The sequence below is a fragment of the Natronococcus pandeyae genome (assembly GCF_008122205.1).
In the GTDB taxonomy this organism is placed as follows: domain Archaea; phylum Halobacteriota; class Halobacteria; order Halobacteriales; family Natrialbaceae; genus Natronococcus; species Natronococcus pandeyae.
The window spans coordinates 1-112014 of the sequence record NZ_PHNJ01000014.1; the positions used below are offsets into that span (position 1 = coordinate 1).

Consider the following 112014-nt stretch of genomic DNA (forward strand, 5'->3'; position numbering starts at 1 on the left):
CAGCTGACCACGATCACCGCCGACAAAAGCTACGACTGGGACGCGCTCCGGCACGAACTCAAAGACGCTGGCATCCGCCCGGTAATCAAACATCGTGAGTTCTACGGACTTGACAAAGCGCACAACGCTCGCCACGACGAGGACGTCTATCACCGCCGCTCGATCGTCGAAGCGATTTTCTTTGCGCTGAAGCATCGGTTCGGCGAGACGTTACGGGCTAGAACGTGGTTTGGCCAGTTCAGAGAACTCGTCCTAAAGGCTGCCGTCAGAAACATCGAGCAAGCTGTGAGGATCTAACACCACTGATCTCACGCGTCTAAACAAGCCCCATAGCGCGAATTTCGCACGAGAGTTGCCCCGATCTGCGAAGGTGGTGATTCTCAGTACAGGTGAGTTATCAGTAGATAGTAGCACGGTTTCGTTATTCAAAATCGTGTGCGAAACTCGCACTACGTGTAGGCGAGATAGCCAACAAGATAGTATTCAGTCGTTATAGTTTCTGTCAAAACCGAAGTACAACTCGAACGGCTATGCTGAGGAATGGATGGAAACGTACTTGAGAACCACTACTCTTGGGTGGTAGAGCCGTAGCGTGGATGTGCCTTTTTAAACAGCGGCCATGCCAGTATCATCAATCCGCTCCAAATACCGATGAACGCAATTCCGAGGAATCCACCTGGTAGTCCAAGGAGAAACAAGCCAAACGTTACACCAATTGCGAGTACAACGACACCCATGCCCACCGCCTGCATACCGCTGTATCCGCCAGTAACGACTGTATCACCTTACATGAGAAAATGAATTATGAAAATGTAACTACGTTCTGTCATCAAATTACGTGTTGCGTTCGCATCTGCATGTAGCGATTCGACCGATTCAGATTCAGTACCACGACTGAATACAGAAACCGTATTACCAACTGCTGTTATAGATTGATTCGTTAATCCTATAGAATCAGTTGTTCTGACTTGTGAACTGGATTGCGTCTCGATATCGATTACAGTAGTTGGTAATACGACTTCTTTATTCAGATGGGAGTGTGAAACCAAGATTGGCGTCTCGGTGGCAACGACATCCCTAACAGCAGGTGTATTTATCAGCCATTATTGATTAACAAGTGTTATGAAACCCAAAGTTCGCGTCGAGACACTGCGGGTTCAGAGGTGGAATCCGATGGTGGCTGGCGTTGTTGTCGGGTTGCTCACTGGGCTAATAGGTCTATTTGCAACATCAATCCTTGCGAATGGGAATCCTATAGGAGGGCTCGCTGGTGCGGTCGGTTGTGGCATCACTGTAGCATACCTATCTGAAGGAAAACTTTCCACCACCGTTCTCTCTGCATCCATTGCGGATGCATTGAGTTCGATCGTGTTTTTTTGTCTCGTCCTTGTCGTCTATCTTATGCTGGTAGCGGTAACCGAGGGTCTCGTAATTGCATTTTTTGCATCCGCTTTCTTTACAGTGTATTATGTGGTCTTCGGGGGTATGTTCGCAGTATTCATCGGCAGTATCTCGATTGTTATTACGGCCATCACTGCAACAGTCACCGCGGTCGTTACGCGAGACAAGACAGATACAGCGGCGAATAGGCTGGGATAGCTCACCATTACTATCTCATCTGGCGATTGTGTTCAGTTTCAAGAAGGGAATTGAATAAAGAAATCGTGCTACCAACTACTGATTACGTTGTTCGGTGGGTACGGTCGTCGTTTTCCTGCTCGGCGGGAGAAGTTGGTGCAATCGCCGCACTAATGAGGTACGTCAGCACTGCTGCGAATCCAGTGCTTACGAGCGGCCCGATGATCAGGTTAAGGACAGAGGCTGCCAGCCGGGGTCCGAACACTATTAGCGCTGCATAGCCTATTGGAACAGCGACCATCACCCCAAATGCCGTCACAGTAAGCGCAGCTAGCGTCGAAAGCCCGCGCCATCGCGTCACTAAAAATGCGCCAACTGCGGGAACCATGAGGTATCCGGCTCCAAAATACAATACTACGTCGATTAGCGGAGGGCCACTCATTCTAAGTACGTTAGTGTGAGTGCGTTGATAAATGTTTTCTGGGTAGTTTGTTCCGTGGTATTAGATGCGTCCCCGTTCAATATGCAGACCTACTGACCGGTTGATTCAGCGAAGTTCAATTGGAATAACCGATGTCGGTTTGTTGCATCCATTCTCTCTATTCAGCAGGTATCTTCTGACAGAATCTGAGTGGGAAATTCAGTTTTTGCTAAATATACAGCGCGGGCCGTGGTTAGACGCCCCTGAATGGACGAGTCAGGAGTCCTTTCGTCTAACCAGAATACGGTGGTGACCACCTCACGAGCCAGTTTTGTATGTAAAGAACAACGCGTGAGAGCCGATTGCCGCCGCATCTAAACACGGCCCATGCTCTGTATTCAGCAGACTGTTTGTATCAGTCGTCGAGGGTTTCAACAGAGTTGGGGAAGGGATTTGAACCACGCCCGAGAACCTGCTCACTTCGCTCGCAGAACCTCGGTCTCATTCAAATCCTTCGTTCGATCGCTGTCGCTCGCGGATTGCTCGCGACAGTGATGCGAGGGAAGGGATTTGAACCCTCGGACCCCTACGGGAGCGGGTCTTAAGCCCACCGCCGTTGGCCTGCTTGGCTACCCTCGCACAGAAGGCATTCGTCTGTTATCCGTGCGGTGGGATGTGCATTTCGATGTTTCGGCCACGAACGGCCTACCCGAGGGACGGCACAACGGCGGACCAACCGAGATGTCGACGCGCGGCTGACACCAGGATGGAATTATCTTTAATATGTCACCTTCCAGCAAAGTCACATCGTACTCGGTTGAACATGGCTCTGCAAGCCTAATACACTCGCCCATTTCCACCGTCCAACTGATATGAGGCTGACAATGGTTGGATGGTGCTGGCGTCACAGTACTGTGATGGTTCGGGATGACGACTAACGACGGCATCTCGCGACGGGCACTTCTCGGTACCGGTGGGGCGACGCTCGTTGCAGGCACGGCCGGCTGCCTGAGCTCGATCACCGACGGCGAGGACGGGAGCGGCCAGTTTACGGTTGGTGAGATTGGAAACGCGGATACCAACTGTCTGGAGTGTATCTCCCCGTCGCCATCGTTCGCGATCGCCGACCGAATCGAGGACGAGACGGACGGCGAACTGGTGATGAACGTCCAGCCGGACAACCAGATCTGCGATTCGACGTCCTGTGGGACGAAGGCTCAGAGCAACGTCATCGAAGCCGGTTACGCGTCGATCGGTAACTCGACCGCCTTCTTTCCGGAGAATCAGATCTGGCTCGTGCCGTACACGTTTCCGTCGGCGGAGTCAATAACGCACACGCTCGCTCACGAAGACGCCTGGGAGAACTTCTGGATTCCGTTCGCACGGAAGTACAACATCCTCCCGTTCTACTACTGGACGCCCGCGCTCCGGGACGTGTTCATCTCGGACGACGGAACGGACATGATCGACGGCGACGACCTCAGGCGACCGGAGCAACTCGAGGGGATGATCATTCGGCGGACCGAGTCGCGGGTCGCCGACGAGTCGCTCGCGACCTGGGGGGCGAGTCCGACCGAGGTGTCGTGGGGCGACGCTGTCCAGGGCATGGAGACCGGCGTCATCGACGGCCTCGAGACGTGGTCGTCGGTCGCCATCGGCTCCGGAATGGGTTCGGTCATCGATCAGGTCGTCGACGTCGGGTTCAAGTGTGGGCAGGGGACCATGTGGGTGAATACGAACTGGCTGCAGTCCCTGTCGGACGACCGTCGAGAGCTGCTCGCCGACGCGACTCGAGAGCTGACCGAAGAAGCGGTCGCACAGGCCGACGAACTGGTCGACGAGCGCGTCGGGCAGCAGGATTCGCCGCCGGAAGGATCGGCGTGGAACGATCTCGACGTGACGGTAAACGTACTCGACGACGACGAGCAGCGGGCGTGGATCGATCCGCTCGACCCGCAGGAGAATCCCGAGATGTGGGCGCCCGAACGGGAACTACTCGAGAACTTCGAGGAGACGCCCGACGGCTTCTACGATCGAATCTACGAGATCGCTCGCGAGGACGACGCGCCGGACTCGCCGGAGGAGTTCAGCATCGACGCGTGGTGGGACGACTACCTGGAGGAGGTCTAGCACGATGTCGACGATAACGAAAACGACCGACCTTCGGTTTCCGAACTGGCTCCGGTATCTCGAGAAGTACTTCGAGGGAATGGTCGCGCTGGCGCTGTTGATGGTGGTTCTCGGCATTACGATCGTGGACATCTTCGGTCGAGCGGCCTTCGCGTGGACGATCGACTGGGGATTCGAAGTCGCTCAGGGGCTGTTCGTCTGGATCGCGTGGCTCGCGGCGTCGTTCGGACTCCGTCACCAGTCGTACTTCCGTTTCACGCTGTTCCGAGCGAAGCTCTCGAATCGCGGACAGTACGCGATGTACGCGATCGAGTGGCTGCTCTGGCTCCTCGTCATCGGCGCGATTTTCCTGTACTCGATCCCCGAGTTCCTCCAGATACTCGACTCCGGCCGGATCGTCGTCGGCACGGAGAACGTGTTGCAGGCGCACCTGTATCTCGCTGTGCCGGTCGGAACGGGGATGATCCTGCTCCGGGTCGTCCAGCAAGCGGTCACCACGACGGTCGCCTATCGAAACGGCGATGACATCACGCCGGACCCGCGGATCGGGGTGAGAGACGAATGATTACCGGCCTCCTGAGTCTCCCGCCCGAGTGGATCCTGGTGGCGGTTGCAGCCGTTAGCATCCTGCTGTTCGCACTCGGCGTGCCGCTCGTGCTCGCCTTCGGCCTGTGGGTCGTCGCGTTTCATCTCGTCGTTCCCGGCTTCCCGATGGCGAACATGTCGATCACGGCCTTTGGTGAACTCGAGTCGTTCACGTACATCGCCATCCCGCTGTTCATCCTCGTGGGCGACCTCTTCAGGAAGGCGGACGTCTCGTCGGACATCATCGCGTTCTCGCGCGCCTGTCTCGGCTGGCTGCCCGGGAGCACCGGGAACACGGTCATCGGGACTTCCGCGATCTTCTCGGCCATCACGGGTTCGAACGCTGCGACGACCGCGTCGGTCGGGCAGGCGCTCTATCCGTCGATGGAGGAGGAGGGGTACGAACCGGGGTACGCGTCGGCCACGATCGCCGCCGGCGGGACGATCGGGAGCGTGCTCCCACCGAGCATCATGCTCATCGTCTACGGCGTCACGTTCGGCGTCTCGATCCCCGATCTGTTCATCGCCGGCATCGTTCCGGGACTGGCGATGTTGATTATCCTGGTGGGGATCAACACGTTCATTTCGGAGAAAAACGAGTACGGCGTCGATACCGACGCGTACTCCTTCGACGCGCGCGACGTCGCGGAGACCGCCTGGGTGGCGAAGATCGGGCTCGGTGCGATCGTCATCCTGCTCGGCGGAATCTTCGCGGGGATCTTCTCCCCCGCGGAATCGGCGTCCGTCGCCGTGCTGTACGTCCTCGTCACGGCGTTCGTCACCGGACGACTGCGAAGCGGTCGCAAGATGGTCAGGGCCGGCTACACGTCGCTCGTGCTGGTCGGTGTGTTGATGCCGATCATCGTCATCGCCGTCCTCGTCCAGCAGAATCTGGCGTATCTCGACCTTCAGGACGCCGTGGCGAACGCGATCCTCTCGCTCGGATCCGATTGGCTCGTCATCATCGCGCTCATCGGCGTCGTGTTGATCGCGGGGCTAGCGCTGGCCTCGATTCCGAACGTCGTGCTGACGGCACCGCTGTTGACCCCCGCCGCACTCGAGATCGGGCTCGACCCAGTCACCTGGGGCGTCATCTTCATTCTGGGCGACGCGATCGGCTTCATCACGCCGCCGTACGGGCTGAACCTCTACATCATCAGCGGCCTGACGGACATCGACTACATGGTCGTCGCCTACCGCGTCCTGCCGTACCTCGGCGGACTGCTGGCGCTGTTGTTCGTCCTCCTCGCCGTTCCCGAGGTGAACGTCCTCGCCAGATCGGGCGACATGTTCTACCAGTCGACGCTCAGCGTCCCGTCGCCGTGGGGATCCGGCGCGATTTCCTCGTCCGTACGGCGATCGATCACGTGGATACAGCCCTCGTCCTTCTTCGCCGGGCAGACCTCCGCCGCGCGGACGTTGTGGTCGAGATCCTCCTCGTTGATGAAGTACGCCTGCGGCTGAGCCATGCCCGAAGCGATCGACATCTCCCAGTTGTCGCTGACCTCCGCGCACTTGCCCGCGCCGAAGCACTTGTTGGCCTCGAAGATGATCTTGTACGGCTTCTCCTCGACCGGCGGCGCGTCCGACGAGCCAACCTCGCTCGCACGCTGGATGCCGTCGTCTTCACTCATTACCTGATCCTTCGGCTGTGACGCCTTTCGCGTTACGGTCGTGTCGCGCCGGCAGTCAGTCGGCTCACGACGTTCGACCACTCGATGCGAGCATCGGCTCTGGCAGGTCGTATTCGACGCCCGTAAGGTCGACCGACCGTTCCCACAGCCGCCGGGCCGTCTCGCGGTCGTACGATCGCTCGGACGAGCCCTGTCGCTCCGGCGTCCCGCGCATGGACAGCAAGCCGCCGGGACCGTAGTAGGCGCCGCCCTCGACGTCCGGCGCGGTCGCAGCGTACAGCGTCGGGAGCGCACCCCGCGCCGCGGACTGGGCCAGCAGCGTGTTCATGAGCTGCCTGGCCGCGATCCGGATCCGCGTTCCCCGCTCTCCGATCCCGCGGAACTGTAGTTGCGTGTCCGCGTAGCCGGGATGAGCCGCCAGACTCAGCACGTTCGCGTCCGCCGCCCGAAGCCGTCGCTCGAGTTCGTAGGCGAAGAGCAGGTTGGCGAGTTTCGACTGGCTGTAGGCGTCCCACCTGTCGTACGACCGCTCGCCGTGCAGGTCGTCGAACTCGATCTCGCCGCGCTCGTGCATCGCGCTCGAGACGGTGACCACCCGCGACGCTCGGTCGTCGGTATCCCGGCGCAGGTTCTCGAGCAGCAGTCCGGTGAGCGCGACGTGGCCGAGGTGGTTGACGCCGAACTGGGTTTCGAACCCGTCTTCGGTCTCGCGTCGGGGGATCGCCATCGTCCCCGCGTTGTTGATCAGCACGTCGAGTGACTCCTCGCCGAGGCGGTCGGCGAAGTCGCGGATCGACTCGAGGGTCGCCAGATCACACGTCTCGACCCGGAGGTCGGCGTCGGGAACGTCGTCGCGAACGTCGCGGGCGGCGCGCTCGCCACGATCCGCGCTCCGGCAGGCCATGATCACCGCCGCACCATTGCGCGCGAGTTCGCGGGTGGTCTCGAGTCCGATGCCGCTGTTCGCACCCGTCACGACGACCGTTCGGCCGTGCTGGTCGGGCACGTTTGCAGCCGTCCATTCCATGCGAGGGGTACGGGCTGCTGGTTTCTAAACGTCGTTGCAGGAACGCGGTCGAGTCGTGACGCCCTCCCGTGCGCCGTCGCTCTTTCGATCCGAGCGGAGCGACGGCGAGGAACCGCTGGAACTCGTCGGTGTCGTAGCCGGTCCGGAGGTCGTCGCCGTCGACTTCGACGGAGTCGGGCTCCGGATCGAAAGGCGTCGTCCCAGACGAGACCGTGAACCGCCTCGAGGGCAAGTGGTTCGAGACGCGAAACGTCTCGGTATCGAGCGAGAACTTCGGCCTCGCGGACAGGGGGATTCCGCTGGAATCGCTTGTAGTCAGCGCTTTGCGCCGACGACCTCGCGAATTCTGGCGGAGTATAGTTCCGCTGACCTCGCGGGAGCTTCGCTCCCGCTTAGCTTCGATTCGCTTCGTCACGAAAAGTCTCGATTTTCGAACGTCCCCGAGGAACTCGGCCTGTTCCGCCCGTGGATCGGTTCGCCGAACGGAAGAGAGTCAGTCGAAACGTGCAGGAAACGAAAACGGCGTTACTCGTAGTCGACGGAGACCGACTCGAGCACGACGTCCTCTTTCGGTTCGTCGTTCGGGCCGGTGTCGACGCTTCCGATCTCGTGGACGACGTCCATTCCGTCGGTGACCTCGCCGAAGACAGAGTGGCGGCCGTCGAGGTGTGGCTGTGCGTCCAGCGTGATGAAGAACTGCGAGCCGTTGGTGTCGGGGCCGGAGTTGGCCATGCTCAGGATGCCCGCGTCGTCGTGGCCCAGGTCGTCGTGGAACTCGTCGTCGAACTGGTAGCCGGGGCCGCCGCGACCGGTCTCGGTCGGGTCGCCGCCCTGAATCATGAAGTCCTCGATGATGCGGTGGAACGCAACGTCGTCGTACAGCGGTTCGCCGTCGACCTCCTCGCCCGTCTCGGGATCGGTCCAGGTTTTCCCCCCCGTAGCCAATCCGACGAAGTTGTCGACGGTTCGCGGCGCGCGCTCGTCGTAGAGTTCGACCTCGATGTCGCCCTTCGTGGTGTGCAGGGTTGCAGTAACGTTGCCCATACGTCGGGGTCGTCGGGACAGGTGAAAACCCTAGTGGTCTCGGGCAGGCACACGGTCGTCGACGGGTCGGTCGGACGACCGAGCGAGGATCAGGACGGGGTGTCTCGAGCATCGACAGGCCGCAGGTACATACCGACGGACGTGGTACGGCCGACCATGACTGCAGGGACCCACACGGCGGAGGAAGTGACGCTCGCGCGATTGCCGTCGGGCGTCGAGATCACGACGACGGTACACACCTACGAGGGAGTGAACGACGGACCGACCCTCTACGTGCAGGCCGCCCAACACGGGCGAGAGATCAACGGCACCGAGACCCTTCGCCGGTTCCACGATCGGCTCTCTCTGGACTCACTGTCGGGGACGATCATCGCTGTCCCCCTCGCGAACCCGCTGACGTTCGACCACGTCTCCTACACGACACCGGAAGTGCTCGACAGCGTCAACCCGAACATGAACCGGGTCTGGCCCGGCGACGCCGACGGGAGTCTCCACCAGCGGATGGCCGCCCGCCTCTGGGAGTACGTCGCCGAGGCCGACGCCGTCGTCGACCTGCATACGGGGAGCCCGGATATGCTCCCGCACGTCGTCTTCCTCGAGGGCGACGAGCGATCCCGCGCGCTCGCCGAGGCGTTCGGCACCGGCCTGTTGCTCTCCGAAGAGGCCGACGACGACGCCTCCGACGAGTGGCACCGCCGGGGCTTCGCCGGGAAACTCCGCGTCGCCGCTGCGAACGAAGAAATTCCCTCGATCACGCCCGAACTCGCCTACAACAAGCAGATCGTCGAAGACGCCGTCGAGGAGGGCGTCGACGGACTGTTCGGTGTCTGTCGCTCCCTCGAGTTACTCCCCGGCGAGGTTCCCGAACACGACCAGACGCTCGCCCGAAACCACCTCGGCCAGGTCATCGCCGACGACTCCGGTCTGTTCCGTCCGAAGCCGTCACTCGAGGTCGGCCAGTTCGTCTCGGAGGGGACGGCGCTCGGAACGGTGTACGATCCGACGACCTACGAGGTGCTCCAGGAGGCCGTCACGGATCGCGAGGGACTGCTGTACACGATCACCCGGGAGGCGACCGTCGCCGCGGGCGACAAACTCGCGAGCGTCGCGCTGATCCGCGAGGAGTGAGTTACTCCGCGGCGATTTCGACGACCTCGTGGAGCGTCTCGACCTCGTAGGTCGGCGCGCTCGAGAGACTGGCCTCGCTGCAGTGGGCGCGGCGGACGAACGCCGAATCGATCCCCGCCCGTTCGGCCGCGATCACGTCGCTCTCGCTGTCGCCGACGTACAGCGCCGTCTCGCCGTCGAGGTCCTCGAGCGCGCACTCGAGGTAGTGGGGGTTCGGTTTCTTCAACTCGAGGCTCTCGATCGTCTTCGGCCGGCCGTAGTAGGTGTCGAACAGCGACGCGAGGTCGAACGCGTCCAGCACGAACTCGATCGTGCTGTGGTGGTTGTTGCTCACGACGCCACGGGGTTGCTCGAGGTCCTCGATCGCGGCGACGTCCGCGTACCGGTCGCGGGCACCGGCGTCGAACTGCTCGAACTGCGATCGCTCGTCGTGGTGCTCGCGCGCCTGCCAAAACACGTCCGGTTCGAGGTCGTAGGTCGTACAGATCTCGTGGAGTCGCTCGACGGTCACACCGTTCACGACGTCTTCGAGGGACCGTCGGTCGACGTCCTCGATCCCGACGGCCCGGAACGCGTCTCGCGTCGCCTCGGCCTGCGTTTCGGCGGCGGGTGGCTCGACCAGCACCCCATCGCTGTCGAAGAGAACCGTATCGTAGGCTGTCACGGTTCGAACGTGTTCGAATAGTAACGTTATCGTTTCGGTTCGACGGACTCCGCGGCGTTCCGAGGACGCTCGAATCGGTCCGTTCCGATCAACACGTCGAGAAGCCGCCGTCGACGACCAGCCCGTGGCCGCTGACGAACGAGGCCTCGTCGCTCGCGAGGAAGAGGATCGAGTCCGCGACCTCCTCGGCTTCGCCGAGTCGCTTCAGCGGGTAGTCCTCGGCCATCGCCTCGCGGGCCGCCTCGGGGTCGTCCTGCATCGCCAGATACTGCTCGAGCAGCGACGTGTCGGTAAAGCCCGGACAGACGGTGTTGGCGCGAACGCCGTAGGGTCCGGCCTCGGCGGCGACCGCTCGAGTGAGGTTCAACACGGCGCCCTTGCTCAGCGAGTAGGCCGCCTGCTTTGGCAGTCCGAGGATGCTCGCCAGCGAACCGACGTTGACGATCGCGCCGTGGCCCTGCTCTTTCATGTGGGGTAAGGCGGCGTGACAGCCGTTCCAGACGCCCTTCACGTTGACGTCGATGACGAAATCGCGCATCGAGTCGTCGGTCTCCTCGAGCCGAGAGGAAGGGTGGCCCGTCCCGGCGTTGTTGACGATGATGTCGAGACCGTACTCCTCGGCGACCGCGTCGACGACGGCGTGGAACTCCTCGCTATCGGTGACGTCCAGGTCGTGAAACTCCGCGTCGGCACCGTCGTTTGCGAGGTCGGTGGCGACTGTCTCCCCGCCGTCGCTGTCGATGTCGGTGACGATGACCCGCGCGCCTTCCGCCGCGAACCGTTCGGCGGTCGCTCGTCCGATGCCTGAGGCCGCACCCGTGATAAGCGCTGTCTCGTTCTCGAGTCGCATACCACGATACTCGGAGCGATACTACATAAATTCGTTCATGGTTTTTCGGCTGATCGAAGACAGTGTTCGGGGAGGGAGGGGTTTGGTTGAACAGTGGTAATTCAACGGCCCGTTCGCCGGTAGCGTTCGTTCTCGACGTAGACCCCGAGATAGCCACCGAGAGCGCCGAGTCCGACGGTATAGAGCATCCCGAAGAACAGGACGAAGAGTCCGAACAGTCCGATTCCGACCGGTGCCCCCGGGGACGCGAACACGAGGAAGAAGAATCCGGCGAAGAGGACGAACGGGACGAGCATGACGAGGCCGGCGAGCGCGCCGACTTTCAGCCCGTCTTCCGCCGTGCCGCCTTCGAGGTAGCCGGCGATCGCACCGCCCAGAACCGTCGACAGTGGGACGAACGAGAGGATGATGCCGACGACACCACCGATGAGCGCGTTGACGGCGGTGCTCGAGCCGTTACCAGCGGCCGTACTGTCGACCGGCGGAGGGGTGGAGTCGTCGATCGGCGGCGTGGAGTCGTCTGGAGCCATGCGGCGGATACTGCCGGCCAGGTAAAGATAACTTACATTCAACAAAGGTGATCAGTACGGAGGACGTCCGTTCTCGAGGTGTTTCGAGGACGGCAGTCGTTCTAGAACTCTCGGAGGTCCTCGAGCACCGCCTCGGCGCTGCCGTCGTCGATGACCGCGCGGGCCTGCTCGAGTCCCTCCTCGAGCGAATCGACGTCCTGCCGAGCGTGCATCCGGAACGCGCCGTTGAGGGCGATGGCGTCGGCGAACTGGTCGTCGCGCTCGCCGGCCAGCACCGCTTCGGTGATCGTCGCGGAGTCCGCCCTCACGTCCTCGACTTCCAGGTCCTCGCTCTCCATCTCCATGCCGTAGTTGGCGGTCTCGATCTCGTAGTCCTCGAAGGACTCCTCGCCGCTGTCGTCCTCGCGGTCCCACTCCGCAACCTTCGTGTAGCCGGGCCGGATGTCGTCGTAGCCCTCCATTCCCTGGAAGAAGATCGCTCGAGAGTAGTCGAGTCGCTCGCTGCCCTTGATGAGGTCGGTCAGCTTCTTCGCGAACGCGAGGTGGTAGAACGAGCCGAGGTGGACGTCGGCGTTCGCGGGGTTGGCGACCGTCTCGATGGTGTTGACGAACGTGCGAACGCCCATCTCGTCGCGCCGGTCGAAGAGGTCGTCGATCCCTGGATTGAACGCGGGCTGGTAGTAGAAGCCGAAACCGGTCTCGTCGACCATGTCGGCGCTCTCTTCGGGCTCGAGTTCGGTTCGGACGCCCAGTTCGTCGAGGACGTGCTTGTAGGCCGTCTCCTTCTGGGTCGGAACGCCGTCGCCGGAGTGGACGACGACCGGGGTTCCGGCCGCGGCGGCGACGAGCCCCGCACCGACGCCGAGCAGGGCGGAGGTGTGCTTGCCGTCGTAGTTCGCACCGCAGTCGACCGGGTCGCAGTCCGGTTCGGCGGTGACGACGCACTCCTCGCGCATGACGTCCGTGTAGGCGGCCAGCTCCTCGGGGTTGTTGCGTTTCCAGCGGTTCGCCAGCCAGAACGCGCCGAGGGTCGTCTCGTCGGGTTCGCCCGCGAGGATGCGCTGGAAGGCTTCGCGCGCCTGCTCGTGAGTCATGTCGCCCGCCGACTTCGGACCCGAGCCGACGACCTCGGTCATCAGCCGTTTGAGCGGCCACTCGCCGAACTCCTGGGATGTCTGCGTCATGGGCTGTCGTTAGGAAGGCGCGCGCAAAAGGGTCCCGTTTTCGGGCATCTGCGCACCCCGCAAATGAGGGCGCGTCGCTCGGCGGGTGGCTGCCGGGCGACTGGTTTCGGTCGACGTCGCGCCCGGGATTTGCCGACGAACGGCGAGCTACAGTTCGATCGCCATCATCACCTCGTCGATGTACTCGTCCTCGAGTTTGTAGTGGTCCTCGCGGACGGCCTCGGTCGTCCAGCCCCGGTCCTCGAAGAACTCGATCGCATCCTCGTTGGTCGACGGGACGCTCTGGTACACCTTCTCGTGGTTCCTCGAGCGCACCCACTCGAGCGCGCGGTCGAGGAGTTGGCTCCCGATCCCCATCCCGCGATACTCCTCGAGCACGCCGACCGTGAGCTCCGCTGTATGGCTCAGCTTCTCGAGATTCGGGGTGTGGAGGTGCGCCCAGCCGACGACCTCGTCGTCGACGGTCGCGACGAAGAACATCCGGGATTCGAACTCGTTGTGCCGGAGCAGGACGTCCTCGTGGTCGAGTTCGTCCGCGATGGTCTCGGCCTCGATGTAGGTCATCTCCTCGACGACGCGACGCATCGCGCCGACGATCCCCGAGAGGTCCTCCTGTCGAGCCGGTCTGATCGTGATCTCCACGTCGTCGGCGGTGAACTCCTCCTGGTCGGCTGCGTCGATCGCGATCCGCAGGCTACCGTTCTCCTCCTCGAGGTAGCCATCCCGTTTGAGAATCGCGACGTTGTGCAGGAACGCGCGCGAGTGCTGTGGCTCGCCCGGCGGGTCGGGCGGAAACAGTTCCGCTCGAGCCTGGTCCCGGTCGACCGCGCCGTGGGCCTCGACGTACTCGTAGATACGTGTTCGGTCGTCCTCCTCGATCGAGATCGGTTCAGTCATTCCCATGAATAGTGCTAACGCCACCCACAGTAATAATCGTTATAGTCGGATCGGTGTAAATACGCAGTTACCAGTCGTTCACTGAATCTCGCTCGTCGCTCACCGGCTGTGCTGTCAGCCGTAACGAAACCGCAAGACGAGGATTTCGAACCTGCCGTGAGCACTGGACTCATACCACTACCGACTCGCGGACGGGACGGTGTTCAGAGGACACCGACTCGCCGAGAGAATCGACCACCACGAAAGCCCCTGGGCCGCTCGAGTCGGGGGCTCGCTGCGCGCTCGCTCTGCTCGCGTGCTTGCGTCGCCCGCCGTCCTCGAGCGGCCCAGCCCCTTTCAGTCCCACCCGGGTCGGTTGCCTGGCCGGCCATCGTGGGAGGGACTGAACGGGACTTTCGTGGTGGGCGTACCGAACGCTGAGTACTCACGGTCGTAGTTGAACACGGCCCGCGAACGGACCCGAAAACAATACGGTGGCGTTCTCCCTAGATTCACCAATGAGCATCCTGTCGGAGGACTGGCGCGAGGCCATCGACGACGTGGACGCGGCCATCATCGACGGCTATCAGAGCGGCGTGCCGATCGAAGAACGGCCGTTTCGCCGCGTCGGCGACGCGCTGGGGATCGACGAATCCGAGGTTCTCGAGCGCGTGGTGCGCCTCTACGACGACGGGATCGTCCGTCGGTTCGGTCCCGTCCTCAACCCGCCCGTGATCGGCTCCTCGACGCTCGCGGCGGTACAGGCGCCCGCGGATCGATTCGACGAGGTCGCGTCGATCATCAACGAGTACCGACAGGTCAACCACAACTACGCGCGGGATCACGAGTGGAATATGTGGTTCGTCGTCACCGCAGGGTCGCGGGAAACGCGCGACGAGATCCTCGACGAGATCGAGCGACGGACCGGCTGTGAGGTGCTCGTACTGCCGATGCTCACCGACTACTACATCGACCTCGAGTTCCCGGTCGTCAACGCCGATCGGTTCGCACGGGAGAGCGCAGGGGAGCACGAGGAGTCGATACCCGACGGCGCCGCGAGGGCGAGCACCCTGGAGTCGGGAACGGATGCCTCGGCGACCCGAATCAGCGAGGACGCGGCCGAGGACCTGTCGCCGTTCGATGCCGAACTACTACTCGAGATCCAGGGTGGGTTCCCCCTCTCGAAGACGCCGTACCGCGACGTCGCCGACGCGCTCGAGGCGGACGTCGGTTCGGTGCTCGAGCGTATCGACCGATTGCAGGCGAACGGCTGTATCAAGCGAATCGGCTGCGTCGTCAACCACGTCGTCACCGGCTTCGACGCGAACTGTATGGTCGTCTGGGACGTGCCGGACGACGAACTCGACGAGCGTGGCGAGCGCGCGGGCGGACTCCCGTACGTCACGCTCTGTTATCACCGCCCACGTCGGCCCGAACAGGACTGGTCGTACAACCTGTTCACGATGATTCACGGCCGCGATCCGGAAGCCGTCGACGCCAAAATCGACGAGCTAGCCACGGAGTACCTCCCCGTCGACCACGAGCGGCTGTACTCGACGGAGACGCTCAAACAGACCGGCGCACGGTACGACGATATCGTCAGTAGCTCGTGACGACACCAGCAGGGATGGTCCCCGTTCGAGTCTCGTACACTGCATCGGATCGGCCAACTCCCCGTTGAGCGATCACCGAGCCGTCGATCGACGTCGTGGGAGTGACTCGGCTGAGGGGGACGGGGAAACCTCGTTGCCAGTGATTTGAATCGCGTGCTGAATACGGCGCATCCATGCAACGCGATGCCAGTGTGTATTTCAGCGGATTTGTGCCGAGTCGGCCAGTCGGAAGATGTGTCGAGCGAGCGGCGCTGGTCGCATCGAATTCAGTTCGTATCGAGTCGACCTCGCAACTGATGATCGGTATTCAGCGGTTGCAAAGCTATCACTCGGTGCCGAAATGTCACCGAGTAGATACTCGGTCTCCGTTCCCGTAGCTTCTCCCGCTGGGAGGAATACACGACCATGACCGACGATACGAGCGAGAACCGTACTACGACTGCCAACACCGAATCTATTGGCGGCGTGTTACGCAGAACAGTTCTGAAAGCCGGCGCAGTCGCAGCGGGCGCACTCGCCGTGAGCACACCCGCTACCGCCGACGAGCACAACGACGAGGAGGAGGAAGATGACGACTACGACGAGGAGGCCGACGTGGACGAACCCGACGGCTTCGAGGTGGAGGTGATCGCCGAGCACGCGTCCTTCCCCGACGACGTGGCCGCGACCTTCGAGATCACCTATCCCGACGATGACGAAGAACCCGTCGTCGTCGATCTGGACGATGCATCGACCGTCGTTCTCGCCGAGGCGACGTGGGAGGAGGGGGCGAGATCCGGCTGGCACCGCCACCCCGGAACGTCGATCGTCCGGATGCTCGAGGGCGAAATCGAACACATGATGGAAGACGACTGCGCTCCCCGAACGTACTCGGCGGGCGACGCGTGGATCGATCCCGGCTACGTCCACAGGGCAGATAGCGAGGATGGAGCGCGCGCCCACGCCACCTTCCTGGGAATCCCCGACGGAGAGCCAGCGACGGAGTGGGTCGAACCCGTAGACTGCTGACAGTCTGGTCCGAAAATGCGGTCGGTCACGCCGACGAACACCCGAAGCGCACGCAGACGAGTAACCGGTCTACCAGCCTCTTTCCGAAGGGGCCTCGTTCGACGACTCGAGCGCGTCCGCAACGAGTTCGATCGGCGTCGGCGGCTGTTCGGCACGTCGAGAGCGGTTCTCGAGTTGGGTTCGACAGGAGGCCCCGGGGGCGACGACCCGTTCCCCGTCGCTCTCGTCGACCTGCTCGTACAGGATCTTCGCGATGGCGTCGCTCATCGAGGCGTGTTCTGCCTCGTAGCCGAAGCTGCCGGCCATCCCGCAGCAACCCGAATCGAGCGGATCGACGCGATAGCCCGCCCGGCGGAGCACGCCGACGGCGTGGTGGTCTTTCGCCGTCGCCTTCTGGTGGCAGTGGCCGTGGTAGGTCAGGTCCCCGTTCGTCCGGTCCGCGTCGAACCCGATCCGTTCGTCCAGCCGGAAGACGTCGACGTACTCGCAGACACCGTACGTGGCGTCCGCCAGCGTCGCTGCGCCACCATCCGACAGTAGATCGAGGTAATCGGACTGGAACATGACCGCGTCCGACGGTTCGATGACGACCACGTCCCACCCCTCCTCGACGAGCGGTGTGAGCGAGCGGACGTTCTCCCGGGCCGTCTCCCTGGCCTGTTCGAGGAACCCCTTCGAGAACGCCGGCCGGCCCGTATCGTCGAGGTCGTCGGGGACCGTGACGTGGACACCCGCCGCCTCGAGGGTGCGAACGGCCGCTTTCCCCGCCTCGGGGTGACTGTAATTCGTGTACGGGTCGGGGTAGACGACGGCCTTCCGGTCGGCGGCGTCCTCGGGGACACGAGCCCCGCCGCGCCGTTCGAACCAGTTCTGGAACGTTTCCGGACGGAACGACGGGAGCGGACGGCTCGAGTCGATTCCGAGCGTCGTCTCGAGCAGCGCTCGGGCGCCCGGCAGCTTCGGGGCGGCGTTCGAGAACGGCGCGAGTTTGGAGCCCCACCGCGAGAGCGTCGCGACGTTGGCGAAGAGTCGATCCCGGAGCGTCGCGCCGTTGCGCTGGTGGTACTCGTGGGTGACTTCGGCCTTGAGCTTCGCCATGTCGACCTCGCTCGGACAGTCGATGGCACAGCCCTTGCAGCCGATACAGAGCCCCATCACCTCCTCGACGAACTCGTCTGTGAACGCCTCCCCCGGATCGAGGTCGCCGCTCATCGCCTGGCGGAGCGCGTTCGCCCGGCCGCGCGTGCTGGTGATCTCCTCGCGGCTCGCCCGGAAGGTCGGGCACATCACGCCGCCGGTCGTCTCCTGTTCGCCGCGACAGCCGCCACAGCCGTGACAGAGCTCGGCCATCCCCTGGAAGCCGTTGTCGTTCTCCCACTCGAGGGTGGGCTCGAAGCCGGACTCGAACTGGTAGTCGGGGTCGAACCGCAGGTGCTCGCGCAGGTCGGTCGGGTCGTCGTCGCGGAAGACGACCTGTCCGGGGTTGAGGAGCCAGTCGGGGTCGAACGCAGTCTTGAGCGCCTGGAACGTCTCCCAGATCCGGTCGCCGTAGAGCTTGTGGTTCCACTGGGTTCGCGCGCGGCCGTCGCCGTGCTCGCCCGAGACGGAGCCGCCGAGTTCGACGACGAGATCGGTGACGTCGTCGGCGATGCCGTGAAGCTGGTCGAGCCCAACCTCAGTTTTCGTGTTGATGAGCGGCCGGATGTGGAGGACGCCGGGGCCCGCGTGGGCGTAGAAGCTGGCGTAGGTGTCGTGGGCCTCGAGGATCGCCTCGAAGCGCTCGACGAACTCCGGCAGGCGCTCTGGCGGGATGCCGGTATCCTCGATGAACGAGATGTGCTTCTCGTCGGTCGTCCGCGAGAGCAAGATCGGGAGCCCGGACTTGCGGAGCTTCCAGAGCTGGGCGCGCTCGGCCTTCTCGTAGGCCTCGAGCGCCTCGATCGCGATCGGTTCGGCGCCGGTTTCGGGCGCGTCGGCGGCCGGCGCTCCCTCGCTGGCCGCGCTCGGACAGCGGTCGGCCAGCAGGCCGGCAACCTGCTCGCGGCCGTCGGCGGCGTCCTCGGCGTAGAACTCGACCAGCAGGACGGCGTTCGTCCCGTCGGGCAGCATCTCGGTGACGGGCCCGAACTCGGCGGTGTCGCGAGCCAGGTCGATCAGCACGTCGTCCAGCACCTCGACGGCGGCCGGCTCGTGGGCGAGGATCGGCTCGACGTCGGCCATCGCCTCGTGGAGGTCCCGGTAGCAGAGCAGGGAGACCGCCTTCGTCTCGGGGACGGGCTCGAGCGACACCGTCGCTTCCGTGACGATCGCGAGCGTTCCCTCGCTGCCGGCCAGCAGGCGGGCGAGGTTGATGGTACCCGGGTCACCAGTGTCTTCGCCACCGGGAAGCGTCTCGCCGCGAGCTTCCGCGACGAGTCGATCGAGGTTGTAGCCCGAGACGTTCCGCTTCAGGTTCGGGTACGCGTCCTCGATGGCGTCCGCCTCCTCCTCGAGGATGCGCTCGACCTCGGCGTAGATTCGGCCCTCGAGGTCCCCGTCGGGATCGGCTCGCTCGGCGATCTGCTCGAGGGTGACCTCCCCGAACTCGGTGACGGTCCCGTCGGCGAGGACGACCTCGCAGGACTCGAGGTAGGCGTCGGTCTTGCCGTACTTCAGGGAGTGGGCGCCGGTCGAGTTGTTGCCGATCGCGCCGCCGATCGCGCTCTTGTCGCCCCAGGCGGGGTCCGGCGCGAACTTGAGGTCGTGGGGGGCGAGCGCCTCGTTCAGCGTCCCGAGGATCGTCCCCGGCTGGACGGTCGCGGTCCGGGCGTCGGGGTCGATCTCGAGAATCTCGTTCATGTGCCGGGTGAAATCCAGCACGACCGCGCGGTTGACGGTCTGGCCGGCCAGGCTCGTCCCGCCGCCTCGCGGGAGGACCGGAATCTCGCGCTCGGCGCAGTACTCGAGGACGCCCACCACGTCGGCCGTCGACTCGGGGAGGACGACGCCGATGGGCGTCATCTCGTAGGCGCTCGCGTCGGTCGCGTACAGTTCGCGGGAGTAGGAGTCGAATCGGACGTCACAGTTGACGAGCGCCTCGAGGTCGGCAACGAGCGCGGGTCTGTCGACCTCGTCGCTACAGTAATCGTAGTTCGCCCGGTCGTCGACTGCCGGATCGCCGTGAGACGGAGAGATGTGCGCTGTCATGTGACGTGAGCCTCGCAGGTACTGGTTGAAGAAAAATCGCCGGAGCGTATTAAAGACCAGTTCGAAGTCGGGTGGTTTCGAAGCGAATCGCTCGAAATCGGGGTGCCTCGAGAGGTTGGTAGCGCTGAGACGCTCGGAGTGAAACCGAACGGACACGCGTCGTCGATTCTCAGAAGATACATCTCGAAAATACGCTTATTATTCATCAAGAATAGTGTACTGTTAGATGTTCACAGTGAACAAGAGAGGGGAGCGGTTACTCGGTCACAGAGGTGAGGACGAATGGTGATGGACGTCGTTGTGGCAGCGCTGCCGCTGGTGGTGGTCGCGGTGTTGCTCGTCGGACTGTTGTGGCCAGCGACGCGAGCGATGCCGATCGCGTGGATCGTCGCGCTCGCCGTCGGACTCGTCTGGTGGAACAATCCACCTACGTACCTCGCCGCGTCCTCGATCGTCGGCGTGATGACGGCGCTGACGATCCTGTGGATCGTCTTCGGCGCACTGGTCCTGCTGTACACGCTGATGCAGGCCGGCGCGTTCGACCGGATCAACAGGGGGTTCGCGGCGGTGTCGGAAGATCGCCGCGTACAGATCGTGTTGCTGGCGTTCTTCCTCGCGACGTTCATCGAGGGTGCGGCGGGCTTCGGGACGCCCGCGGCGGTCGTCGCGCCGCTGTTGCTGGCGCTTGGCTTCCCGGCGCTGGCGGCAGTGATCGCGGCGCTGATCGGTCACATCATCGCCGTCACCTACGGCGCGGTCGGGACGCCGATCATCGTCGGCATCCGCGACCCGCTCGAGGTCTACGAGGACCAGATCGTCTCCGAGGGTGGGATGTCCGTCGCCCAGTACTCGAACGAGGTCGCGGCGTGGGCGGCGACCTACCACGCGCTGGTGGGGTTCGTCATGCCGCTGTTCGCCGTCGGGATGGTCGTCTACTTCTTCGGTCCGCGCGAGGAGCGGTCGATCCAGCCCGCGCTCGAAGTCGCACCGCTGTGTCTGTTCGCCGGAATCGCGTTCGCGATCCCCTACTGGGTCTCAGCGTGGTTCCTCACGGCCGAGTTCCCGTCGCTGATCGGTTCGATGATCGGCGGCGCGATCACGGTGGCCATGTTGCGTGCGGGCTACTTCCAGCCCGACGAGACCTGGGAGTTCCCGCCGCGCGAGGAGTGGCCCGCCCACTGGGTCGGTGCCATCGAACCCGGCGGCGAAAATATCAACGGTCCAGGTCCGAACGATGGACCGTCGATGTCGCTGCTGAAGGCGTGGTCGCCGTACATTTTCCTCGTCGTGCTGCTGGTGATCACGCGAGTCTGGGATCCCGTCGCCGAGTTCCTCACCGACGCGGATATCGGCGTGGACATCGCCACCCCGGTCGGGGAGTTCACGATCGGCATCGTCCTCGCGTGGCAGGACATCCTCGGGCAGGGACTGGGCGCGGACATCGCGTGGGTCAACGTCCCCGGCTTCTGGCTGATCCTGAGCGCGCTCGTCGCCATCCCGCTGTTCGGAATGAGTGGTGGAGAGGTCAAAGACGCCTGGATCGAGGCCGGTGAGAAACTCGTCTCACCGTTCATCGCGCTTGTGTTCGTCATCGCGATGGTGCAGGTGATGCTCCTGTCCGGCGACGCGCCGGGCGCGGCCTTCGACAACAGCATGATCGAACTACTCGCGATCGCGACGGCGAACGTCGTCGGGCCGGCCTACCCGTTCATCGCGGCGCTCATCGGCGGACTCGGAGCGGCCATGGCCGGTTCGAACACCGTCTCGAACATCACGTTCGGCGGCTTCCAGTTCACCGCCGCCCACGAACTCGACATCTCGAGCCAGATCATGGTCGGCACGCAGGCCGTTGGCGGCGCAGTCGGTAACCTCGTGGCGATCCACAACATCGTCGCGGCGCTGGCGACCGTCGGCCTCGTCGGTCAGGAAGGTCGCGTGATCCGGTTGAACCTGATCCCGCTGCTCTACTACGCGGTCTTCGTCGGGTTCTGGGCGATGGTCTTCGTCTACGTCATGCCCGACGTCCTCCCTGCGGTGTTCGACGTCTACTGACGGGGCGATCGCTCGAGTCGGGCCGAGATCGGCCCGATTCGGTCGTCACACGAGACGAGTTGAGACGTGCGGCTGTCACACGAGGCGAGTGGAGACGAAACATCCTATTGTGTGCCCCGACAACACACCGCCAATGGAGAGCGACGTAATCGGGACGTTCGAATCGGCGCTTCAGGAGGTCGACGTCCGGCTGGAACGAACGACCGCGGCCGACGCTCGAGGAGTACTGACGGACCTCCTCGAACCGCCAGCCGTCGGCGTCCCCCTCCCGTTCGACGGCGTCTCGCTTCCCGAGGCGGTCGAGACCGAGCCGACGCCGGACGAACTCGAGGCCGCGACGACGGGGATCACGGCCGTCGAGTTCGCCGTCGCCGACTACGGCTCCGTTGCGATCAGGTCCTCACCGGTGGGCGAGGAGCCGATCAGCCTCTACGCCGACGTCCACGTCGCGGTCGTCGCCGCGAGCGACGTCCTACCGGACATGAAGGCGACGTTCGAACGGCTCGGTGACGACGCGCGGAACGGCGCGGACACCGTGCTCGCGACGGGTCCGAGCGCGACGGCCGACATGGGCGCGCTGGTCACGGGCGCACACGGACCGAAAGCCGTCCACGCGGTGGTGATCGAGGACCGATGAGCTCCGACTCGCGCGAGGCGAAAGCGACTCGCATTCGCCACCTGCTGCGGACCGAGGGCGACGCCGTCCAGCGAAACACACAGACGTTCAACCAGGGGCGGTACGACGCGGTCGCGGAACTCGAGGCCTACGAGGAGTACCGAGACCAGGCTCGATCGATCAAGGAGCGCGCCATCGAAATCCTGCCCGAGCTGGTCGACGAGGTCACCGCGGCCGTCGAGGAAAACGGCGGGACGGTCTACCTCGCCGACGACGCCGCAGATGCGAACCGCTACATCCAGGAGGTCGTCGCCGACGCCGAAGCCGAGACAGTTGTCAAGTCGAAGTCGATGACCACGGAGGAGCTCGAGGTCAACCACGCGCTCGAGGCCGACGGCGTCGACGTCTGGGAGACCGACCTCGGGGAGTTCGTTCTCCAGCTCGCCGACGAGGCGCCTTCGCACATCGTCGCGCCGGCGATCCACAAATCGCGCGAGGGGATCGCCGAACTGTTCCGCGAGCAGTTCGATCCCGACGAGCGCCTCGAGACCGCCGAGGACCTGACGATGTTCGCCCGGGAGTTCCTCGGCGAGCGCATCCGCGAGGCCGATGTCGGCATGACGGGCGCGAACTTCGTCACCGCGGACTCGGGGTCGATCGCGCTCGTCACCAGCGAGGGTAACGCCCGGAAGACCGTGACCGCGACGGACACGCAGATCGCCGTCGCCGGCGTCGAGAAGATAGTCCCCTCTGTCGAGGACTTGCACCCGTTCGTCGAACTCATCGGCAAGTCGGGGACGGGCCAGGACATCACCTCCTACGTCTCGCTGTTGACGCCGCCGGTCGACGCGCCGTCGCTCGACCGTGATCCCGACACACCGCTCGCCCCCGAGACCGCAAACGACCGCGAGTTCCACCTCGTACTCGTCGACAACGGCCGCACCGAGATGCGCGAGGACGACCAGCTTCGAGAGACGCTGTACTGCATCCGGTGTTCGGCCTGCGCGAACTCGTGTGCGAACTTCCAGTCCGTCGGCGGCCACGCCTTCGGCGGCGAGACCTACTCCGGCGGCATCGCAACGGGCTGGGAGGCCGGCGTCCACGGCTACGACAGCGCCGCCGAGTTCAACGACCTCTGTACGGGCTGTACGCGCTGCGTCAACGCCTGTCCGGTCAAGATCGACATCCCGTGGATCAACAACGTCGTCCGGGACCGGCTCAACCGCGGCGCCGACGAGGGTCGGTTCGAGTTCGTCTACGACGAGCTCGTTCCCGACGAGGAACCCGGCGGGATCGACCTCCAGAAGCGGCTGTTCGGCAACTACGAGACGCTCGCGAAACTCGGGAGCGCGACCGCGCCGGTGTCGAACTGGGTCGGCGAACTGGCTCCCGTTCGGTCGCTGCTCGAGCGGGTCGTCGGAATCGACGAGCGGCGTTCGCTTCCCGAGTTCCAGCGCGAGACGCTTCGTGGCTGGTATCGCGCACGAGGGCCGCGCGTCTCGGCGGCCGACGCCGACCGCGAGGTCGTCCTCTACCCCGACGCCTACACCAACTACGTCGACGCCGACCGCGGGAAGGCCGCGGTTCGGGTGCTCGAGGCGCTGAACGTCCACGTTCGGATTCCCTCGGTCGGCGAGAGCGGACGCGCGCCGCTCTCGCAGGGGATGATCGACACCGCTGACGAACAGGCGAGTCAGGTGTACGGCGCGCTCGCCGAACACATAGACGCCGGACGCGACGTCGTCGTCATCGAACCCTCCGACCTGGCGATGTTCCAGCGCGAGTACGAGAAGCTGCTCCCCGAACGGTCGTTCGAGCGGCTCCGGGATGGAAGCTACGAGATTCTCGAGTACGTCTACGGCTGCCTCGAGAACGGCGCCGACCCCACGACGCTCCGCGCTCCCGAGCGACCGATCGCCTACCACGCCCACTGCCAGCAGCGGACGCTCGGCCTCGAGCGCTACACGACGGCCGTCTTCGGCGAACTCGGCTGCGACGTTATCGAGAGCGACGTCGAGTGCTGCGGGATGGCCGGCAGCTTCGGCTACAAGTCGCAGTACTACGAACTCAGCATGGACGTCGGCGACCGCCTGCGCGATCAGTTCACCAGCCCGACGGCACAGGACAGGCTGGTCGTCGCCAGCGGCACCTCCTGTGAGGAACAGTTGGGGGCGCTGCTCGAGCGCGACGCGGCGCACCCGGTCGAGGTACTCGATCCGGGACGTCGCAGCTGAAACGGTCGGGGACGAACTACCAGTACGAAAGAAAGACTTCGTGTTGATAATTCACGAATCAACATCGGAGTCGGGAAGGGCAGTAGTTACACCGTAATTGTGGTAAAGAGGAGTCAAAAAGGAGTTATAATGCGTTTTCCCTGCCGGTAACCCGGGTCGAGTACCTAGATTCACTGTAGAACGAATTACAGTGGAGGACGACTATCGAGCCGGTATACGCCCGTATGGCATTTTGACCAGTTCAAATCCCGATACTCTTCGTAATGGTATGGGAACTGAGCGTTATCGGGAATAGACAAAAATGTAACATACCCGGGCTCCGGTCGAGTGAACGATTCAGTGGGAAGGCGTCACTTCCCTTCGAACTCCGGCTCTCGCCCCTCGAGGAACGCGCCGATCCCCTCGTCCTTGTCCTCAGTCGCAAAGAGCTGGACGAACAGTTCGGACTCGTACTCGAGGCCCTCCTCGAGCCCCATGCGCGAACCCGCTTTGACCGCCTTCTTGCCGAACTCGAGGGCGATGGGGCTCTTTTCGGCCATCGATTCCGCGAGGCCGTAGACGCCCTCGTCGAGCTCCTCGGCGTCGTAGACGTCGTCGACGAGGCCGATCTCCTTCGCCTCCGCGGCGTCGATCAGTTCGCCGGAGAGGACGAGCCGCATCGCCTGGCCCTCACCGACGAGGCGGGTGAGTCGCTGCGTGCCGCCGCCGCCGGGGATGAGCCCGAGGTTGATCTCGGGCTGGCCGAGCTTCGCGCCCGATTCGGCGATCCGGACGTCGCAGGCCTGTGCGAGTTCGCAGCCGCCGCCGAGCGCGTGGCCGTTGACTCGGGCGATGACCGGAATCGAGGCGTCGTCGACCGTTTCGTAGACGCGGGGCCGCTGGCTGGCCTCGCGCTGTTCGACGAGGCCGCGGTCCTGGAACTCGGTGACGTCCGCGCCGGCGACGAACGCACCGGAGCCCTCGCCGCCCGTGAGCACGAGCACGCGGACGTCGTCGTCCGATTCCGCGGCGGCGACTGCGTCCTTCAGCTCCGTCCGGACCTGACTATTGAGCGCGTTGCGGGCGTCCGGGCGTTCGATGGCGACCGTCGCGACCCGGTCGGCGTGCTCGCCGATCTCGACCGAGAGCACCTCGTACTCGTCCTCGAGGTTACTCATCGTCCTCACCCCACTGGCCGCTCATACCGGCGCGTTCGCCGTCCTCCCAGACGTAGAACCCCTCGCCGGACTTCTTCCCGAGCTTGCCCGCCCGAACCTTCCGGCGAAGCGCCTGCGGCGGCCTGAACCGCTCGCCGAGTTCCTCGCGGAGGTGTTCTGCGATGTGCAGTCGGACGTCGAGGCCGACGTGGTCGCCGAGTTCGATCGGTCCCATCGGGTAGCCGTAGCCGAGTTTCATCGCCTCGTCGATATCCGCCGGGCTCGCGACGCCCTCCTCGACCATCCGGATCGCCTCGAGCCCCGTCACGAGACCGAGCCGAGAGGTGGCGAAGCCGGCGCTGTCGCGGACGACGACGTCTTCCTTCTCGACGTCGCGGACGTAGTCGACGGCGAACTCCTCCGTTCGCTCGTCAGTCTGTTCGGCGACGACGATCTCGACCAGATCCATCAGATGTGGCGGGTTGAAGAAGTGGAGCCCGACCGCGCGCTCGGGGTGCTCGAGCGCGCTCGCCATCTCCGTCACCGAGAGCGAGGAGGTGTTCGAGGCGATGATCGCCTCCTCGCTCGCGGCGTCCTCGACGTCCGAGAAGACGTCCTGTTTCAGGTCCATGTCCTCGGGGACCGCCTCGACCACGAGGTCTGCGTCGCTGACGGCGTCCGCGAGGTCGGTCGTCCCCTCGATCCGCGCGATCGTCTCCTCCATCTCCGTCCCCGTGAGTTTGTCCCGGTCGACGCCCCCCTGGAGGTTCTCGCGGATCCCCTCGAGCCCGCTCTCGACGAACTCCGCTTCGATGTCCCGCAGGACGACGTCGTGGCCCGCCATCGCGGACACCTGGGCGATTCCGTGCCCCATGCTGCCGGCACCGAGAACTGCGATTTGCATGTGCTAATGCAGCCAATTGATCATCAAAAACGTTCTCCTTCGCGCGGTGGGCCGTGTTCAGAGACTACGGTGAGTACGCAGCGCCCGGTGTTCGATTCTCTCCGCGAGTCGGTGTACTCTCAACACCGTTCGCGCAGTGGGATCCTCGAGAGCGCAGCACCTTTATCGACGGAGTGAGACCGAATACCAATGTCCGATCAGCAGCCAGTCGTGGTCCAGGCAGTGCGAACGCCGCAGGGAAAACAGGGCGGCGTCTTCGCCGAGACGGGAAGCGAGGAGCTCTCCGTTCCGCTCGTCGATACGATGCTCGAGCGAACGGGACTCACCGGTGCGGACGTCGACGACATCCGGTGGGGGTGTGCCAAGCAGGTGAACGAACAGAGCAACAACCTCGCCCGCGTGATCGCGCTCTGCTCGGACCTGGGCGAGAGCGTGCCGGGAACGACGATCGATCGGCTCTGTGCGTCCTCGGCCGAGGCGATCATGAGCGCGAGCGACGCTATCCGCGCCGGCCAGCGCGAGGTCGTCGTCGCGGGCGGCGTCGAGAACATGAGTCGAAACGAGCGCCGAAAGGGGATCGGCTCCTACGACTGCATCGCCGAACAGTACGACGCCGCCGGCCTCCAGATGGGGCAGACGGCCGAGACGGTCGCCCAGCGTTACGACATCGACAGGGAAGCGCAGGACGCCTACGGCGCTCGCAGCCAGCAGCGCGCGTGCGAAGCCACCGAGGACGGGAAGTTCGACGAGGAGATCGTCCCGATCGACACCGGCGACGAAGTCGTCGAGGAAGACGAGGGGCTCCGTCCCGGCACCACGCCGGAGAAGATTTCGGGGCTGCCGCCCGCCTTTGCGGAGGACGGCACCGTCACCGCCGCCAACGCCTCACAGATCTCGGACGGGGCTGCAGGGGTACTGATCACGAGCAGGGCGTTCGCCGAGGAGAACGACCTCGAGATCATGGCGCAAATCGAGGATCACAACGTCGCCGGCGTCGACCCCGAAGTGATGGGAATCGGCCCGGTGCCGGCCGTGCGAGGCATCTGGGAACGAAACGGTCGGTCGGCCGAGGAGTACGACCTCGTCGAACTCAACGAGGCCTTCGCCAGCCAGACGCTGTACTGCAAGGACGAACTCGGTTTCGACGACGAGATCTTCAACGTCAACGGCGGCGCGATCGCCCTCGGACACCCGCTCGGGGCGTCGGGCGCTCGGTTGCCCGTAACACTCGTCCACGAACTGCGGCGTCGGGGCGGCGGTCTCGGCCTGTCGACGATGTGCGTCGGCTACGGACAGGGCGCCGCGGTCGAGTTCCGCGTTCCGGACGGGGGGTAGCGGAGAGAAGAGCGCCTACAGCCTACAGCAACTGGTCGGCGATGATGTTCTTCTGAATCTCGCTCGTTCCCTCGTAGATCTTCGTGATGCGGGCGTCGCGGTAGTAGCGCTCGGCCGGGTAGTCCGTGACGTAGCCCGAGCCGCCGTGGACCTGAACGCCTTCGTCGGCGACTTCGACCGAGATCTCGGAGGCGAACAGCTTCGCCATGCTCGAGAACTGCGCGGCGACGTCCTGGTTGTTCTGCTCGACCTGGGTCGCGGCGCGGTAGGTCAGCGATCGAGCGGCTTCGACTTTCGTCGCCATCTCGGCGATCTTGTGCTCGATGGCCTGGAACTCCTTGATCTTCTGGCCGAACTGCTCGCGCTCGTCGGCGTACTCGAGCGCGGCGTCCAGCGCGCCCTGGGCGGCGCCGACGGCCTGTGCGGCGACGCTCGTGCGGCCGGAGGCGAAGAACTCCATCAGCTGGTAGAACCCCTGATCGACCTCGCCGATGACGTTGTCTGCGGGGACGCGGACGTCGTCGACGATGACCTCCGCGAGGTCCGAGGCCCGGATACCGAGTTTGTTGTCGATCTTCTCGGTCTGGATGCCGTCGCTGTCCATCTCGACGAGGAACGCGGTGATCCCGCGGTGGCCCTCGTCGGGACTGGTCTTGGCCATCAGGACGCCGACGTCGGCGACGGTGCCGTTCGTGATCCACATCTTGTTACCGTTGAGGACGTAGCCGTCGCCGTCCTCCTCAGCCACGGTCTCGATCCCCGCGACGTTCGAGCCGTGTGCGGGTTCGGAGATCATCGAACACGACGCGGTTTCGCCGTTGGCGATCTTCGGGAGCCACTCCTCTTTCATCCACTCGTCGCCGAACTCGAGGATCATGTTCGTCCCGAAGCCGGCGGAGCCGACGGCCGAGCCGATTCCGGGATCGGCTCGCCACAGCTCCTCGGTGACGATCGTCGAGGAAATCTTGTCCATGCCGGCGCCGTCGTACTCCAGGGGAATCCCCGGCGCGACGAAGTCGTACTGCGCCGCCTCCTTGCGGATCTCTTCGGGGTAGGTTCCCTCTCGATCGTACTCTTCGGCCACCGGTTTCATCTCGTTTTCGCCGAACTCGCGAACGGCCTCACGGATTGCGCGGTGCTCGTCGGATAGAGCGAATGCCATACCGTATCATTGGAATCCTCGTACAAAATAGCTTCGGTTGTGGCGAACAGTGTAAACGTATTATGGAACTGGTTGAACAATGTAAACACAGTCGCCGCTCTCGGACGGAGGTGCGAATCCGATCGTCGGCGAACGACGGGAACTCGAGAGAGGCGCAGCGACCGAACGCTACTCGTCCTGGTCGCGGATCTTGAACTTCTGGACCTTTCCGGTCGTCGTTCGAGGCAGTTCGTCGACGAACTGGACCTCACGCGGGTGTTTGTACTCCGCCAGGCTGTCCAGACAGTACTGTTTGATCTCCTCCGGGGTTACGTCAGCGTCGGGAACCGGGACGATCAACGCCTTTACCGTCTCGCCGCGTCGCTCGTCCGGCACGCCGACGACGGCGGCGTCGGCGACGGCCTCGTGTTCGAAGAGGAGTTCCTCGATCTCTCGCGGGTAGACGTTGTAGCCGCCGGTAACGATCATGTGCTTCTCGCGGTCGACGACGAAGAAGAAGTCGTCCTCGTCCCAGTAACAGATGTCGCCGGTGTGGAACCAGCGCGTGCCGCCCTCCTCGGTGAAGGCCTCCTCGTTCGCTTCCGGCAGCCCGTAGTACCCCTTCATCACGTTCGGACCGGCGACGACGAGTTCTCCCGTGATCTCGTGGAGGGATGCTTCGTCCTCGTCGATGGGGCCTTCCTCGACCCGAGGCACTTCCTCGAACTCCTCGTCTACGACCTTCGCCTCGACGCCGTCGAGGGGCTGCCCGATGCTGCCCTTTCGTCGCGAGTCGGCCGTGTTGGCGTGGGTAACCGGACTCGTCTCCGTGAGCCCGTACCCTTCGTTCAACTGGACGCCGTACAGCGACTCGAAGCGCTCGAGCACCTCGAGCGGGAGGCTGGCCCCGCCGGAGTTGACGAACCGCAGCGAGTCGAACTCGTAGGCGTCGGCGTTGGGCTGGTTGATCATGTCGTTGAACATCGCCGGGACGCCGAACATGATCGAGATCTCCGCGTCCTCGAGCAGGTCCATCACCGTCTGTGCGTCCCACTCGGGAACGGGGTAGTAGGTGCCGCCGCTGTACATGGCGCCGTTCATCACGACGGACATCCCGTAGATATGAAAGAGCGGGAGGGTACCGACGAGTCGATCCGAGGCCTGAAAGCCGCCCGTCGGAACGTCGGCGTTCGCCCGCGTCGTCCAGGCGAGGTTGTGGTGGGTAAGCAGGACGCCCTTCGGCGTGCCGGTCGTCCCCGAGGTGTAGGGCTGGACGGCGACGTCGTCGTCCGCGCGGTCGACGATCTCGAGCGTCTCGTCGGCGAGGAACTCCTCGAAGCCGACCGCCTCCGTCGAATCCTCGGCGTCGTCGCCGACGGCGATGACGTGTTCGACGTCGGTGTCCTCGAGCACCGAATCGACGTTGTCGACGTTCGCGCCGAGCGAGACGACCGCCTTCGCGCCGCTGTCCCCGAGCAGGTGGCTGATCTCGCGGGCCTTGTACTGCGGGTTCATCGGGACGACGATGCCGCCGGCCCGGAGCGTCCCGTAGAACGCCGTCACGAACTGGGGTAGATTCGGCAGGTAGATCCCGACGCGATCGCCCTCGCCGATGCCGCGGTTCTCGAGACTCTGTGCGAACTTGCCGGCTCGTTGCCAGAACTGATCGTAGCTCAGTTCGGTCCCGTCGTACACGACCGCGGCGGACTCGGGGTTCGTGTCCACCGTCTCGGCGACGTCTGTCACGAGGTTCGTCATGCGTTATCTATGGCTCACGGGAGTACCACAAAAGGATTGTTACTCGCAGAGAACGCGGGTACGCTGAGCAGACCCGAGGCTCAGTCCAGCGTCGGATCGGCGGCGCGATCGACATCGTATCCGACGACCATCCGTGCGTGGACGAGCGCCGCGATGATGACCGCGGCGGCGGCAATCTGGACACCGACGTGGACGAGCGAGCCGAACATCCCGGCGAACGCGGCACCCAGGTAGAGGCCGCGAACCGGGTACGAGAGGTCCCGCGCCCCGTCGAATCCGACGGTGGCGACGATGAGACCGATCGTCCCCGCGAGGACGACCGGGAACACGATCACCGTCTCCTGGGACCAGTAGATGAGGCTGTTGTTCGTGACGAAGGCGAACGGAATCACGAAGCCGGGCGCACCGAGCCGAAGCGCCTGGACGCAGGACTTCATGAAGCTCGAGCCGGCGATCCGCGAGCCGATGGCGACCGAAATCGCGACCGGTGGCGTGATCGCCGACAGCATTGCGAAGTAGAAGACGAACATGTGGGTCGTGATCTCGGGAACGCCCATCTCGATGACGCCGGGTGCGACCAGCACGACGACGAGGATGTACGCGGCCGGCGTGGGCATCCCGAGGCCGAACATGATACTCGCGATCATCGCCAGGATCAACACGATGACCAGTTCGCCGCCGCCCATCCCGATGATGGTCGTGCTGACTCGCGTCGAGAGGCCGGTGAACGTCACCATCTCGATGATGACGCCCATCGAGGCCAGCACGCCGACGAGCGGTGCCATCTCGAGACCACCGGTTCGCAGCCCCGAGACGGCCTGCTTGACGAGGGCCCCGGCCGACTCGACGTCCAGGTCGGAGTTACGGGCCGACGTGAAGGCTGTCTTCATCGAGCCGACGACGAAGATGGTGACGATCGTGTACAGGCCGGCGGTGAGCGGCGTGTATCGCAGGTAGACGAGGGTAACGAGCAACACGCCGAGCGGGATCACGAAGTGGAGGCCGCCGAGCAGCATTCGTGGATCGAACGAATCCGTATTCGGCGACGTCCAGCCGTACTTCAACACGGCGAAGTGGATGCCGACACCGACGCTGAAGTAAAACAGCGCGGCCGGGATGACGCCCGCCTGAATGATGCTGACGTAGCTGACCCCGAGGAGGTCCGCCATGAGGAACGCGGCGACGCCCATCACCGGCGGCAACATCTGTCCCCCGGCGGAGGCGACGGCCTCGATCGAGGCCGCGAAGTCGTCGTCGACGCCCTGATCTTTCAGCATCGGGATCGTGAAGCTTCCCGTCGTCGCCGTGTTGGCCGCTGCGCTCCCGGTGATCGATCCCATGATCATACTCGCGATCACGGCGATCTGGACGACACCGGTCCGCAACGTCTTGCCGAGTTCCCGGCCGACGTCCAACACGAAGTCCATCAACCCGTAGGCCTTCGCGATGCCGGCGAACATGATGAAAATCGCGACCCACGTCGAGCCGATCCCCATTAACGTCTCGTGGTAGACGCCGGTCAGTTCGATCGCCCCCTGTCTGGAGATGCGCGTCCAGTCGAACCCGGTGTGTCGGAAGACCCCCGGAAGGTTCGGGCCGACATACGCGTGAGCGTAGATGATCGAGGCGACGGCGACGGACGCGATCACGTTCCCGAACGCTCGTCGCGTCGCGTCGATGACGAGGACGATCAGCGCGATCCCGACGTAGAGGTCCATCTGCGTGTGTCCGAGCAGGTGCACGTCCTGCTCGAGTCGCGTGAAGTGGTACTCGACGTAGCCCGTCGCCGCCAGTGCGATCCCGGCAAAGAGGATCGCGACTACCGGATCGATACGTGCAAACGCGAGCTTGAGGCGCTGTATCGGCGTTATCGAGTCAGTATCGATTACCGACGGACGTGGTTCGCTGTCGATCTCGTCTACGTCCCCATCCTCTGGCTCGTAGTGCCGTCGTGCGACGTCGAGGTAGTACAGCGCGATGCCCAGTCCCAGGAAAATGTTCGAATACCGCAGCCGAACGAACATCAGGGAGTAGGCGTAGTAGATCGTATACAGCGTGAACACGACGGCGAGCACCGATACCGCACCGTCGAGTACCGAAAACGGAGAGAGACGTCTCTCCGTTCCGGCGGTCTCCGTCGTTGAAGACGAACTCTCAGACATCAGTTGACATTACGGCTCGTCGTGACGTTCGAACTCGTCGTGCCAGAGGCCGTGCTCCTCGTAGAAGTCGGCGGCTGCGGCGTGGAACGGAACACCGTCGTACATGTTCTCGGTCCAGAACTCTTCCTCTTCGAGGCGTGCGAGCACGGCGCTGTAGTCCGAGAGCTCCTCCCGGTTCGCGTGCATCGTCTCGAGGAAGTTGTAGACGGTGTCGTAGTCGAGGTCTGCGCGACTGACGAAGTTGTACGCGAAGGTCGGACAGTGAACCTCCTCCGGCGTGTACGCCGCGTCCTCGAGTTCGTCGCCGTCGAACGACTGGATCAGCAACCGGTCGTCGTCCTCCCACTCGTCGAGCACGTCGTCGGCGCCGAGCAGGCGCAGGTCGACGGTGCCCATCATCTCCTGGGTCCAGCCGGGGACGATGCCGAAGTTCATGTACGTCGCGACGCCGACGTCGAGTCGATCCTCGTTCATCGCGCTGCCCTGCTCGCCGAACCCGATACTGATTCGCTCGTAGCCGTCCGTTGCGTGCTCGAGTGCACGCTCGAGTGCCGGTGCCGTACCCGACCCTTCCGGCGTCGGCGAGACGGTGGTGTCGCCGTCGATGTCGGAGACGTTCTCCAACTCTTCGTTGGCCGTACAGAAGAACCACGGCAGGTCGTAGAAGTGGAACACCTGCGCCATCTCGAAGTCGAGATCGCCGAAGGCTCCCTCTCCCTCCCGGATCTCCTGTGCCGACCAGTTCTGTACGTAGACCATCTCGGCTTCCTCGTTGTTGAGGGCGCCGATGTTCGCCTCCGTACCGGGGCTCGTCTGTGCCTCGACGAACAGATCGTCGGAATGGTCGTTTACGACCGCCGCGATCCCTTCGTTTGCGGCGTACGCAGCCGTCGTCGACTCCGACGTTCGCATTCGAACGGTCGCTTCGCCGGCGTCGGCACCGTTTTGGTTCTCCACATCTTCGTCGCCGTTGTCCTCGCCGAGACAGCCAGCGAGTCCCATCGTCGTCCCGATTCCGGCCGTCGCGAGGAACGATCGTCGACTCCGGTTCTGTAGATAGCCGTCACTTAAGTCTACCATGATACTATGCACCAGACTATACCCTAATAACGTTAACGCTCTTTCGGAATAGACTGCTATACAGTTAAGAGAAGGCCTCTCTGGCCGTAACAGATCTCGTCTCGTCCGATCTCGGAGACGGAGGGGGAGAGCAGAGAGGCCGAGAACGGAGGCAAAACGAACCTCCCCGCCGAGGACCGCCGACCGAACCCGAAACCGTCTCGCCGGTGGAATTAAGCCGGTCGTCTGGACAGCCATACCCATGCGGACGAACTCAGACGGCGAGACGCCGCTCGATCAACTGAACAGCGGGAATAGCGACCGGACGCGGATCGACCAGTACGTTGGAGCCACCGATGAGTAAGACGAACGGCACCGTCGATCCGGCCGAACTCCAGCGTATCGTCGACAGTCACGACTTCCTCTCCTGGCTCGGGCTAGCCGTCGAGACGGCCGAACGCGGCTCCGTCGAACTCACTATGGCGGACGACGACAGGTTTCGAAACCCGTTTCCCGGCGACCAGGGTCCGATTCACGGCGGCATCACGGCCACGCTAGTTGACACTGCCAGCGGTTTCGTCCTGCGCACCACGTTCGACGACCCGCTCGAGGCGACGCTCACCACGACGGATCTCGACGTGTCGTACCTCGAACCGGCGACCGGCAACGTCCGGATCGAGGCCGAGGTAGTCCGTGCTGGGGGAACGATGGGTGTCGCCGACGTCACCGTCTCGAGTGCGCACGACGAGGGCGGCGAACGGACGATCGCGGTCGGCCGAGCAACCTATCGGTTGTTTCGGGACGCGTAACTCCCCGGGCGAGGAGGCTGTCGATCCGTTCCGTCCCCGGACGCGTATCGGTCTCCGTTCCGTATGGTGGAACTCCGTAGACGACATCGGGAGCCGTGCTAGCTGGACATCCACGAGCACTGTGAACATAACCCTCGGTGAGAGATCGCAATATCTATAGCCCCGATGGCGTACTACTGTGGTATGCTGGATTTCGTTCAACTCGAGCAGGATCTCGACCAGGAGGAGCGGATGATCCGGGACACGGCCCGAGAGTTCGTCGAAGAACACGTCAAACCCGACGTCGGCGACCACTTCGAAGCCGGGACGTTTCCGAAGGAACTCATCCCGAAGATGGGTGAACTCGGCTTTTACGCGCCGAACCTCGAGGGATACGGCTCGCCGAACGTCTCGGAGACCGCCTACGGGTTGCTGATGCAGGAACTCGAGGCGGGCGACTCGGGACTGCGCTCGATGGCCTCGGTCCAGGGCGCGCTCGTCATGTACCCGATCCACGCGTACGGGAGCGAGGAACAGAAAGAAGAGTGGCTCCCGGCGATGGGCCAGGGTGAAGCGATCGGCTGTTTCGGCCTCACCGAACCCGAACACGGCTCGAATCCGTCGGCGATGGAGACCCGCGCCGAGCGCGACGGCGACGGCTACGTCCTCAACGGCTCGAAGACGTGGATCACGAACTCGCCGATCGCAGACGTCGCCATCGTCTGGGCGCGGGACCGCTCGGCCGAGGACGATCCGGTTCGCGGCTTCCTCGTCGAGACCGACCGGGACGGCGTCTCGACGAACAAGATCACCGAGAAGCTCTCGCTGCGAGCGTCGATCACCGGCGAGATCGGACTCAACGACGTCTACGTCCCCGAAGCGAACGTGCTTCCGGGCGTTTCCGGGATGAAGGGGCCGCTCTCCTGTCTGACGCAGGCGCGATACGGCATCGCCTGGGGAGCCGTCGGCGCCGCGCGGGACTGTTTCGAGGAGGCTCGCCAGTACGCGATCGATCGCGAGCAGTTCGGCGGTCCGATCGGTCGGTTCCAGCTTCAACAGCAGAAACTCGCCGAGATGGCGACCCAGATCACGCTCGCACAGCTGCTGGCCTACCGGCTCGCCGAACTCAAAGAGCGCGGCGACATGCGACCCCAGCACGTCTCGATGGCCAAGCGCAACAACGTCCGGATGGCCCGCGAGCAGTCGAAGGTCGCCCGCGAGATGCTCGGCGGCAACGGCATCACGACCGACTACTCCCCGATGCGCCACATGGCGAACATGGAAACGGTCTACACCTACGAGGGGACCCACGACATCCACACGCTCGTCCTCGGCGAGGAGCTCACTGGCCTCAAGGCCTACCAGTAGCTCGCTCTCGACGACGGCACCGAACGTCCGGTTTCTCGTTTTCGCGCGCACGACGATTACCACCGCCGAACCGCGCCAGCGAGCCGCGCGACCGGATCGCGCCGCAGCCCTCGACGGTGGCGGACGATGGGACTCGAGGACGTCCCGTCTCGAGGCCGCGTTCCACATAGTGAACTGACGCTCCCGCTGTCCGCGACGGTCGTCTTATTCGTTTCGTATAATGGCGGTTGCGTTTCACTATCCGGAACATTGATGGGAATGTCCGCCGACGAGTAGGTATGACCGCAGAACGGGACGGCGAGGCCGACACGGGCGTCTCGACGACGAGAAAGACGTTCGCGATCCTCGAGGCGCTCAAGTCCGAGGAGGGGCTGACGATCACCGAGATCACCGAGCGGACGGAACTGCCGAAGAGTACGGTCTACCGTCACCTCGCGACGCTCACCGACATGGGGTACGTCATCGAACGCGAGGGCGGCTACTACATCGGGCTTCGACTGCTCGAGATCAGCGAGCAGACCCGAAACCGGAAGACGGGGTACACCGCCGCGAAGCGCAAGGTGTTCGAACTGGGCCAGGAGACCGACGAGCGATCGCTGTTCGTCGTCGAGGAGGAGTACGACGCCGTCTACCTCCACCGGTACGGCAGCCTCGCCGACACGATGATCGGCAAGCGACGCCCGATGCACTCGCTGGCGTCGGGAAAGGTGATTCTCGCGGAGTGGGACGACGATCGGGTCGCCGATTTCGTCGAGCGGAAGGGCCTCGGGAGACACACGAGTAACACGATCACTGACCCGGACGCGCTCGCCGAGGAACTCGACCGGGTGCGGAAACAGGGGTACGCGATCAACGACGAGGAGTACATGGACGGCCTCTGTGGCGTCGCCGTTCCGGTTCACACGCCCGACGACGAACTCCTCGGCGCGCTGGGGCTGTTCGGTCCGGCCAGCCGGTTCACGGAGGACGTCCACGAGGAGTTCGTGAGCCGACTCCGGGACAAGGCGGGAGAGATCAGGGTGACGCTCGCGTACGGCTGAACCACAGCGAACCCGGCGACGAGTTCCAGGACTGCGACGAGCGTGTTCGTGGTCCGCATACTGAAACGCCACATGCTGAATCTTCGGACACTGAAGCGCCACATGCTGAACCTTCGCATACTGAAACGCGGCGAATCAGACATGGAAGCGGTACGGCCTCGGAACTCGGTGGGCGTCGTCAGATTTCGGTGACGACGTCGTGCTCCTCGGCGAGCGCCTCGGCGTCCTCCTCGAGCAGCGCGACGACCAGGTAGGGTGCGTACGACTCGAAGTATTCGACGAGAGCCGCGATCCGCTCGGCGTCGATCGCCTCGAGCGAGTCGAGCAGCATGAACGGCACCGTCTCGTAGACGTCGTGAACGAGGTAGCCGGCCAGCGCGAACACGAGTCCGGTCACCTCGCGCTCGCTCTCGCTCAGGTGCTCGATCGCGTCCTCGTAGGCCGCACCTTCGTCGGTGCTCCGGACGATCTTGAGGTCGAACGATGACTTCGACACCTTCCGGCGGCCCTCGCGGACGTCGCGGGTCGTCCGGTCGATCCAGATTCGGTCCAGATTGTCGTAGCCGAGCGTTTCGAGGAGGTTGTCCATGTGCTCGTTGAACGCTTCGACCGCGTCCTCTTCGATCCGGTCGATGCGGGTGCGCAGGTCGGTCAGCTCTTCCGTGACCTCCTCGCGGCGCGCCTCGAGACCCTCGCGCTCGCCGAGTCGGTCCTCGACCGACGCGATCTCGTCTTCGACCTCGTCGCGCTCGCGCTCCTTGCGCTCGAGTTCGAACTCGAGCTGGTTGACCTCGCGGTGTTGTTCGAGGATGTCCTCCGAGCCGTCGCTCTCGAGGTCGTCGATCTCGTCCTCGAGGTCGTCGATCTCCTCGGTCAGGGACTCGCGCTCGCTCGTGAGCTCGTCGATCCGGTCGCGGCGGCGCTCGATCTCGTCGTCGATCGACTCGAGACGGCGGGTCGCCTGCCGGTACTCCGTCCGGTTCTCGTTGATCTCGGTGAGCGTCGCTCGTCTCTCGTCGAGGTCGTCGTTGATAGTCGATCGCTCCTCGAGTCGCTCCTGGTGTGCCGTCCGGAGCTGCTCGATCGTGGTTTCGATCTGGTCCGTCGCGACCGACGAGCCACAGGTCCAGCAGGTGACCGTCTCCGAGTCACCCTCGGCCAGCAGTTGATCGGTGAGGGCGCCGTCGCCTCCGGCGCTGCCGCCGTTACCCGCGAGGAACTCGCCAGGGTTCTCGAGCAGCCGCTCGTTGAACTGGATCGTCCGCTGCAGTTGCGAGATTTCCTCGTTGAGACCGTCCTTCTGGTCCTGGAGCGCGTCGATCTCCGCCTCCAGCCGACCGATGTCGGCTTCCTCGCCCGTCGAGAGCTCGTCGACGTTCGCCTCCACCTCCTCGCGCTCGTCCTCGAGCGCCTCGATGCTCTCGCGCTCGGTATCGATCCGGTCGCGAGTGCGTTCGAGCTCCGAGCGGGTATCGCGGAGTTCGTCCAGCTTCGTCTCGAGTTCCGATCGTTCCTCGCGTCGGGTTTCGACGTCGACGTTCGTCGACTCGAGGGCCTCCTCTGCCGTCTCGAGTTCCTCGCGGAGCTCCTCGATCTCGTCGGCCAGCCGCGTTCGTTTCGCCTCGAGGTCGGGGAGGCGATCCTCGCGGTCGTCGAGTTCGCCGAGTTGCTCGTCGAGGCGCTGTTTTCGCTGTTCGAGCTGTCGGATCTCCGCCTTGATCGCGTCGGTGTCGACCGGCCGCATGATCAGGTCGCGGAGTTCGTCGCCACGCGCGACGGCCCGACGCGCCTCGTTCGACTCGAGCAGGAACGCAAACAGATCCGCGATTTCCGGATCCTCGAGGTACGGCTCGCCGTCGGTGACGATCGTCCCGTTCTGCCGGCGGAGTGTCTGTCGGTACGTTTCGTCGTCGAACTCGAGGACCGCCGAGCCCTCCTCGGCGTCGGCTTTGAGACTCGCCCGGTCGCTCCCGAGCGCCGCCATGATTCCCTGGAGCAGCGACGTCCGATTCGTCGCGTTACGTCCGGAGAGAACGGTAATTCCCTGCTGGAACGAGACGGACGTCTCTTCGATTCCACCGATGTTAGTGACCGAGAGCGCCGCCTGCTCGGGAGTCTCACGGTTCTCTACGTTCTGATTCGTCTTCATAGAGCCGAGTAGAGGGGCCAGACAAATAGGTATTATCACATCCAGCGCCCAGCCAAAACAGTTTACTCTCCCGTCAGTTCGCACACCCACACGCGCGCTCGTCGAGCAGTTCCCGAACGGTGAACTGCTGGTGGCACTCCTCGCAGGTCACTGTCACCGAGACGAGCACGTCGAACTCGCCGAGGTCGATCACGTCGTTGCGCCGTAGCTGGGCGATCGTATCGACCGTCACCGCTTCGGTCCGGTTCTGGAGCGCGCCGAGTTTCTCCCCGCCGCGCTCGAGGCGCTCCTCGTCGTCCGGCGTCTCGAGGGACGCCTCGAGACACTTGGTCAGGTGGTTGTAGACGGTCTGGTGGGAGACGAAGTCGGATTCGACCGACTCGACCGGGACGCCGTCGCGCTCGAGTTCGTTCCGGGTCTGGACCCGGGTCCCGCTGGTGACGTCGTCGTCGGTGAGCAGCCGATAGGTGTTCTCGATCTCGCCTTCCTTGTACGAGACGCCGGCTTCCTGGAGCGCCGCCTCGAGGACGCGCTCGTTGACGAGCGTCGCGAGTTCCCGCGTACTGTACTGTTCGTCGTCTTCGCCGGTCCAGTACGCGACGAGGTCGTCGTCGAGCCTCGAGAGGTCGTACCCGTCCGCGACTCGTCCGAGTTTGCAACACGCCGCGCGCTGGTCCGCGGAATCACTACGGTCAGTCACTATCACAGCGATAGACGCAGTCAGCAAAAAGGATTCCGAGAACTCGTAGCCTTTACAGAAGTATGGCCGTAATCCGATACTGGTTAACTTCCCGATGAAACCATAGTAACTATATGTAATGTTAATAGACATGTTCTATCGAGATCAAGACGAGTGTCACCTTTCCGTTCCTTCTTTCTGTCGCCTTTTTACCGCTTCTATCCCCTACTTTCGCACTAAAGGAGAGAAACAATCACAAAAACGATCTTGACACACCCGCCAGACGAGGGCCCTATCTTACGGCGTTTTCGAGGGCCATATCCGCCATATCTGAATAACACGCGTTTCATTTCGAAAGCGGTCCATCGGCGCCAAACTGATTGCTATCAGTCATATTCGCTATCCACTCTACTTTCTTAGATTTTCGGCCTACGGACGCTCGAGATACCGCTCGTCTGGTCAGTTACAGCGGCCGTGTTCAACTACGACCGTGAGTACTCAGCGTCCGGTGAGACCACCACGAAAGCCTCTGGGCCGCTCGAGTCAGGGGCTCGCTTTGCTCACATGCTTGCATCGCCCGCCGTCCCCGAGCGGCCCAGCCCCTTTCAGTCCCACCCGAGTCGGTTGCCTGGCCGGCCATCGTGGGTGGGGCTGAAAGGGGCTTTCGTGGTGGTCGATTCTCGGCGAGTCGGTGTACTCTGAACACCGCCGTTACAGCCGTCCGCGGTTTTATATACCAAACCGCGGCCAACCGGGGTATGACAGGTTCCAACCAACTGTCACGACGAACTGCACTCCGAACGATCGGCGCCCTCGGCGTCTCGACGGTCGCCGCGTCGACAGCAGTCAGCGCACGATCCGACCCTTCCGAAGGGGCCGACCAGTACATCGGCGTCGTCGACCGAATCGTCGACGGACGATACGTCGTACTGCTGCTCGAGGAGGACAACCAGGTGGTCGATCAACTCGTCCTCGACGTCGACGAGTTCGACAGTATCGAAGAGCGCGACGTTCTCGTAGTCATACTCAAGGACGGAGAGCTCTACCGGTATCAGCACCTGCCGGAGAAGCCCGAAAGTACCGGTCGAAACGGACGGAACTGACGCTCGCTCCGGAAACGCTCCGTCGGTAGATCGCGAGTAGCCGGCGGTATCGACGACGCCACTCGTCAGTCGATGGGGATCTGCGTTACCTCGCGCGACGGTTGCTTGAGAGGGACGCGCACGTCGAGATCAGCGGACTCCGCCTCGAGGTCCTCGAGTGCCCGACGGATCCCGTTGTGGTGTCCGGCACCGATAATCGCGACGACGTCGTATCCCCCGCAGCGAAGCCGGTGGAGGCGTTCTGCCATCGCTCGATCACGCTGATCGATCAGGACTCCCGCCACTTCGGGAAGCAGCAGCCGCATGTTGTCGATCACCGGCTGAACGTCGTCGCCGTGATCGATCTCCGAGAACGGGGTCGCCACCACTTCCATCTGCCGGGCGTACTCCTCGGGACCCAGCGACTGGGTTCGGAACAGCAGCCTCGGCAGCGTCTCGGGGCCGATACGGTTCATAAGGGCGGTAACGGTCTGTGACATCGGTTCGTCGATGAGGGCGACCTCGGTGTCGAGTTCGGCAGCCGTCTCGATTGCCGTCTCCATATCCGTTTTCGTGGGATCGAGACCGGACAGTCGGACGACGGTCTGCTGTATCGCTCGCAGTACCGTGTATCCGACCGCCACCGGCGGTGGGAGGTCGCGAGCCAGTTCGATCGGGTTCGGCCGCCGATCCTGCTGGAGATTCTCGAACCGGCGCTCGTCCAGTTCGACGGCGACGACGTCGGGTTCGACGGTTCGGATCGTTTCGCGCGCTCGCTGTCGGTGGGTCCTCGAGAAGTGGACGCTGGGGACGAAGGTGATGGTTCCCTGGTCAGACATTCGTTCGCACAGTTCGTCGACCACGGGCTTGAAGCTAACAGTGTTCCGCGTCGACTCCAGGCCGGTCAGGAGTGCGCCAGATGGCCGACAGAATGATGCCTCGAGCGCTGAAATGCCGTCTGCGGCGTCCTCTCTACGAGTTGGGCCGGTGGGACGATTGATCGTCCGCGCCGTCGATCAGCTGTTCGGCGCTACTCTCGCCTCGAGAACGCGTCGCGTCGCCGAAGCCGGCGCTGATGATCCGCGTGAGCGCCGCTTCCGCGCTCTCGTCTAGCTCGGTGATATCGTCGGGATCCACCTCGAGAACGAAGCCGGTGGTAATGTTTGGCGCCGTCGGCAAGAAGAGAATCACGCGCCCGTCCGTGGTTCGATGGCCGGTTTTGAACCCAGTCATTCGAAGCCCGTCCCAGAGTTCGAATTTGACCGGGCTCTGTACCGCGTCCGTACCGACCGTCACCTCGGTCGTGCTTTTGGACGCGTTGTAGACGAGCCGCAGCCCGGGAACGCGATTCGCCGCGTGATCGAGCCAGGCTTCGAACAGTTCGCCGATCGTCGTTCGCGCGAGGCTTCCGATTCCGTACATCAACAGCGCGACGATCGAGAGCAAAACGAGGACGCGAACCACGCCCGCGAGGTGCTCGAGCGTCTCCTCGTTGACGCCGACAAGCACCGTGCCGAGCGCATCGCCGTCGAGCATCACCGCTGGAGTGACGTTCGCGACGAACGAGTAGAGCACGTACACGATGAACAGCGTGACGAGAATCGGAACCAGAACGATGAGCCCTCTCCCGAAGTCTCGCTTCCACGAGCTCATGTTACTTCCCCCACACGTACGGCTATTCGCTGCATCGTATGAATAGGTTTAGATGTCGGCCGAACGTGCGAGTGGTTCTGAACAGGTGTCATTAGCGGTGACGGCGAAGTTCCATGAGGATCGGCGCCGGAAGGTCCAGCGCAGCCAGCACCTCCTCGCGTTGGGCCGGCGATCCGTGACCGGCTACGAACCCGTTGAGTCGTGCGACGACCGTCGACTCGACGAACCCGTCGCCGTACAGGCTCGCGAGTTCGTCCCCGACGACCGGCGTCGACTGCAGTTCGTACTTCTGGTGGAACTCCTCTGCAGAAGTGAATCCCTCGAGCCGTTCGACGTCGGTCGACACCGACCGGCCGGTTCGCTCCGCGAGCGCGGCCCGTTCACGGCGCGCAACCTCGTACTGCTCGTCGTCGTGGGCGAGGACGACGCTACGGTACTGTCGTTTCGGTGCCGACGTACTCCAGTCGTGGTTCGTCCAGAACACCTCGAGTAGATCCTCGTAGGACAGTTCTGCGGGGTCGTACGCGACCTGAACGACCTCCGTGTGGTCGCCCAACGAAAAGTAGGTGGGATCGGGTTCGGTCCCGCCCGCGTAGCCGACTTTCGTTCGGGCGACGCCCTCGAGCGCGCCGAACCGGGCGTCCGGTCCCCAGAAACACCCCATCCCGAACGTCGCTGTCGCCGTTCCGTCCGGGGCCTCGAAGGGCGCGTCCTCGAGCAGCGCCGGTTCCGCCGCCGCCTCGCTCGTCCGTGTCATATGGAATTCTTCGGCCGAAGCCGTATGCCTGTGTCGCCGCGACCGATCGCCGTCGATGCGAACGGTCACCGTCGAATACAGTCACGAGCGTGGTCGATAGCCTTACTTCAGGCTGGTCGGTGGTCGTCCCGAACGCACTATGGGAGACATTGACGTTGCGATCGGCGTCGACGCGGACTGCGTCGCCGGCTGGCTCGGCTCGTACGGCGGTGAAGACTCCCCCGCGGATCTCTCCCGGGGGCTGTCCGCCGGGAACGAGGGCATCCCTCGGATGCTCGCGCTCTTCGAGGAGACGGACGTCGAGACGTCGTGGTACGTCCCCGGGCACACGATCGAGACCTTCCGCGACGAGATCGAGGACGTCGCAGCGGCCGGCCACGAACTCGGCGTCCACGGCTACTCACACGAGAACCCGACCGACCTCTCGAGAGAGCAGGAAGACGAGATTCTCGAGGTATCGATCGAACTCATCGAGGACGTCACCGGCTCTGCGCCCACTGGCCACCGCGCCAGCTGGTGGGAGTTCAGCGAGAACACGCCCGAGTTAGTCGAGAAGCACGGCTTCGAGTACGACAGCAGCCTGATGGAACGCCAGTTCGAACCGGGCTGGATGCGAAAGGGCGACAGCTGGGAGACGATCGACTACGACGAGGATCCCGAGACCTGGATGGAGCCCTACCAGTACGGTGAGGAGACGGATATTGTCGAGATCCCGATCAGCTGGTACCGGGACGACATCCCGCCGATGCTGTTCATCAAGCAGCCGATCTACCACGCCGGCTACAAGGATCCGGAGATGATGTACGAGCAGTACTACAAACGACAGTTCGACTTCCTGTACGACCGGCGGGGCGCGGGCGTTTACACGTTCACGATCCATCCGGACATCCACGGGCTGCCACACATGATCCCGCTGTTCGAGGAGTTCATCCGCTACGTGAAGGGCCACGAGAACGCGCAGTTCGTCACGCTCGAGACGGTCGCCGAGAAGTTCAGGGACGACCCGTCGGTGTACGAAAGCGAGAGCGAGTACGTCTAACAGTAGTTGGTACTGCTGTTTCTTACTCGAACCCTCACGTGAAACTTCGTGGTACGTACAGGCGGAGGAGGTAACGCTGCGGTAGCGGTTCGAGGCCAGCACCCGCGAACGAGCGAAGCGAGTGAGCGGCCTTTTTCATCGAAGTTTTTGCGCCGAGGGTGAGCGAGTACAGCGAGCGAATCCGAGGCGGAAAAAGTTCGGTATGCACACGTACTTAGCAAATCGTCCCTCTCTACTGCTCACTACTCGGCGAACGCGTCTCGAATCCCCGTCTCGTCTTCGTACGCCTCGAGCGCGAGCGCGAGTCGGATCCGGGCCTTCTGTGCGGGGAGGTCGCCGGCAAAGATGGCGCCGTACTCCCGGAGCCGTTCGCCGCCGCCCTCACCGCCGTAGATCGGCACGACTCGTCCCTCGAGACAGCGGGAGGCGACGACGACCGGCACCCCAGCGTCGATTGCTTCGCGGACGCCCTCGGCTATCCCCGCGGTCGCATTTCCCAGGCCGGTGGCCTCGAGGACGAGTCCGTCCGCGCCCCGCTCGAGCGCGGCCTCGAGCAGTTCCCCGGCGACGCAACTCCCGCTCTTGATCGTGAAGACGGTCGCTGCGAGCGAGGTCGCCGCGAGCGGGCGCGTCTCGCTTCGGGGCGTGCGGTGGACCGCGACGCGGTCGCGGTCGACGGTCGCAACCGGCCCTCGGGTTACGGATCGGAACGCCTCAAGAGCAGACGTGTGCGTCTTCGTCACCGATCGCGCGGCGTGGATCTCCTCGTCGAACGCGACGAACGTGCCGCCCGCGCCACGTTCGCGGAACTGCGTCGCCGCACGAACCGCCGTCAGCAGATTGCTCGGTCCGTCCGGACTCACCTCGTCCGGGCGGCGCTGTGCGCCCGTCAGGAACACCGGCGTGTCCGGCTGGACGGTAACGTCGAGATAGTAGGCCGTCTCCTCGAGCGTGTCCGTGCCGTGCGTGACGACGACGGCGTCGACCGTCGGTTCGCCGTCGAGTTCCCGCACCCGGTCGCCGATCCGCTCGAGCGTGTCCGCATCCATCTCGTAGCTCGGTGTCTGGGCGATCTCCTCGACGGTGAGCGTCGCGTACTCGTCGATCTCGGGAACGGCCTCGAGGAGTTCCTCACCCGTTCGCGTCGGTGTCGCACCGCCGGCCGCGTCGGTGCTCGCGATGGTGCCGCCGGTGCTGCAAACGGTCACGTCCATATCGACGGCTTCGACGGCGACGGACGAAAAGGTGTGCGAGCGCCTCAGCCGAACCGTCTCGTCACCGCTCCCTCGAGTTCGTTCCGGACCTGGCGGGCGATCGGTCGCGGGTCGTCCAGGTGGAGGTAGTCGAAGTTGGGGACCTCGTAACACGACCGGAGAATCTCCCCGGTTCGGCCGACCAGGGAGGGGCGTTCGACGAACGGAGACTCCTCGCGGGCGACGCTGACGAGGTGCTCGAGTTCGCCGTAGAGGTAGTGCGTACCCGTGCCGACCTCGTAGCCGGGTTCGATCTCGTCGGCGCTACCCGTCGCCGCGAGCCAGTACCAGTGCGGGAAGTCAGCACCCGCGTGGGTCGCACAGCCGAGCGATTGCCACATCCGCGGGTTGATCTCGACGATCGAGAACTCGCCCGTCTCGGCGTCCTCAATGTACTCGATGCAGGCGAGTCCATGCCACTCGAGTTCGTCCAGGATCGCCCGGCCGGCCTCCTCGAGGGCAGGAACGTCGACGGTCTCGCGGTAGACGCCGCCGCTACCGGTGTAGGAGTCGCCGCGCAACTGGCGGTGCTGGAAGGTCGCGAGCGCCTCCCCGCGATCGTACAGCGCGCCGAAGACGTATTCGTCGTTCCCCTCGACGTACTCCTGGACGATCGGTTCGTGATTCATCTTCTCGACGAGCGCGTCGGTGTCGGGCGTCTCGCCCGGGGGGACGTGCTCGACCGACTTCGCGATCTTCGAGTCTTCGAACTCGAACGACTCCAGATACTCGTCCGTGAGCAGGTTGTACCGGGATTTGACGATCCGGTTGCCGCTCCAGTCGTCCACGTCGTCGAGCAGTTTCGTCTCCGGGATCGCCACGCCGGCGCGGTCCGCGGCCTCCGCGAGCCGCTTGCGGTCGTGAACGTCTTTCAGCGTCTCGAGTTCCGGGACGACCACGTCGATGTGGCGCTCGAACTCGTCGGCGTACTTCGAGAGGAGGTACGTATCGTGTGGCCGGTGGGGAACGATCGTTCGGACGTCCGGCCGCGCAGCAAGTCCCAGCAGCGCATCCTTGTACGCCGGTAGATCGCTCGGCGGCGCCACGAGCACCGACTCGTCGCAGTATCGGGAGGCGGTGACGCTGAGCGTCTCGTCGTCCACCGCCGCAACGGTGTGGACATCGCGGGCGGCGAGCGACCGGATCGACGCGTACCCGTGTGGGTATCGCGAGGCCGTGATCACGACGGCGTCGCGTTCGTCAGGCAACGTTGATCACCCGCTTCTGGAGCGATCGCGTATCGATCGGCTGCCCATCGTCCAGGACGGCCGAATCGCGGGCGAGAACGTGTTCCGTTACCGGCATCGTGAGGACGGTCAACAGCGTGTAGAGTTCGCCGACCCGGTTTTCACCGTGCTGGTGTTCGCGGTACAGTTCGTGGACCGCATCGGCGTCGAGGCCGGGAAGCCCGTCGGCGAGATCGGCCCGCTGTCGGAGCACCGTGGCCGGAAACTCGTGCGATCGGAGCAGTTCGGCGTCGTCCAGCCAGGGACCGTCGGTCAGATACGGCTTCGGCGGCGTTCGGTTCGTCACGTGTTTCTGCCAGAACTCGAGCAGGTGTTTGCCGGCGTACTCGACCGGGAACGGCTGCGAGAGAGAGACGCCAGTGCTCGCGTGTGGGATCGCCGCCAGGTCGGGGCTCAGGCGGTCGACCGCCTGCCCGACGAGATTTCGGCGAAGCCGGTACCGGATCGGCAGCGACAGCGAGAGCTCGATGAGCCGGTTGTCGAGAAACGGCGACCGGTAGGGAAGCATTCGACGAAGATCGGTGTGAAACCGCATGTCGTCGTCGTTCGAGAGCGGATAGCAGTCGCCGTAGTAGACGAGTTCGTCGAGCGAGTCGTACGTGACGCCGTGGTGGACGATCCCCTCGCCGTCGCGGTAGATGTTCGCCTCGAGCACCGATCGAAGGTCAGTTCCCACGTCGAACTCGTCGTGAGCCGACTCGAGCAGCAGATCGACGTAATCGTCGATCGTCTCGATCGACCGTTCGATCGGGACCGTCACCGACCCGAGCGAGCCCAGAGAGACGGTCGGTGAGGGGACGCTGAAGCCGTCGAACAGCGAGTCGGCGTACAGTCCGGACACGAGCGCGTCGACCTGGCCGGTGATTTCGTCTTCGAACCCGCTCGTGTACGGCTGACTGAACCAGCCGTTGAACGACCCGGCCCACCGGTTTCGTTCGAGCGCGTCGATTCGGTACTGTGCCCCCCGCTCGAGCAGTTCGAACTCGGCGTCGGCCTCGAAGGCGACCCGTTCCGCGGTGCGAGCCTCGCGGTTCATCCAGTCGTTCATGTGGAAGCAGGTCGCGTCGTCGAGGCCGGCCAGGACGAGCCGCGAGTCGCTGCCGCCGGAGAGCAAGACGCCGTGCTCGCGCCCGTCGTCCGTCCACTCGTCGAGGACCGTCCGGAACCGACGTGCGAACTCGTCGACGAACCACTCGAACGACTCGTCGCGCGGCCGGTACCGGGGACGCCAGTACTGGTCGGTCGTCAGCGTGCCGTCGGCGAGCGAGACAGTCGTGAGCGTCCCCGGCTCGAGTTTCTCGACGCCCTCGAGCGGGGTTCTGACGCCGAACGTGCGCCGGAACGCGAGATACTCGTGCAGATACGCCGGATCGAACGACGTCTCGACCGCCGGGTGGGAGGGAAGGAACTGAATATTCGTCGAGAATACCACCTGGCCGTCGTGTGTCCGGGTCCAGTAAACCGGCACCGTCCCGAACCGGTCAGTACAGAGCGTGAACTGCTGGCGCTCTCGATCGTAGATAAGTAGCGTGAAGTTTCCGTTGAGTCCGCAAACGAAGCGTCGCCCCTCGCGTTCGTACAGCGACGCACAGTACTGTGCCGGATCGACATCCGAGGGTCGACTCTCGTACCCCCCAGATCGACCGACGGCGCTCGCGTCGTACCCGTACACGTCACCGAGGAGCCAGAATCCGACCGCTTCGCCCTCGGCTGCGACGGGCTGGCTCGAGGACCGACACTCTCGCGGCTCCGTCGCGATCGCGACGTCGTCCGTCAGGTACTGGATCCCGGGATCGGACGAGAACCAGTCGTCGAACGGGTCCCCCGACAGCGAACCGTCAGCGCAGATTACACCGTGCGTGTACCTCATTTATGATCACCTCCTCGCCAGATCAGTCCAGTCCAGTTCGGGCATCGCCAGTCTCTCTTCCTGGGGTAACGAGATCATACCAGGGACGACACTTTTCAGTATATTTACTATACAATTGCTAACTTTCAAAAATGGTTGTACGTCGACGGTCACGGATCAGTGAGGAAACCGGTCACGAATCAGTGAGGGCAGGACGAACGGACCAGGACAGGTGTTAAACAACTGTTAAACGGCCGATATTCCGGTCTACAGGAGACGTGGGCTAATCGTCTCCCGAGAGACTGGACCGCGTGTCGTCTTCGCTCTCCCGGACAGGCAGTTCGCCGTCGAGATACTGTTCACCGACGGTCGTAATTTCGTACTTTCCGCGGTCGACCCGCTCGACGAAACCGCGATCCGACAGTTCGGTCAATCGCCGGCTGACCGCCTCGCGGCTCCGGTCGATGTTGAGTGCGATAATCGACGGCGTTAGGACGAGTTCCGACGTCTTGAGCGTCTGAAGGACGTGATCGTCCATCGGCGTCATCCAGTCCGGATTCGATCGGACGACGCTCGGATCCCTGAGGAGGAACACCGACCACTCCGTCCGTCGGAGTCTGTTGTGCATCGGATCGTACATTCCGTAGGCGATCAACAATGCGGAGACACCCTGGACGAAGTGAATCGCCGGCCGATAGAACAGCTGTGTCAGTGGATCACCGAGGACGAACACGAACAGCCCGACGAACGAGACGATAATCGGCGGTCGGTAGAGGAGGTGCGCTCGCCTGGCGTACAGCAGATAACTGAGCCCGAGGCTAGCGAGAATCCCGACGACCAGGTCGTACGCGACGAGCGGCGGGACGTTCGTCACGGCCGTTCACCTCTCAACGAGTCGATCTCGAACGTGTGAGTGGTGACGAGGAGGAGGATGACGACGGCGAGGGCCGCCGTATTGATACCGCTCTTGAGAAGCCGAACGAAGAGCACATCGCAGCTAAAGAGCAACACGAGCGCGTTCTGCACGGTAAACAGCGACATGACGACGAGGAGGCCGAACACGGCCTTCCCGATCGGCGACCGACGAAATACCGACCACAGGAGTAGCGAAAGCAGCGTCGCGCTCGTCCCCGTCACAACTGCAAAGAGAACGGAGGCCTCGTAGACGACGCAGTCGTGCATCGAGTATATATTGCGGGCGTGTCGAATATGACTCTTATCAAAGCGTCCGCGAACACCCTGCTGAGACCATCTCGCGGGCTCGAGACGGATACAATCGGGATACTTTGGCTCGAGAGCCCCTCAGACGCGCAACACCGCGAGTCGAAGAGAAAGACGGGCGAGAAACGCGCCGCTAACGTTCTGTTCTAGCTTTCAGTACGGACAGTAGTTGAAACTGGCTCGTTACATCGCATAGGACTATGGTGTGTCACCGCATAGCATAGAATATGAAGTCCAGATGTACGCTCTGCAGGCGGGTCATCCCGGACCAGTCACTGCAACGGTGGTGTGAATGCGGCTGGTGTATGGATTCGAACTGTAAACGAAACCACCGGTCGTTCTGCCCGGTGCACGGAACGGAACGGTGGATCGGTGCGGTCGAACTGTAACCGACCACGGTTCCCTTCGAGCGGCGTCGCCACGGCGAATAGAGACGGGTATCCTCGAGAGGCGCAGGAAACGTCGTCCAGAAATCGAGTGGGCCAACTCGGATTTGAACCGAGAGCCTCCACCTTATCAGAGTGGCGCTCGACCTAATTGAGCTATTGGCCCGCGTCCGCATCAGATAGTTGTGCGGTTGTATGTTTAAGCGTTTCTTTCTCCTGGACCTGTGCGAACCGCTACCGAGCGAAGGGGTCGTCGGTGTCGTCGCTCGAGTCCCCCTCGTCGCCGAAATCGATCGTGTACGAGTCCTCGTCGTTCGAGTCGACCGAGTAAGCGTCCTCGCCGAGGTCGTACGTCCCGCCGTCGGTCGATTCGGCTCGGCCTGCGCCCGATCCGTTCTCGTCCGGGAAGCCGACCGTCCAGACCTTGCCGCTGGCGAAGCCGCCGGTCTTCTTGTCCGCGTACGGGATGATCACGTAGCGTTTGAGGGCGGTTCGGATCGGGATTCGGGTCAGCGGTACGACCAGCAGGAAGCCGAGCAGGTCCGTGACCAGGCCCGGCGTGAGCAGAAACGCTCCGGAGGCGATCAGAAAGCCGCCGTCGAGCAACTCGTTGGTCGGCGGTCTGCCCTCAGCGAGCGACCGCTGCATCTTTCGAATCGTCCGCCGGCCCTCGGCCCGCACGAGCAACATTCCGACGAGACCGGTCAGCACGACCAGCAGGACCATCAGCATCCAGCCGGTGTAGGCGGTCGCGACGAACCCGAGGAGTACCGCATCGAGAAACGGAATCAGCAGTAGCGCAAGGATCCACCGGAGCATACCCCAATATACCCGTTGCCGGGTGAAAACCCTTTACACTCGTTTCGCAACCCGGACGTTCGTCGTGTAACGAGTCGATCCGTGGACTCGCTCGAAACCGAACGAAGCCCTTACGCCGCGGACACCCAACGGTCCAGTATGGACGATTTAACGCGCGTCGAGTGGCGCGAGTGGGGCCAGGACGCCTTCGACGAGGCCGAAGCGGCCGACGTCCCGGTCCTGTGCTCGCTCACCGCGACGTGGTGCGATCACTGCCACGAGATGGACGAGGAGACCTACGCGGAGCCGCGGATCGCGGCACACGTCAACGACGGCTTCGTCCCGGTCCGAGTCGACGTCGACCGTCATCCGCGCGTGCGCGATCGGTACAACATGGGCGGCTTCCCGTCGACGGTCTTCCTCGCGCCGGACGGGAACGTCCTGACCGGCGCCGGCTACCTCGGGCCGGACGGGATGCGCCAGGTGCTCGACAGCGTCCGCACGATGTGGGAGACGAAAGGCAGCGGCGCTGCTCGCGTTCCACGGGCGCTTCGAGAGGACGAGCCACCGGCCGGCACGCTCTCGAGCGACGTCGAGGCGTCGATGCTCGGCCAGCTTACCGAGGCCTACGACGAGGTCGCCGGCGGCTGGGGGTCGGGACCGAAGTTCCCGCTGCCCGACGCGCTCGAGTTCGCGCTCAAGCGCGACCGCGAGATGGCGCTGCGCTCGTTCGACGCCGTCGGTGCGAACCTGCTCGACGAGTACGAGGGTGGCTTCTACCGGTTCGCGACCGAAGACGACTGGTCGGGACTCCAGCACGAGAAGCTACTGGACTCCAACGGCGCGCTCGTGCGCGCGTTCGCGAACGCCTACCTCCACACCGGCAAAGACGAGTACCGCGACCCCGCCGAGCGTACCATCGAGTTCCTGACGACGACGCTGTGGAACGCCGACGCCGACGCGTTCGCCAACAGCCAGGCGCCGGGAGAGCCGGAAACGTACAGCCTCGAGCCCTCCGAGCGCGAGGGGGCCGACGAGCCGCCGGTCGACGAGGGTGTCTTCGCCGGCCCGAACGCGCTGGCGATCGAAGGGCTACTCACCTACTACGCCTACACGGACGACGAGCGAGCCCGGCGGTACGCCGAGCGCGCGCTCGGGACGCTCCGCGAGGAGCTGCTCGTCGACGGCGTCGTCGCACACGTCCTCGAGGACGGCACGGACGGGGGCGTGACCGATACCGACACCGGCGAACCAGTGGCCCTGCTCTCGAACCAGGCCCGCGCGCTCGCCGCCCTGACGACGGCCGCGAGCACGCTCGGAACGGACGTCCTCGACGACGCGATGGCGGTCGCCGACGCAACCATCGAGCGGCTCCGCGACGGGGATTCGTTCGTCGATAGCGCGGGCGACGGCGTCGGGCTGTGCGACCGACCGCTACGACCACTGGACGCGAACGTCGCCCTCGCCGACGGGTTGCTCGAGATCGCGGTGCTCACTGGCGAGGACCGGTACAGAGCGGTCGCCAGGGAGACCCTCGAGGAGTTCGCCGGCGCCAGCGATCGGTTCGGCGTCCAGATCGCCCAGTACGGGACGGTCACCGCTCGACTGCTCGAGGGGCCGCTCGTGCTCCGGGTCGGTGACGACCCCGGTTCGGACCTCCATCGCGCGGCGCTGCGGCTCGCGGACCACGAGAAGGTCGTCGTTCCCGACGACGGCGACCTCGAGGCCGGCACCGCGCGCGTCGAGCGCGGCGACCACGTCTCGGAACCGGCCGAAACTCCCGAGAAGTTGAGCGAGCGAGTGCAGACGGTTCTCGAGTAGGCTTACTGGGTTCAAACACCGCAGGTCAGAAATTCAGCAAACTACCACAGCGTTTTTGTTTCTCGGGTGAGCCTCATTCTGTATGGCCAGTCTTAGGGATCTCGGGCTCTCCGAGTACGAGGCTCGAGCGTACCGAGCACTGCTGAACACCGGCCCCACAACCGCCAAGGAACTATCGCGTGCGAGCGACGTGCCGATGGGGCGGATCTACGACGTGCTCAACAGTATCGAACAGTACAATCTCGTTCGCAGCCAGACCGCGAGCCGACCGAAAAAGTACGTCGCCGTCGAACCCTCGACGGCGCTGGATCGGCTGCTCGACGACAAGAGACGCGAACTCGAGGAGAAGGCGGAACAGTACGAGTCGATCGTCGACACGCTCGCCGACGAACTCGACGCAGCGGATCCCGTCGAGGAGCAGTTCTGGACGGCCGCCGTCGGCCCCGAGGAGACGGTGGACCTGCTGCTGGAGCGACTTGCAGCGGCGGACGATCACATCGTGATGGTTGCCGCGGACCCCGTTCCCGAACGGGACATGCAGACCGTCAGTGAAGACGTTCTCGCACAGTTCGAGGACGCGCTCGATCGGGGCGTGTCTGTCGACATTCTGATGACGCGGAAGATGGTCGAGTCGCTCTCCGCGAACGTCGGCGAACGGTATCGGAGCGCGTTACAGAACCGCGACGACTTCGACGTCCGAACGAACGACGACGTGACGGGCTCGTTCAACATCATCGACGGCGTCGAAATCTGTATCCAGGTTCCGAACCCGCTGTCGTCGGGCGACGCGTTCGGGATGATCGATCTCAAGGATCCGGAGTTCGCCGCGAACGTCCACGGGGAGTTCGTCCCGCGGTGGGAAGAAGCGGAGCCGCTCGTCTTCTAGTCGTCGTTGACTTCCGTGCGCAGCCGATCCATCTCGACGATCCGCTCGGCGTGGGCGTTGTGCTGGTGGATCGACTCGTCGTTCGACTGTTTCATCGTGATCACGGCGTCGTCCGACAGGTGATCGAACTCGTCGACGACCCCTTCGGCCATCGACCGCACGCAGTCCTCGACGAACTTCGCGTCCGCGTGGGCCGCGTAGGTCATGTGATCCTCGTCGGGTCGCTTCGCGAGGTTGTAGATCCGCGCGCTCATCGAGTCGCGGGCGATGTCGATGACGTCGTTGAGGTCGACCTTCGGATCGCCGTTCGCTTCGACGGTCAGGGTCGCGTGCCCGCGCTGGGAGTGGCCGGGCTGGGGCACCTCGTCCAGGAACTCCGTGATCGTCTCCTCCTCGACGCCGAGGTCCTCGAGCGTCTGTTTCGCGCGCGCGGCGGACATCCCCTGCGAGCAGGGGCAGACGGTCATCCCGACGACCTTGGCGCCGATCTCTTCGCGAGTGCCCTCCTCGGTCGCCGACGCGGCCGCGATGATGTCGACGGTGTGCTGGGTCTCGCGGTCGCTAGCTGGCGTCTGCTCGCGGCGCATGAACTCCGCCTCCATCGAGACCTCCGCGCGCGAAGTGTAGTCGTGTTTCCCGAGGAGTCGTTCGGCGACCTCGCCGCAGACCTCCTCGACGCGGTAGGCCTCGTCTCTGGTGGCGTCCTCGAGAATCTCGTCGATGACCTCCATGTTGCGGCTCATGTCCGCGCCCTTGCGCCACGCCGGGAGGTCGACGAAGACCTCGAACTCTGCCGTGAGGACGATCGGTCGTTTGTCCTCGCGGGCGATCTTGACGAGTTTCTCGACGCCGGTGACGCCGACCTGGCTCAGGCCGACGGTGACGTCGGGGGACGACGCCTGCACGTCCGGAAGCTGTTGACTCATTGCCCGTATTCAGGGTAGCGTGCGATTAGACCTTTCGGAACCGGTACTCCTTCCTTCGGCGTGATGTTCGGTGTCGAACGCGCTCGTGCCGGAACCCCCAACAACGAGTGGTGTTCGGGAACGCTCGTTCCTTTACGTGTCTCTGGTCACAAGGTAGAGCTATGACGGGACATCGGAGGTTCTCACGTCTGTAATATTCGCCAGCATTGGCTCTCCGCCGGTCGCGGAGTTCGCTCGTCGTTTAAGTACTTCTGGTCACAAGGTAGAGATACGACGGGAAGTCGTCCGTTCTCACGTTCGTAACGCTCGATAGCATCCGCTCCTCTCGCGGCATCGGACCGTTCGCTCTTTAAGTGCTTCTGGTCACAAGGTAGAGCTATGACGGGAAGCCGTCGTTCTCAGGTTCCCTCCAAACGGTGAGCGCTGCAGCCGTCGCTCGCCGACTCGAGGACTTTTTCGCTTCGATCAGCCGCTCGCTCTTTAAGTGTCTCTGGTCACAAGGTGGAGCTATGACGGGGAGTCGTTCGTTCTACCGCACTCAACTCTGGTCGAGCGGCGCGTGTAGCACGCCCTCGAGCGAAGATCAGAGCCGAAGTGCCCGTTCGCTCTCGAAACGTAACGGACGACAGTCACGATGGGAACGGTAGCCACTCACGTACGCGAGACGATCGACGATCAACTCGCCGGGATCGAGCACGCCCACGACGTGTCGGTCGTGCTGGCGGTCGCCCGCGGGAGCCACGCCTGGGGCGCGGCGAGTCCGGCGAGCGATTACGACGTCGGCTTCGTCTACGCACCGACGGACCTGCGGCAGTATGCCCACCTCGAGGGCGTCGACGACGTCATCGTCGCAGAGCGCGACACGTTCGAGTACCAGGGCTGGGACGTCCGCAAGTTCGCGGGGTTGCTCGCCGACTCGAACGACGGCGCGATCGATCTTCTCCGGAGTCCGATCCGGTACCGCGTCGCCTACGACCCCGACGAACTGGCCGCGTACGTCGAACGAACGTACAACCCGATCGACCTCTATCACGCGTGGCGAGGGATCGCCGCGAACAACTACCGAAAGTACCTCTCGGAGCACCTGGTTCGGACCGACGACGCGATCTTTCCGATCCTCGAGGCGCGCGACGACGAGTACGTCGTCGAGGACGACGACGGGACGATGACCGTTCCCGCGGACGACGAACGGTTCAGCGAGACGCAGACGAAGCCGACGGTCAAGCGGAACCTGACGGTCGTCCGCGCCGCGATGGCCGCCCGCTACCTGAAGGCGACCGGCGAACGCGGCGGCCACGAGCTTCCGGCGCTCGAGTTCGAGACCTTCCTCGACGAACAGGCTCCGTCGGTGTTCGACGCTGCCCGGATCGACCGCGCTCGCGAGCTGCTCGAGCGCAAGCGAGCGGGCGAGGGGGGCGTCCGAATCGGCGACGCGGTCGGCCGCGCGTTCGCCCACCCACCGAAGCGGATCGATCCCGCGGTCCACGCTCGAGACGGACCCAGTCGGGAACGGCTGGACGAGTTCGTCGACGAGATGCTCGAGGCGGGACGGTGACGCGGGTCGCGGCGGCGCACCGACCATCCGTTCTTTAAGTGTCTCTGGTCACAAGGTAGAGCTATGACGGGAAGTCGTCCGTTCTCCGATTCTCAAACGTCCCAGCCGAACGGCTGTCGTCGATCTGGATGACTCGCTTTTCTGTACCTGCTTTCGGTCACGAGGGAGATCTATGGCGGGCTCTTTTCGAACCGATCACGTCGGATTGATTGTACGTCTAAAAGACGTGTTACTCGGCTTAGCAGTCCCAACGGCGGCGAAACGAGCAAGTCTTTTTCCGTCTCCCGGTCTGAGCGACACACGATGTACGACGACGGTGTTGACTCCGGGCCAGCCCTCCAGCGGGACCCCGATCCCGACGGCCGGGACAGTGACCGCCACCTCGAGACGCGTCCCGGCTCCGGGTCGCTCTCCCGGGCGGACGTCCAGCGCGATTCGACCGTCCGCCAGTGGGGCGTCGTCACGCCGAGTGCGACCGTCATCGGTCGTGCGGAGTCACCCGACGAGGAACTCCCGGAGAGCGTCCGACGGCTCCACGACGAACAGCACGGCGCGACGCCGGGGTACAGCGAACGCGCTCACCGACTCGATCGCCTGCGGACGACCCAGGCGCTGTGTAACGCTCTCGATCTGACGCCGTGGCAGCGAGACCTCGCGCTCGGCGTGATGGACGAGATCGATCTCACCGAGTTCGGCAGCCAGCGCGGAATTCCGAAGGTCGCGCTGGTCGTCATCCGCCACGTGGTCGACGTCGACCGGCAGGCATACTTCGGTCTCGACGATATCGACGCCTCGGCGCTCTCTCCCGATCGGATGGACGAACTGTTCGGCCAGTACCGCGCCCACGATATCACCGACGAGGAGACGTTCAAACGGCTCGCGGCCCACCACGGGCTCGATACGACGAGCCTGAACCGCCTCCGTCGAGTGCTGAAATCGCAACTCGAGGACGAGCTGCCGGCGTACGGCCGGAACCCGTACCGGGACCCGAACCTGCCGAGCCTCGAGGCGCGCACCGACGAGGAGTCGATCGACGCGACCGACGACTCCGACGCCGCCGGCGAGTAGCGCGGCCGAAGGGGCCGCCGTTCGACGGAGTTCGCTCGAACACCGGGTTCGACGGATCCGGGGCAACTGCCGGTGACCGTCGTCTTTTCCGTCGCGAACACCTACAGCGGCCATGTCCGAAACGGATTCAGTGGGTCGACTCACGATCTACGCCGACTACGTCTGTCCGTTCTGTTACCTCGGTAAGCAGTCCCTCGAGCAGTATCGCGACGAACGAGAGGGATCGCTCGACGTCGAGTGGCACCCGTTCGACCTGCGGAGCGGGAAGCGAAACGAGGACGGTTCGATCGATCACTCGGCCGACGATGGGAAGGACGACGACTACTTCGAGCAGGCGCGAGAGAACGTCCGTCGGCTCCAGGAGCAGTACGACGTCGAGATGGGCCAGGAGCTGGCGATCGAGGTCGACTCGCTGAACGCACAGCTCGCGTCGTGGTACGTCTCCGGAGCCTACCCCGACCGATGGGACGAGTTCGACGCGGCGATCTACGACGCCCTCTGGCAGGACGAACGCGATATCGGCGATCCCGACGTTCTGGCTGCTCTCGCAGACGACATCGGTCTTCCCGAAGCAGAGATTCGCGACGCGATCGACGACGACGGGCTTCGAGCGGAGCTCGAGGATCGGTTTACCGACGCCCGCCAGCAGGGAATCACCGGCGTGCCGACGTTCGTCCACGACGGGTACGCGGCCCGCGGTGCGGTGCCGCCGGCACAGCTCGAGCGGCTGGTCGACGGAGCCGACTGACGCTCGAGTTACTCGAGTTTCTCGAGCCCGTCGAAGAAGTTGGCCTGCGGGCCGACGAGCGTAACGGGGTCGTCCGCGACCGAGACCTCGACCGTCGCCGGTGGCTCGAGTTCCCGTCGGGTTCGACCGTCACTGATCGCGTAGGCAGTGTCGGCTCCCGACACGGCGAGTGTGATCTCGGCGTCGGGATCGACGACCAGCGGCGGCATCGCGTTGGCCGCGGCCATCTGTGTCACGACCAGCGTGTCGGCTGCGGGGTGGACGAGGGGGCCGCGCTCGCTCAGGTTGTACGCGGACGATCCCGTCGGCGTCGCGACGAGGACGCCGTCGGCGTGACTCTCCGCGTAGTGTTCGCCGTCGACGCGGGTCTCGACGGTGACGCCGCCGCCTCGTCCTCGCCGCGGACCGTGGACGACGATCTCGTTGAGCGCCGGTTCGAGCGTCCAGTCGTCGCCGCTCGCCCGGAGACGAGCGAGTTCGCGGCCCTCGATATCGCCGGTTTCCCGGAGCGTCGCGACGAGGTCCGTGACGACAGAAACGGCATCCGCTGGTGTAACGGCGTTGAGAAAGCCGACCTCGCCGAGGTTGACGCCGAGGATCGGCGTGCTTCCGACCTCACGGGCGACGAACAGGAGCGTCCCGTCGCCGCCGATGCTCACGACGAGATCACGGTCGGCCATCGCCGCGACCGGGACGTGCTCGCGGCCGATCGCAGTCCCAGTTGCCTCGTCCACGACGACCGCGGCAGTGTCGTCCGCTCGTTCGAGCGTCTCGACCAGCGTCTCGGCGAGTTCCTGTGCCCGCTCGTTGTCGCGTTGTGCGACGATTCCGACAGCGACGTCCATCGTCGGCGGCTAGCCGCCCGCGGACAAAAAGCCACGCATCCCGCCGGCCGCGGTCCCGACCAGACACCCCGTCAGTAGAAGAGCGTTTCAGCGCGGTGTCGCGCAGTAAAATCGGATTGAGTACGCGTTCGCGACCCATACTTTTGCGGTCGAGCCGTAAACTGGACCGATATGGCGGAACGGACGACAAGCGACGATGTGATGACTCGGGCCGAACTCGCGTCGTACCTCTCGAGCCTCGCCCAGGAGTTCGACGACGGAAACGAAGAGATCGCCGTCGCCGTCGGCAACAAAACCGTCTCCCTCAGTCCGCCGGAGAACGTCAACGCCTCGGTCGACGTCGTCGAGCGCTCGTCGATACTCAGAGGGGAGCGCGAAACCATCACTATCGAACTGAGCTGGAAGCCCTGAGATGTCGCTCGAGGACACCATACTGGTCTTCGCCCTCAGTCTGCTGGTGGGGACGGTTGCAATCTTGGCCGGCGTACGGCTAGTACTCGATACGGACGCGGGGGTTCCGAACGCGGCGTTGACGGCGCTGATCGGCGCGCTCGCCTGGGCCGTCGCGAGCTACTTCGTCGGCTGGATTCCGATCCTGGGCGTGCTGTCGATGCTCGTCATCTGGATCGGCGTGGTAAACTGGCGATACCCCGGCGGCTGGGGAACGGCGGTCGCGATCGGGTTCGTCGCCTGGCTCGTCGCCGTCGGCATCGTCTACGCGTTCGCGACGGTCGGTATCGTCGCACCCGAAGTGCTCGGCGTGCCCGGCGTGTAGATCTCCAGACACGACGTCCGATACCCTTGCCGTACCAACGTACATATTGATATATCACTACCCTCTACTGGAAATGAAATGCGTCGCTCGCACGTGGTCGCAGTCGCTCTCATCATCGTTGCGTTCCTCTTTATCGGCGGCCCCTCGCTGTTGTTCTCGAGTTCGGTCGACGACGGACCGACCGACGACACGCAAGAAACGCCGGAACTGGTCTCGCTGGAGGACTCCGAAAGCGAGTTCTGGCGGTTTCTCAGCCCCCAGGAACGCTTCCAAGAGCGCAGTCCGATAAACGTCATCGTCCGCGGTGAGACCGACGACGTTCTCTGGGCGATGAGCGAACAGAGTGGCGGCGACTGGCAGGAGATCGAAGAGAAAGAAGCGGAAGTCGAAGCGGAAGCCGAAGCGGGCCCCGGAAACGACACGGTCCTCGAGAACAGTACGGTCCTCGAGAACAACACTGTACTCGAGAACACGACGGTCCTCGAGGAACACGATCGCCACGCGACGGGCATCGCGTGGGGTGAAGCCGACGGAACGACCCGTTACGCCTGGATCGACCCCGGAGAGGGCGAGGACGGCTACTGGGCGACCGAATCCCTCCAGCTCGAGGACGGCGACTACTACGGCCAGCGCTACCACATCCGGCTCTACGAGAGCCCGAACGAGGACGACGAGTGGCTCGCCATGCAGGCACACACCGAACACTTCGACTGGTTCACCCTCCGTCACCGCGTCGACGGCGTCGAAGCCGCCCAGTCGAAAGTCGAGGCGGACTTCATGAATCACCCGCGCGTCGACACCGAGGAGGACGTCCGCCGGATCTACCTCGACAACGCCGGCCCGTCGGACGCCAACGGCTGGGCGACCGTCGTCGATCTGACGGCGATGCTCGCACTTCCCGCTGGAATGGGACTAGCCGGCCGGCGCGCTCGGACCAGCCGTGCCGACGGAGCGCTCGAGGAACGGCCGGCCGAACGCGGGTCGGGCCCGATCGAGGATCACCTGACCGACGTCGATCGTCAGCGGATCGCGGCCGCCTCCGACCGGCTCGAGGCCGGCCACGTCATCCTGGTGTTCACCATCCTCGCGCTGTTCCTCGGCGTGCGGATGGGCGGACTGCTCCTCGAGCGGCGCGTCCCCTTCCTCACCCCGCACATGATCGCGGCGATGCTCTACCCGGTGATCGCCGTCGGGATCCCGACCGCGACGTACCTGATCGCCCGCGGACTCACGCGACGGCTCGACGCCGCAATCGTCGCCGCCGGCTCGCTGTCGCTGGCGATCTGGCTCGACTACGGGCTGCTCGGCGTCGACGCGATCCCCCTCGACGTCGTTCTCCAGCGGATGCTCGTCGTCGTCGCTCTCGGCCTGATCGCCGGCGGGGCAGCCAAGCGGGCGACTCGAGAGTCCCGATTCAACGATCTGCTGCTCGCCGGCGTCGCCACGTGGCTCCTCGTACTCGTCGGGATCCTGTTCGGCTACCTGTAGGCTCGTAGGGAGCGGCGCCGGATCACCGCGTCTCGAGTTTCGAGTTCGAGATCAGGTGATCATGACGGCCATCATCTGCTCGGCGACGTACTCATCGTCGATCTTGTAGTGGGCCTGCCTGATCGCTTCGGTCTCCCACCGGTGGGCTTCGAGGAACCGGATGGCGTCCTGGTTCGTCGCGGGGAGACTCTGATAGACCTTGTCGTAGTCGTTCTCGGCCGCCCACTGAAGCCCCCGTTCCAGAAGATTGCTTCCGATCCCGTGACCGCGGTACTCCTCGAGTACACCCGTCGTCAACTCGGCAGTGTGGGCGAGCTTTTCGTAGTTCGGCGAGTGGAGGTGGACCCACCCCACGACCTCGTCGTCGACGGTCGCGACGAAGAAAATCCTGGACGAGATGTCGTTGTGCCGGAAGACGACCTCCTCGTGGTCCAGTAGGTCGACGACGGTTTCCGCGACGAGATAGTCGTTTTCCTCCGCGACCTGTCGCATCACGCCGACGATCCCCGTGAGATCGTTCTGTCTCGCCGGCCGAATGGTGTACTCGAGGTCGTCGGTCTCGTGGGTCGACTCCTCGCCGATGTCGATCGCGAGTCGCACGAGGTCGTCGTCCGTTTCGAGCACTTCCTCGCGCTCGAGCGAAGCCAGTTCGTCCTCGAGTTCGTCCGCCGTCAGCGGGAGGTGCTCTTCGAGTTGTTCTTTTCCAACGGCGCCGTTGCGCTCGACGATATCGTAGAGCCGCCGCTGGGTGTCGGTTTCGAACGTTTGGTCTTCGATCGCCTGCATAGTATCGTGTTCACCGTCGCTCTATTTAGTGGTTGTATACTGTTACCATACCACACAATTCGCGTAGCGGAGAGTTCAGCCGCCGGAGTCAGTTTCGGCGGGACGAGCGAACGAACGCTCGAGCACCGAACTCGGTTTACAGCCCCGAGGAAGGCGTGTGCGGGCCGTCGGTATACGAGTCTCGTGATCGTACTGGCCTGCATGGCAACTTGCCCGCACTGCGACGAGCCGCTGGAACTCTCCGTCGAACCCGATTCGGTAACCGTTCACCAGGGAGAAGCGAGTCGGACGATCGAACCCGACGTGTTCACCTGCTACTCGTGTGACGCCGTGCTGTTCGCGACGGTCAGTCGGGAGCTGGCCGAGGACTGATGCGAGTGGCGAGACCGCTCGAGGCGGCCTGCGCTGATCGAGAATGCAGGCGGGAGCCGACCGCCGGTCCGCTTCACTCGGTCACTACGGCCGAGGGCTCGGTCGTCTTGACCACAGTTACGGCTCATGACGTTGTTCACCGCAAAAGTGCGCCGACCGGGAGTTGAACCCGGGCTATGAGCTTGGGAAGCTCATGTCCTGCCACTAGACCACCGGCGCGCGTCGCTTCCGTCACCCGAACGTAGCTACCGATCACACTTCAACGTAGCGCTCCAACTCGAGCCCCGTCACCGAGAATCGACCGACCGTCCACTTTTCACTGGTTGGGGGAGTCTATTAGGCCGGCCCACCCGTACACTCTGTCGATGATCGACCTTCGGTTTTCGGACGTGGAACTGGACGAACGGTGCGACCACATTACGAACTTCATTCGGGAGCAGGTCGACGCGGCAGGGGTGGACGGCACCGTACTCGGCCTCTCGGGCGGGATCGACAGCACCCTCGTCGCCTACCTCGCCGTCGACGCACTCGGCGCCGAGAACGTCCACGGACTCGTCCTGCCCGCACGGGTCAGCGGTGACGAGAATATGAGCGACGCCGAGCGCGTCGCCCAGGACCTCGAGATCACGCACGACGTGATCGAGATCGAGCCGATCGTCGACTCGCTGCTCGGCGCCTACCCCGAGGCCGAGGGCGACCACGAGGCAGTCGGCAACGCTCGAGCGCGCGTCCGGGCCGTACTGAACTACCTGGTGGCGAACCACGAGGGACGGCTCGTGCTCGGCACTGGCAACCGAAGCGAGGCCGCCGTCGGCTACTTCACCAAGTACGGCGACGGGGCAGTCGACTGCCACCCGATCGGCAACCTCTACAAGGCGCAGGTGCGCCAGCTCGCCCGTCACGTGGGTGTTCCCGACGACCTCGTGACCAAGACGCCCACCGCGGAGCTGTGGGCCGACCAGACCGACGAGGAGGAGATGGGGCTCAGCTACGAGACGCTCGACTCGATCCTCGCCACCCACGTCGACGGCCCGCTCTCGGTCGACACGACGGCTCGAGAGCTCGGCGTCGAGCCGGAAACGGTCGAAAAGGTTCGCGGGATGTACGAGCGCAGCGCGCACAAACGCCGGGTGCCGCCGGCGCCGGAGCCGCTCGACTGACGCAGAGTTACGGTTCGCGCAGCCGCCACTCGTCCTCGAGGAGTCCGTACCAGTGCGTGTCCTGGAACTCGCCGTCGATGAACTCGGTGTCCCGGTGGACGCCCTCCTCGGTGAATCCCACGGACTCGAGCAGCCGTTTCGACGCGTCGTTGAACTCGAACACGCGCGCAGAGATCCTGTGCAATCCGAGCTGGTCGAAGCCGTGTTCGACGAGCAGCTTCGCGGCTTCGGTGCCGTAGCCCCGTCCGTGGTGTTCGGTCGCAATCCAGTAGCCGAGTTCCGCCCGCCGCGCCTCCCGGTTGATAGAGTTGAGTCCGATCGTGCCGACCGGCTCCGAGTCAGCGGCGACCAGGAGGTGAATTCCGTCGTCGTCACAGACGATATCTTCGAAGAACTCGCGCTCTTGCTCTGCGTTGAGGGGCGTCGAGCGGCCGATCGGCCGCCAGATTTTCGGATCGTTGACCTCTCTCTGAAGAAACTCGAGGTCCTCCGTTTCGATCGTCCGGAGCGTCACGTCGTCGCCGGAGAGGAACGCGGGACCGGGCATCACTCTCGTCTCTGTCGCACGAGTCGAAAAATCGTTCGACGGTGTGACACGTAGTGACGCTATTCGAGAACCGCATCGAGGTCCGCGGCGTGTGAGACCACGAGATCGCCGAACGCCTCGGCCTCGAGTCGTTCCTGTGTTTCCCGGTCGCGGTCGTCCCGGATCCGGCGTTTCAGCACGGGCAACGCGTCGGCTGCGTTTGCGGCGATCTCCGCCGTCGCCGTCCGCGGATCGTCCTCGAGCCGCGAGACGAGGCCCATTCGTAGTGCCTCCTCGGCGTCGACGACCCGTCCGGAGCACGCGAACTCGAGTGCGTCACCCTCGCCGACGATTCGCGGGAGCCGGACGGTGCCGCCCCAGGCGCCGAACAGCCCGAAGGTGACGCCGGGCTCGCCGTAGGTCGAGTCGGGCGTGCCGACGCGAACGTCGCAGGCGAGCGCGAGTTCGAGTCCGCCGCCGCGTGCGGGGCCGTCGATCTCGGCGACGACGACGGCCGGGCTCTCCTCGATCGTGCGCGCGACGCGTTGCCCCACTCTAGCGAACTCCTCGGCGCCCTCCCGGTCGAGATCGGCGACGACCTCGAGATCGGCACCGGCACAGAACGCCGGCCCCGCTCCGCGGAGGGCGATCACCGGCTCCTCGGCGTCGGCGATCGCCGTCTCGAGGGACTCGAGCGCCTCGACCGTCAGCGCGTTTCGTCGCGCAGGCCGCTCGATCGTGACGATCCGGACCGATCCATCGCCGTCGACGTCGATCATGCCACGACTCTACCGGGCGTTTCCAAAGGTCTTTGCCTCCTCCCTCGTAACGGCTCCATGATGGAACAGGCCGACAGATGTCGGCGGGCGGCCATCGAGGCTGTCGCAGACGTCGAACCACCGCGGTTGCACGACTACATCGTATCGACGCTCGATGGCGCATCGATGCTTCCTGGTGCACTCGCACTCGAGAGCGCCGCTTCGGTCGCGCCGGACGCGACCCCCGGCCCCGACGAGACGGACGAACGCGGGACCACCGAGACCGACGGCATCGTCACGCACGCAGCCGGCGTCCAGCTTATTTACGAAGGGCTCCGCCTCACGCGATCGCTGGCCCACGCCGAACCGTGGACCGACGGCGACCGGGATACCGACGACGACGGCGACCTCGAGATCCTGGCCGCGGATATCCTCGTCGCCCGCGGGTTCTACCTGCTCGCTCGCACCGACGCCGCCGGGAAGGCGGTCCGGACCGTCCAGTCGTTCGGCCAGGACCAGACCCACCGCCTCGACGACCGCGATGACGACGCCGACGCTGTCGGTCCGACGAGTGACGACGCGAGCCTCGAGCACGACGTCCTCGAACTCGCCGTTCTCGCCGGCGCCGCCGCCGTCGACGAAACGCCATCCGAGGCCCTCCTCGAGACCGCCGCAGAGATCGCTGCGACCGCCGGAACGTCGTTTCCACCGGCCGATCACTGCCTGGTCGGGACCGAACTGACGCCGTCCGAGTGCTCGCTCGAGGACTCGACGACCGATCGGGCGACGTCCGCGACGGATAGCTAACTGCGCTACGGCGACCCACGCCCGATGGCGAATCGAAACCCATAAAGAGGACTCGAGTCAACGAGAAAGTACGCGCCTGGGTAGCTTAGCGGTAAAGCGCGTCCTTGGTAAGGACGAGAGCCCGGGTTCAAATCCCGGCCTAGGCTCTGATAGTTTTATTGACAATTCCGACTCATGAGTCTCTGCTACGGAGTCTCTGAGCGATAATATCTACAGACTAGAGCTATAGTGTCAAGTGTGAAATCTGCCATCTATGCAGAAGGATTGTCCCCGTAGGAATCGATATCGTTGTCGGCAGGATGCGCGCAGTCGATTTCTTGGTCGGATGCTCTTGCGTAGACTGGCGCGGAGTAGTATGTTTACCTCAACGATTCACCAGATGGTCGCCCGAAGAGTACGTTGGGAGAGAAGTGTCAGAAGCATAGATAACGTTCACTAACCCCGTTCCGTGGAAATGACGTCCAACTGGTCGTCGTACGTGAGGTTGAGTTCCTCATCCTCCAGGTGAACCGTCATCCGGATACGAAGAGGGTCCTCTGAAAGCAGTTCTTTCTCTACATCAAGGAGGAGAGCGAATTGTTCGGGCGCCGAAAAGTCAAAGTCAATCCCGTAATCGTAGTAAAATGCAACCACCGCCGGTTCTCTCGTCAGATAATTCGATATCGGCATTGACCAGCGGTACTCACACTGCTCACAGACGTGAGTCACGAGTATCCAGAAAATCGACTCGCAGTGCTCACAGAACTGATACTCCTCCCAATCGGGCTGGTGATCATCACAGATATAGATCGAGGTGATGGGCATGTCACCCGCACACTCCGGACACACGCCATCAATAACGGATGCCCGACGGTGGGCAGCCCAGATCCAATCAGCGTGGCCAATCTCGTTCGGGGTCCGGTTCCGCACTCCCGACGGCGGGAACTCGCTCATGCTGATGACGCCCGGGGGAAAGCTCGGGACACACCGTACGTCACAGTCGGTGCATTCGAGATAGCGCCATCCATCCCGATAGCTGCACAGCGTCTGTCCGCCACAATACGGACACGAAACGTCGATTTCGACCGGTTCGATCTCTGGATGCTCCAGGGCGATACCGGAGAGGAGCATACGGACGATCCGTTTGCCCGATTCCCTGAGTTCATAGCCCTCCTCGGAGTGGCGGACGAAATGGGCCGTGAGTTTATCGAGGTGATAGTGGATTTGACCGGGATCGTTGACGGTGACTTGTTCCCGGAGATCGACGAACCGCATTGGCGCCGAGTCCGTCGGATCGTCGCCCTTCCAGAGGGCCTCCAATAATTCGAGCCGAGTTTCGTCGGATAGCAGCTTGAAGGCCTCGGTTGTGGCGGCCGTATCCGGTTGGTTCGTATCCTTCCGGGACGAATCTCCCATATGTGTTATCGACTAGCATGGGTCAAAAACCCCACCCGTCACTACGATCGTGTACCGTGTTGGGTTCGGCTTAGACCCCGTTAAATCGTCAGCCCACACCCAACAGCTAGTATATTTTATTGAAGGCTCGTTCTATCGAAATCCCGATTGAAACATCATTCAAATAACACTTATTCCGGAGTCCGTCGAACGGTAGTTGAAGATTGACAATGGGAGGTATGGAGATCCAAGCTGATCCAAACCAAGTCCGCGATAACCGGGGGTTCACTGAGCGAGCACTTGGTGATCCGGTCAATCTTCAGCCCTCGAGGAGTCAATGCATGTCACAGACACAAGACCAACGAGAAGCGAATAAACGAGCCGCACACCAGGTCTACGACGTTTGGGATGGTGGCGATATTGAGGCGCTTGACGACATCATCACCGAAGACGTTGTATTCCATGGTCCCGAGCCAGTCGGAACCGTTCACGGGCGGGAGGCGTACAAGGACAATCTCCGGATGATCCGGGCGGGGTTTCCGGACTTGTCCTTCGAAGCCCACGATGTCGTCGCCGAGGGCGACACGGTGATGGCGAACTGCACGTTCGGAGGCACCCACAATGGCGAACTGATGGGAATCGAACCGACCGGAACCTCGGTCGAGGTACGATGGTTCGGAAGCTACCGGTTCGACGACGGAGAACTGGTCGAAGTGACCGGCCTGCCCGACCTATTCGGGGCGTTCCTGCAGGTCGGCGCCATCGATCCGCCTGGAAGCCCGTCGACAACGGAAGCCGAAAACAAGGAGATCGCTCGTACCTACGCACAAGAGGTCATTAGCGAGGGCAACCTGGCACTCATCGATGAACTCTTTGCAGACGACTATGTCGAGTACAATTCTGCCCTCCCCGAGCCAATTCAGGGCCCGGAGGGGGTCAAGGAATACGTCACGACGCTTCGATCTGCGGTTCCGGATATCGATTGTGTGGTCGAGGATCTGATCGCCGAGGGCGACATGGTGGTCAGACGAGACCAGGCTACCGGGACCCACGAAGGCGGATTCATGGGGGTTGAAGCGACGGGAAAGGCCGTGGTAGAGGGCCACCACATCCACCGAATCGAGGACGGACAGTTCGTCGAGTCGTGGGCCCAAAACGATGTGATGGGGCTCCTGATGCAACTCGGTGCCGTCGAGCCACCAGGAGAATAACATCCCTAATTATTTCCAGCGAACACTACGGGCGAGGCCAATAATTGACGATGGCGATTTGTTGTTGGCCACTCAGGAGGATGGATGGGGTCCGTGTCAAGGGGCGGGAGTTGCCGTTTGCGACAGACGCGCTGTGTCTCTTGCACGTCTCGCTCAATCTATCCAGTAGCTGGTAGAAAGCGCGTGCAATATCCAGAGCGTCTATTCAGCACGGTGGAACGTTCTATTCATGCATATCCAACGCGATTTTGTCATGTCGAGGTCGTCATTCGGCTGGATCAGTTACCAATCAGGTTCAACCGGCATCTCCTCAGGGAAGGGTTGTTCGGCCCATCCCTCGTCGTACGGAGTCACATAGGTCGGATCGAACGTATATTTCGAAACTTTCCACTCCCCATCGACTCGGCGGAACTCGTGTTCGTACATCCCGAGTATCCATTCTGCTTCACCGTCAGTCGTGAGGATGGGGATCTCACCATACCACTTACCAGTGGCTTCACCGCCGTCGATCTCGATGAAACCGTTGTGCAGCATGTGCCGACTGAATTGAAACTCCGCAAAAATCTCCTCAGTCGTTTCCCGAAAGTCGTCTTTTCCCTCCGCACTCCCAAACGGAGTTTCCGCAATCACGTCGTCGGTAACGAGTTCAAATTCCGCGTCCCAGTCGTTTTCATCGGATAGATACACAAATTTGTGGATCAGTTCATTGATTGCTTGCTTATCCAGTAACTCCTGTACTTCTGCTGGTATTGCTTCGTCCATTGGATGGTATACCCCCTATTCCTCTGTGTGGTACAGTCGCATAGCACTATCTCCTACAGAACCCTCACCGTCTGCAACATCCGCACAGTCTGAAACAGAAGCGAATCACGATCCGGTTAGTCGGCGACCACTTGAAACGCTGATTCATACAGAACGAGTGTCCGCAGATCGTCGGTACGGAAGGCGGCTTCCAGACTACAGAGGGCTCTATAGGAATGGCCGAACAAGACTACCCGCTCGTCGATCGAGTCGGCGACCGCAGCCACGTCCTTTCCTTCGTTCGGGGTATTGCTTTGGAGATGCGTCAGCTCACTCCCACCCAATTATGAGGGGGAGCCACGTACCGTCATCTACTGACGAATCTGCAGAGATCGATACGACAGCACTTGCTGCACGATACGCGCCAAGTATATCGCAAAAAGGGTTCAGGATCTACTAAAATCTGAATGGATATCCGGGAAGACGACAAAAATCTCTCGCCATATTTTCCTTCGATTCGCCGGCCAGAAGCGAACGGAGAGGGATTGCACTATTGGCTCTGTAGTTCAATGAGCCCAAGTTGTTGCATCGCCTCGAGGTAGTCAGCCTGCCCATACTCTTCGGTGATGTTGCCGTCTTGTACAGTGAATACCGTCGTTCCGGTATACTGTACCTTCTCACCCGAAGCCTCTGGCAGGCTGCCTATTGGAAGCTCCCAAGAGCGGCCGGTGTGCGTTCCGCCCCCCTCCCAGAGAGCGACCACACGGTCGCCCTCAGCGATCAGCTCGTCGGTCAGCTCAAACCCTCCTTCCGGAAACCGTTCCTTGTATCCAATGATGCGCTTCTTTACCTCCTCGCGCCCCCGCACTTCACCGACCAGCGGATAGTACCATCGGATGTCTTCCGCGGCGAGTTCGTCAACGACGTCAGGGTTCAACTCGCCCCAGAACTCGCTCCACCAGCGGGTAACGATCTCTTTGTTCGTTTCAGTCGTTGAGGCTGCTGCCATCGGGGGATTCACTCCCTTTCAACTGAGTGTGACAGTCTCATAGCTGCAACGGGTGACGAATTTGCACAAGCTGAACGAAGCTCGTACGAGGAGCGATACGTGTCCCGAATGCAACACACACCAACTCAACTACGAAGCTGCTGTCAGAAACGGTGTGCGAGATACGGAGAGTGTATACAGCAGAATCTCCATCAAAACAGGAACTGGGGCCCCTCTCGAGAACGGGTCGGCTTTGCACAGGATGGCTTCGCAACGAGGGCCCGGGCTGTACGATTATTGTGTGTCAGCCCTTATCACAGCCATGGATGCGACACTCGACGACGTCGAGTTCCTCGTCAGTTCGACCCATCGCGTCGGGGTGCTCGACGCACTGACCAGAGGGCCGTGTGACCGGGACGAGCTCCGTACCGCAACAGGAGCATCGTCTCCGACCATGGGCCGAATCCTCACCGACTTCCAGAACCGCCACTGGATCGAACGAGACGGGAGGACGTACCGGCTGACCGGGCTGGGTGAGTTCGTGGCCGATCAGTTCGAGGAGTTCGTGGATGCGATGGCGTATCAACGGCGACTCCGCGAGGTCTGGCCATGACTACCACACGAAATCGACGGATTCAGTATCGAGTTGTTCACCGACGTGGTCGTCTCCCAGCCGGGGCCCGGATATCCCTACAAACCTGTCGAACGTCTCACGGAGCTCATCACAACAACCGAAACGATGCGCGGATTCGGCATGGCTCTGCTCAAGTCGGGGAATCTGGAGCCGTTCTTCGACCACGTCCGAGGTGGCCTGAAGTGTGAATACATCTACCCGCCTGTCGTTTTCGAGGAACTCGTCGCGTGGGACGAAGAAACAGTTCTGGAGACGACGACACACACCAACTACACCGTTTTGCTGCACGATGAGCTTCCGCTCGACGACCGGTGTGGAATCTGCCTCTTCGACGACCGAGTCAGCATCTGTTGTTACGATACGGAGACGGGAACGTTACAGTCACTCATCGATACCGGAAGCGACGGGATGCAGGAGTGGGCGGAGTCTTACTACGAACAGTTCCGAGATGAGGCCCGACCGCTCGACGACGCAACTGACCGCGCCTCGATCGAATCGATCCGATAATCGACACCCTTCGACTCAAATTTCCCTCGCCAACGATGCTTTCACGGCGTGAGCGGGGAAGCCCTCCAGACACTCGTCCAGGATGCAGGGTTCGATAACGTCTCAGTCACCGTTGGTATCGGTTCTGTGCGCTATCCGTCGGTCGCGGAGTTCGTTCGCCGCGAGGCGGCTAGCTCGCCGCTGGCCGAACCGATCGCAGGCGTCGAGCGAGCGGTGCGAGACGAACTGATCCAAGAGGTCGAGAAAGCATTACACGCATACATTGACGACGAAGGAATAGTCTCACCGATGGAATCGTACGTCGTCACCGCAGATAGGTAGCAGAGCAGATAATTTTTCCGTTCGAGATACGTGGTATGCATCTCGCAGCGGCTCGAAGAATTGCCTGATGTCTGTCAGAAGCAACGTGCGAGATACAGAGGGTGGATCCGATAAACGGACTTCGTTTGTTCCAACCGAACTGCACCGAATTAACTACTGAATCCGCACAAACGGGGTGCAGCCGGCGATACCCAACACGACCTCGATCACTGATCTTCCGGGTCCGGACATCCCCTTTCATCGGCTGCACGGATGGCAGCGACTGCAAAAATGTCGCCAGGTAACTACTTGCGATCATCCGTGGTATCCTCACGCCCAACCCCCATGAGACCAGTTCACATGTAGAAGGAATCGTGGAGGGGGAGGAGGATACCAATGACACAAGACTGGAATCTCAAAGGTAACTTCATCGAAGCGTGCAACTGTTCAGTTCCGTGCCAGTGTCTGTGGTACGAACCAGCAGATGATGGTGGGTGTACCGTCGCTGTGTTCTGGAATATCGAAGATGGAGCGTACGGAGACGTCTCCCTGGACGGGCTTGGAGCAGGGATCCTCCTCGTAGACGAGGGAATCCTCCTCGAAGGCGGGTGGCGCGTGGTGCTCGTGATCGACGAAGCGGCCGATGAAGCGCAAGCGGAGGCCCTGGAAACCATCTTCTCCGGCCAAGCGGGAGGGTTGTTCGAAGCCGCTGCGCCGCTGATTGACACCGTCGAAGATAGCGTCGTGGTGCCGTTCTCCTACTCGACGGAGGACGGCCACCTCTCGTTCAGCGCCGGCGATATCGTCACGATCGAAACCGACAGGAGCGTCGGCTTCGGTGACGACCAGGGGACGGCATACCCCCACCCGTTCATCCAGCCACACGAGACAGCGAACATCGGGAAGACGACCGAAGCGACCGTCGATTTCGACGACGACTTCTCGTGGGACGTCAGCGGCAACAACTCGTACTTCGCCGAGTTCGAGATGGCGAACACCTGAACCCACCGCCCACGGAATGTCGGCACAAGAGTCGAAACAGCGGATTTTCACCCTTCGCCAGCTTCCGCTCATCGCCATCGTGATGTACCTTCTCGCGCTCGGTGCGTGGATCACCATCCTCTGGCGGTGGATTCCGATGCCCGGAGGAGCGATGGATATGCAGATGTCCGATCCCGGCGTTCCCGAGGCGATGGCGATCGGACATGGTCCCGTCGGCGTCGGACTCTATCTGGTCATGTGGGGGACGATGATGATCGCCATGATGTATCCCTCGACGGTGCCGCTGTTCCGGCTGTATAACGGGACAGTTCGGGAGCTGTCTACACTCGCAAAAGCTGCTCGGCTGAGCACGTTGCTCGCGGTGTATACCCTCGTTTGGACGCTCACCGGGCTGGTCCCGCTTGCAGTGAACTCGGCGGTTCCGATCGCACCGCTCGCCGGCAATCACGGTCCCCTCCTCTTCGGGGGCGTGTTGATACTCCTCGGAGGATACCAGCTGTCCCCGTACAAGTACCGGTGTCTGGACAAATGTCGATCCCCGTTCGGTTTTCTGATGACCTATCACCGTCCGGGCATCCAGGGCGCGGCGAGCATGGGCTTGCGCTTCAGTCTCTTCTGTGTCGGATGCTGTTGGGCTCTCTTCGCGTTCATGGTCGTCGCCGGTTCGATGAACATTCTCTGGATGGCGATCATCGCGGTGGTGCTCTCGCTCGAGCGGACGGTCTCGTGGGGGCCACAGTTGGCCACGGCTGTCGGTATACTCGCCGGTGTCGCCGGAGTCGTCCTCATCGGGGTCACGATGGTGTAAGCACCCGAAACCGATCGAGAGACCGCGCTGTGATGATCGGAAGCCCAGGCGATCGCCCCAGAAGCACATCCGTGTATCCGGGACAGCCACCGCCTACGCGTTCTGGCAAGTTCACGACCGACAGTTCGACTTCCTCCCATCACGTCGCTAACCGCGTGCTGGATCGATACACGAACTGTACTTGCCCGAGGGACTCGATCTAACGATGGGCTTTCCCCGTGAATGGGAATCTCTGTAGGAGGTTATCTCGGTAGGAGTCGTGTAGTCTATTGGTGACAGATCAATGACTACTTCTCTCTCGCGCTGGCAGATCGGGACGACGATTGCGATCCTCGTCCTGTCGATCGTTTCGACGCTTCTCGGCCTCTTCCGTCCGGGCCACTACAGGGATCATCCGGATTTCCTCACGGCACTGTACGTACAGGATCTCACGATCCTTTTCGTCGGCGTGCCGGTGTTGGCGCTCGGACTCCTGTTAGCCGCTCGCGGCTCACTTCGCGGGTACGTGATTTGGCTCGGAGCGCTCGCATACATGACCTACATGTGGGCATCGATCGCGTTCTCGGTCGCGTGGAACGAGTTTTTCCTCGGCTACGTCGCCCTGTTCGGACTCTCCCTGTTCGCGCTCATCAGCGGCTTTGCCGGTATCGACGAAGAGCGAGTCTACCGCGAGGTCCACGGTCGCGTCTCGCCCGTCGTCTACAGCGGGTTCCTCTGGGCGATCGCACTCGGCCTCGCGTTGTTGTGGTTGGGGGATCTGGTGCCACCATTGCTAGAAGGGACTCCACCCACGATCGTCGACGAACTCGGCGAACAGGCGACGGTCAGCCACGCCATCGATCTCGCTGTCGTGGTCCCGGCACTGGCGATCGCCGGCTACTGGCTCTGGCAGCGACGTCCGTGGGGATACGTCGTCGGTGGCGTCGTTCTCTTACTCGGCGCGCTGCTCACCCCCTCGATTACGGGGATGACGGTCGTGCTAGTCCTGGAGGGCGAGACCACCGTCTCGGTGTGGGCAATCGTGTTCACGATGCTCCCGCTGGTCATCGCGGCGGCTCTGGCGATTAACTACTTGCTGGCGTTTGGTGGCCAGCGACCATCTGGGCCAGCTGACGGAAAACTGGAGGGTGACGGGACGGAATCGTAGCCCGTCTGCTGTGGCATCACCGGCCGACTCGAGGTACTTCGTGATCCAGCCGGATTCGGGGAAGAAAAGGGTGTTTCGACGCGAGCCCGTTCGCGACGACGACGTCGCGCACGCGCTTCGGGAACGGGATATCGACTTGCTGTTGCCCGTGAACGTGACCGAGTTCGCGGCCCTCGAGGATGAACGCGCTTCCGTCGAATCGGTGCGGAGCGGCCTCGGCGCCCGGCCAGGACGTGACGCGAGTTTCGATATCGGTTGTCATCCCCTCTAGAGAGGGGCTGCCGGGAGACGAACTGATCGAGCGGACGAGACGCGAGAGACGGGTTCCGGCAGGTGAAGCCGTGGAGAGTCCTCGGTCTGCAACCCCTCAACGGTACGATCCGTCGAACTGAGCGGGTGCTATCTAGCTCGTTTCGCAAAAAATCGATCGTATCGCAAGTGTCGCTCGAGGCGACAGTAATCAGATTATACGCGCTCGACGTTCGTCGCGCGCGGGCCCTTGGGGGCCTGTTCGATGTCGAATTCGATCTCAGTACCTTCCGTCAGATCCTCGCCGCCAACGTCTTCCATGTGGAAAAACACGTCGTCGTCAGCATCCTCAGTCTCGATGAATCCGTAGCCGCCTGTGTCGTTGAAGAAGTCAACCTTACCGTTTGCCATTACAACCAAACAAATACCGAGTGTACGGTTAAGGGTTCCGTATCTGTCCGCAAATATCGCACGACAGGGTTCGGATACCCACTTTCAAACGCATCTAGCCGACGTGCGACCATCAAGAGGCACTTATTCGGAGTATGCTGTCCGATTCGTCGTAACGACGCGGCAGTTCTGTGGTATCCCCACTTACGGTAGTTCGACGGTCGGATCGCGTGGTCGCTCGCGGAGTCAGTAGGCGGAGTCCAACGGGGTTTTTACGTACCCCCGACGGTTGGTAGATGTGGATTCTAACGATGTTCGGCGTCAGTGGGCAGAGCGGTCCGGAGCGTACTCACCGGAGTACTACGCCCATTACGGGCCGAACGAAACGAGTGACGTAATTCGTCGTACGCTCGAGCGATTTGCCGACCGAAGCACGCCGATCCTGGAACTCGGCTACAGTTCCGGCCGGCACCTCTCGCACCTCTACGAACACGGCTTCGAGAATCTGGCAGGGATTGAGGTCAACGAGGAGGCGTTCGGCGTGATGGAGGACACGTATCCCGACGTCGCTACCTGTGGGGAGTTCTATCTGGACGCGATCGAAGACGTCGTCGGCGACTTTGCCGACGACCAGTTCGGCGCGATTTACTCCGTGGAGACGCTCCAACACCTTCATCCGGACGCCGAGTGGGTCTTCGAGGAACTGACCCGGATTACGGACGATCTGCTCATCGTCGCGGAGAACGAGGGCGAAACGGGTCGCACACAGTCGACCGATCCTGACGTGAACTACGTCGACGACGAGTTCCCGCTCTACTACCGCAACTGGAACGGGATTTTCACCGACCGGGGCTTCGTCGAAGTCGCTGCGGAGTCCGGGAAACGGAATACCGTCCGAACGTTCCGAACGACGCCGAGCCGAACCGATCGCTGAGTAGCCGGTCGAGTACAGCGAGCGAGCGGTCGTAGACCTGAACCACGTCGAACATCCGCTACTGCCGAACAGCGAGCGACGTCCGAGTCAATTCGTCTTCGGTGGCGTTCCACTCGCACCAGCGACTGATCAGTGCTATAGTTCTCGAGCGACTGGCGTCCGAGAGTCACGTCGACTCGAGGGCGTACGCAGCGTTCAGCACCGTCGCATCGTCGAAGCGAGGACCGACGAGCATGAGTCCGACGGGAAGACCGTCGACCTCGCCTGCCGGAACGCTGACGGCGGGATGGCCGGTTCTGTTGAACGGTATCGCGTTGTGGTTGACCTCGATCTCTCGTAGTCGATCGTACTCGTCCAGTTCCGGTCGGTGTTCGAGAGCCGTCTCCACCGCCGTCGGCATCGCGAGCAGGTCGTACTCGTCGAACACCTCGTCGTACCGTTCCGTGAGTTCGACGACGAGATTCATTCCGCGCGCGTAGTACCGCGAGTGGTACTCGCCGTTCGTGTACGACCCCATGAGCAACAGCAGCTTGAGCCGGGCCGGGAAGTCGTCGCTCTGGGCCCGCCGGGACTTTCCGAACGTCTCGACCCACGACCGGTTGTACCACGCTTTCCACCCGTGTCCGAGCCCTTCACCCGTTATCGCGTCCAGCAGCCCTTCCGAGGTACAGACCTCGTGGATGTCCCCTGCGTCGAGGTGCATCGGCACGGAGACGTCGTCGACCGACGCGCCCTGCTCCGCGAGTCGGTCGATCGCGTTCCTCGAGGTTTCGAGGACGTCCTCGTCCGCCCCCGGTCGGTCGAACCCCTCCTCGAGGACGCCGATCGAGAGGTCGGAGACGTCACCGTCCAGCGCGTCCTCGTACTGCTCGACGGGAACCGGACTGTGAGATCGAAGGTCTCGCTCGTTGCTTCCTGCGATCGTCGAGAGAACGCGAGCGACGCTCTCGACGTCGGGCCCCATCGGCCCCGGGTGATCGATCGCGTGCTCGATACCGATACACCCTGTGTACGGAACGAGACCGTACGTCGGCTTGTGGCCGACGATACCACAGAACGCTGCGGGAACGCGAACGCTGCCGCCCTGGTCGGAGCCGATCGCGGCGTCGATTTCGCCGCGCGCGACGGCGACCGCGCTGCCGCCGCTCGAGCCGCCCGCGAGATAGTCCTCGTCGTGGGGATTCAGGACCGGACCGAAGGCGCTGTGGCCGGTCGAGGTCATCGCCATATCGTCCATGTTCGTCTTGCCGACGATGTCTGCACCCGCTTCCAGGAGGCGCGAGGTGACGGTTGCATCGCGGTTCGGAACGTACCCTTCGAGGACCTGTGATCCGCAGGTCATCTCGACGCCGGCGACGCAGACGTTGTCCTTGATCCCGATCTCCCAGCCGTCGAGGTCGCCCCCGTCGTCGCCGCCGACGAAACACTGCGTGACCCAGGCGTTGTACGGATCCTCGCCGTCCCGGACGCGCCGCCCCGCGCTTCGTTCGCGGCGCTCGGCGCCGCCGAGCCGCGGCTCCGGATCGTAGGACACGACCGTCTCGTAGATTTCGGTCTTCTGCTCAGCCATCTCGACGAAGAATTCGAGTTCCTCGTCGGTGAGATCCAGAAATAGGTTCTCCCCCAGTTCGTCGAAGGCCGCTTTCGTCGGAGACCGCATGGGCATACACAATCAGTCGTTCGTCCGAGTCAAGTGACCGAAGGTGGCACTAGCAAGCAACGGGTACGGTTGCCCTACCTGTCGCTCCCGAAGATTGCCTACCTGTCGCTCCCGGGGATTGTATACTGGTCGAGAGACAACGGAACCGGGGTGTCCGGGCGACGTCGGCCGCTCGAGCGCCCCGGAGAACTCACGACGGACCGGGAAGCGATTTCAGAGCCGGTCCAGTCGAATCTCGTCGTCGGTGACCGCCGCTACGTTCTCGTCGGAGAGCGGATACGTCTCCTCGTCGGCATCGCCCCAGCCGAGTTGGGACTTGATCGTGTCCGTGACACCCGGATCGGGATTGACGTGGGCCGTTCCGCCTCTGACCTCGTTGACAATTCCGACCGTATCACCGTTCGCGTTGACGACGCGTTTTCCTTCTTCGTCGTCGGTGAAGATTGCACACATACGTATACGTCATGAATACGAGAGAGTGTATAGTCACAGCAAGAGACTGCAGGGTTCGATTACACTGACAGCGAGTAGGCGATCACGAGAAAGCCCGCGAGCACCAGCAAACTCTCGAGGAGGATTCCCGTCTCGAGCGAGACGCCGAGGATCTCGTGGAGGACGCCGGCCAGGACGAGGCCGAGCGTGACGAGACCGAACCCGCACGCGAGATACCCCAACGGCGGCTGTTTCGTTCGTCGATAGGCCTTGAACGCGAAGTAGGTAATCGCGCTCCCGACGAGGAGGACGAGCGTCTTCACGACGGCGAGGGGAACCGTGGTGGCAGTTTCGGCGGCGGGGAAATGCATCGCTGCTACGCCTCTGAATTCGAGACCGAGATCAAGTACCTTACCGTTCACCGAATTATTCGACGGAAACGGAAGCCGGGACCGCCGGCAACCGGGGCGAACGTTTTCGTCGCTTCGGCGTCGATGTCTCCCAATGACACGACTGGTCGAACTCGAGGCAAACGGGCCGCGAAAGCTCGATCCATCGGACGTCGACGACGAGAAGGGAGACGTCGCGATCTGCCAGTGCGGTCTTTCGGACTCGTTCCCGTTCTGCGACGGGAGCCACCGGGAGACCCTCGACGAGGACGAGGAGACGACGTACGTCTACGACGACGGCGACCGCTCGGTCGTCGAACGGGTCGTGACGGAAGACGACGGGGACGAGCGCGAGGGCGAGGACGAGTAACAGTCTCGAGAATCGGATCCCGGGCCGCGAGAGCGCCGGCGCGATCACACGGACCGCGACGAGTTGATTACGACGAGCAGGCTGCTCGCGGCCATCGCGACGGCCGCGAACAGCGGGTTCAACAGCCCGGTGATCGCGAGCGGGATCGCGACGCCGTTGTAGACGAACGCCCAGCCGAGGTTCTGGCGGATGCGCCGGTTGGTGCCGGCCGCGACGTCGAACGTCTCCGCGACCAGACCGAGGTCGTCGCCGACGATGACGGCGTCGGCCGCGTCCGTCGCGAGCTCCGTCCCGCTGCCGAGTGCGATCCCGACGTCGGCGGCGGCGAGCGCCGGCGCGTCGTTACTGCCGTCGCCGACCATCGCGACCCGGCCCCTGGCGCGCAGTCGCCGGACCGTTTCGGCTTTCGCCTCAGGCGGGACCCCCGCGAAGACCTCGTCGACGCCGTCGACGTCCCGGAACCGGTCCGCCGCAGCGCCCTCGTCGCCGGTAAGGACGACGACCTCGCGACCCGTCGCGAGCGTCTCGACCGCATCCTGCCACTCCTCGCGCGGCGCGTCCCCGACGACGATCACCCCCCGGACTCGCCCGTCCCAGCCGACGGCGACCGGGACGGCGCCGTCGGCGTTCGCCGTCTCGATCCGGGACTCGAGCGAAGCGGGGATCGACTGTCCCTGCTCGCGACAGCAGTCGGGGTGTCCGACCACGACGCGATCGCCGTCGACGCGGCCGCTCACGCCCCGGGCGTGGCGTTCGAAGTCGTCGACAGCGGCGGTCGCGAACTCGAGTCCGTCGTCGGTCTCGGCCGCGTCGACGATGGCGGATCCGATCGGGTGCTCCGACAGCGCTTCGACGGCTGCGGCCCGCCGGAGGAGTTCGTCGGGGTCGGGCGGGGAAGGGTCATCGGCGACGTCGACGGCAGGGACGTGAACGTCATCGACCGACATCGACCCTTCCGTCAGGGTGCCCGTCTTGTCGAGGACGACGACATCGATCTCGGGGGCCTCCTCGAAGATCGTCTCCGCGGCGACGACGATCCCGCGCCGCGCCGCGGTCTGGACGCCGGAGGCGATCGCGAGCGGCGTCGCGAGCCCCAGCGCGCAGGGACAGGAGACGATCACGACGGTGAGGCCGACGAGAAACGCCGTCGCGGGACTCGAGCCGGTCGCGAGCAACGCGGCCGTCGTTACGGTCGCGAGCGCGACGACGAGCGGGACGAAGATCGTCGCCAGCTTGTCCGCGAGTCGCTGGACGCCCGGTCTGGCGCTCTGGATCGACCAGAGCAGGGAGACGAGCCGATCGTGCGTGCTCTCGGCGTCCTCGCCGACCTCGAGGACGATCGGCGCGTCGGTGACGACGGTTCCGCCGCGCACCGGATCGCCGGCCCGTTTCTCGACGGGGAGGGACTCGCCAGTGACCAGCGACTCGTCGACGGCGGCCTGCCCCTCGCGGACGGTGCCGTCGAGCGGGACGCGCTCGCCCGGACGCACGAGCAGGCGCTCGCCCGGTTCGACCGCCGAAAGCGGGACCGTCTCGCCGGTTTCCGCGCGGCGGGCCTCGTCGACCTGCGCCTCGGTGAGATCCGAGAGGAGGCCGGCGGCGCGGCGTTTGATCTGGCTCTCGTAGTAGGTTCCGGCGGTGACGACGAGGATGATCGCGACCGAGACGTCGAAGTAGAGGTCGGTTCGACCCAGCGCCATGGCGAGGGTGCTGTAGGCGTAGGCGCCGAGCGCGGCCAGCGAGACGAGCAGGTCCATGTTCGGCATCCCCGCCCGGAGGCTGACGTACGCCCCGCGGAGGATCGGCAAGCCCGTGTAGAAGAGGACGAACGTCGTCATCAGCCAGATGTTGACGGCGACGTAGTAGCCGTCGTAGCTCCCGAAGTCGGCCAGGGCTTCGTAGCCGAAGTACGTCGGGTAGAGGAAGACGGCGTACCAGATCATCACCATCATCCCGAACATGCCGCCGCCGATCAGGAACTTTACGAGGGCGGCGTCTCGAGGCTCCTCGTCCCGGCCCTCGCCGCGCTCGCGGGCCTCGTAGCCGTAGCCCGAGACGACCTCGGGCAGGCGTTCCGCCTCGAGCGCGTCGGGGTCGTAGACCAGCCGCAGCGTGTCCGTGGCGTAGCTCGCCTCCGCGCCGAGGACGCCGTCGGTACCGGTCGCTCGCGTCTCGAGGAACGCCTCGCAGGTCGCACAGTGCATCCCGTCGACCGCGAGGAAGGCGTCCTCGCCCTCGAGGTCGTCGAGCGCCGGCGCGTCGTCCTCGAGGCGGTCGCGCACGGCGTCGGCGTCGGCCTCGTCGACCTCCTCGAGAGTTCGGTGGACGTCGAGACAGCCCCGACAGCAGAACGCGCCCCCGCCGTCGGGATCCGTGACCGGATCGCTCGGTGTCGGAAAGCCACATAGGGTACACTCGTCAGCGGCCTCGCTATCGGCGGGGCGGTCGACCGCATCGGAACGAGCGTGTGATGGGGGCATAGACGGCGAACGAGGTCACGGCGACTGCGAGAACGGTCATCGACGAGCGAGCACGTTCGGACCGAACGAATCGAACGCCATCGTCAGCGTCGGCCGCTCACGACGTTTCGTTCGAGCCGTGCCCGTGGTTTCCCGGAATCGGGGTGAACGCGACGTAGAGACAGGCGAGGATGATTAGCACGTTGACTGCGGAGACGACGCCGGCCGAGAGCGAACTCCCGAGGCCGTACCAGCTGACCGGGAGGAGTGCGAGTAACCCGACGACGAGCGCAGCCCGTGGAGAGAGATCCTCGAGTACCATAACGGAGCGTTTGGGGGGAACGAGACATAATAATAACCCCCTTTCCTACGGGCTGGGAACGACTCGAGCAGTTAAGCAGTAACTCTCCCAAGACCGGCGCATGAGCCGGTTGACAGAAGAGCCTGCGCAACGACAGGAGATCGATCACGACGAGTACGATCCGATCGGGACGCTCGCACTGATCGGCCTGTACTTCCTCATCCTGGCGTTTCTGTGGGTCTTCATGTACTTTGTCGAGTTCCTTGGAAACGAGCCAACCGTGGTCGGTGGATTCGTAACGGTGGTGGGAGTTCTATGAACATCCACACCTACGAAAAGGTGTGGCTGATCGCCGCGCTCGTGCTGATCGTCGGCTTCATCGCGACGGTCACGTACGGCTCGGTCGGCCTCGGCATCGCGATGATCGACGACAGCGAGGAGACCGTCGAGCCGGGCGAACTCGGCGAGGACGAGCGCTTCGCGGACCCTCGCGTCGAACAGGTCGGTGAGAACGAGTACGAAGCCTACGTCGTCGCCCAGACGTTCATGTTCAGCCCCGATCCGATCGAGGTGCCGGCGGGAAGCGAGGTCACCTTCTACGTGACGAGCAGGGACGTGATCCACAGCTTCAGCGTCGCCGGAACCAACATCAACACGATGGTCATCCCCGGCGAGGTGGCGACGATGACCGTCGAGTTCGACGAGCCGGGCGAGTACGGCGTCGTCTGTAACGAGTACTGTGGCTCCGGACACCACAACATGGAGGGGCAGCTGCACGTCGTCGAAGAAGACGAGTTCGACATGACCGAACTCTCCGTCGAGGCCGACGACGAGGTCGAGACTGGCGACGAGGCGACGATCGACGTCGCGGTCGAGAACCGCATGCTCGAGGAGCTCGAGACGACCGTCACCCTCGAGATCGACGGCGAGACGTTCGGAGAGGACGTCACTGTCGCCGGCGGCGAAACCGAGACGACCACGTTCACCGTCGACACTGCGGACCTCGGCGAGGGAGACCACGACTGGACGGTTACCGTCGACGACTACGAGGACAGCGGGACACTGACTGTAGTCGACGAACTCGAAGAGGAGGATGATGACGATGAGTAACGCGTACATCGACGACTTCCCGGCAGAGGCGAAGGTGATCCGCGCGGCGTTTTACAGTTCGTTCTTCGCGCTCGCGCTGGGGGGCGTCTTCGGGGTTATCCAGACGCTCCACCGGACCGGTTACTACCGGTTTATCGATTCCGCGGACTACTACACCGTCCTTACCGCCCACGGTGTCTTCCTCGTGATTTCGTTTACGATCTTTTTCCTCGTCGGCATCTTCACGTGGGCGGTAACGACCAGTCTCGACCGGGGCGTCGAAGACCTCCGATTTACCTGGGGGTGGTACGGACTGATGGCGATCGGAATAACGCTGAGCGGCGTTGCGATTCTGGCCGGCTTCACCGATGCAACCGATATCAGCGCGTCGGTGCTGTTTACGTTCTACGCACCGCTGCAGGGACACCCGATGTTCTATCTCGGGCTCGTCCTGTTCGTCGTCGGGACCTGGCTCGCCGGCGTCGACTGGTTCCGGTCGTGGTGGGCCTGGAAGGGCGAGAACCCCGACGAGCGCATCCCGCTGCCGACGTTCATGGTGCTGACCACGATGCTGATGTGGTACATCGCGACGCTGGGCGTCGCCGCAGCGATCCTGCTGTTCCTGCTGCCGTGGTCGCTCGGCTGGATCGAGACCGTCAACCCGCTGCTCACCAGGACGCTGTTCTGGTTCTTCGGCCACCCGGTCGTCTACTTCTGGCTGATGCCAGCGTACATGATGTGGTACGTCCTGCTGCCGAAAGTCTCCGGCGGGAAGCTGTTCAGCGACCCGCTCGCGCGCGTCGTCTTCGTCCTCTTCCTGATCCTCTCGGTGCCGACGGGGATCCACCACCAGTACCTCGATCCGGGGATCGCCGAGGGCTTCAAGTTCATCGCGATGACGAACACGATGTTCCTCCTGCTGCCGAGCCTGCTGACGGCGTTCACCGTCGTCGCCAGCATGGAACACGGCGCCCGCCAGCGAGGCGGGACGGGCTACTTCGGCTGGCTGAAAGCCCTGCCGTGGCGCGATCCCGTCTTCACCGGGATGGCGCTGGCCGGACTGATGTTCGCCGCCGCCGGCTTCTCGGGGATGGTAAACGCCGGGATGAACATCAACTACCTCGTCCACAACACGTTCTGGGTCGTCGGCCACTTCCACCTCACCGTCGGCACCGCCGTCGCGCTGACGTTCATGGCCGTCACCTACTGGTTCCTGCCGCAGGTGACCGGGAAGGCGCTGTGGAGTCGCTCCGTTGCACTGGGCCAGGTCGTGCTCTGGTTCGTCGGCATGACGTTCATGTCCAACGCGATGCACCGCGCCGGCCTGCTCGGCGTCCCGCGCCGGACGGCCGAACCGCAGTACGACGGCTTCGAGTTCGAGGCGGCCGTCGGGAGCATCGGCGAACTCCAGGCCCAGATCGCGCTGGGAGGAATACTGCTGACGCTCTCGCTGGTCCTGTTCTTCGCGAACGTGATCGGAACGGGCCTCAACGGCCGCAGCGACGACCTTCCCGCGAACGAGTACGCCGGAACGCTCTCGGGCCCCGAGGACGCCCCGCTCGTGCTCGACAACCTCAAGCTCTGGACCGCGATCGCGATCGTGCTCGTGATCTTCGCCTACACCTTCCCGCTGCTTTCGATCGTCGACCGCGGCGGCCTGTTCGGTCCCGAACTCAATCCGTTCCCCGTCAGCATCGAGTCGGTGACGCTGCTCGCGTTCGCCGTCGAACACCTCGCTGTCGGCGCCCTCGAGTCACTCTCCCTGCCCGGCCTCCTGGAGGTGATCCGATAGTGCGGATCTCGAAGGCGGGCCTGTTGGTCGTCCTGGCGCTTCTCGCGCCGCTGCTCGTCGAGCTACGGACGGTGCTGTCCTGGATCAACGTCGAGTTGAGCGTCCTCGAGACTGCCGTCGTCGGCGCCGTCCTCGTAGCCATCGTCCTCGTCTGGGCGTTCCTGCCCGAGAACGGTGAGGATGAGGACACGGACGAGACGGCCGATCGGAACGTCTCGAACGGCGACTGATCGCCTCACCGCGTCTCTTCGGTTCGACGACGGGCGACGACGTCCCGGACGCGGTCGGCCCGGTCTCGATCCGCGACGAGAAGCCGGTCGTCGACGGCAGCGACGATTACGTCCTCGATCCCGACCAGCGAGACGTGCCGGTCCGGCGCGGTGACGACGTTCCCCTCGCTGTCGATCGACAGCACGTCGCCCTCGAGCACGACGGTATCGTCCTCGTCACCGTCGAGCGCGCGGCCGATCGCGTCCCAGGTCCCGAGGTCGTCCCAGCCGACCGACAGCGGCGTGACGTACGCGTCGTCGGTCGTTTCCATGATCGCGTCGTCGACGCTGATTGCGTCGACTGCCTCGAAGCCGCGTTCGGGCTCGCCGTCCTCGAGCGCCGAGACGAGCGCCTCGAGTGGCGAGTCGCGAGCGGCTCGCAACAGCACGGTCGGCGTCCAGGCGAAGATGCCGGCGTTCCAGTAGGCGCCGACCTCGACGAGCCGTCTCGCGTCTTCGCGGTCGGGTTTTTCCGTAAACCGGTCGACGGAGGCGACGTCGCCGACGTCGTTTTCGGCGGCTGCAGGGACGACGTAGCCGTAGCCGACCTCGGGTCGCGTCGGCTCGACGCCGAGGGTGACGAGTCCGCCGGTCTCGAGCGCGAGTTCGGCGGCGCGCTCGCAGGTCGCCGCGAACGCCGCCTCGTCCTCGACGCGGTGGTCGCTGGGGACCGCGAGGAGCACCGGTTCGGCGTCAAACCGGTCGCGCAGCCGCCAGGCGGCGTACACCAGGGCGGGTCCGGTGTCCATGCTCTCGGGTTCGACCAGCACCCCCGCGCTCGGCGCGTGCTCGTGAACCGTGTCGACGTACTCCTCGGTGGTCAGAACGTACCGTTCGTCGGTGAACTGGACGCGCTCGAGCGTCCGCGAGAGCAGCGACCGGTCACCACCGAGCGTGAGAAACTGTTTCGGCCGCCCGGGTCGACTCGCCGGGTAGAGCCGGTTTCCGCTGCCGCCGGCGAGGACGCAGGCGACGATGGGCCGATCCATCGACGGTCACCAGGTTTCGATCCGACCGTCGCGAACGTCTTCGGCACAGCCCTCGCAGTCCGGATGCCCCGCCTCGTAACAGGCCGGCCGGTACTGGTCGTCGAGCAGCGCCGCCCGCCGTTCGGCGTAACGGCGACAGACGATCTTGGCCCGGTTTTGCTCGTCCGTGGGCAAGCCGCGGGCGTTCCTCGCGGACTGGTAGGCACTCCGGGCCTCCTCGAGCTGTCCGTCGCCCGATTTTCGGAACGTCTCGTACTGCTCGCCCGCTTCCTGGAGCTTCGATCGAACAAACTGCTCGAGCCGGCGACGATCCGCCATCGTCGTCCAGTTAGAGAGCGGGCCACATAGTCCCGTCGCCGACGGCCCGGAGTTCCGTTCTACGGCGACGGAGTATCTGGCTGCCGGGCGTGGAGAAGGGTTTTCCCGGCTCGTGTTGCACGCTACCTATGGGCACTGAACAGTCTCGAGAGAGCCGTCACGGAGAGATCGATGCGATCCTCGAGCGAAAGGGCGGCGGCGTCCGAGAGACGCGCGACGAGGCCGACAAGTACACCGTCGTCGGCGCGGCCAGCAGGCGAACGTACGCGAACTGGCTGACGCCGATCGAGGAACACTTCGTCTGCCACCGCAACGACATCCCCGACGCCGACGCGGACGCCTGGAGCGTCTCGCTGACGGGCGATCTCGAGGGAAGATACGCGCTGTCCGAACTCAAAGACGAGTTCCCGACCGTCGCGGTCGCACACACGATGGAGTGTGCCGGGAACGGCCGCGGACAGCACCGGCCGGAGACGGGAAGCGTCCAGTGGGGGTGTGAGGCCGCCGGGACGGCCGTCTGGAGCGGGACGCCGATCAGTTCCGTCCTGCGCGATCAACTGGAGGACGGGTCCGACGGGGCGTGGCTCACCGCCATCGGCGGCGACCCGTCGGACGGCGACGACGTCTTCGCGCGGTCGATCCCGCTCTCGAAGGCGCTCGACGACTGCATCCTCGCCTACGAGATGAACGGCGAACCGCTGCCTCGCGAGCACGGCTTTCCGGTCCGGGTGATCGTCCCCGGCTGGTACGGCGTGAATAGCGTCAAGTGGGTCGAGGAGCTCCGGCTCATGGACACGATGGTCGTCGAGAACTCGCTGGATCGACCCGGCGAGCACGCCTACTGGCAGCAGGAGGCCTACCGGATCCACCCCGCGGACGTCGAACCGGAGTCGAACGAAACCGTCGAGACGGGCGACACGTGGGAACAACTCGAGACGGGGGAGCCAGAACATCCCTACACGTTCGACCAGACCGTGATGTCGATCATCGGTGAACCGGACGGCGAATCGGCCGTCACCGCTCCCGAGGACGGATTGATCGAGATCACGGGCGTCGCGTGGGCCGGCGACGACGACCTCGAGCAGGTCGAGGTTTCGACCGATGGCGGCGACACGTGGAACGCTGCGGAGCTGTTCGGCCCCGACTACGCGGGCGCGTGGCGGCTGTTCCGGTACGACTGGGACGCGACGCCCGGAACACACGTGCTCGTTTCGCGCGCGACCGACGACCAGGGCCGACGACAGCCCATGCGGATCTCGAATCCCGACGCTTGGCGGGGCGCGCTCGAGGCCGACGAGTTCCCCTGGAACGAGGGCGGGTACGCCGCGAACGCCGTCCTGCCGAACGCCGTCGAGGTCGACGTCGAATCGCCGTAGCTGGTCGGAGTAATTCCGCACTACTCCCCGATCAACCGGACCGTTTTCGGACGCTCGCGGAACACTTTCACCCCGGTTCCCTCAATTTAAATACGATCGGGAGCGAAGCTCGGTATGCCTCCCAGTGAAACCAAAGAGGAGGCGTGACACAATGAGCGACGTACGACAGCACGCGGACGACATACACGACCAGTTTTCGGACCACATCGACGTCAGCGTCGACGACGTCGAGGATCGACTGACGACGCTCGTCGACGAGTACAAGGTGCCGATCGACGAAGCACGCCGGAGCGTCACCAACCACTACCTCGAGGAGGCCGGCCTCGACCGCGAGGACCTCTCGAGCGGCTCGAGCGAGGCCGCCCAGGTCGAGGACGTCGACGAACCAGAACAGTGGATCGACCTCACCGCCAAGGTCATCGAACTGTGGGACCCCCGCAGCGACTCCGTCGCGCAGGTCGGCCTGCTGGGCGACCCGACGGGGACGATCAAGTTCACCAAGTGGGCGAAATCCGATCTGCCCGCGCTCGAGGAGGGCGGCGTCTACGAACTTCGTAACGTCGTCACCGACGAGTACCAGGGCCGGTACTCGGTCAAACTCAACAGCACGACCGTCATCGAGGAGCTCGACGAGGAGATCGAGGTCGGCGACGACACGAGCGAGATCGAAGGCGCCCTCGTGGACATGCAAAGCGGCAGCGGCCTCATCAAGCGCTGTCCGAAGGAGGACTGCACGCGAGTGCTCCAGAACGGCCGCTGTAACGAACACGGCGAGGTCGAAGGCGAGTTCGACCTCCGTATCAAGGCCGTCGTCGACGACGGCATCGACGCCCACGAGGTCATCTTCGACAAGGACGCCACCGAGAACCTGACCGGGATCAGTCTCGAGGAGGCCAAGGATATGGCGATGGACGCGCTCGATACGACCGTCGTCGCCGACGAGATCCGCGACCAGATCGTCGGCACTTACTACCGGATCGAGGGGCCGACGTTCGGTCGCTACGTTCTGGCCGACGACGTCGAGGAACTCGACGGGCCGGTCGACGCTGAACAGCTGCTGATCAGAGCGAGGTCGATGTAACATGTCCCAGTCAGAACTCACCCGCGAAGTCGCACGTCGCGCCTTCGCATCCGAATTCAACGATTCGACGTACACGTTCAAGGAAAGCGACGACGAACGCGCACCGAACTACGCGCTGCTCCCGACGGGTGACCGCGCGAACCGCGTGTTCATCGTCGGCACGCTCACCGAGACCGAAGACGTCGGCGAGGACAGCGAGTACTGGCGCGGCCGCGTCGTCGACCCAACGGGGACGTTCTTCGTCTACGCCGGCCAGTACCAGCCCGAGGCGGCCTCCGTCCTCCGCGACACGGAGCCACCGGCGTACGTCTCGATCGTCGGCAAACCCCGCACCTACGAGACCGACGACGGGAGCGTCAACGTCTCCGTCCGTCCCGAGTCCATCGCGATCGTCGACGAGGACACCCGCAGCCGCTGGGTCGTCGAAACCGCCGAGCGCACCCTCGATCGCATCGAGGCCTTCGAGGAGTGGGAAGCAGAGCAGGAAGCCCCCGAGAGCGCCTCGACGGCACCGACGAACGAGTACGCGCAGATGGCCCGCGAGCGCTACGACTCACCGGTCGTCAACTACCGGAACGACGTGATTCAGGCCCTCGAGAGCCTCGAGGAGATCGAGGACACCGAAGCCACGGCCTGAACCGAGCGCGGCTCCGACACCGGTACCGGACCGGTCACAGTTTTTCGATCACTCCGACGGAACAGCCTCGAGCATCGCTCGAATCGCGTCGACCTCGTCGTCAGTTGCCTCGTGGCCGACGCCGGCGTAGCGCCGCTCGGTAACGTCGGCGGCGGCCCTGTCGAACGTCCGTGCAGGTTCGGTGACCCGCTCGAACGCCCGCACGGGTTCGGCGACCCGCTCGAGGTCGATCCCAGGGTGTCGGTGAGCATGGGTGGCCGATCGGATGTGTGGCGAATAGCCTACTCGGCCGGACGAACCCGAAGCGAAATGAATCACGGTCGGTTCCGGCGGGAGCGGACGGGTCGCGCGTCTGACGAATCGTTAAGTATCGTGGCCGACGAACGTTATCGCGATGGGCAACAAGAACAAGACGATCTCGTTTCGCGTGAACGAGGACGCCTTCGAGGCGTTACAGGACATCGCCGAGGAGCGCGACATCTCGTTGTCCGCGGTCTTCCGGGACTACGTCGACTTACTCGTCGAGCACGACGGGCAGGTCGCCGTGGTTCCGGAGGCCGATCTCGAGGCGAACGAGGCGGGCGGGGAGGAAGACCTCTCCTTTCCCCCGACGATCGAGGTTCCCAAGAGCTTCATTCGCGAGCACGAGCGCCTGGAACTGGAGGCCGACCACCTGCGTGAACAGCTCGACGAGTACAAAGCCTACGTGAACGAACTGCAGGACCGACTCGAGGACGAAGAGGACGAAGTCCTCCTGCTCGACGATCTGGACGACGCCGACGGCCCCTCACAGCTCCGCTGAGCGTTACTTCGCGAGATCCTGTTTCGTCCGCCGGATCTCGTCGTGCATTTCGTCCGTGCCCTCGACCCGTGCGAGCCCTTCGGCCGCCTCGAGCGTGCGGACGCCGTTGTCGAGAAAGGACAGCACGTCGCCGGAGTAGGCGTAGACCATGTAGTCGTCGGTCATGACGTCGACGATGGCGTTCGGTCCGAGCCCCTGTGCGCGGAGTTCGAGTATGTACTGGACGAACTTTCGCTCCGGACAGCCACAGTAGGGGTTGTTGTCGCACGCACAGTCGAGGAAGTCACTCGAGAAGTCGAGCACTCGTTCGCGGGTCGCCTCGTCGAGTTTCTCGAGGCCCTCGCCCTGGAAGAGTACGTCAAGCGTTGCGCCTTTGAACGCCCCCTTCGGGATGTTCGTCTCGAGCTGGGAGCTGAGCTGGCGGTGATTCTTGACGTAGATCTTGTCGGTGATAGCCACGCGTTGACGGTCCTACGGCCGTCCGGCCAAAAAGCGTCCCGGTTGCGCGGTTTGAAGTGAACGGAGTGAACGAAAACCACGAAGCGAACGGGGAGCGAACGCAACCCGTGAGCACGCGGGAACGAGAACCGCGAAACGTGAACGGTGACAGCGCGGAATCGGAGATTCCGCGAGCCGTGAGAACGGACGCAAACCGTCCGTGAGCAGAACCCGTGAGCGGGAGCGTGGCGGTCGAAAATGCACGGTACGGAGTCGCACAGTCCCGTCCTCGAGTCGTAACGTATTTTAGGCCAACCGCATGTAGAAGTAAGTGTAAACGTGTCCGGGTTGGGGTAGTGGTTATCCTTCAGCCTTGTGGAGGCTGAGACGCGGGTTCGATTCTCGCACCCGGACTTTTTCGCGACGAGTAAAACGAGGAGCGGAAAAGCCGGAAGGCGAGATCGAACCCTGGGAGAGGCAGCCCGCGAACGGAGTGAGCAGGAACCTCTCCCTACGGTTCGATTCTCGCACCCGGACCTTCTGTAGCGAACAACGTCGTGAGCTACAGAAGTCCTCAGAGAATCGAATCAGGGAGTGAAGCGAACGCAGTGAACGAAACGACCGTGGTTCGATTCTCGCAGTCGGGTTCGATTCTCGTAGCCGCCTTTACCGGCCTAATTCAGGGGGTTCTCCCCACTCCTATTTTTGCGTAGCGGGCGAGATAGCTCGTATGCGGACCTCGACAATACTGATCGTGGTCGGATTTCTCCTGATCGTGATACCGATACCCGTGTTACCACCCCTGGTCGGCACAGTAATCGGAGTGTTCCTCGTCCTCGGCGGTGTTCTTCTCAGAGTTTTCGGCCTCTGAGAGCAGGGACCTTCACCGAACTCGAGGGCCGAACACTCGCGTCTAAAAGTTCGTCACCTTCGACTGGATCCGCCCGTTGTCGATCTGCTCACTGTCCTCGGGATCGCTGAGGTACACCGCCAGATCGCTCATATTCACCTCGTCGCTCTGGTGGAGATACGCGAGTTCGGTGAGCGACAGCGTCTCGCCCTGCTCGAGTTTGTGTCGAAGTTGCCCCACGGTGAGCGACTGGAACGTCACGTCGAGGTCGACGGTCGCGGCGCGGTCGCGTTTCGCCTCGGCGACGTTGATCCCTTCCGCGAGCACCGACTCGAACTCGAGGTCGGTGTCCTCGGTCGCGAGGTAGAGAAACGCGGCGGCCGAAACCATCGCGTCGAAGGCGTCGGTCCCGTTCATGTTTCCGAACCGTTTCTCGAAGACGAGTTCGCGGTCGTGGTCTGCGAGGTGCTCGACGAGGAGTTCGAAGTCGAGCATCGCGTGGTAGATTCGATTACGGATGCGTGCGCGAGCGTTTCGTTCCGATTGTAGGCTTGCGAGGTCGGCCTCGCCGCGAAGGTACGCGCGGTCAGCCTGGCTCAACAGTCCTCGGTCTCGATCGCCCCTCGTCATAACTTGTATCGGGTTATGGCTCGTGATATACACATATATAGATAATCTGTTTCGGATTATCCATACCGTTTCTGTCAAAGACACTATATCAGTTGCTATCGATCACAGAGAAAGAGACGATGAGTAACTCACACTCGGAAATCGACGTCAGTACCGGATCGAACGAAGCCTTTCGGCTCGTCGTGAGCGCCGACGTGCTCCAGCGGACCGTCGCCCTGGTTCACTCGCTGGTCGACGAGTGTCGGATCCAGTTCGACGCTGAAGCGATACGAATATCCGCCGTCGATCCGGCACTCGTCGCGTCCGTCGAACTGACGGTCGACCGGTCCGCGTTCGAGGCCTACGACGCTGCCGATTGTTGCATCGGCGTGGACCTCGAGCGGTTTCGAGACGTCGTCAAGATGGCGAACCGCGACCAACTGGTAGCGCTCACCCTCGATCCGGCGACGAGAAAGCTCGAGATCCGCATCGACGAACTCAGCTACACGCTCGCGCTGCTGGATCCGGAGTCGATCCGGTCGCCACACGACCACTCCGAGTTCGAACTCGAGTTCGCGGGGACGGTCGTCACCGAGGCCGGGGAAATCGACCGCGCGATACGGGCCGCGGATATGGTTTCGGACCACCTTACGCTCAGGATCGACGAAGACGAGGAGGTGTTCTACATGGAAGCGGACGGGGACACCGACGAGCTATCGCTCGAACTCTCCGCGAGTTCGCTCGTCGAACTAACGCCGAACGACGCCCGCTCGATGTTCTCGATCGACTACCTCGAGCCGATCAACCGGGCGACGCCCTCCGACGTCGAACTCGACCTCGAGATCGGAACAGAGGCGCCCGTCGCCGTTCGGTACGAGTTCGCCGACGGGGCTGGCGACGTCGAATACCTGGTCTCGCCGCGAATAACCACGTAAAAAGCGGTCGACACAGTGAGTTCCACGACGGTGTTGAGAGTACACCGACTCGCTGAGAGAATCGGCCACCGTACGCTGCTCACTCACAGTAGTAGCTGAACACGGCCGAGTTTCACAGTGCTGGGCGTCGCTACAGCGGGGCACCGGCCAGCACGAGCGTCGCTCGCTCGTCACCGGTGTTGTGGATCTGGCGGGTCTCCTCGGGATCGAGACGAATTGCGTCGCCCGACTCGAGAGCCACCGTCTCGTTTTCCAGTTCGACGTCGACGCTCCCTGCGACGACGTAGTAGACCTCCTCCTGGCCGGTCTCCGCTTCGTCGTGTTCCTTTCCCTTGCCGCCGGGCTCGAGTTCGAGCACCGTCAGTCCGAGGTGGTCCGTCTCGAGTGCGTCCTTCAGGAACCACATCCCACCGAACTCGTCCGGAACGACCGACTCGACGTCCGCTTTCGACGCGGTATCGTAGCCCATACGCGAGTCACACGCCGGTTAGCCACCTAAACGCAACTCTTCGAGAGAACAACACCTACCGTCGAGAGGGACGTAGTCGGTGTCGATGCCCGGTTCCGAAGACAGCCTCGAGTGTCCCACCTGTACTACCGTCGTCGACCGCGACGACGCGATCCGGACGAAGACGATGGGTGGGCTCGATCCGACGGCGTGGCAGACGCTCTGTTGTCCGGACTGTGGAACGCGCCTGAAGACGGTGTTCGTCGGCGAGTGACGACCGCAGGCTCTCGCGTTTAGCTGCTCCAGCCCGTAGTGTACCTATGGCGGACGCCCGACTCGAGGACGTACTCGACGCGCCCCAACGAAACGCGGCCCTCGGGTGGGCGGTCGTGACGCTTCTCGCCGCACTCGCGATCACGCACGGACTCGACGGCTCCTACCGGTGGTTCGTCTTCACGGGATTCGCGGTCGTCATCGTGCTCGTCCCCGCAGTTGCGTTTCGAGATCCGCTGGTGATGCCGCCCTGGGAACTGCTGGTTCTCGTCCTGGTTCCCGTCGTCGACGCGGCGATACTCGGCGAGTCTCCGCTGACGACCGTCGCCGTTTACGTCGCCGTCGCCGCGATTGCGCTCGTCGTCGCCGTCGAGATCCACCGGTTTACGGCCGTTCGGATGAACCACACGTTCGCGGTCGTCCTGGTCGTGCTCACGACGCTCGCCGTCGCCGGGGCCTGGAACGTCGCCCAGTGGCTGTCGGACGTGACGCTCGGAACCGCCTACGTTCTCGACGGGCGCTCACAGGACGCGGCCAACCGCGCGATGATGATCGACTTCGCCTACGCGGCGGTCGCCGGGCTCCTCGCCGGCGTCGTCTTCGATCGGTACTTCCGGGGACATACGGAACGCGTCCCCGAGCGGAGTCCGACTCCGCTGGAGTCGGCACCCGACGGCGAATCCGTCGCGGTGCCGTCGTTGCTCCGCGACCGGCTGGACGTTCCCGACCGGACCGTCCGGCGACTCGCTCGCGTCCTGCAGGTGGCACTCGCCGTCCTCCTGCTGTACGGTCTCGTCGGACGCGACCTGACGACGGTCGCGAACGCCGCGATCGCGCTCGCGATCACGTTCCTGCCGGCGATTCTCGAGCGGGACTACGGGCTGCCGATCGAGCCGGGGCTCGCGTTCTGGCTCACGGCGGCCGTCTTCCTCCACGCGATCGGTTCGGCCGGACTGTACGGCGCCGTCGGCTCGTGGGATAACCTGACGCACACGGTCTCCGCCTCGATCGTCGCCGCGGCGGGGTACGCGGTCGTCCGGGCTATCGATCTCCACACCGACGAGGTCTACTTCCCCCCGACGATGCTGTTCGGGTTCATCCTCGTGTTCGTCCTGGCGTTCGGCGTCGTCTGGGAACTCGTGGAGTTCGCCGTCGACGAGAGTGCACAGTGGCTCGGCGTCCAGGCGGTCGTCGCCCAGCACGGGATCGACGATACGATCGTCGACCTCCTGTTCGACCTCGTCGGCGCCGTCGTCGCCGCGATCTGGGGTTCGTTTTACCTCACGGATCTCTCCCAGCGCATCGCTGACCGATTCGACGGCTGAGCCGGGCCTCTCGCGGTCGGATTTCGGGACAGTGCCCGAGAAAGAGCAGCGACGCTCGCGCGTGCGCTTTGGCTGATCAGTTTCCGGCCTCGGTCAGTCGCCGGACCTCCTCGTCGGTCAACGACAGCTGCGACGCCGCGAGGTTCGCCTCGAGGTGGTCGGGATCCGACGTTCCCGGGATCGGGAGGATGACGTCCGATCGCTCGAGCAGCCAGGCGAGCGCGACCTGGCGCTTCGTCGCGTCGTGGTCGTCGGCGATCTCGTCGAGCAGGTCGCCGTGGGAGTCGATATCGTCGCCGTTGATCGGGGCCCACGGGATGAAGCCGATGCCGTACTCCTCGCAGGCCTCGAGAACGTCGGCCTCCTCGCGGTCGCCGACGTTGTACCGGTTCTGGACGGTCGCGACGTCGACGTACTCGCGGGCCGTCTCGAGCTGGTCGACCGAGACGTTGCTGAGGCCGACCTGCTCGACGAGCCCCTCGTCTTTCAGTTCGGCGAACGCCTGGACGGAGTCCTCGAACGGCGTGTCGGGATCGGGGCGGTGAAACTGGTAGAGGTCGATCGAGTCGGTCCGGAGCCGGTCGAGCGAGCAGAGCACCTGGTTCCGGATGTAGTCGGGCTCGCCGTGGGCCAGCCATTCGCCCTCTCGGTTGCGCAGCAGGCCGGCCTTCGTCGCGACGAGCACGTCGTCGCGGTCGCCGATGGCCTCGCCGAGGAGCCGTTCGCTCACGCCGGGACCGTAGGAGTCGGCCGTGTCGATGAAGTCGACGCCCCGATCGACGGCGGTTCGAACCAGTTCGCGTGCGGCCTCCTCGTCGTCCGGCGGACCGATGATCTCCGCGCCGCAGAGCCGCATCGCACCGAACCCGAGGCGATGGACGGTTCTCGAGCCGATTTCGAACGTGTCGCTTTCGTTTTCGGTCACAGCTGCAATACCCGAACGAACCCGATAACTGTTGACCGTTCGTCTGCCTGTCTGAAACTGGATACGTCAGGTTCGGATGCAGAGTGGGGCCGTCAGCGGCCCGGGGCGATCTGTCCGACGTGTGAGCGTACGGATTCCGCGACAGGGATCTCGGAACTGATCGATTCGGTGTCAGTCATCGGCGCGGTTACCCGACGGCGGAGAAGACCACGAGCGAGTCCGCTCGGACGTTCGCTCGAGACGACCTATATCGAAATTCGACTGTACACCGTCCAGTAATTACACAAACATGTGGAAAACCATTATGATTCCGATCGGTCATACGATTTCGTATGGGCGAGAACGACACGCACATCGGTCGGCGCAGAGTGCTTCGAGGGATGGGCGGTGGAGCCGTCGTACTGGTCGGACTGGGAAGCGTTGGGGGAGCAAGTGCACAGGAAGCGGTGACGGTAACAGCCGTCTGGACCGAGGAGGAGGAGGAAGACTTCCTCGCGGTGGTCGACCACGTCGAGGACGAGACCGGGCTCGAGATCACGTACGAACCGCGGGACCCCGATACGCTCCTGACGGAGACGTTGATGGACTACGAGGCAGGGATCGCGACGGCGGACATCGTCGTGCTGCCGACGGAGGGTCGGGTCCGGGGAGACGGGGAAGCGGGCCACCTGGAGCCGGTGGGTGATCTGTGGGACGAAGAAGCGTACACCACCGATCACGAGACGGTGGCGGTCGGCGACGAGGTGTACGCCGCCCCGTTCGGCGGCGATATCAAGCCCGGATTCTGGTACCGGCCGTCGTTCTTCGAGGAGCACGGTCTCGAAGAGCCCGAGGACTACGACGAGTTTCTCGACCTGCTCGAGGAGATCGACGGGATCGAGGGCGTCGAGGCGCCGCTGGCGTCCGGTAACGGCGACGGGTGGCCCCTCACCGACGTGGCGGAAGCGTTCATCCTCCGGCAGGAGGACGGAGCCCAACTCCAGCAGGACCTCATCGACGGCGAGGCGTCGCTCACGGACGAGCGCGTCGTCACCGCCTTCGAAGAGCTACAGGAACTCCACCTCGAGGGGTACTTCAGCGAAGTTCGGCAGTTCGGCGTCCAGTACGAGTTCTTCTGGGCGAACGAGACGCCGCTGTACTTCATGGGCTCGTGGACGCCGGCGTTCGGCGCGATCGAGGACCCGGAGGACCTGGATTACTTCATGGTCCCCGGGGCGGAGGCGATGGTGACGAGCATCAACTGGTTTACCGTCCCCACGTACGTGGAAGATGTCGAGGCAGCGAGAGAGGCCGTAGAAGCGATCATCTCGCCTGAGGGCCAGCAGATCTGGACCGAACGCGGCGGCTTCATCCCGACGGCTGTCGACGTCCCGGACGACGCGTTCGAACTCGACATCATGCGCGAAATCTCGGAACAAGCCGAGGAGCTCGAGCTCGTACCCGATCTCGACGACGCGCTGGGAGATCCGTTCCAGGCGGAGTTCTGGTCCCAGTTACTCGGGTTCTGGGCCGAACCCGAGCAGGAGGTCGAACCGATGCTCGAAGAACTCGACGCCGTGCTGCAGGAGACCGTCGAGGAGGACTAACGTGGCGGGAGGTGGTGACGGCGACGGGGGCGGCGCGCTCGAGCCCCTGGTCGTCGTCGGTCAGGAGATTCGGCGCAGCAGCGCCAACGCCGTCGCCGTCGACATCCTGTACGTGTTCACGACGGCGTTCTTCGCCACGCTCGCGGTTCGCGGCTTCTGGCCGGCGCTCATCGCCGCCCTTCCAATCGCGGTCCTGCTCTCGTTCGCCTGGATGTCCTCGCGGCTGTTCTTCCTCGCGAACGTCGTCGTGATCGTCGCGACCGTGGCCGCGACGCGAGCGGGACTCGTGCCGCTGTGAGTGAGGGGTGGCGATTCGGCGAACGCGGAAGGAATCGAACGCCGCCGGTCAGTCCGCGACGGCGGCGACCATCCCCCGCTTGTAGTACCGCTCCAGCAGCAGGAACAGGATCACCGGCACGGCCATCGTCATGATCGAGCCGGCGGCGATCATTCCCCACTCGACCTGGACGCGCCCGCGCATCAACGGGAGGACCTGGGGTGCGAGGTATAGTTCGGGCGAGCGCATGAACACCAGCGGGAAGAAAAAGGCGTTCCAGACCCACGTGAACTGGATGACCGCCACCGAGACGAGCGCTGGCGTCGACAGCGGGAGAATGATCGTCCTGAAGATCTGGTAGCGCGACGCACCGTCGATGCGCGCGGCCTCCTCGAGTTCCTCCGGGATGCCGAGCAGGTAGTTCCGCAGGAACAGCACGACCCAGCCGAGCCCCCAGCCGATGTGGATCAGTATCAGCCCCATGTACGTGTCGAACAGCCCGATCCGCTGGAGGGAGTTGTAGTTCCCCATCGCGACGAGTTCCGGCGGCGCGGCCATCACCAGCAGGATCAGGAAGAACAGCGTCGTCTTCAGCGGGAACTCGAACCGGGCGAACGGGTACGCCGCCATCACGCCCAGGAGCATCACGACCAGCACCGCCGGGATCGTGACGATGAACGTGTTGAGCAGGGCCCGGCTCAGCGGCGCGGTGCTGTAGTTCCACGCCTGGTAGTAGTTCTCGAACGTTATCGACATCCCCTCGAGGTGCCACCAGCCGCCGATGATCTCCGAGAGCGGCCGGAACGACGCCATGAACAGGCCGATGAAGGGGACGATCCAGAGGACGGCGACGGTGATCGCGACGGCGTACTTGAGGGTTCGTCGACTCGAGGGGACGGACTCGGCGAGCCGCGTCCGCCAGGTGCGGTCGTCCGTCGGCGCCGTCTCGGGCACCTCCTCGACCTGCAGGTATCTGTCGGCTTCAGTCGTTTCGTCGGGTCCTGCATCAACGCCGGTCGGTTCGAGTGGGTCGTCTTCGGTCATGTCGAATCACCGCATGCGAGCGATGTAGAGGGCGAGCGGGGCGACGATGAATAGCTGGATCAGCGCCACCACCATCGCCATTCCGTAGTCGATCTCCGGCCGGAACGCGGCGCGATACACCTCGATACCCAGCACCGAGTAGGCGTGGTTCGGTCCGCCAGCGGCGCCCCCGGCGGCGTAGACGATGTCGAACATCCGCATCACCCAGATGATCCCCATGATGACGACGACGGCAGTCACCGGCTTCACCAGCGGCCAGATGACGTCCCAGAACCGCCGCCACGGGCCGGCGCCGTCGACCTTGGCAGACTCGATCAGGGACGGGTCGATGGCGGAGAGCGCCGAACTGTACAGCAGCATGCTGAATCCGGTGTGGACCCAGATCCCGCCCGCGATCAGGGCGTAGATCGCCACCTGCGGCGACTGCGTCCAGTTACGGACGAGGTGATCCTGGCCGAGCACTCTGAGGAGTTCGTTGAAGACCCCGGCCTGGGGATCGTAAATAAACATCAGGACCAGCCCGATGACGATCGGCGGGACGGTAAAGCCCGCGAAGACCATCGAGCGAAGGATGCGTCGGCCCTTCAGATCGGCGAACAGCAACGCCAGCCCGAGGCCGAGGAAGGTGCTCGCCGGGACGTGGACGACGACCCAGAGGAGGTTGTGGGTGAGCGCGCCCATTGGATAGCGAAACTCCTGCATATTCGACCAGTGGACGATGAGCGGATCGGTGAGCGAACGGATCCAGTTGTCGAGGCCGACGAAGTGCTCCATCGTGAAGGTGTCCCACGCGAAGAAGCTCCCGATCGCCGAGTAGACGATCGGCCCGACGGAAAAGATCCCGAAGAGGGTCAGCCCGGGAATCAGGAACACCGCCAGGGCAACCGCCTTCTCGCGATCGAAATCGAAGTCTACGCTCAGGTCTCGGTCGGTATCGAGAGCGTCGATGCGATCTTGTAAGCTCATGGGTGCACGTTTTCGGTTCTACCGTTCAGACGACCAGCTCGCCGTCGTCAGCGTACAGGTAGGCGTCCTCGTCGTCGAACGTCAGATAGACCGTATCGTCCCGCGCAACGGTCGCCTCCGACACTTTCGCGTTCACGATCTGGTCGTTGACGGAAACGTTGACGAGGTCGTACTCGCCCATCGGCTCGATGGTACCCACCGTCCCTTCGATCGCGTTTCCCGACGACGGGCGCGTAGTGGAAACGGTCAGGTCCTCCGGTCGAACGCCGAGTGCGACGGTGCCGTGTACGTCGCTTGCCAGCATACTGGCCGTCCCCGCATCGTCCCGACCCCCCGTTTCTACTGCAGCTTTGGCGTTCATCACACCTTCCAGTTCGACGGTGCCCGCCTCGCCGAGGTCGACCGATCCGTTGCGGCGGGTCCCCCGGAACAGGTTCATCGGCGGCGACCCGATGAACTGGGCGACCCACGCCGTTCTGGGCCGATCGTACAGCTCCTGTGGCGGCGCGACCTGCTGGATCGTCCCCTGGTTCATGACCGCGACCTTGTCGGCCATGCTCATCGCCTCCTCCTGGTTGTGTGTCACGTAGATCGTCGTGATGTCGAGCTCGTTCTGGAGTCGCTTCAGCTCGATGCGCATCTCCTGGCGGAGCTTGGCGTCCAAATTCGACAGCGGCTCGTCGAGGAGGAACACCGACGGCTCCCTGATGATGGCGCGAGCGAGCGCAACCCGCTGGCGCTGGCCACCGGAGAGCGCCGCCGGCTTCTTGTGGGTCTGATCTTCGATGTGGAGCAGTTCCGTGACCGTCTCCACCCGTCGATCCCGCTCGTCGGGTGGTACGCCGCGGACTTTCAACGGATAGCCGATGTTCTGTGCGACCGTCATGTGCGGGTACAGCGCGTAGTTCTGGAAGACCATCGCCACGTTCCGGTCGCTGGGTGAGCGCCCGTCTACCCGCTCGCCGTCGAAGTAGATTGCGCCCTCCGACGGCTGCTCGAGTCCCGCGATCAGCCGTAGCGCCGTCGTCTTCCCGCAGCCCGAGGGGCCGAGAAACACGAGAAACTCGCCGTCCTCGGCCTCGAGATCGAGCTGATAGTTCGCGATAGTTTCTCCCGAATCGAAATATTTGCTAACGTTTTCCATGGAAATCGATGTCATACAGTGCGAAGTACGTCGGATTCACCCATTAATCCCGGCTGCACCGCCAGATTTGTTGATACGATATCGTCGAGTGATTCGGGACATATTCCGCTCCTCCTTCGTCGGTCCGAAATCGAAACGACGCCGAGGCACCGATCGCTGTCTTCGATCGCTACCAGCGGTGCTCAGAGGAACGAAGGTAGCCCGATATCGGGCGATCCCAGTAGCCTCTCGAGTGCGTGACGGCCCGCCGTACCCGTCCTCCCCGGTAGTCGACGGTCATCGCTCGAATCGACGCCAACCGTTATTTGCCGCTCCGGTGACGTCGTCTCCAATGCGATCAGTGGCCGAATACGGTGCGAGTGGCGACGGCACCAACGACGACCGGGGAGCGATTCAGGCGGCCGTGGATGACGCTCACGAAGCGGGCGGCGACCGCGTCTACCTCCCGGCCGGAGAATACCGGGTCGACGGGCCGATCACTCACCGTTCGCGCGTCCATCTGGTCGGCGACGGGATGGGCCCGACGACGATTCGGGCCGAGGGCAAGGGGTTCGCCGCTCTCGAGGGGTTCGGCGAACCGGACGAACCGCTGACGGATCTCGCTGTCGAGCAACTGACCGTCGACGCCTCCGGCGTTCCTGGCGGCGAGTCGTACGATCCAGGCGAGAAGTGTCTCTACTACCAGCACGTCCGCCGCTGTCGGATCGTCGGTGTTCACGCCTACGGCTCGGCGGCGACCGGGATCGGGACCGACATGCTGGTCGACAGTCTCGTCCAGGGGTGCGTCGCGGAGGACTGCGGACGAAACTTCGATGCTGCCCGCGACGGCCTCAACATCGGTTCGAACGGAATCGGTATCGGAACCGGACTCGCGGCCGACGCCGAACCGGTCGTCGTCGCCAACTGTCACGCTCGTGGGAACAGCAACAACGGCATCATGTTCGAGAACCAGGCGACAGGAGAGCGAGCGCGCGAGTACCACGCGGGCCACCTCCTCGTCTACGGCTGTACGGCGATCGGAAACCGGGTCGGGTTCCGAACCTCGGCGGATCGTCGGGTTCGGTTCGCGAACTGCTCGGCGCACGCGAACGAGAAAGACGGGATCGTGATCGACGAGAAGGGCGAGATGGGTCTCGAAATCAGCCCGCCGCCGTTTTCGGCCCGCGAACACAGGATCGACGGCTGTCACGTAACCGAGAACGGCGGCCACGGCGTTCACGTGACGGAGGCCGACGAGAGCGCGGCGATCGACGTCTCGACGTCCCAGATTTCAGCCAACGGCGGTGCGGGCATCCGTATCGCGACGGGCGAGCGGATCGCCGACGTCGCCGTGGCGAACTGTCGCGTCTTCGACAATGGCGGCCCCGGAATCGTCTTCGCCGATGGCGGAGTGGACTTCCGAGTGAGCGACTCCGACGTTTCCGACAACGGCCGCGACGGTGCCACGCCGGAGATCCGCTTCGGCGAGAGCGCGGTCCGCGTGACGGTTTCCGGCTGTCACATCTCCGGGGCGCCGAATTCCCAGGCCCCCGGGATCACCTTCGCCACCGGCCACGATTCCGTGATGATCGTCGGAAACCAGTTCCACGGCTGTACGCCCCTCGAGGCCGACGAACCCCCGGCCGTCGTGCGAGACAACGCCGGCTTCCGAACGGAGACCGCGGGAAGGGCGGAAGCCGTAGGCGACGGCGAGACGACCGAGTTCGTCCTCCCGCACGAACTCGACGTCGCCCCCTCCGTTCGGAACGTCTGGGCCGAAAGCGACGCTGCGACGGGCTTTCACGTCACAACTGCCGACGAAGAGGCGATCGTCGTCGCCTTCGCGGAGCCGCCGGACGCAGACTCGCAACTGCGCTGGGGGTTCGAGCTACGGCGCTGAGTTTCCGTCGTTCGTCGGTACGTACTTGCCTTCGTTCTCGTCGCGGTCCGGATCACCGCCCGTCACCGAATCGCGGTCGACGGGCGGGTAGCTGCGGTCGAATCTCGTTTCGAGGGACTGTACGGGGTACTCGAGTCGAGAGTGGCCGATCATCTCGGATCGGTGTCAGAATTAACGGGCTGCGCCTGCAGGCCGGGTCGTTCTCCCCGGCCATCGATAACGATAGATAGCCATAATATTGCCCGATCAGGAGAACGGCTCCCCCCGGTCTGAACCGCATCGCGGCAGCTAACCCGGAGTGATCTATGGATTCGAACCTACGAAATCAACGACGACAGACGAAAAACACGAACGAGACGAGAGGGGTGAGCAGGCGGCGGTTGCTTCAAACTTCGAGCGCGCTCGGCGCGGGCGCGCTCGCCGGTTGTACTGAAAGCGAGATTTTTGGCGGGGCGTTCGCCGGCTTCGACGAGCAGTCGTTTATCGTCGGCTATCAGCCGTTCTACACCGAGTCGTGGTCGGCGCTCGTAATCCGACACGGCGAACTCGCGGAGAAACACCTTCCCGAGGAGTACTCCGTCGCGAGCTGGGAGGTCGCCCTGCAGGGGGCGGTGATCGGAAACAAGATGATCTCGGAGCAGAACGACATCGGCTACACCGGCGACATGCCGACGATCACCGCGATCGCGAACGACGAGACGCCGATCGACATGGTCGCCATCGCCGGCTTCTCCGAGGGGCAGCAGTGTAACCTCTGTTTCGTCCCCGCCGACTCCGACATCGAGGAGGCCCAGGACCTGGACGGCCGAGAGATCGGCGTCACGACGGGCACCTGTACCCACCGGTTCCTTCTCGAGGCGATCCAGGAGGAAGGAATCGACGTCGACATCTCCGACCAGGGCATGCAGACGGTGATAACGAACATCCGCGAAGGAAACCTCTCGGCCGGCGCCGGCTGGGAGCCCTCACCCTCGCGGTCGGTCATTCAGGAGAGCGCCGCGGAGTACCTGTTCACGGGCGCGGACTACGACATGAACGACACCGCCGGCCTGCTGATGCTGGACTCGCTGGTCGAGAACCACCCCGAGGCCGCGAAAGGGTGGTTGAAGGCCGAACTCGAGGCCAAGCATATCATGGCGACCGATCCCGAACGGACCATCGACCTGATCCAGCAGGAGGGACAGCTTCGCGACTACGAGCGCGAGACGCTGTACGGGACCCTCTACGAGAACATCGACGTCAATCCCGACGTCGAACGAATGCTGTTCTACACCGACTACGAGGCCGTCGACGAGGCCGAGCAGCTGATGAAAAACGAGGCGCCGGAGTTCCTCCACGAAAATCAGGGGGTCATCTCGGGCATGCCGCCCGACGAACGATACCGCACCGAACCCTTGCAGGCGGCGATCGACGAACTCGAGGACGAAGTCGACTGGGACCCGCTTCGGGAGGCCGAACGATGAGCGCGGAATCACTCGAGCGGCTCCAGCGCCAGGTCGGCAACTGGACCGTCCCGCTCCCCTCGAAGCGCGTCCGACAGTTGCTCTCGATAGCGTTGTTTCTCGCCCTCTGGTCGGCCGCCGTCCGCGTCGGGTTCCTCGGGTTCGACAAGTTCGTCGGCCCCGAAACGACGTTCCAGACGATGCTGTCGGCACTCGGCGGCACGCCGATGACCGACGGCGGAGAGACGATCTACGAACACTCGGCGTACTCGGCGCTCCGGGTCCTCGTCGCGGTCACCATCGCGATTCTCGTCGCCATCCCGCTCGGACTGACGATCGGGACGAGCAGGCGCTGGGAGGACGCGCTGTTCCCGGCACTCGAGGTGTTCCGTCCCGTCCCGCCGGTAGCCTGGGTTCCGATCGCCCTGCTCCTGATGCCGACGTTCCGAAGCGGTGTGATCTTCGTGGTGTTCGTCGGGGCGTTCTTCCCGATCCTCGTCAACACCATCGAGGGCGTCAGGACCGTCGAGGAGGAGTACGTCCAGGCGGCCGCGAGCCTCGGCGCCGAGTCGCGCGATATCTTTCGACACGTGATCATCCCCGCGACGCTGCCGTCGATCGTCACCGGCGTCTCGCTGGGCGTCGGACTGGCGTGGATTACGGTCGTCGCCGCCGAGATGATCGCCGGCGGCGTCGGTATCGGCTACATCATCTTCCAGGCCTACCGACTGCTCCAGACCGACGTCGTCGCGGTCGGCATGATCGCGATCGGTTTCCTTGGCTACGTCTCAGCTGCAGCGGTTCACCAGACTGGAAACTACCTCACCCGATGGCAGGAAATCGACTAACCAACTACCCACCCCTAACGAAACACTATGAGCAAACACGACTCTCCGACCGACGATCCGACGACCGCAGGACCGACACCCGACTCGACCGGCAAGACCGGCGCGATCGACATCAACGACCTGAGCAAGATCTACGATCCCGAGGGCGAGCGCGTCGTCGCGGTCGAGGGCATGGACCTCGATGTCGAAGCCGAAGAGTTCGTCGCGCTGCTCGGCCCCTCGGGCTGCGGGAAAAGCACCGTTATGGAGTGCATCGCCGGCTATCTCGAGCCTACCGACGGCGAAGTCCTCGTCGACGGCAACACGATTTCCGAACCCGACCCGAAACGCGGCGTCGTCTTCCAGGAGAACCGACTGTTCCCCTGGAAGACGATCAAGGAGAACGTCGAGTTCGGCCCGCGAATGCACAAGGGCGTCGAGGAAGGGCGTGCGGAATCGATCCTCGACGAGATGGGTCTCGACGGGTTCGAGGCCTCGTACCCCTCGGGACTCTCCGGCGGGATGCAACAGCGCGCCGAGCTCGCCCGGTTGCTCGCGAACGACCCCGCAATCATGCTGATGGACGAGCCCTTCAGCGCGCTCGACGCCCTCACCAAGGAGATCATGCAGAAGAAGCTGCTCGAGGTGTGGGAGCGCGACAACCGGACGGTGCTGTTCATCACGCACGACGTCGAGGAGGCGATCCTGCTGGCCGATCGCGTGGTCATCATGACCGCCCGTCCCGGCCAGGTGAAAGACGTCATCGACGTCGACATCGAACGGCCGCGTGATCCCGAGGTCGTCACGACCGACCGGTTCACCGAACTGCGAGAACGAGCGCTCTCCGTAATCCGAGAGGAGGCCCAGCGCGCACTCGAGCAGGAGGAAGGGGGATAATGGATTCGCGACGTCGACTCGTCCGCGCGGGATCGATCCTCGCGGTCCCGATCCTCTGGCTCGTTGCCAGCCGGTTTGGAATCCTCCCCGGGCTGCCGACACCGGTCGAAGTGCTCGACGCGTACGTTGGCGAACTCTACCGCGAAGACTTCTGGATCTCCACGATTCGGAGCACGATTCGCGTGCTCAGTTCGTTCGCCATCGCGGCGGCGGTAGCGATCCCGCTCGGGCTGCTGATCGGTCGGTACACCGTCTTCGCCGACCTGACCTTTCCGGCCCTCGAGATGCTCCGGCCGATCCCGCCGATCGCGTGGATCCCCTTCACGATCCTCGTGCTCCCCGCGGCGGAGCTCTCGATCATGTTCATCACGTTCCTCGGCGCCTTCTTCCCGATCCTGCTCAACACGATCCAGGGCGCGCGCGGCGTCGAGGTCGAGTACTCGCGAGCCGCGCAGTCGCTCGGTGCGACCTCCTACCAGACGTTCCGCCACGTCATCTATCCCAGCGCGCTGCCCGCGATCCACGCCGGGATGATCGTCGGCATGGGACTCGCGTGGGTCAACCTCATCGCCGCCGAGATGGTCGCGGGCGGGACCGGTCTCGGATTCCTGACGTGGTCGGCCTACACGAGCGGCTCGTATCCGACCATCATCGTCGGCATCATCACCATCGGACTACTCGGGGCGGCCTCCTCGGCGCTCGTGCGGTTGCTCGGCGACTGGCAGATCGATTGGGCCAAGGAGCAACCGGCCTGATCGGGCGGCGGATAAGAGGGATTCAGACCCGGCACTTCCAACAGTACCGGTGGAGTCGACGACCGCGAATAGTTATCACGAGTCGTGAAACGTAGATAGCGAGTAGCTGGGTCCACCACGACACCTACGAGGTCGAGGCTACGGCGGGGACCACCTCACGTTCAGCGTCAAGGTGCATCAGTTGCGGCGAAACGGTCTGCGGGGAACTGGCCCTCGACAACACCAGCGGCTTCAGTCTCGGATGGGCGACGCTCGAGGAGACCGGCACCTATCGAATCGCCGCGACGAGTCGGGTCTCCGACTCGAGGGTCGAGTACGCGCTACGGATGTACTGTTCGGAGAGTTCGGAGTGACCGAGAGGAGTTTCCGCTCGAGACCGGACCGCTGCCGGGTTGCTGTACTCGAGTGACGGTCGTCCGACGGGCGGCGCGACTGCCCGTACCGGTCCTCGGATACGCTTCGAATCCCCGACCTCGAGACGGGGATCGATTGTACCGAGTCGGAAGCGATTAGAACTCCTCGGCGGTATCGATACCGACGACGACGCCGCGCTCGTCTTCTTCGAAGCGCTCGTCGACGCCGACGGCGTCGGCGAACATGAGTTGCGCTTGTTCGGTGTGTGCGAATTCGACTGCGGCAGCCACCTCGTCCTCGAACTCGAACTCGTCGATCAGGTCGTCCCACACGGGTTCGGGAACGCGATACGCTCGAGTGCCGTCGACGGTTGCGTAGTCGTGGTCCCGTTCGAACTCGGAGTGGCGGCCGATCAACGTCGAGTGGAGCACGACGAGCGCGTCCGCGATCGGTGCTGCGCCGACCTCGGATCGGGCGGTAGTTCGCTCGAGGACGGCGTCGTCGATTGCTGCTTCGCTCGTTTCGACGGACTGGTCGTCGGACATAGTTTCGTGGAGGACGTCGTGGTGTAACGGTTTTGGGCTTTCAGCCGTACCGAGAGACGAGTCTCGAGTGCGTGTCACAGCTTGCGGGTTTGCTCGCGAGCGTTGCCACCTCCAGAATTGAAGTCTCTCGCGAACAACTCGTGAACGAGAGAAACACCGCCTCCCGGATTTCACTTTGCTCCTCACGGACGACTCGCTACGCTCGTCGTCTTGTTCGTCACAAAAGTGCCGCCTCCCGGATTTGAACCGAAGGAAGACGGTCGCCCTCGCTCCGCTCGGGCGCTGCGACTTCCAGGGTTCAGAATCCGTCCGGATACCAGTTCTGTTGCTCACGAGTTGTTCGCAACAGAAATACCGCCTCCCGGATTTGAACCACGGTCGGAGCGAAGCTCCTCCCTGATTCAAATCCGGTCGGTTGGATACTTTCCGCTCGGCGAATTGCCTCGCGGAAAAGTATGCCGCCTCCCGGATTTGAACCGGGGACAGCTCGATCTTCAGTCGAGTGCTCTCCCAGTCTGAGCTAAGGCGGCCTACTCCCAATTCCGTTCAGGGTATAAAAAAGGATTTCGAATCCGAGTCGGTGCTCGAGCCGGTCAAAAGATATGAGGATTTATTCACGGTATTCGGAATAACGAAAATGAACGAACGATAACGGAGAGAATAACGCAAAGTATACCGTCGATTTACCGCTGTGTGTTGGATTTGGAGATATTCAAGACACCCTTTTCCGCTCTGCCGGGTAACAGTATGTTATGGCAGCACTTGGCTCGGATCAGGACGACCAGGAACTGTCGGCAGACACGATCCTCGAGCTGCTGGCGAACCGTCGACGACGGTATCTCCTGTACGCGCTTCGGGGCCAAGAGGGACCGATCGAACTCTCGAGGGTCGCCGAACAGGTCGCCGGCTGGGAGCACGACGTTCCGCCAGACGAGGTCGCCAAAAACGAATACAAGAGCGTCTACGTCTCGTCGGTACAGTGTCACGTCCCGAAACTGGCCGACGCGGGCGTCGTCGACCACGACGAGGAGAACCATACCGTCGTCCTGTCGGACAACTTCAAACAACTCGAGCCCTATCTCCGGATCGTCGTCAAGGACGAACCGGAGAACTCGACGCTCCACGCCGCGCTCGAGGCGGAGTCCGAAGGGGGCCTCATCGGACAGATCCGGGAGAACGTCGCTCGACTCAAGCACTGACTACCCGTGCCTATGTCCGGTCTACTCCGCTCAATGGCGTGCTACACGCCGACTCCTCCCGTCCGCCCTCGATCCGTTCCAGGTCGCTAAGTCGAACGAAATTGCCCTCGTACCGAGCCAACGATCCCGAACAGCGGTTGCTCCGTCGTCCGGTGATCGAAGAGGGTCGCCTCGAGACGCTCCTGGACCGTATCGGCAACGGAACGGAAACGCCGAGCGAGTTCGATAGCTGGCCGTGGATCGTCTGAGGCGTCGGAACACCCGGTATCGGAATTTTCGGAACGCGAGGAAGGAGAGTAATATAGTACTGACGAGTAGAAACAAACAGGCACGACGGGTCCGCCGAACCGTGACGTCGCGCCCAAGTGCTCCACCAAGCGTCCGACCCAGCTACAGGACCGGATCTGCCAGCGCACCCTCCCGAGATGAGATCATGAATTCGAACACGTCCCCCACCTCGAGTGTCAGATGGACCGCGTTCAAGCGCACGTTCTTCGCGATCCTGACCGTCGCCTTCGCGGCGTTCGTCGTCTGGATGGACGGGCAGCCGACGGCCGTCTTCTTCGGCGCCCTCGTCCTGTTGCTCGTCGCCTTCGGCGTCGAGTTGCGGACGGTCGAACTCCCACCCGGACTCACGATCACGTTTGGCGACGAACAGTCGGGGGAGGATCGACGCGACGAGGAACCCGACGACGACCGCGAGTGAGTCCAGTCGTACAGCGGTGGGAGGACCTCGAGGACGGCGGTACCGACTCGGTTTTCGGACCGATCAGTCTCGCGTAGACGGCCGTTGTGTCCACAGCCACCCTGCACCTCGGTTCGCAGCACTCACGAGCATCGAAGACAACAAAGCGCTCGTCCGCCGCAGGCAGGAAGCCGTCCGTCACGAGGCTGCTCACGTGTTATTCCCAAAGAGATGGGCTCGGGCGGGTTCGAACCACGGTCGCAGCGAAGCTGCTCCCTGATTCGAATCCGCCCTCGGTCCACATACCTGCTGCTCGCGGGTTTGCTCGCAGCAGGAAGTGGGCTCGGGCGGGTTCGAACCACTTCTGAGAACCTGCTCGCTTTGCTCGCAGAACCTCAGTATAGTTCGAACCGCTCTCACGTCACGATGCTGCCGCTCACGAATTGTTCGCGGCAGCAATAGTGGGCTCGGGCGGGTTCGAACCACCGACCTCGGCCTTGTAAAGGCCGCGTCATAACCAGCTAGACCACGAGCCCGTATCGGGAACAAATCACCCCGTCCGAATAACCTTTACTTTCTCGAGTCGGACGTGTGGCATGGTCCTCGAGCGGGTCTGGAAAGGACTGCTCCTCGTCGCAGCACTCGCCGTCGTCGGGATGTTCCTCGTCCAACTGGGCGTCGTGGCAGCGCCCTGGAGCGAGGATCGAACCGAGGTCCGGGTTCTCGACGGCGACGGCGAACCGAAAGCCGTCGTCGAGGCCGAAGTCGCGGACACCCCCGGCGAGCGACACACCGGGTTGAGCGACCACGACTCCCTCGAGTCGGGCGAGGGAATGCTGTTCGTCCACGGCGACGAGGACGAGCGAACGTACGTCATGCGGGACATGGACTTCGGCATCGACATCATCTTCGTCGGTGCTGACGGCGAGATCACGACGATCCACCAGGCGCCCGAACCCGGTCCCGACGAGGACGGCAACGAACAGCAGTACAGGGGGGAGGCGAAGTGGGTCCTCGAGGTGCCTCTCGGCTACGCGAGCGAAACCGGCATGGAACCCGGCGACGAGGTCGAGATCGGACTCGAGGACGACGAATGAGGCGACGGCGACGAAACCGCGTCGCGCGTTCGCAGTGGCTGTTTCGATTCGTAGGGAACTCTTATGACCAGTGGTCACTGAGACGAATGCAATGAGTGGTGTCGACTGGGAAGAGGACGACCCCTTCGAAGAACAACGGGAGAACATCGACAGCCCGATGAAGCGACTGATCTTCGAGTACGGTCGGCCATACTGGTTCTCGGTGACTGCCGGCATCACCGGCAGCGTGCTGGCGCGATTGCTCGATCTGATTCCGCCGATCCTGCTCGGCGTCGCAATCGACGCGATCTTTCTGCAGGAGCGGGCGTTTAGCCTCCAGTTCGTTCCGGACGCCTGGCTTCCGACGGGCCAGAACGAACAGTTCGCGTTCACCGTCGTCATCATCGCACTGTCGTTTCTTATCGGTGCGGCGTTCCACTGGGTGCGCAACTGGGGGTTCAACTCGTTTGCACAGGACATCCAGCACGACGTGCGTACCGACACCTACGATAAGATGCAGCGGCTGGATATGGAGTTCTTCGCCGACAAGCAGACCGGCGAGATGATGTCGATTCTCTCGAACGACGTCAACCAGCTCGAGCGATTCCTCAACGACGGACTGAACTCCGCGTTCCGACTCGGCGTGATGGTGATCGGCGTCGGCGCGGTCCTCTTTACGATCAACCCACAGCTCGCACTCGTCTCGATCGCACCGGTGCCGCTGATCGCCCTCTTCACCTACATCTTCGTCAAGAAGATCCAGCCGAAGTACGCAGCCGTCCGCTCCTCGGTCGGGAAGGTCAACTCTCGACTCGAGAACAACCTCGGCGGCATCCAGGTGATCAAGGCGAGCAACACCGAGGAGTACGAGTCCGACCGCGTCGACGACGTCTCGCGGAAGTACTACGACACCAACTGGGGGGCGATCAACCTCCGGATCAAGTTCTTCCCCGGCCTACAGCTGATCTCGGGGATCGGGTTCGTGCTCACCTTCCTCGTCGGTGGCTACTGGGTGTTCCAGGGCGCACCCGGCCCGTTCACCGGGACGCTCGATGTCGGACAGTTCGCGACGTTCATCCTCCTGACCCAGCAGCTCGTCTGGCCGATGGCGCAGTTCGGGCAAGTGATCAACATGTACCAGCGAGCGGAGGCCTCGAGCGAGCGCATCTTCGGCCTGATGGACGAGCGGGGGCGCATCGAGGAAGACGCCGGCGCCGATCCGCTCGAGGTCACCGAGGGCCGCGTCGAGTACGATGGCGTCACCTTCGGCTACACCGACGAGGAGACGATCATCGACGACATCTCCTTCGACGTGCCGGGCGGGGAGACGGTCGCACTCGTCGGGCCGACCGGTGCGGGGAAATCGACGGTGCTCAAGCTGTTACTCCGGATGCACGACGTCGACGAGGGCGAGGTCCGGATCGACGACCAGGACATCCGCGACGTCTCGTTGCCGAGTCTGCGCCGCTCGATGGGGTACGTCGGACAGGAGTCGTACCTCTTCTACGGCACCGTCGAGGAGAACATCACCTACGGGACCTTCGAGGCCAGCGAGGAGGAGATCGTCGACGCGGCCAAAGCGGCGGAGGCCCACGAGTTCA

General features: G+C 63.5%; 110 protein-coding genes, 7 tRNA genes and 2 pseudogenes (1 of these 119 only partly in view). 62 read left to right on the forward strand and 57 right to left on the reverse strand.

The features are described from left to right. A partial coding sequence (locus CV102_RS19795) for a transposase (RefSeq protein ID WP_148859766.1) occupies positions 1–297 on the forward strand: 297 nt, incomplete at its 5' end. Positions 298–1122: 825 nt separating this feature from the next. Next, positions 1123–1599, forward strand: a complete 477-nt coding sequence (locus tag CV102_RS19805; RefSeq protein WP_148859767.1) for a hypothetical protein — start codon at positions 1123–1125, stop codon at positions 1597–1599. A 955-nt stretch (positions 1600–2554) separates the two neighbouring features. Here the strand turns inward: CV102_RS19805 and CV102_RS19810 are convergent. Continuing rightward, positions 2555–2638: transfer RNA gene (locus CV102_RS19810), tRNA-Leu, on the reverse strand. A 288-nt stretch (positions 2639–2926) separates the two neighbouring features. Here CV102_RS19810 and CV102_RS19815 point away from each other — a divergent pair. The 3 genes and pseudogenes from CV102_RS19815 to CV102_RS19825 all read left to right on the forward strand — a co-directional run. Continuing rightward, entirely contained in the window at positions 2927–4129 is a 1203-nt protein-coding gene (locus tag CV102_RS19815; RefSeq protein WP_148859768.1) for a TRAP transporter substrate-binding protein, read from the forward strand. 4 nt (positions 4130–4133) lie between these two features. Beyond that, a complete protein-coding gene (locus tag CV102_RS19820) occupies positions 4134–4694 on the forward strand; it encodes a TRAP transporter small permease (protein ID WP_148859769.1) in 561 nt (186 codons plus the stop codon). Further along, positions 4691–5965: pseudogene (locus tag CV102_RS19825) on the forward strand (TRAP transporter large permease); the annotation flags it as partial. The gene CV102_RS19820 and the pseudogene CV102_RS19825, both read left to right, overlap by 4 nt. A gap of 41 nt (positions 5966–6006) precedes the next feature. On the opposite strand, the gene CV102_RS19830 reads toward CV102_RS19825, so the two are convergent. The 3 genes from CV102_RS19830 to CV102_RS19840 all read right to left on the reverse strand — a co-directional run bounded on the left by CV102_RS19830 (position 6007) and on the right by CV102_RS19840 (position 8419). Beyond that, complete coding sequence (locus tag CV102_RS19830) at positions 6007–6348, reverse strand: ferredoxin (RefSeq protein WP_148859770.1); 342 nt, start codon at positions 6346–6348, stop codon at positions 6007–6009. 64 nt (positions 6349–6412) lie between these two features. Next, the gene (locus CV102_RS19835; RefSeq protein WP_148859771.1) at positions 6413–7375 is read right to left on the reverse strand and encodes an oxidoreductase; all 963 of its coding nucleotides are present in this window, start codon (positions 7373–7375) and stop codon (positions 6413–6415) included. Positions 7376–7900: 525 nt separating this feature from the next. After that, positions 7901–8419, reverse strand: coding sequence for a peptidylprolyl isomerase (locus CV102_RS19840; protein ID WP_148859772.1), 519 nt, complete (start codon positions 8417–8419; stop codon positions 7901–7903). 156 nt (positions 8420–8575) lie between these two features. Here CV102_RS19840 and CV102_RS19845 point away from each other — a divergent pair, with 156 nt between their 5' ends. Further along, entirely contained in the window at positions 8576–9547 is a 972-nt protein-coding gene (locus CV102_RS19845) for a succinylglutamate desuccinylase/aspartoacylase family protein (protein WP_148859773.1), read from the forward strand. Between the two features lies 1 nt (position 9548). Here CV102_RS19845 and CV102_RS19850 read toward each other — a convergent pair whose 3' ends face one another. The 5 genes from CV102_RS19850 to CV102_RS19870 all read right to left on the reverse strand — a co-directional run bounded on the left by CV102_RS19850 (position 9549) and on the right by CV102_RS19870 (position 13678). Then, the gene (locus CV102_RS19850) at positions 9549–10211 is read right to left on the reverse strand and encodes an HAD family hydrolase (RefSeq protein WP_148859774.1); all 663 of its coding nucleotides are present in this window, start codon (positions 10209–10211) and stop codon (positions 9549–9551) included. Between the two features lie 88 nt (positions 10212–10299). After that, the gene (locus CV102_RS19855; RefSeq protein WP_148859775.1) at positions 10300–11061 is read right to left on the reverse strand and encodes an SDR family NAD(P)-dependent oxidoreductase; all 762 of its coding nucleotides are present in this window, start codon (positions 11059–11061) and stop codon (positions 10300–10302) included. Between the two features lie 101 nt (positions 11062–11162). Continuing rightward, complete coding sequence (locus CV102_RS19860; protein ID WP_148859776.1) at positions 11163–11591, reverse strand: DUF5518 domain-containing protein; 429 nt, start codon at positions 11589–11591, stop codon at positions 11163–11165. 101 nt (positions 11592–11692) lie between these two features. Then, on the reverse strand, positions 11693–12775 hold the full coding sequence (locus CV102_RS19865) for an anthranilate phosphoribosyltransferase (RefSeq protein WP_148859777.1): 1083 nt from the start codon (positions 12773–12775) through the stop codon (positions 11693–11695). Positions 12776–12922: 147 nt separating this feature from the next. Continuing rightward, positions 12923–13678 carry a GNAT family N-acetyltransferase gene (locus CV102_RS19870; protein ID WP_148859778.1) on the reverse strand — a complete coding sequence of 252 codons (756 nt, stop codon included), beginning with the start codon at positions 13676–13678 and terminating at the stop codon, positions 12923–12925. 491 nt (positions 13679–14169) lie between these two features. On the opposite strand from CV102_RS19870, the gene ahbB reads away from it, so the two are divergent. After that, entirely contained in the window at positions 14170–15264 is a 1095-nt protein-coding gene (gene ahbB, locus CV102_RS19875) for a siroheme decarboxylase subunit beta (RefSeq protein WP_148859779.1), read from the forward strand. 405 nt (positions 15265–15669) lie between these two features. Next, the gene (locus tag CV102_RS19880) at positions 15670–16272 is read left to right on the forward strand and encodes a cupin domain-containing protein (protein ID WP_148859780.1); all 603 of its coding nucleotides are present in this window, start codon (positions 15670–15672) and stop codon (positions 16270–16272) included. Positions 16273–16341: 69 nt separating this feature from the next. On the opposite strand, the gene CV102_RS19885 is transcribed toward CV102_RS19880, so the two are convergent. After that, complete coding sequence (locus CV102_RS19885) at positions 16342–19458, reverse strand: FAD-binding and (Fe-S)-binding domain-containing protein (RefSeq protein ID WP_148859781.1); 3117 nt, start codon at positions 19456–19458, stop codon at positions 16342–16344. Between the two features lie 282 nt (positions 19459–19740). Between CV102_RS19885 and CV102_RS19890 the strand changes: the two genes are divergently transcribed. The 3 genes from CV102_RS19890 (at position 19741) to CV102_RS19900 (ending at position 24360) form a co-directional block, all read left to right on the forward strand. Then, positions 19741–21510 (forward strand): L-lactate permease, encoded by a 1770-nt coding sequence (locus CV102_RS19890; protein ID WP_187433048.1) that lies wholly within the window; start codon positions 19741–19743, stop codon positions 21508–21510. A 133-nt stretch (positions 21511–21643) separates the two neighbouring features. Beyond that, complete coding sequence (locus CV102_RS19895) at positions 21644–22147, forward strand: LUD domain-containing protein (protein WP_148859783.1); 504 nt, start codon at positions 21644–21646, stop codon at positions 22145–22147. Continuing rightward, positions 22144–24360, forward strand: a complete 2217-nt coding sequence (locus tag CV102_RS19900) for an LUD domain-containing protein (protein WP_148859784.1) — start codon at positions 22144–22146, stop codon at positions 24358–24360. The genes CV102_RS19895 and CV102_RS19900 overlap by 4 nt, the downstream gene beginning before the upstream one ends. 350 nt (positions 24361–24710) lie before the next feature. Here the strand turns inward: CV102_RS19900 and CV102_RS19905 are convergent, their stop codons facing one another. Next, positions 24711–25517, reverse strand: coding sequence for an enoyl-CoA hydratase/isomerase family protein (locus CV102_RS19905; RefSeq protein ID WP_148859785.1), 807 nt, complete (start codon positions 25515–25517; stop codon positions 24711–24713). Next, a complete protein-coding gene (locus CV102_RS19910; protein WP_148859786.1) occupies positions 25510–26400 on the reverse strand; it encodes a 3-hydroxyacyl-CoA dehydrogenase family protein in 891 nt (296 codons plus the stop codon). Before CV102_RS19910 ends, CV102_RS19905 begins: the two co-directional genes overlap by 8 nt. Before the next feature lie 189 nt (positions 26401–26589). On the opposite strand from CV102_RS19910, the gene CV102_RS19915 reads away from it, so the two are divergent. Beyond that, on the forward strand, positions 26590–27735 hold the full coding sequence (locus CV102_RS19915) for a thiolase family protein (protein ID WP_148859787.1): 1146 nt from the start codon (positions 26590–26592) through the stop codon (positions 27733–27735). A 22-nt stretch (positions 27736–27757) separates the two neighbouring features. Here CV102_RS19915 and CV102_RS19920 read toward each other — a convergent pair whose 3' ends face one another. The 4 genes from CV102_RS19920 to CV102_RS19935 form a co-directional block, all read right to left on the reverse strand. Next, on the reverse strand, positions 27758–28897 hold the full coding sequence (locus tag CV102_RS19920; RefSeq protein WP_148859788.1) for an acyl-CoA dehydrogenase family protein: 1140 nt from the start codon (positions 28895–28897) through the stop codon (positions 27758–27760). Positions 28898–29065: 168 nt separating this feature from the next. Beyond that, positions 29066–30634 carry a long-chain-fatty-acid--CoA ligase gene (locus tag CV102_RS19925; protein WP_148859789.1) on the reverse strand — a complete coding sequence of 523 codons (1569 nt, stop codon included), beginning with the start codon at positions 30632–30634 and terminating at the stop codon, positions 29066–29068. Between the two features lie 80 nt (positions 30635–30714). Beyond that, entirely contained in the window at positions 30715–32796 is a 2082-nt protein-coding gene (locus tag CV102_RS19930; RefSeq protein ID WP_148859790.1) for a TRAP transporter permease, read from the reverse strand. 9 nt (positions 32797–32805) lie between these two features. Further along, positions 32806–33876, reverse strand: coding sequence for a TAXI family TRAP transporter solute-binding subunit (locus tag CV102_RS19935; protein WP_148859791.1), 1071 nt, complete (start codon positions 33874–33876; stop codon positions 32806–32808). Between the two features lie 335 nt (positions 33877–34211). Between CV102_RS19935 and CV102_RS19940 the strand changes: the two genes are divergently transcribed. The 3 genes from CV102_RS19940 to CV102_RS19950 all read left to right on the forward strand — a co-directional run bounded on the left by CV102_RS19940 (position 34212) and on the right by CV102_RS19950 (position 37051). Further along, complete coding sequence (locus CV102_RS19940) at positions 34212–34664, forward strand: PaaI family thioesterase (RefSeq protein ID WP_148859792.1); 453 nt, start codon at positions 34212–34214, stop codon at positions 34662–34664. 183 nt (positions 34665–34847) lie between these two features. Next, complete coding sequence (locus CV102_RS19945; RefSeq protein ID WP_148859793.1) at positions 34848–36011, forward strand: acyl-CoA dehydrogenase family protein; 1164 nt, start codon at positions 34848–34850, stop codon at positions 36009–36011. Between the two features lie 278 nt (positions 36012–36289). Continuing rightward, entirely contained in the window at positions 36290–37051 is a 762-nt protein-coding gene (locus CV102_RS19950; RefSeq protein WP_148859794.1) for an IclR family transcriptional regulator, read from the forward strand. Positions 37052–37229: 178 nt separating this feature from the next. Here CV102_RS19950 and CV102_RS19955 read toward each other — a convergent pair whose 3' ends face one another. Next, the gene (locus tag CV102_RS19955; RefSeq protein ID WP_148859795.1) at positions 37230–39200 is read right to left on the reverse strand and encodes an archaea-specific SMC-related protein; all 1971 of its coding nucleotides are present in this window, start codon (positions 39198–39200) and stop codon (positions 37230–37232) included. A gap of 73 nt (positions 39201–39273) precedes the next feature. After that, complete coding sequence (gene rdfA / locus CV102_RS19960; RefSeq protein ID WP_148859796.1) at positions 39274–39900, reverse strand: rod-determining factor RdfA; 627 nt, start codon at positions 39898–39900, stop codon at positions 39274–39276. Positions 39901–40637: 737 nt separating this feature from the next. On the opposite strand from rdfA, the gene CV102_RS19965 reads away from it, so the two are divergent. After that, a complete protein-coding gene (locus CV102_RS19965; RefSeq protein ID WP_148859797.1) occupies positions 40638–40982 on the forward strand; it encodes a hypothetical protein in 345 nt (114 codons plus the stop codon). A gap of 65 nt (positions 40983–41047) precedes the next feature. Here the strand turns inward: CV102_RS19965 and CV102_RS19970 are convergent, their stop codons facing one another. The 3 genes from CV102_RS19970 to msrA all read right to left on the reverse strand — a co-directional run bounded on the left by CV102_RS19970 (position 41048) and on the right by msrA (position 43371). Continuing rightward, entirely contained in the window at positions 41048–41800 is a 753-nt protein-coding gene (locus tag CV102_RS19970; RefSeq protein ID WP_148859798.1) for a TraB domain-containing protein, read from the reverse strand. Between the two features lie 133 nt (positions 41801–41933). Beyond that, on the reverse strand, positions 41934–42614 hold the full coding sequence (locus CV102_RS19975; RefSeq protein ID WP_148859799.1) for a DUF502 domain-containing protein: 681 nt from the start codon (positions 42612–42614) through the stop codon (positions 41934–41936). A gap of 91 nt (positions 42615–42705) precedes the next feature. After that, positions 42706–43371, reverse strand: coding sequence for a peptide-methionine (S)-S-oxide reductase MsrA (gene msrA / locus CV102_RS19980; protein WP_148859800.1), 666 nt, complete (start codon positions 43369–43371; stop codon positions 42706–42708). A 139-nt stretch (positions 43372–43510) separates the two neighbouring features. Here msrA and CV102_RS19985 point away from each other — a divergent pair, with 139 nt between their 5' ends. Continuing rightward, positions 43511–44410, forward strand: a complete 900-nt coding sequence (locus CV102_RS19985) for a polysaccharide deacetylase family protein (RefSeq protein ID WP_148859801.1) — start codon at positions 43511–43513, stop codon at positions 44408–44410. 242 nt (positions 44411–44652) lie between these two features. Here CV102_RS19985 and CV102_RS19990 read toward each other — a convergent pair whose 3' ends face one another. The 7 genes from CV102_RS19990 to CV102_RS20020 all read right to left on the reverse strand — a co-directional run bounded on the left by CV102_RS19990 (position 44653) and on the right by CV102_RS20020 (position 51185). Then, positions 44653–45624, reverse strand: coding sequence for an asparaginase (locus tag CV102_RS19990; protein WP_148859802.1), 972 nt, complete (start codon positions 45622–45624; stop codon positions 44653–44655). A gap of 44 nt (positions 45625–45668) precedes the next feature. Further along, entirely contained in the window at positions 45669–46871 is a 1203-nt protein-coding gene (locus tag CV102_RS19995; RefSeq protein WP_148859803.1) for a carboxylate--amine ligase, read from the reverse strand. Next, entirely contained in the window at positions 46864–48780 is a 1917-nt protein-coding gene (locus tag CV102_RS20000) for an asparagine synthase-related protein (RefSeq protein ID WP_148859804.1), read from the reverse strand. The genes CV102_RS19995 and CV102_RS20000 overlap by 8 nt, the downstream gene beginning before the upstream one ends. 262 nt (positions 48781–49042) lie before the next feature. Further along, a complete protein-coding gene (locus tag CV102_RS26775) occupies positions 49043–49633 on the reverse strand; it encodes an ArsR family transcriptional regulator (protein ID WP_233710753.1) in 591 nt (196 codons plus the stop codon). After that, positions 49630–49941, reverse strand: a complete 312-nt coding sequence (locus tag CV102_RS20010) for a hypothetical protein (protein ID WP_148859805.1) — start codon at positions 49939–49941, stop codon at positions 49630–49632. The genes CV102_RS26775 and CV102_RS20010 overlap by 4 nt, the downstream gene beginning before the upstream one ends. Before the next feature lie 517 nt (positions 49942–50458). Then, positions 50459–50532, reverse strand: a tRNA-Ile gene (locus tag CV102_RS20015). Between the two features lie 68 nt (positions 50533–50600). Then, entirely contained in the window at positions 50601–51185 is a 585-nt protein-coding gene (locus CV102_RS20020; protein ID WP_148859806.1) for an FxsA family protein, read from the reverse strand. An 81-nt stretch (positions 51186–51266) separates the two neighbouring features. Here CV102_RS20020 and CV102_RS20025 point away from each other — a divergent pair, with 81 nt between their 5' ends. Together CV102_RS20025 and CV102_RS20030 are read left to right on the forward strand one after the other, a co-directional pair. Next, positions 51267–52985, forward strand: a complete 1719-nt coding sequence (locus tag CV102_RS20025; protein ID WP_148859807.1) for a DUF255 domain-containing protein — start codon at positions 51267–51269, stop codon at positions 52983–52985. A gap of 82 nt (positions 52986–53067) precedes the next feature. Next, complete coding sequence (locus CV102_RS20030) at positions 53068–53871, forward strand: TrmB family transcriptional regulator (protein ID WP_148859808.1); 804 nt, start codon at positions 53068–53070, stop codon at positions 53869–53871. Here the strand turns inward: CV102_RS20030 and mptA are convergent. After that, entirely contained in the window at positions 53868–54797 is a 930-nt protein-coding gene (gene mptA / locus CV102_RS20035; protein WP_148859809.1) for a GTP cyclohydrolase MptA, read from the reverse strand. The genes CV102_RS20030 and mptA overlap by 4 nt on opposite strands. A gap of 634 nt (positions 54798–55431) precedes the next feature. On the opposite strand from mptA, the gene CV102_RS20040 reads away from it, so the two are divergent. The 3 genes from CV102_RS20040 (at position 55432) to CV102_RS20050 (ending at position 58168) form a co-directional block, all read left to right on the forward strand. Then, complete coding sequence (locus tag CV102_RS20040) at positions 55432–56352, forward strand: nucleotidyltransferase domain-containing protein (protein ID WP_148859810.1); 921 nt, start codon at positions 55432–55434, stop codon at positions 56350–56352. A 303-nt stretch (positions 56353–56655) separates the two neighbouring features. Continuing rightward, positions 56656–57420 (forward strand): DNA-directed RNA polymerase subunit epsilon, encoded by a 765-nt coding sequence (locus CV102_RS20045; RefSeq protein WP_148859811.1) that lies wholly within the window; start codon positions 56656–56658, stop codon positions 57418–57420. Positions 57421–57532: 112 nt separating this feature from the next. Continuing rightward, positions 57533–58168, forward strand: coding sequence for a DsbA family oxidoreductase (locus CV102_RS20050; protein ID WP_148859812.1), 636 nt, complete (start codon positions 57533–57535; stop codon positions 58166–58168). Between the two features lie 8 nt (positions 58169–58176). Here the strand turns inward: CV102_RS20050 and CV102_RS20055 are convergent, their stop codons facing one another. Continuing rightward, positions 58177–59013 carry an NAD(+)/NADH kinase gene (locus CV102_RS20055; RefSeq protein WP_148859813.1) on the reverse strand — a complete coding sequence of 279 codons (837 nt, stop codon included), beginning with the start codon at positions 59011–59013 and terminating at the stop codon, positions 58177–58179. A gap of 171 nt (positions 59014–59184) precedes the next feature. Here CV102_RS20055 and CV102_RS20060 point away from each other — a divergent pair, with 171 nt between their 5' ends. The 3 genes from CV102_RS20060 (at position 59185) to CV102_RS20070 (ending at position 61276) form a co-directional block, all read left to right on the forward strand. Further along, complete coding sequence (locus CV102_RS20060) at positions 59185–59424, forward strand: amphi-Trp domain-containing protein (RefSeq protein ID WP_148859814.1); 240 nt, start codon at positions 59185–59187, stop codon at positions 59422–59424. 1 nt (position 59425) lies between these two features. Then, on the forward strand, positions 59426–59788 hold the full coding sequence (locus CV102_RS20065) for a hypothetical protein (protein ID WP_148859815.1): 363 nt from the start codon (positions 59426–59428) through the stop codon (positions 59786–59788). A 78-nt stretch (positions 59789–59866) separates the two neighbouring features. Next, entirely contained in the window at positions 59867–61276 is a 1410-nt protein-coding gene (locus CV102_RS20070) for a hypothetical protein (protein ID WP_148859816.1), read from the forward strand. A 51-nt stretch (positions 61277–61327) separates the two neighbouring features. Here the strand turns inward: CV102_RS20070 and CV102_RS20075 are convergent, their stop codons facing one another. Then, a complete protein-coding gene (locus CV102_RS20075) occupies positions 61328–62062 on the reverse strand; it encodes a GNAT family N-acetyltransferase (RefSeq protein WP_148859817.1) in 735 nt (244 codons plus the stop codon). Positions 62063–62263: 201 nt separating this feature from the next. On the opposite strand from CV102_RS20075, the gene CV102_RS26150 reads away from it, so the two are divergent. Continuing rightward, positions 62264–62434 (forward strand): hypothetical protein, encoded by a 171-nt coding sequence (locus tag CV102_RS26150; protein WP_187433049.1) that lies wholly within the window; start codon positions 62264–62266, stop codon positions 62432–62434. 148 nt (positions 62435–62582) lie between these two features. On the opposite strand, the gene CV102_RS20080 is transcribed toward CV102_RS26150, so the two are convergent. Next, a tRNA-Gly gene (locus CV102_RS20080) sits at positions 62583–62653 on the reverse strand. Between the two features lie 146 nt (positions 62654–62799). Between CV102_RS20080 and CV102_RS20085 the strand changes: the two genes are divergently transcribed. Next, positions 62800–63594, forward strand: a complete 795-nt coding sequence (locus tag CV102_RS20085; protein WP_148859818.1) for an NAD+ synthase — start codon at positions 62800–62802, stop codon at positions 63592–63594. A gap of 7 nt (positions 63595–63601) precedes the next feature. Here the strand turns inward: CV102_RS20085 and CV102_RS20090 are convergent, their stop codons facing one another. Together CV102_RS20090 and CV102_RS20095 are read right to left on the reverse strand one after the other, a co-directional pair. Next, positions 63602–64141, reverse strand: coding sequence for a GNAT family N-acetyltransferase (locus tag CV102_RS20090; protein ID WP_148859819.1), 540 nt, complete (start codon positions 64139–64141; stop codon positions 63602–63604). A 59-nt stretch (positions 64142–64200) separates the two neighbouring features. Next, entirely contained in the window at positions 64201–64899 is a 699-nt protein-coding gene (locus CV102_RS20095) for an enoyl-CoA hydratase/isomerase family protein (RefSeq protein ID WP_148859820.1), read from the reverse strand. A gap of 60 nt (positions 64900–64959) precedes the next feature. On the opposite strand from CV102_RS20095, the gene CV102_RS20100 reads away from it, so the two are divergent. Both CV102_RS20100 and CV102_RS20105 read left to right on the forward strand, forming a co-directional pair. After that, entirely contained in the window at positions 64960–65685 is a 726-nt protein-coding gene (locus CV102_RS20100; RefSeq protein ID WP_148859821.1) for a DUF7114 family protein, read from the forward strand. Positions 65686–65759: 74 nt separating this feature from the next. After that, positions 65760–65831: transfer RNA gene (locus CV102_RS20105), tRNA-Thr, on the forward strand. Between the two features lie 289 nt (positions 65832–66120). On the opposite strand, the gene CV102_RS20110 is transcribed toward CV102_RS20105, so the two are convergent. Continuing rightward, positions 66121–67080, reverse strand: a complete 960-nt coding sequence (locus CV102_RS20110) for a winged helix-turn-helix domain-containing protein (protein WP_148859822.1) — start codon at positions 67078–67080, stop codon at positions 66121–66123. A gap of 218 nt (positions 67081–67298) precedes the next feature. Between CV102_RS20110 and CV102_RS26425 the strand changes: the two genes are divergently transcribed. Continuing rightward, positions 67299–68270, forward strand: coding sequence for an ester cyclase (locus CV102_RS26425; protein ID WP_222863719.1), 972 nt, complete (start codon positions 67299–67301; stop codon positions 68268–68270). Positions 68271–68552: 282 nt separating this feature from the next. On the opposite strand, the gene CV102_RS20120 is transcribed toward CV102_RS26425, so the two are convergent. Further along, complete coding sequence (locus CV102_RS20120; protein ID WP_148859824.1) at positions 68553–69032, reverse strand: nuclear transport factor 2 family protein; 480 nt, start codon at positions 69030–69032, stop codon at positions 68553–68555. 529 nt (positions 69033–69561) lie between these two features. Continuing rightward, the gene (locus CV102_RS20125; protein ID WP_148859825.1) at positions 69562–70020 is read right to left on the reverse strand and encodes an ester cyclase; all 459 of its coding nucleotides are present in this window, start codon (positions 70018–70020) and stop codon (positions 69562–69564) included. Positions 70021–70321: 301 nt separating this feature from the next. Here CV102_RS20125 and CV102_RS20130 point away from each other — a divergent pair. The 5 genes and pseudogenes from CV102_RS20130 to CV102_RS20150 all read left to right on the forward strand — a co-directional run bounded on the left by CV102_RS20130 (position 70322) and on the right by CV102_RS20150 (position 74397). Then, positions 70322–71140, forward strand: a pseudogene (locus CV102_RS20130) (helix-turn-helix transcriptional regulator). A 48-nt stretch (positions 71141–71188) separates the two neighbouring features. After that, positions 71189–71461, forward strand: coding sequence for a hypothetical protein (locus tag CV102_RS20135; protein ID WP_233710755.1), 273 nt, complete (start codon positions 71189–71191; stop codon positions 71459–71461). A gap of 375 nt (positions 71462–71836) precedes the next feature. Next, a complete protein-coding gene (locus tag CV102_RS20140; protein WP_148859826.1) occupies positions 71837–72442 on the forward strand; it encodes a DUF1326 domain-containing protein in 606 nt (201 codons plus the stop codon). Positions 72443–72458: 16 nt separating this feature from the next. Further along, entirely contained in the window at positions 72459–73250 is a 792-nt protein-coding gene (locus CV102_RS20145) for a DUF2182 domain-containing protein (protein ID WP_148859827.1), read from the forward strand. Positions 73251–73533: 283 nt separating this feature from the next. Then, entirely contained in the window at positions 73534–74397 is an 864-nt protein-coding gene (locus tag CV102_RS20150) for a hypothetical protein (protein ID WP_148859828.1), read from the forward strand. A 16-nt stretch (positions 74398–74413) separates the two neighbouring features. Here CV102_RS20150 and CV102_RS20155 read toward each other — a convergent pair whose 3' ends face one another. Beyond that, entirely contained in the window at positions 74414–74659 is a 246-nt protein-coding gene (locus CV102_RS20155) for a luciferase domain-containing protein (protein WP_148859829.1), read from the reverse strand. Between the two features lie 203 nt (positions 74660–74862). Beyond that, the gene (locus CV102_RS20160) at positions 74863–75057 is read right to left on the reverse strand and encodes a cold-shock protein (RefSeq protein ID WP_148859830.1); all 195 of its coding nucleotides are present in this window, start codon (positions 75055–75057) and stop codon (positions 74863–74865) included. Positions 75058–75334: 277 nt separating this feature from the next. Between CV102_RS20160 and CV102_RS20165 the strand changes: the two genes are divergently transcribed. Next, a complete protein-coding gene (locus CV102_RS20165) occupies positions 75335–75970 on the forward strand; it encodes a class I SAM-dependent methyltransferase (protein WP_148859831.1) in 636 nt (211 codons plus the stop codon). Between the two features lie 166 nt (positions 75971–76136). Here CV102_RS20165 and CV102_RS20170 read toward each other — a convergent pair whose 3' ends face one another. The 3 genes from CV102_RS20170 to CV102_RS20180 all read right to left on the reverse strand — a co-directional run bounded on the left by CV102_RS20170 (position 76137) and on the right by CV102_RS20180 (position 78433). Further along, positions 76137–77636 (reverse strand): amidase, encoded by a 1500-nt coding sequence (locus CV102_RS20170; protein ID WP_148859832.1) that lies wholly within the window; start codon positions 77634–77636, stop codon positions 76137–76139. Positions 77637–77843: 207 nt separating this feature from the next. Beyond that, positions 77844–78083 (reverse strand): PRC-barrel domain containing protein, encoded by a 240-nt coding sequence (locus tag CV102_RS20175; protein WP_148859833.1) that lies wholly within the window; start codon positions 78081–78083, stop codon positions 77844–77846. A 59-nt stretch (positions 78084–78142) separates the two neighbouring features. Then, on the reverse strand, positions 78143–78433 hold the full coding sequence (locus CV102_RS20180; protein WP_148859834.1) for a DUF7521 family protein: 291 nt from the start codon (positions 78431–78433) through the stop codon (positions 78143–78145). Between the two features lie 133 nt (positions 78434–78566). Between CV102_RS20180 and CV102_RS20185 the strand changes: the two genes are divergently transcribed. Then, entirely contained in the window at positions 78567–78821 is a 255-nt protein-coding gene (locus CV102_RS20185; RefSeq protein WP_148859835.1) for a CDGSH iron-sulfur domain-containing protein, read from the forward strand. Between the two features lie 44 nt (positions 78822–78865). On the opposite strand, the gene CV102_RS20190 is transcribed toward CV102_RS20185, so the two are convergent. Both CV102_RS20190 and CV102_RS20195 read right to left on the reverse strand, forming a co-directional pair. Continuing rightward, the gene (locus tag CV102_RS20190) at positions 78866–81301 is read right to left on the reverse strand and encodes a heavy metal translocating P-type ATPase (protein WP_148859836.1); all 2436 of its coding nucleotides are present in this window, start codon (positions 81299–81301) and stop codon (positions 78866–78868) included. Between the two features lie 97 nt (positions 81302–81398). Further along, the gene (locus CV102_RS20195) at positions 81399–81602 is read right to left on the reverse strand and encodes a cytochrome-ba3 oxidase subunit (RefSeq protein WP_148859837.1); all 204 of its coding nucleotides are present in this window, start codon (positions 81600–81602) and stop codon (positions 81399–81401) included. Between the two features lie 100 nt (positions 81603–81702). Here CV102_RS20195 and CV102_RS20200 point away from each other — a divergent pair, with 100 nt between their 5' ends. The 4 genes from CV102_RS20200 to CV102_RS20215 are packed head-to-tail and all read left to right on the forward strand — an operon-like array spanning position 81703 to position 84692. Further along, on the forward strand, positions 81703–81900 hold the full coding sequence (locus CV102_RS20200) for a hypothetical protein (RefSeq protein ID WP_148859838.1): 198 nt from the start codon (positions 81703–81705) through the stop codon (positions 81898–81900). Further along, entirely contained in the window at positions 81897–82691 is a 795-nt protein-coding gene (locus CV102_RS20205) for a cytochrome c oxidase subunit II (RefSeq protein ID WP_148859839.1), read from the forward strand. Before CV102_RS20200 ends, CV102_RS20205 begins: the two co-directional genes overlap by 4 nt. Next, complete coding sequence (locus CV102_RS20210) at positions 82684–84462, forward strand: b(o/a)3-type cytochrome-c oxidase subunit 1 (protein ID WP_148859840.1); 1779 nt, start codon at positions 82684–82686, stop codon at positions 84460–84462. The genes CV102_RS20205 and CV102_RS20210 overlap by 8 nt, the downstream gene beginning before the upstream one ends. Then, positions 84462–84692 carry a CbaC protein gene (locus CV102_RS20215; RefSeq protein WP_148859841.1) on the forward strand — a complete coding sequence of 77 codons (231 nt, stop codon included), beginning with the start codon at positions 84462–84464 and terminating at the stop codon, positions 84690–84692. Before CV102_RS20210 ends, CV102_RS20215 begins: the two co-directional genes overlap by 1 nt. Positions 84693–84697: 5 nt before the next feature. Here the strand turns inward: CV102_RS20215 and CV102_RS20220 are convergent, their stop codons facing one another. Both CV102_RS20220 and CV102_RS20225 read right to left on the reverse strand, forming a co-directional pair. Then, positions 84698–85720 (reverse strand): mannose-1-phosphate guanylyltransferase, encoded by a 1023-nt coding sequence (locus CV102_RS20220; protein WP_148859842.1) that lies wholly within the window; start codon positions 85718–85720, stop codon positions 84698–84700. 6 nt (positions 85721–85726) lie between these two features. Continuing rightward, the gene (locus tag CV102_RS20225; protein WP_148859843.1) at positions 85727–86038 is read right to left on the reverse strand and encodes a DUF7091 family protein; all 312 of its coding nucleotides are present in this window, start codon (positions 86036–86038) and stop codon (positions 85727–85729) included. A 128-nt stretch (positions 86039–86166) separates the two neighbouring features. Between CV102_RS20225 and CV102_RS20230 the strand changes: the two genes are divergently transcribed. The 3 genes from CV102_RS20230 (at position 86167) to CV102_RS20240 (ending at position 89132) form a co-directional block, all read left to right on the forward strand. After that, on the forward strand, positions 86167–87414 hold the full coding sequence (locus CV102_RS20230; protein ID WP_148859844.1) for a sulfite oxidase: 1248 nt from the start codon (positions 86167–86169) through the stop codon (positions 87412–87414). Positions 87415–87565: 151 nt separating this feature from the next. Continuing rightward, positions 87566–88495, forward strand: coding sequence for a replication factor A (locus tag CV102_RS20235; RefSeq protein ID WP_148859845.1), 930 nt, complete (start codon positions 87566–87568; stop codon positions 88493–88495). 1 nt (position 88496) lies between these two features. Then, on the forward strand, positions 88497–89132 hold the full coding sequence (locus tag CV102_RS20240; protein WP_148859846.1) for an RPA family protein: 636 nt from the start codon (positions 88497–88499) through the stop codon (positions 89130–89132). Positions 89133–89180: 48 nt separating this feature from the next. Here CV102_RS20240 and CV102_RS26160 read toward each other — a convergent pair whose 3' ends face one another. Continuing rightward, positions 89181–89336 (reverse strand): hypothetical protein, encoded by a 156-nt coding sequence (locus tag CV102_RS26160; RefSeq protein ID WP_187433050.1) that lies wholly within the window; start codon positions 89334–89336, stop codon positions 89181–89183. A 190-nt stretch (positions 89337–89526) separates the two neighbouring features. On the opposite strand from CV102_RS26160, the gene CV102_RS20245 reads away from it, so the two are divergent. Next, the gene (locus CV102_RS20245; protein WP_148859847.1) at positions 89527–89934 is read left to right on the forward strand and encodes a CopG family transcriptional regulator; all 408 of its coding nucleotides are present in this window, start codon (positions 89527–89529) and stop codon (positions 89932–89934) included. 3 nt (positions 89935–89937) lie between these two features. On the opposite strand, the gene CV102_RS20250 is transcribed toward CV102_RS20245, so the two are convergent. Beyond that, positions 89938–90393 carry a DUF5814 domain-containing protein gene (locus CV102_RS20250; RefSeq protein ID WP_148859848.1) on the reverse strand — a complete coding sequence of 152 codons (456 nt, stop codon included), beginning with the start codon at positions 90391–90393 and terminating at the stop codon, positions 89938–89940. Positions 90394–90714: 321 nt separating this feature from the next. Between CV102_RS20250 and CV102_RS20255 the strand changes: the two genes are divergently transcribed. Both CV102_RS20255 and CV102_RS26165 read left to right on the forward strand, forming a co-directional pair. After that, positions 90715–90786, forward strand: a tRNA-His gene (locus tag CV102_RS20255). Positions 90787–91102: 316 nt separating this feature from the next. Further along, a complete protein-coding gene (locus CV102_RS26165; protein ID WP_187433051.1) occupies positions 91103–91243 on the forward strand; it encodes a hypothetical protein in 141 nt (46 codons plus the stop codon). 42 nt (positions 91244–91285) lie between these two features. Here the strand turns inward: CV102_RS26165 and CV102_RS20260 are convergent, their stop codons facing one another. After that, positions 91286–91852, reverse strand: coding sequence for a hypothetical protein (locus CV102_RS20260; protein WP_148859849.1), 567 nt, complete (start codon positions 91850–91852; stop codon positions 91286–91288). A gap of 119 nt (positions 91853–91971) precedes the next feature. On the opposite strand from CV102_RS20260, the gene CV102_RS20265 reads away from it, so the two are divergent. Further along, complete coding sequence (locus CV102_RS20265; RefSeq protein WP_148859850.1) at positions 91972–92766, forward strand: DNA polymerase sliding clamp; 795 nt, start codon at positions 91972–91974, stop codon at positions 92764–92766. Positions 92767–92896: 130 nt separating this feature from the next. Here CV102_RS20265 and CV102_RS20270 read toward each other — a convergent pair whose 3' ends face one another. After that, complete coding sequence (locus tag CV102_RS20270; RefSeq protein ID WP_148859851.1) at positions 92897–93235, reverse strand: cupin domain-containing protein; 339 nt, start codon at positions 93233–93235, stop codon at positions 92897–92899. Positions 93236–93320: 85 nt separating this feature from the next. On the opposite strand from CV102_RS20270, the gene CV102_RS26170 reads away from it, so the two are divergent. Together CV102_RS26170 and CV102_RS20275 are read left to right on the forward strand one after the other, a co-directional pair. Further along, on the forward strand, positions 93321–93488 hold the full coding sequence (locus CV102_RS26170) for a hypothetical protein (protein WP_187433052.1): 168 nt from the start codon (positions 93321–93323) through the stop codon (positions 93486–93488). A gap of 46 nt (positions 93489–93534) precedes the next feature. Next, the gene (locus tag CV102_RS20275; protein ID WP_148859852.1) at positions 93535–94812 is read left to right on the forward strand and encodes a hypothetical protein; all 1278 of its coding nucleotides are present in this window, start codon (positions 93535–93537) and stop codon (positions 94810–94812) included. A gap of 76 nt (positions 94813–94888) precedes the next feature. Here the strand turns inward: CV102_RS20275 and CV102_RS20280 are convergent, their stop codons facing one another. Beyond that, a complete protein-coding gene (locus CV102_RS20280; protein WP_148859853.1) occupies positions 94889–95737 on the reverse strand; it encodes an aldo/keto reductase in 849 nt (282 codons plus the stop codon). Between the two features lie 332 nt (positions 95738–96069). Here CV102_RS20280 and CV102_RS20285 point away from each other — a divergent pair, with 332 nt between their 5' ends. Both CV102_RS20285 and CV102_RS20290 read left to right on the forward strand, forming a co-directional pair. After that, positions 96070–97323 (forward strand): ABC transporter substrate-binding protein, encoded by a 1254-nt coding sequence (locus CV102_RS20285; RefSeq protein ID WP_148859854.1) that lies wholly within the window; start codon positions 96070–96072, stop codon positions 97321–97323. A 1-nt stretch (position 97324) separates the two neighbouring features. Continuing rightward, complete coding sequence (locus CV102_RS20290) at positions 97325–97621, forward strand: hypothetical protein (RefSeq protein ID WP_233710756.1); 297 nt, start codon at positions 97325–97327, stop codon at positions 97619–97621. Between the two features lie 48 nt (positions 97622–97669). Here the strand turns inward: CV102_RS20290 and CV102_RS20295 are convergent, their stop codons facing one another. Genes CV102_RS20295 through CV102_RS20305 form a run of 3 tightly spaced genes read right to left on the reverse strand, consistent with a single transcriptional unit; the run spans position 97670 to position 100754 of the window. Continuing rightward, the gene (locus tag CV102_RS20295) at positions 97670–98644 is read right to left on the reverse strand and encodes a carbohydrate ABC transporter permease (protein WP_148859855.1); all 975 of its coding nucleotides are present in this window, start codon (positions 98642–98644) and stop codon (positions 97670–97672) included. A 6-nt stretch (positions 98645–98650) separates the two neighbouring features. Next, the gene (locus tag CV102_RS20300) at positions 98651–99610 is read right to left on the reverse strand and encodes a carbohydrate ABC transporter permease (RefSeq protein ID WP_148859856.1); all 960 of its coding nucleotides are present in this window, start codon (positions 99608–99610) and stop codon (positions 98651–98653) included. Between the two features lie 25 nt (positions 99611–99635). Further along, positions 99636–100754: an ABC transporter ATP-binding protein gene (locus tag CV102_RS20305; protein ID WP_148859857.1), complete on the reverse strand. Its 1119-nt coding sequence runs from the start codon at positions 100752–100754 to the stop codon at positions 99636–99638. Positions 100755–101085: 331 nt separating this feature from the next. On the opposite strand from CV102_RS20305, the gene CV102_RS20310 reads away from it, so the two are divergent. The 5 genes from CV102_RS20310 to CV102_RS20330 all read left to right on the forward strand — a co-directional run bounded on the left by CV102_RS20310 (position 101086) and on the right by CV102_RS20330 (position 106554). Continuing rightward, positions 101086–102633, forward strand: coding sequence for a glycosyl hydrolase family 28-related protein (locus CV102_RS20310; RefSeq protein ID WP_187433053.1), 1548 nt, complete (start codon positions 101086–101088; stop codon positions 102631–102633). A gap of 305 nt (positions 102634–102938) precedes the next feature. Beyond that, positions 102939–104096 carry an ABC transporter substrate-binding protein gene (locus CV102_RS20315; RefSeq protein ID WP_148859859.1) on the forward strand — a complete coding sequence of 386 codons (1158 nt, stop codon included), beginning with the start codon at positions 102939–102941 and terminating at the stop codon, positions 104094–104096. Continuing rightward, positions 104093–104923: an ABC transporter permease gene (locus CV102_RS20320; RefSeq protein WP_148859860.1), complete on the forward strand. Its 831-nt coding sequence runs from the start codon at positions 104093–104095 to the stop codon at positions 104921–104923. The genes CV102_RS20315 and CV102_RS20320 overlap by 4 nt, the downstream gene beginning before the upstream one ends. 27 nt (positions 104924–104950) lie before the next feature. Beyond that, the gene (locus CV102_RS20325) at positions 104951–105799 is read left to right on the forward strand and encodes an ABC transporter ATP-binding protein (protein WP_148859861.1); all 849 of its coding nucleotides are present in this window, start codon (positions 104951–104953) and stop codon (positions 105797–105799) included. After that, positions 105799–106554 (forward strand): ABC transporter permease, encoded by a 756-nt coding sequence (locus CV102_RS20330; protein WP_148859862.1) that lies wholly within the window; start codon positions 105799–105801, stop codon positions 106552–106554. The genes CV102_RS20325 and CV102_RS20330 overlap by 1 nt, the downstream gene beginning before the upstream one ends. Positions 106555–107063: 509 nt before the next feature. On the opposite strand, the gene CV102_RS20335 is transcribed toward CV102_RS20330, so the two are convergent. Next, the gene (locus CV102_RS20335) at positions 107064–107453 is read right to left on the reverse strand and encodes a hypothetical protein (RefSeq protein WP_148859863.1); all 390 of its coding nucleotides are present in this window, start codon (positions 107451–107453) and stop codon (positions 107064–107066) included. A gap of 456 nt (positions 107454–107909) precedes the next feature. Then, a tRNA-Phe gene (locus CV102_RS20340) sits at positions 107910–107983 on the reverse strand. A gap of 222 nt (positions 107984–108205) precedes the next feature. On the opposite strand from CV102_RS20340, the gene CV102_RS20345 reads away from it, so the two are divergent. The 3 genes from CV102_RS20345 (at position 108206) to CV102_RS20350 (ending at position 109358) form a co-directional block, all read left to right on the forward strand. Beyond that, entirely contained in the window at positions 108206–108652 is a 447-nt protein-coding gene (locus CV102_RS20345; protein ID WP_148859864.1) for a DUF7344 domain-containing protein, read from the forward strand. A gap of 101 nt (positions 108653–108753) precedes the next feature. Then, entirely contained in the window at positions 108754–108900 is a 147-nt protein-coding gene (locus CV102_RS26175; RefSeq protein ID WP_187433054.1) for a hypothetical protein, read from the forward strand. A gap of 185 nt (positions 108901–109085) precedes the next feature. Then, positions 109086–109358 carry a hypothetical protein gene (locus CV102_RS20350; protein WP_187433055.1) on the forward strand — a complete coding sequence of 91 codons (273 nt, stop codon included), beginning with the start codon at positions 109086–109088 and terminating at the stop codon, positions 109356–109358. Positions 109359–109799: 441 nt separating this feature from the next. Here CV102_RS20350 and CV102_RS20355 read toward each other — a convergent pair. Then, positions 109800–109873 (reverse strand) — tRNA-Val (locus CV102_RS20355). A 60-nt stretch (positions 109874–109933) separates the two neighbouring features. Between CV102_RS20355 and CV102_RS20360 the strand changes: the two genes are divergently transcribed. Beyond that, positions 109934–110434, forward strand: coding sequence for a DUF192 domain-containing protein (locus CV102_RS20360; RefSeq protein ID WP_148859865.1), 501 nt, complete (start codon positions 109934–109936; stop codon positions 110432–110434). Positions 110435–110525: 91 nt separating this feature from the next. Beyond that, positions 110526–112014, forward strand: the 5' portion of a protein-coding gene (locus CV102_RS20365) for an ABC transporter ATP-binding protein (RefSeq protein WP_148859866.1). The gene runs 440 nt beyond the window's last position; the window shows 1489 of its 1929 coding nt (coding positions 1–1489); its start codon is at positions 110526–110528; its stop codon lies beyond the right edge, outside the window.

Bases quoted from the DNA above. Each gene is read 5' to 3' on its own strand.
- CV102_RS19805 (WP_148859767.1), top strand. From the start codon at position 1,123: ATGAAACCCAAAGTTCGCGTCGAGACACTGCGGGTTCAGAGGTGGAAT.
- CV102_RS19815 (WP_148859768.1), top strand. From the start codon at position 2,927: ATGACGACTAACGACGGCATCTCGCGACGGGCACTTCTCGGTACCGGT.
- CV102_RS19820 (WP_148859769.1), top strand. From the start codon at position 4,134: ATGTCGACGATAACGAAAACGACCGACCTTCGGTTTCCGAACTGGCTC.
- CV102_RS19830 (WP_148859770.1), bottom strand. From the start codon at position 6,348: ATGAGTGAAGACGACGGCATCCAGCGTGCGAGCGAGGTTGGCTCGTCG.
- CV102_RS19835 (WP_148859771.1), bottom strand. From the start codon at position 7,375: ATGGAATGGACGGCTGCAAACGTGCCCGACCAGCACGGCCGAACGGTC.
- CV102_RS19840 (WP_148859772.1), bottom strand. From the start codon at position 8,419: ATGGGCAACGTTACTGCAACCCTGCACACCACGAAGGGCGACATCGAG.
- CV102_RS19845 (WP_148859773.1), top strand. From the start codon at position 8,576: ATGACTGCAGGGACCCACACGGCGGAGGAAGTGACGCTCGCGCGATTG.
- CV102_RS19855 (WP_148859775.1), bottom strand. From the start codon at position 11,061: ATGCGACTCGAGAACGAGACAGCGCTTATCACGGGTGCGGCCTCAGGC.
- CV102_RS19860 (WP_148859776.1), bottom strand. From the start codon at position 11,591: ATGGCTCCAGACGACTCCACGCCGCCGATCGACGACTCCACCCCTCCG.
- CV102_RS19865 (WP_148859777.1), bottom strand. From the start codon at position 12,775: ATGACGCAGACATCCCAGGAGTTCGGCGAGTGGCCGCTCAAACGGCTG.
- CV102_RS19870 (WP_148859778.1), bottom strand. From the start codon at position 13,678: ATGGGAATGACTGAACCGATCTCGATCGAGGAGGACGACCGAACACGT.
- ahbB (WP_148859779.1), top strand. From the start codon at position 14,170: ATGAGCATCCTGTCGGAGGACTGGCGCGAGGCCATCGACGACGTGGAC.
- CV102_RS19880 (WP_148859780.1), top strand. From the start codon at position 15,670: ATGACCGACGATACGAGCGAGAACCGTACTACGACTGCCAACACCGAA.
- CV102_RS19885 (WP_148859781.1), bottom strand. From the start codon at position 19,458: ATGACAGCGCACATCTCTCCGTCTCACGGCGATCCGGCAGTCGACGAC.
- CV102_RS19890 (WP_187433048.1), top strand. From the start codon at position 19,741: ATGGTGATGGACGTCGTTGTGGCAGCGCTGCCGCTGGTGGTGGTCGCG.
- CV102_RS19895 (WP_148859783.1), top strand. From the start codon at position 21,644: ATGGAGAGCGACGTAATCGGGACGTTCGAATCGGCGCTTCAGGAGGTC.
- CV102_RS19900 (WP_148859784.1), top strand. From the start codon at position 22,144: ATGAGCTCCGACTCGCGCGAGGCGAAAGCGACTCGCATTCGCCACCTG.
- CV102_RS19905 (WP_148859785.1), bottom strand. From the start codon at position 25,517: ATGAGTAACCTCGAGGACGAGTACGAGGTGCTCTCGGTCGAGATCGGC.
- CV102_RS19910 (WP_148859786.1), bottom strand. From the start codon at position 26,400: ATGCAAATCGCAGTTCTCGGTGCCGGCAGCATGGGGCACGGAATCGCC.
- CV102_RS19915 (WP_148859787.1), top strand. From the start codon at position 26,590: ATGTCCGATCAGCAGCCAGTCGTGGTCCAGGCAGTGCGAACGCCGCAG.
- CV102_RS19920 (WP_148859788.1), bottom strand. From the start codon at position 28,897: ATGGCATTCGCTCTATCCGACGAGCACCGCGCAATCCGTGAGGCCGTT.
- CV102_RS19925 (WP_148859789.1), bottom strand. From the start codon at position 30,634: ATGACGAACCTCGTGACAGACGTCGCCGAGACGGTGGACACGAACCCC.
- CV102_RS19930 (WP_148859790.1), bottom strand. From the start codon at position 32,796: ATGTCTGAGAGTTCGTCTTCAACGACGGAGACCGCCGGAACGGAGAGA.
- CV102_RS19935 (WP_148859791.1), bottom strand. From the start codon at position 33,876: ATGGTAGACTTAAGTGACGGCTATCTACAGAACCGGAGTCGACGATCG.
- CV102_RS19940 (WP_148859792.1), top strand. From the start codon at position 34,212: ATGAGTAAGACGAACGGCACCGTCGATCCGGCCGAACTCCAGCGTATC.
- CV102_RS19945 (WP_148859793.1), top strand. From the start codon at position 34,848: ATGCTGGATTTCGTTCAACTCGAGCAGGATCTCGACCAGGAGGAGCGG.
- CV102_RS19950 (WP_148859794.1), top strand. From the start codon at position 36,290: ATGACCGCAGAACGGGACGGCGAGGCCGACACGGGCGTCTCGACGACG.
- CV102_RS19955 (WP_148859795.1), bottom strand. From the start codon at position 39,200: ATGAAGACGAATCAGAACGTAGAGAACCGTGAGACTCCCGAGCAGGCG.
- CV102_RS19965 (WP_148859797.1), top strand. From the start codon at position 40,638: ATGACAGGTTCCAACCAACTGTCACGACGAACTGCACTCCGAACGATC.
- CV102_RS19970 (WP_148859798.1), bottom strand. From the start codon at position 41,800: ATGTCTGACCAGGGAACCATCACCTTCGTCCCCAGCGTCCACTTCTCG.
- CV102_RS19975 (WP_148859799.1), bottom strand. From the start codon at position 42,614: ATGAGCTCGTGGAAGCGAGACTTCGGGAGAGGGCTCATCGTTCTGGTT.
- msrA (WP_148859800.1), bottom strand. From the start codon at position 43,371: ATGACACGGACGAGCGAGGCGGCGGCGGAACCGGCGCTGCTCGAGGAC.
- CV102_RS19985 (WP_148859801.1), top strand. From the start codon at position 43,511: ATGGGAGACATTGACGTTGCGATCGGCGTCGACGCGGACTGCGTCGCC.
- CV102_RS19990 (WP_148859802.1), bottom strand. From the start codon at position 45,624: ATGGACGTGACCGTTTGCAGCACCGGCGGCACCATCGCGAGCACCGAC.
- CV102_RS20000 (WP_148859804.1), bottom strand. From the start codon at position 48,780: ATGAGGTACACGCACGGTGTAATCTGCGCTGACGGTTCGCTGTCGGGG.
- CV102_RS20010 (WP_148859805.1), bottom strand. From the start codon at position 49,941: ATGCACGACTGCGTCGTCTACGAGGCCTCCGTTCTCTTTGCAGTTGTG.
- CV102_RS20020 (WP_148859806.1), bottom strand. From the start codon at position 51,185: ATGCTCCGGTGGATCCTTGCGCTACTGCTGATTCCGTTTCTCGATGCG.
- CV102_RS20030 (WP_148859808.1), top strand. From the start codon at position 53,068: ATGGCCAGTCTTAGGGATCTCGGGCTCTCCGAGTACGAGGCTCGAGCG.
- mptA (WP_148859809.1), bottom strand. From the start codon at position 54,797: ATGAGTCAACAGCTTCCGGACGTGCAGGCGTCGTCCCCCGACGTCACC.
- CV102_RS20040 (WP_148859810.1), top strand. From the start codon at position 55,432: ATGGGAACGGTAGCCACTCACGTACGCGAGACGATCGACGATCAACTC.
- CV102_RS20045 (WP_148859811.1), top strand. From the start codon at position 56,656: ATGTACGACGACGGTGTTGACTCCGGGCCAGCCCTCCAGCGGGACCCC.
- CV102_RS20050 (WP_148859812.1), top strand. From the start codon at position 57,533: ATGTCCGAAACGGATTCAGTGGGTCGACTCACGATCTACGCCGACTAC.
- CV102_RS20055 (WP_148859813.1), bottom strand. From the start codon at position 59,013: ATGGACGTCGCTGTCGGAATCGTCGCACAACGCGACAACGAGCGGGCA.
- CV102_RS20060 (WP_148859814.1), top strand. From the start codon at position 59,185: ATGGCGGAACGGACGACAAGCGACGATGTGATGACTCGGGCCGAACTC.
- CV102_RS20065 (WP_148859815.1), top strand. From the start codon at position 59,426: ATGTCGCTCGAGGACACCATACTGGTCTTCGCCCTCAGTCTGCTGGTG.
- CV102_RS20070 (WP_148859816.1), top strand. From the start codon at position 59,867: ATGCGTCGCTCGCACGTGGTCGCAGTCGCTCTCATCATCGTTGCGTTC.
- CV102_RS20075 (WP_148859817.1), bottom strand. From the start codon at position 62,062: ATGCAGGCGATCGAAGACCAAACGTTCGAAACCGACACCCAGCGGCGG.
- CV102_RS26150 (WP_187433049.1), top strand. From the start codon at position 62,264: ATGGCAACTTGCCCGCACTGCGACGAGCCGCTGGAACTCTCCGTCGAA.
- CV102_RS20085 (WP_148859818.1), top strand. From the start codon at position 62,800: ATGATCGACCTTCGGTTTTCGGACGTGGAACTGGACGAACGGTGCGAC.
- CV102_RS20090 (WP_148859819.1), bottom strand. From the start codon at position 64,141: ATGCCCGGTCCCGCGTTCCTCTCCGGCGACGACGTGACGCTCCGGACG.
- CV102_RS20095 (WP_148859820.1), bottom strand. From the start codon at position 64,899: ATGATCGACGTCGACGGCGATGGATCGGTCCGGATCGTCACGATCGAG.
- CV102_RS20100 (WP_148859821.1), top strand. From the start codon at position 64,960: ATGGAACAGGCCGACAGATGTCGGCGGGCGGCCATCGAGGCTGTCGCA.
- CV102_RS20110 (WP_148859822.1), bottom strand. From the start codon at position 67,080: ATGGGAGATTCGTCCCGGAAGGATACGAACCAACCGGATACGGCCGCC.
- CV102_RS26425 (WP_222863719.1), top strand. From the start codon at position 67,299: ATGGAGATCCAAGCTGATCCAAACCAAGTCCGCGATAACCGGGGGTTC.
- CV102_RS20120 (WP_148859824.1), bottom strand. From the start codon at position 69,032: ATGGACGAAGCAATACCAGCAGAAGTACAGGAGTTACTGGATAAGCAA.
- CV102_RS20125 (WP_148859825.1), bottom strand. From the start codon at position 70,020: ATGGCAGCAGCCTCAACGACTGAAACGAACAAAGAGATCGTTACCCGC.
- CV102_RS20140 (WP_148859826.1), top strand. From the start codon at position 71,837: ATGACACAAGACTGGAATCTCAAAGGTAACTTCATCGAAGCGTGCAAC.
- CV102_RS20145 (WP_148859827.1), top strand. From the start codon at position 72,459: ATGTCGGCACAAGAGTCGAAACAGCGGATTTTCACCCTTCGCCAGCTT.
- CV102_RS20150 (WP_148859828.1), top strand. From the start codon at position 73,534: ATGACTACTTCTCTCTCGCGCTGGCAGATCGGGACGACGATTGCGATC.
- CV102_RS20155 (WP_148859829.1), bottom strand. From the start codon at position 74,659: ATGACAACCGATATCGAAACTCGCGTCACGTCCTGGCCGGGCGCCGAG.
- CV102_RS20160 (WP_148859830.1), bottom strand. From the start codon at position 75,057: ATGGCAAACGGTAAGGTTGACTTCTTCAACGACACAGGCGGCTACGGA.
- CV102_RS20170 (WP_148859832.1), bottom strand. From the start codon at position 77,636: ATGCCCATGCGGTCTCCGACGAAAGCGGCCTTCGACGAACTGGGGGAG.
- CV102_RS20175 (WP_148859833.1), bottom strand. From the start codon at position 78,083: ATGTGTGCAATCTTCACCGACGACGAAGAAGGAAAACGCGTCGTCAAC.
- CV102_RS20180 (WP_148859834.1), bottom strand. From the start codon at position 78,433: ATGCATTTCCCCGCCGCCGAAACTGCCACCACGGTTCCCCTCGCCGTC.
- CV102_RS20185 (WP_148859835.1), top strand. From the start codon at position 78,567: ATGACACGACTGGTCGAACTCGAGGCAAACGGGCCGCGAAAGCTCGAT.
- CV102_RS20190 (WP_148859836.1), bottom strand. From the start codon at position 81,301: ATGCCCCCATCACACGCTCGTTCCGATGCGGTCGACCGCCCCGCCGAT.
- CV102_RS20195 (WP_148859837.1), bottom strand. From the start codon at position 81,602: ATGGTACTCGAGGATCTCTCTCCACGGGCTGCGCTCGTCGTCGGGTTA.
- CV102_RS20200 (WP_148859838.1), top strand. From the start codon at position 81,703: ATGAGCCGGTTGACAGAAGAGCCTGCGCAACGACAGGAGATCGATCAC.
- CV102_RS20205 (WP_148859839.1), top strand. From the start codon at position 81,897: ATGAACATCCACACCTACGAAAAGGTGTGGCTGATCGCCGCGCTCGTG.
- CV102_RS20210 (WP_148859840.1), top strand. From the start codon at position 82,684: ATGAGTAACGCGTACATCGACGACTTCCCGGCAGAGGCGAAGGTGATC.
- CV102_RS20220 (WP_148859842.1), bottom strand. From the start codon at position 85,720: ATGGATCGGCCCATCGTCGCCTGCGTCCTCGCCGGCGGCAGCGGAAAC.
- CV102_RS20225 (WP_148859843.1), bottom strand. From the start codon at position 86,038: ATGGCGGATCGTCGCCGGCTCGAGCAGTTTGTTCGATCGAAGCTCCAG.
- CV102_RS20230 (WP_148859844.1), top strand. From the start codon at position 86,167: ATGGGCACTGAACAGTCTCGAGAGAGCCGTCACGGAGAGATCGATGCG.
- CV102_RS20235 (WP_148859845.1), top strand. From the start codon at position 87,566: ATGAGCGACGTACGACAGCACGCGGACGACATACACGACCAGTTTTCG.
- CV102_RS20240 (WP_148859846.1), top strand. From the start codon at position 88,497: ATGTCCCAGTCAGAACTCACCCGCGAAGTCGCACGTCGCGCCTTCGCA.
- CV102_RS20245 (WP_148859847.1), top strand. From the start codon at position 89,527: ATGGGCAACAAGAACAAGACGATCTCGTTTCGCGTGAACGAGGACGCC.
- CV102_RS26165 (WP_187433051.1), top strand. From the start codon at position 91,103: ATGCGGACCTCGACAATACTGATCGTGGTCGGATTTCTCCTGATCGTG.
- CV102_RS20260 (WP_148859849.1), bottom strand. From the start codon at position 91,852: ATGACGAGGGGCGATCGAGACCGAGGACTGTTGAGCCAGGCTGACCGC.
- CV102_RS20265 (WP_148859850.1), top strand. From the start codon at position 91,972: ATGAGTAACTCACACTCGGAAATCGACGTCAGTACCGGATCGAACGAA.
- CV102_RS20270 (WP_148859851.1), bottom strand. From the start codon at position 93,235: ATGGGCTACGATACCGCGTCGAAAGCGGACGTCGAGTCGGTCGTTCCG.
- CV102_RS26170 (WP_187433052.1), top strand. From the start codon at position 93,321: ATGCCCGGTTCCGAAGACAGCCTCGAGTGTCCCACCTGTACTACCGTC.
- CV102_RS20275 (WP_148859852.1), top strand. From the start codon at position 93,535: ATGGCGGACGCCCGACTCGAGGACGTACTCGACGCGCCCCAACGAAAC.
- CV102_RS20285 (WP_148859854.1), top strand. From the start codon at position 96,070: ATGGGCGAGAACGACACGCACATCGGTCGGCGCAGAGTGCTTCGAGGG.
- CV102_RS20295 (WP_148859855.1), bottom strand. From the start codon at position 98,644: ATGACCGAAGACGACCCACTCGAACCGACCGGCGTTGATGCAGGACCC.
- CV102_RS20300 (WP_148859856.1), bottom strand. From the start codon at position 99,610: ATGAGCTTACAAGATCGCATCGACGCTCTCGATACCGACCGAGACCTG.
- CV102_RS20305 (WP_148859857.1), bottom strand. From the start codon at position 100,754: ATGGAAAACGTTAGCAAATATTTCGATTCGGGAGAAACTATCGCGAAC.
- CV102_RS20310 (WP_187433053.1), top strand. From the start codon at position 101,086: ATGCGATCAGTGGCCGAATACGGTGCGAGTGGCGACGGCACCAACGAC.
- CV102_RS20315 (WP_148859859.1), top strand. From the start codon at position 102,939: ATGGATTCGAACCTACGAAATCAACGACGACAGACGAAAAACACGAAC.
- CV102_RS20320 (WP_148859860.1), top strand. From the start codon at position 104,093: ATGAGCGCGGAATCACTCGAGCGGCTCCAGCGCCAGGTCGGCAACTGG.
- CV102_RS20325 (WP_148859861.1), top strand. From the start codon at position 104,951: ATGAGCAAACACGACTCTCCGACCGACGATCCGACGACCGCAGGACCG.
- CV102_RS20330 (WP_148859862.1), top strand. From the start codon at position 105,799: ATGGATTCGCGACGTCGACTCGTCCGCGCGGGATCGATCCTCGCGGTC.
- CV102_RS20335 (WP_148859863.1), bottom strand. From the start codon at position 107,453: ATGTCCGACGACCAGTCCGTCGAAACGAGCGAAGCAGCAATCGACGAC.
- CV102_RS20345 (WP_148859864.1), top strand. From the start codon at position 108,206: ATGGCAGCACTTGGCTCGGATCAGGACGACCAGGAACTGTCGGCAGAC.
- CV102_RS20350 (WP_187433055.1), top strand. From the start codon at position 109,086: ATGAATTCGAACACGTCCCCCACCTCGAGTGTCAGATGGACCGCGTTC.
- CV102_RS20360 (WP_148859865.1), top strand. From the start codon at position 109,934: ATGGTCCTCGAGCGGGTCTGGAAAGGACTGCTCCTCGTCGCAGCACTC.